Raw genomic sequence first — 113860 nt, forward strand, 5'->3', positions numbered from 1 at the left:
GCGAAATCATCCGCTGCCTCAAGAGATACATCGCTCGAGAGATCTACGCCAACCTGCCCCAAATCAGCACTTGACGAACATAGGAGCATCGAACGCTTCCACCGAACCATGAGCGACGGCTGGGCCTTCAACCGCCACTACAACAGCGAATCAGCACGCGCGCGTCTGCCGGGCGTTGAGAAACCGCGCTATCAACCCGGCGACAGGCAGCAGTGACAAGGAAGGTGAGGGAAGGGTGCGTCGTGCGGTCGTGGTTTGACGCTCCTCAGCCTGTGGAAATGTGCATTACTTTCCCACACCTGTGGATGACACGCCCACTAGATATGGGGGCATGGAAATGTCGGCACCCGTAGATATAGTGAGTTTGCCAACACTCTGGTGGATGCAGAAAGCCCCACCGCGGTTACGACGCGGCGGGGCTTGAAGCTCCAACCAGATGAGGCCGAGTCAGCGCCTGCTGGCTTGACATCAGGGAAACCTGGTCCGGAGCAAATCCTGGCGGGATTGTTTTCCGAGACTAGTTCCTCGGGCACGGTGGAGCAAATGCTTCCCCGGCGCGTCCAGGTGACCCAAACCGTTCTATGGAGAACACCTTGGGAAACAACTACAGCGTTTACAGGGACGCGAACGGCTGGGCTTGGAAGCGGGACGACTCGTCTCGCGCTTCGGTGCGCGCCGACACGCAGGTGGACGCGTACCGGCAGACCCGGGACCTGATGGCACGCAACGGCGGCGGCGAGATCAGTGTTCACGGTGTCAACGGGCAGATCCGCGACAAGAACACGATCGCGCCGGCCCACGACCCGCGCCAGACGAAGGGATAAGCGCATGGCACCGTCGATCCCCACCCTCACCTGCCCGTACTGTCGGCACACGTTCGTCGGCGTCACCGTAACCAGGCACGGCCTGATGCGCTGCGGCAACTGCGGTCGGACCGTTCGAGTCTGATCAAACAGTGGAAGCGCCCGGGGCTGTGGTCCCGGGCGCTTCTTCGTGTTGTGTTCGTGGCGAGGATGATTACCTGTCGGTCACCCGCACCGCCCAGCCGTCTACGCTGAGATTTTCGTGGGCAGTGTGGAGGTCTGCTGCGTCTCCCCACATTCGACCGTCGCTGTCGACTCGGAGGTTGCCGAAGGCGTCGGCGAGGTGAGCTTCGACGATGTCGTCGTGGATGTCGAGCGCGTCGTCTGCGGCGTTGACGATGATGCGGTGTGTGTTGTGGAGGGTCCCTTCGGGTGTCCGGGTGTTGCTGTCGATGACCCTGATGCTCAGACTGTTCTGCGCGGCGCGCACGACGTCACCGTTGGTGGTGACGCTTCGTGTGCCGATTCGGGTGGCGTACGGGTCGAACTGCTGCTCCCGTTCGTGCCAGAGAGCGTGGAGGGTGCTGGCGGCATCGTTGTAGTGCGCTGGGCTGTCGCAGCCGCCGGCCCTACGACACACGGCGAGGTGGATGGTGTCCGCTTCCAAGAGGAGCTTGTTCGCTGTGGTGACGCGGACCGGCCAACCAGCGCGGCGGAGCTGGTTGGCAGTCTTGTACACGTCGACAAGCACGGCGCTGCCGTACTCGGCTGCGTGAAGTCCGGTGTTGAGTCCGTCCTCGCCAAAAAGGGTCCGCTCGCAATTGTCGAGCTTATGGTCGAACGTGACGGCGTACTCGTTGGACTTACTGACACGGGCGAGGGTCACAGCGACGTCGCGGTCGACAGGGGTGGTGGTGGTCATCGGGCTCCAGTCGTACAGGGAACAGGTGGTACCAGTCCCTATGGCGGTGGACGATGACCGGCTGGGCTCTACTTGTCGCGAGGCACTCGACGCCAGCTCGTAGTGATCTCTTGGATGATTGCACTCACTATCGGACGGAGCGTTTTGCTCGAGGATCCGCGGCGGTTGAACGGTGAGCCAACAGCGACGGTGCTCACGGCACGCGCATCGGTCACGACGTCAGTAGTCTCGGTTGTATGGCGTCGGAGTTGCCGTCCAACTTGTGGGCGCAGGCGGCCCAGCGGGCTAACGCGATGACCGCGGCGGGTCAGGAGCCCCGCCGCCACCATCTTGTGCCGCGGTTCTACTTGGACCGTTGGGCTGATAGGGGGCGTGTCCGGGTGGTCGACCTGTGGGAAGGGAGGCGGGCCTTCGAACTTTCGCCGGAGCGCGCGGCGATCGAAACGGACTTCTACCGTTTCGAGGAACCCGTCGACGGGGTTTCGCCGGTCTTCTGGGAGGTGTGGCTCTCCGTGGTGGAGGAGAGAGCCTCCTTGGCGTTCGACCGCATCGAGGGGGAGGGTTTGGCGTCGATGAACAGCGACGATCACGAATGGCTTGCCCTTTTCCTCGCGGTTCAACTTGTTCGTTCCCGAACCGACCGAGTCCTTCGTAGACACATGTTCGTCCAGGAACTGGTGACGTTACGTGATTTCGACGGCCCGGAGAACGCCGTCCAAGCGTTGGCTGCTTCCGGCAGCGCGTATGTTCCTGCTGACGCAAAGCAGTTCGACGCAGACATTGCACGGTTCCTCGCAGATCCGGTTGAAGTGCCGCTCACTCGTGAAGAAGACTTGAGAGCGATGGCGCATCTGGCTACGAGCATCGCTCCGCTTCTCCTGACTCGGCATATGGCGATGTACTTTACGGAACGTGCGATCATTACCTGCGATGAGCCGGTTGTTGAGCTGCACGAGTACATGGGGGCGCCGGCGTTCTGGAGCGGCGTGTGGGGTGCTCCGATATTCGCGTTTCCGTTCAACCCCCGAGCAGTCCTCCTGCTGTACCGAAAGGATCTGCGGATACCGCTGGAACCGGGTTCAACGTTGACGACCAGCGAAGGCGTCGACCTCGCCAGCGTCGTGCTTGCCAACGCCTACCGGTATGCGTTCGGACGTCACGGTGACCGGCTCGCCGAGAAACTGTTCCTACCGGATTCACCAGTGGCTGTCCGTTCGGAGCGGTTCCTGGTCGAGGACAAATCGACGACGTACCGATTCCAAACTGTCCGGCGGTGGCATGGTAAAGCCGACGCTCCGGTGCGTCCCGGCGGTCGCGTATGGCCGCGGAACGTTCCAGAAGCACCCCAGCCCACATCGGAGGAGAAGGCGGCGATGGAGGAATGGAGTAGGCAGTAAACCTCCGCCGTCCGATTCAGCGCTCTCCGTCTATTGGTTCACCCAACGGGGCTAACGCTGCCGCGACGAATGCCGATAGCGATCATTGGTCAAGCGGCTTGGCGTGCTCTGGCTTCAATTGGGGGGACATCTGTGTACGCGTACTACTCGTTGGCTGCTGATTTCGCGGAGCCGTATCTTCTGGATCTGACCATCCGGGGTGCGTTGCGTCGCGGGATCGGCCTTGAGGTGAAGACGTACAAGCACTGGGGTCATTACCGGATGTCGATGCAACGCCGGCAGGGGCCGGCGATCTTCTCCACACACGGCCGGGCGAGCGCGGACAGCCCGTCCGGTTCTGGTGAATGGGCGTTCTCGAGCCTCCGCTACGACGAGAACGGTCGCCGCGATTGGTGGACCGTATCGGAGAACTTCTCCGCCAACGAACCATTTGCTGCGAACCTTCTAATCGTGCTTGCTTGTTCTGCGGACGAGGTCGATTGGGAACGTTACGTTCGGAAAGGCGCGTTCGCGGTGGTGAGCGAAGGTGAATTGACCGCCGGTGACTGCGCATCGGCTGTGCTCAGGTTCTGGGATCGCGTCCCTGATCTCAACTCATTTGACTTGACGTACTCCAACGTGGCGCAAGCGTGGTCCGACTCTCCGAAGTTTCGTGTCATCTCAGGGCGAGCGCCAGCGTCCCTTTCCAAGTAGGCCAGGACGTATGTGGCCGACGCGAATGGGGGAGTGGCGTCTCGCTCCAGTATCCGACACGGTGGTTGTATGACGACGCAGACAGATGACTGGCCGCGTCAGACTCGTCAGGTGGGCGAGGCTGTTTCCGAAACGCATTCACCAGTGCGAACTGCGCGTGAGTACGGCCTTTACGGGGTGTGGTCGCGTGTCGGCTGGATGGTGTTCATCTCGGCGGTTGTCGCTGACTTTGTCTGGGTCGCAGCCCTCACCGTGAGTGTCTTTCCCATCGGACTCGGGTGGAATCCGAACGCTCTGGCGTCGCAGACGATTCGCGATCTGCTCGCCAGGATCGAACCGGGCGACGCGTGGGCGTTCCTGGGCGTTTTCGCGGCAATCGTTGTGGCCATCCAGGTTGCCGCGTCAACGAATCAGCAAGCTCGTAACCCGATCGCGGACGCACGATAGGCCGCCGTCCGAGTATGTGATGATGTAAGCACATTTGCTCAGGGAGGTCAATCGAATGAATCCACGTACGCCCGCCGTCGGCGTCGCCGGCGCTCCCGTTAGCTTCGGCGTTTTTGAGCTGACGCCCGAGGACACGCCTGTCGCGCTCCCGGATGGCGCCGCCGTCCTCGCGGCTCTTGTCGAAACAGGCTACGACGGCGTTGACCTCGGTCCCCGTGGCTTTCTCGACGGCGGCGGCAACGAAGACGGGGACGATCTGCGTGCGCGTCTGCAGTCCTCCGGCCTCGATCTCGCGGGAGGTTGGATCGATCTCCCGCTGAGCGACGACGCCCGCTACTCCGCGGCCATCCCGGAGCTCGAGGCTGCGCTTGACGTGTTCTCAGCTGCCGGTTCGGGCGCAATACCGCCCCGGCCGACGCTGGCCGACTCCGGCGACGACATCCGCCGCGCCCACCCCGGATCTGCGACTGATCACGGCCTCGACGCTGCAGGCTGGGAGCGCGTCGGCCGCAACCTCGACGACGCCGCACGTCGGGTGCGCAGCCGTGGCTTCGAACCCACGTTCCACCACCACGCGGGAACGTTCGTTGAGACCCCTGACGAAATTGACCTCCTGCTCGAGCGTGTGGATGTCGGGCTGACGTTGGACACCGGGCACCTCCTGATCGGCGGGGGAGACCCAGCGGAGGCGTGGGGCCGTTGGGGGTCGCGCATCAACCACGTGCACCTGAAGGACGTCAACCGCGACCGCCTCCGGACGATCGTCGGCGCGGGAGGCGGAATGGTCGAGGTCTGGTCTGGCGGGACATTTGTGCCGTTGGGCGACGGAGACCTCGATACCACGGCATTCCTCGACGACCTCGTCAAAGCCGGTTACGCAGGCTGGGTGGTCATCGAACAGGATGTGTTGGCAGTGGACCATTATGACTTCGCCGCGATCGTCCAGGAGCACCGCCGTAACAGGGACGTGCTGCGCCCCTGGTTCTGAGTTGCCACTCGGAGGCCGGGGCAGGTGGATCAGCGCGGTGGCGCTGTGGTCTCTCTGATCACGAGATTCGGCTCGATGAGCGTCAGCCCGCCTTCTGTGTCCGGGTCCTCGAGCCGCGTAATCAGCGCTTGAGCGGCCGCCGCCCCAACGACAGTGCTGGCGTTGTCGACCGAAGTCAGTTGGACCAGGCGCATCGCCGCTAGCGAAGTGTTGTCGTACCCGACAACCGAGAGGTCTTCTGGTACCGCCTGCCCGCGTTCGCGCGCGGCTGCGAGCACGCCTGTCGCGACCACATCGTTGAACGCGAAGACGGCCGTGGGTGGACAGTCCGACGCAAGGAGGCGGAGCCCCGCCGCGTAGCCGTCGCCCTCTGTCGTGCCGCCTGCTTCAACGGCGGGATCATTGATCCCTCGCTCGACGAGGTAGGCCCGGAAGGTGTCCCGACGGATGGCGGGGATCGCGCCAGGGCCTCCGTCGATGTGGGCAATCCGTCGGTGGCCGAGCCCCCAAAGGTGATCGAGTGCAAGCCGCGTTCCCGTGGCGTCGTCGTTGGCCACGACATCCAGCCCGGTACCTGGGAAATCTCGGCTGGCGGCGACCACCGTCGGTCGACGACGAGCCGCGTCGCGCAGGGTCGGCGATGGGGTCATCGTGCCCATCAGCACGAGACCGTCGACGTGGAGGCGGAGGATGCTTTCGACAAGTCCGCCGCCTGCATCGTCCAGGCGCTCGTCCGCAAGAACGGTCCGATAGCCGGCTTCCCCCGCTGCGCTGGCGAACCCTTCGAGACAGTCGACGAACCACGGGTTGCGGAGGTCGTTCATCACCACGCCGAAGACGCCGGTGCGTCGGGCGCTCAGGCTCTGGGCGACCAGGCTGGGTTGGTAGCCCAGGTCCGCCATAGCCGCTTCCACTGCCGCTCGTCGTGCAGGGCTCACCTTCGGTGAGCCCTGCAGTACGAGCGAGACCAGCGACTTCGAGACGCCCGCGCGCGCAGCAACCGTCCTGATGGTCGGCTCGGCGCGAGGGGAGTCCATGCGGCAACTCTAGCCCGGTCGACAACGTTGACAGCGCGGCTTCCGGTGCGGCATGCTGTCAGTATTGGACCGGTCCAATTCGAGACCGGGAACACACGATGAGGTGGAGGACGAGTGCAGAACGAACGCTCAACCCCGGGCGAGCTTCGGGTCGCCGTCGTCGGCTTCGGCTGGATGGGCCGCGTGCACACGCTCGCCTATCGCCGAGCCGTGGAGCACTTCCCCGGGCTGGCGCTCCGGCCGAGGCTCACCGCCGTCGCAGACGAGGTCCCGGGCCGCGCGGCCGAGGCTGCGGCGCTCTTCGGATTCGAGCGCTCGACGACTGACTGGCGAACACTCGTAGACGCCCCGGACATCGAAGCCGTCAGCATCACTGCCCCGAACTTCCTGCACCGCGAGATCGGCGAGGCGTTCGCGAGCGCTGGCAAGCACATCTGGATCGAGAAGCCGGTCGGGGTCAACGCCGCCGACGCACGAGCGGTCGAAGCTGCCGCTGCCACGGCGGGAGTAACCGCCCGGGTCGGTTTCAATTACCGCAACGCTCCAGCGGTGCGACGCGCCAAGCGACTCATCGAAGAAGGCGCTATCGGCACGCCGACGCACGCCTCTTTCCGGTTGCTGGGCGACTACGCCGCCGACCCCGCCGGCGCGTTCACCTGGCGCTATGAGCTGGAGCGGGCCGGACACGGCGTCGTCGGCGACCTGGCCGCTCACGCGGTGGACCTCATCCGCTACCTCCTCGGAGAGGTCGTCGACGTGACCGCGTCCGGCGCGATCTTCATCGGCGAACGGCGTCGCCCGTCGGCCGCGACCACCGGTCACGTCCGCGTAGAGACGGGCGATCTGATCCCCGTGGAGAACGAGGACTGGTCAGCGTCGGTGCTCACCCTGGTATCCGGAGCCAAGGTCACCCTCGAGGCCAGCCGCGTCGCGGTCGGCCACCAGAACGACTATGGATTCCGCATCCACGGCACCCGCGGGGCGCTTGAGTGGGACTTCCGGCGAATGGGGGAGCTGCTGCAGGCAGCTGGAGAGCAGGCGCAGGACCTGCCGATGGCGACCGTCTTCACCGGGCCAGGCGATGGAGTCTCAGCGGCATTCCAACCGGGCTCGGCGCTCAGTCTCAGCTACGACGACCTCAAGGTGATCGAGGCCGAGGGCTTCGTGCAGGCGGTCGCGGGGGTCGAAAACGCCGACGGCGCCGACCTCTCCGACGCCGTCTCGGCGGCCGAAGTCCTCGACGCCATCGCCGCCAGCTCCGAGTCCGGGGCTCGCGTGGCGGTCGCGGAGCGCGTCGCGGGGCCGGTCCGATGACGGTCCGGGTCGGCGTCATCGGCGCCGGGATCATGGGCTCCGACCACGCTGCGATCGCCGACGGGCGTGTCTCCGGCGCGACGGTGACCGCCGTGGCCGACCTCGATGTCGAGCGCGCGGCCGACGTCGCGGGAAGACTGAGGAACGCGCGGGTGGCGGAGTCCCCGTTCGAGCTGATCGCAGCAGAGGACGTCGACGCGATCGTCGTCGCCTCCGCCGATGCCAGCCATGCCGAGTTCACCCTCGCTGCGATCGCGGCGGGCAAGCCCGTGCTCTGCGAGAAGCCGCTCGCGCCCGACGTGGGCTCCTGCGACGCCATCGTCGACGCCGACGACCGGGCGAGAGAGCGCCTCGGCCGAGGATTGGTCTCCGTCGGATTCATGCGGCGATTCGACCCCGCATACGTGTCACTCAAGCATGCGATCGTGGAGGAGTCGATCGGGCGCACGGTTCTGCTCAACTGCGAGAGCCGCGGCGTGACAAGCGGACCGGGAACGACCAGCGAGGGCGCGATCACAGGCTCCACCATCCACGAGCTGGACATCGTCCCGTGGTTGCTCGACTCTCCCGTCGTCGAAGCGCGGTGGGACGCCCCCGTCTCGGCAGTAGAGGGGCTGGTCGACCCGCAGGTCGTCACGTTGCGCACCGAGAGCGGGGCGCTCGCCGTGGTGGAGACCTACCTCAACGCCCGCTACGGCTATGACATCCGCTGCGAGGCCGTCGGCACTACGGGGACCGCAGCAATTCACACTACCGACGACGGCCGGGTGACGATCACCGGCGAGCTGCACCGCGCCGAGAGCTACGGCGCGGACTGGCGCCGCCGGTTCGCCGAGGCATATCGCATCGAGGTGCAGGCGTGGGTGGACTCGCTTCGCGACGAGCGGCCGAGCCCGCTCGCCGACGCCCGCGCCGGCCGCGCGGCGACCGTGCTCGCCCAGGCGGTCATCGACTCGATGCACGAGCGCAGGACCGTGGAGGTGCCTCGGTGAACGGCCTCCCGGTCCTGGCTTCCGCGGTGCCGGACTCCCGGGACGCTCCCGCGCTCGGCTGGGGTGTCGTCGGCACCGGGTGGATCGCCGAGCGCTTCGTCGACGCGCTCCACGCCCACACGCGCCAGCGGGTCGTGGCCGTCGCGGCGCGACGCCCGGGGAGTGCGGAAGCATTCGCCGGGACCCACGGAGTGCCAACGGCGCATCCGGACGTCGCGGCCCTCCTGGCCGACCCTGCCGTCGACGTGGTGTACGTCGCCACCCCGCACCCATCGCACGCCGAACTGGCAATCGCCGCCATCGACGCGGGCAAACACGTGCTCGTCGAGAAGCCGCTCGCACTCGACGCGGCCCAGGCGAGGGAGGTAGCGTCGCGAGCCCGCGCGGCGGGCGTCTACTGTGCGGAAGCGCTCTGGACCTTCTTCCTCCCACGGTTCGACGTCGTGCGTCGCCTCGTCGAGCGCGGAGAGATCGGCGACCTCCGAACTGTACTGGCCGAGTACGGCGAGTACCTGCCCGACGACCACCGGGCGATGAGCCCGGCGCTCGCGGGCGGAAGCCTGCTCGACCTCGGCACCTACCCGATCGCCCTGGCCGCCCGCTGGACCGGCCGTCCCGCCACCGTGCGCGCGGTGGGTGAGACGAACCGTTCCGGGGTCAACGCCCAGACCGGCGCGCTCGTCCAGGACGAAAGCGGACGGATCGCGGTCCTGCACACCTCGCTGATCGCTGGAAGTGCGACCACCGCGGCGCTGATCGGAACCGAGGGCTCGATCGAGCTCCCCGGCCCGTTCTACCACCCGGGCACCGTGCTCCTGCGCACCAGGGACGGACAAGCCCGCGCCGTCTTCGACGAGCCGCGCATCGGCCACGCCGGCCTGCACTTCGAGGCCGCCGCCGTCGCCCGCGACATCGCGGACGGCCGCACCGAGTCGGCAATCCGACCACTCGCCGACACCATCGCCTTCCTCGAGCTGATGGACGCGATCCGTGCAGAGGCCGGGATCGACTTCGACGCCGCGAGGGAGCCCGTCCGATGACCCTCGGCATCCTCCCCGCCGACCACGAACGCGCCACACTCATTGGGCGCGCCTGGGTTCCCGAAATCGGCCCCGTGGTCGTCGCCGTCCGCGACGGCGAACTGCACGACGTGACAGCAACATTCCCGACCGTGAGCAGCGTGATCGAGACAGGCCGTGCCGCCGATGCGCTCCGGAGCGCCTCGGGAACGGTCATCGGCTCCGTCGACGAGGTCGCCGGCAACTCCGGGGCCGGCGCCGTCCACTCCTCCCGGCCGTCGCTGCTCGCCCCCGTCGACCTCCAGGTGCTCAAAGCCGCAGGGGTGACATTCGCCGTGTCGATGATCGAGCGGGTCATCGAGGAGCGTGCCCGCGGTGACCTCGCCGCGGCGGCCGCGATCCGGGAGCAGCTCAGCGACCGCATTGGGCAGGACCTCGCTGGACTGCGACCAGGCTCGCCCGCTGCGCTCGCGGCGAAGGAGTACCTGATTGCGGAGGGCTGGTGGAGTCAGTACCTCGAGGTCGGCATCGGCCCCGACGCGGAGATCTTCACCAAGGCACCCACCCTGTCGGCGGTCGGCTATGGGGCCGACGTCGGGGTACTCCGCACGTCGGAGTGGAACAACCCTGAGCCCGAGGTCGCGCTCGTGGTCGACTCGCTCGGCGCTGTCGCCGGTGCGCTGCTCGGCAACGACGTCAACCTCCGGGATGTCGAAGGGCGGTCAGCTCTCCTTCTTCCCCGCGCCAAGGACAACAACGCCTCCTGTTCGCTCGGCCCGTTCGTGCGCCTGTTCGACGACGGATTCGGGATCGACGACGTACGAACGGCACGCGTCCGGCTCGATGTGACCGGTCATGATGGGTTCGAACTCGAAGGCTGGTCCGATATGGGCCAGATCAGTAGGGACCCGCTCGACCTCGTGGGTCAGCTCATAGGAGACCACCACCAGTACCCCGACGGCGCCGTGCTCATGCTCGGGACGCTTTTCGCGCCGACAGCCGATCGGCGCCACCCCGGACTCGGCTTCGCGCACGAACCGGGTGACGTGGTGCGGATCTCCTCCCCGGCGTTGGGCACACTCACGAATCGCGTTCAGTACAGCGAGGACTGCCCGCCCTGGACGTTCGGCCTCTCGGCGCTGTTCCAAAACCTCGCCTCCCGCGGGTTGACCCTGCCGGAAGCATCGACGAGCACAGGAGGACGACAGCGATGATCCTCACCCACGACCCGCGCACGGGCGCCTCGGAGGCGATCGGTATCGACGCGACCACAACCGAGGAGGTCGAGGCGATCGTCGCAGCAGCGGCACGCGCCGCAGGCGAGCTCGCCCGATTCGATAGGAGACGACTAGCCGAGCTGCTGGAGACGATCGCGCACTCAGCGGAAGCCAACGCCGATGACCTCGTCACCGTCGCCGCCCGCGAGACCGGGCTGACCACCGAACGCCTCGCCGGTGAGCTCCGACGCGGCGTCTTCCAGTTCCGCCTCTTCGCCGAGGCCGTCCGCGAGGGAAGCCACCTCGAAGCCGCTGTCGACCACGCCGGTCCCACGGCTCTCGGCCCGGCCCCCGACGTGCGGCGCATGTTGATCCCGCTCGGTCCGGTCGCAGTGTTCGGCTCCAGTAACTTCCCCTTCGCGTTCAGCGTCCTCGGCGGCGACACCGCCTCGGCGCTCGCCGCGGGCAACTCTGTCGTACTCAAAGCGCACAGCTCGCACCCCGAAACCTCCGCCCTCTCGTACGGCGTGTTGCGCGCCGCGGTCCTGATTGCGGGCTTCCCCGAGGGAACCGTCGGGATCGTGTACGGCCGGGAAGCCGGGAACGCTCTGGTCCGTGCACCCGAGGTGGCGGCGGTCGGCTTCACTGGGTCGCTCGGGGCCGCCGAGGCCCTTCAGCGCGCCATCGCCGAACGAAGCACCCCCATCCCGTTCTACGGCGAGCTCAGTAGCGTCAACCCGCTCATAGTCACCCCGGCTGCGGCGAGCCGACGCGGCGCCGGCATCGCGCGCGGGCTGCACAGCTCGGTGACTGGGTCGGGCGGTCAGCTGTGCACCAAGCCTGGCCTCGCCTTCATCCCCGCCGGCGAGGCCGGCGACGCGCTGGTCGCCGAACTGGTCAAGGCGACTATTCGGACCGCGCCTGCGGTTCTCCTGAACGCGCGCATCGCCGACGCGTACCGGGAGATCAGCGCCCGGCTCGCCGAGTCCGCACCCGTCATCGCCGCCGGGGACGGCGACACCGGCCCCGGCTACCGGGTCGAACCACAGGTGCTGGAGATCGACGCCGCACGATTCGGGCCGGAGCACGCCGAGGAGTGCTTCGGGCCGCTCGTCGTCGCGGTGCGCTATCGCGACGAGAACGAGATCGCCGCAGCGATCGGGCGGATCCCTGCCTCGCTGACGGCGACGATTCACAGCGAACCGGAGGATCGCCTCGACGCGCTGATCGGCGCGCTGACACCGAAGGCGGGACGACTCGTCTTCGACGGCTACCCGACCGGCGTGCGCGTTTCGTGGGCGCAGCACCACGGAGGTCCGTGGCCGGCCACGAACACCCAGCACACGTCCGTCGGGGTCACGGCGATGCGCCGCTTCCTGCGACCGTTCGCGTGGCAGGACGCGCCAGAGTCCGTGCTGCCCCGCGAGCTCCGCGACGGCCCGGTCGACCTCCCTCGTCGTGTTGACGGCGCACTCGTCCTTCCGGAACCGCTCGCGCCGACGGGGTGCGGTTCGTGAAGGCGGCACGCTGGCACGCGCGCGGCGACGTACGCGTGGAGGAGGTGCCCGATCCGGTGCCCGCGCCGGACGAGCTCATCCTGAGGGTCGAGTGGTGCGGGATCTGCGGCACCGACCTCGAAGAGTACCGGGAGGGACCGATCACCATCCCGGTCGACCGTCCGCACCCGCGGCGAGGCTCCCGCGCGCCGATCACGCTCGGCCACGAGGTGGTCGGCCGGGTCGCCGTGGCAGCAGCCGACGGCAGCGGGCCGCCGATCGGCGCGCTCGTCGTCCCGGACGTCGTGATCGGTTGCGGTGAATGCTGGTGGTGCCTCCGTCACCAGGAGGGGCTGTGCGTCGAGCTGGCGGTGCGCGGTCAGACTGAGGACGGCGGCCTCGCCACATTCATGGCCGCGCGCGCCCGCACCTGTCTGGTCGTGCCCGACGGCGTCACCGCGGCCGAAGCGGCCCTGGTCGAACCGGCCTCCGTCGCTGTGCGCGCCCTGGCCAAGGCCGGGTCGGTCGCCGGCGCTAGCGTCGCCGTGGTCGGCGGGGGAACGATCGGACAGCTGGTCGCCCGGGTCGCCGCCGCCGTAGGGGCCGCCCACGTGATCGTCGTCGACCCGGTCGCCGAGCGCCTCGACCTCGCACGCCGGCACGGCGCCGCCGCGCTCCGTCCCGACGAGGTGGATGGCGTCTACGGCACCGTGGACGTCGCCGTCGAAGCAAGCGGCGCAGCCTCCGCCCTCCCGCTCGCCGTCCGGCTCACTCGGCGCGGCGGCATCACCGTCGCGTTGGGTATCGCCCCCAAGCCGGTGGCACTCGACCGCATCGACCTGGTGCTCGGCGAGAAGCACCTCGTCGGGTCCGCCGCCCATCTCTGGGACGACGACAGCTCCGTCGCGCTCGACCTCATCGCGTCCGGCCGCCTGCGGGTGGCCGACCTCGTCAGCCACCGCGTCCCGCTCGATGACGTGCTCGACGCGATCGAGCTCCTCGACAACCGAGACCCGGCTGTGCTGAAAGTCCTGGTCGACTGTGCCTGAGCCCACGACCCGCATCTCCGCCGTCGACACGTTCGCCACCTTCGGTGGCGTGCGCAACTGGCTGTTCGTCCGGGTCACCACCACCGACGGCCTGCACGGCTGGGGCGAGGCGTCCACCGAGCTGTGGGAGTCCACAGTCGAGGCCGCCGTCCACGAGCTGGGGAACCGGCTTCTCGGTTCCAACGCCCTCGCCACCGAGCCGCTCTGGCAACGCGCCAACCGCCACGGATTCTGGCGGGGAGGGGTCGTGCTCTCCAGCGCGCTCGCCGCCATCGACCAGGCGCTCTGGGACATCCGGGGTCGCTTCCACGGGGTCCCGGTGTACGCCCTGCTGGGCGGCCCGTCGCGAGAGTGGATCGAGACGTACCGCCACGTCGGTATCTACGACCCGGATCGGCTGGCCGAAGAGGCACGCGCCCTGGTCGCCGCCGGCACCCGCACGCTCAAGACCGGTGCGTGGGTCGCCGACAGCCCGGCACCCGAGCGCGAACGCCTTCGCAGGGCCGAGCATCGCCTGCGGACCTTGCGCGAGGCCGTCGGCGACGACGTCGAGATCCTCATCGACAACCACGGCCGCGCGCGCCCCGACGAGGCGATCCGGTTGATCGAGACGGCGGCTGCCTCACGTCCGCGCTGGATAGAGGAACCGATTGCGCCGGAGGCGCCCGAGCTGGTAGCACCCGTGGCCGAGGCCGCGCGTCGGCACGGAATCTCGATCGCTCTCGGGGAGCGCTTGTTCTCGCGCTGGGAGTTCCGGCCCGTCCTCGAGCGTCAGCTCGTCGATGTCGTGCAGCCCGACCTCTGCCACGCGGGCGGGATCACCGAGGTGGTCAAGATCGCCTCCCTCGCCGAGGTCTACCGCGCCGTCGTAGCTCCACACAACCCAGCCGGTCCAGTCTCGACGGCCGCGGCCGCGCACGTCGGGATGGCGATCCCGAATTTCGACATCCTTGAACTCTGCATCGATGGCCCACGAGCATCGGAGGTCGTCGCTGAGCCGTGGACGCTCGACGGCCATCGTCTCCTTGTGCCGGATCGACCCGGACTGGGTATCGACCTCGACGTGGAGGCCATTCTCGACCAGCCGCCGAGACCCATTGTGGTCCCGAGTGAGGCGTACGCCGCCGACGGCAGCGTACGAGACGTCTAAGGAACATAACGGAAGTAGGTATGAGATGGCACGGGCCGTCACCATGTGGGAGTTCTCCTGGCTGCTGCGGCGGCAAGGAGAGCAGCGCGAGTACGCCGACACAGAGCGGGTGCTCGACGAGCTCGCCGAACGCGGCTACGACTGCGTCCGAATTGACGCGTTCCCACACCTCATCGCCGCCGACAGGGATGGACACACGAGCGGCACGTTCGCCGTGCACCCTCAGCCAGACCATTTCATGTGGGGGCCGCACGGCGGCAACGTGACCGTGGTGGACCCGGCCGGCGCGCTGGCCGCGTTCATCGATGGCTGCCGTGATCGCGGGATCACCGTCGCCCTCTCCAGCTGGTTCAACGGCGACGACGAGCACCGGCGCCTCGGAATCGAGACCCCGGCCGACCTCGCGCGCGTCTGGGAGGAGACACTCGAATCGCTGGAGGCCCGCGGCCTTCTCGACGCTATCGAGTACGTCGACCTGTGCAACGAGTTTCCCCTCGACGACTGGCTTCCGGCCGCGCACGAAGCGATCTTCGGCCGCCCGCAGGACACGCAGCCGAGCATCCCCGGTCAGGCCGTCGAGGGGGGCTGGGTCTGGAGCGCGGAACAGCGCGAGCGTATCCGCGCCTACTTCGCCGCGGTCAATGGCCTCCGGGCGCGCTGGCCGCAGTTGCGGTTCACGGTGTCGGTCGCTCCGGTCTCCGAATCGGTCTACGACCTCGACTACCGCGACCTGGATCTCATCGAGACCCACATCTGGCTCTCCAGCAACGTGGCCGAGTTCGCTGCTGCCACAAACTTCTCGCTCGACGAGTACGGGTTCCCCGGGGCGTGGCAAAAGCAGGTCGACAGCCTTGACGACGTCTACTGGCCTCACCCGGAGCGATGGCACCGCCGGCTCGGGGAAGAGATGGCGCGCTGGGCCGCTGTCGCTCGAGCCCAAAACCGTTCCCTCTGGACTACCGAGGGTTGGTCGCACATCTTGCTCGACGATTTCACCTCACCTTTGGGGCACCACGCCTGGGACTATGTGAAATCCGTCGCCGAATATGCCGTCCCGAAAGCGCTCGCACTCGGGTGGGAAGGTGTGTGTACATCCAATTTCGCAGAGCCGCACTTCCCGGAGCTCTGGGCCGATGTCGAGTGGCATCGGACCATGACCGACCTAATCCGGAACCACACGGCGTCGTGAGAGCCGAGCAGCTCACCGGCCCGCTGTGCGAACACGGCGAGGGTCCTGCCTGGTCGGAACGCTGGGCGGGACTGCGGTGGGTGGACATGCTTGCAGGTGACGTCCTCGAACTGCAGCCGGACGGGTCCGTGCGGCGCAGACATACCGGCAGCGTTGCTGCGTTTAGCCGGCCTCGCTCGGGTGGAGGCTGGATGGTCGCCGGCCGGTCCCGACTGTCGGCGACGAGCGGGGACGACCTCGATGCGAATCTCGACGTAGGGCCGGAGCTCTGGTCGGACGCCGACGTGCGCAGCAACGATGGCGCCTGCGCACCGGACGGCAGCCTCTTGCTCGGCACGATGGCCGATGATGCGACGGAAGACCGCGGGTTCCTCGCCGCTGTCGAGCGGGGCGACACACGACGTGTGTGTGCGGCCACCATCTCAAACGGCCTCGGTTTTACTTCCGACGGCGGCGCACTCTACATCGACAGCACCTTGCGCCGCATCGACCGTTTCGACTGGGATCCGATCAACGGTCTGACAGGGAGGCGTCCCTGGGTCGACGTGTCGCACGCTCCCGGTATCCCGGACGGTCTGTCGGTCGCCGCCGACGGCGGCGTCTGGGTGGCGTTTTTCGGTGGCGCAAGCGTGCGGAGATACGGTCCGGACGGCCGGGAGGAGGTGGTCGTGTCCATCCCCGTCGCGCAGCCGACAGCCGTCGCGTTTGTTGGAGCGGGGGAGTTGGCGGGCGGCCTCGTCATCACCACTTCCCGTCACGCACTCGGCGCGGCCGCGGAGCGGAGTGCCGGAGCGCTTTTCGCGATCCCGGACGCCGGAGAGGGCGCCCGGGTCCACGAGTGGAGCGGCGAGCTGCGGTGACTTCCGTTCAGCCCTTCGATCCCGCGAACGAGAGCCGGTCCTGGATCTGGCGGCTGAGCCCGACGTACACCAGCAGCGGAGGCCACACCGAGACGAAGATGGCGCCGACGAGGTAACCCCAGAACGTGGTGAACGTGCCCTGGAACTGGGCGAGCCCGAGCGGGACGGTGAAGTTCTCCGCCGAGCGCTCGTACACGAGGGGGAAGAGGAAGTCGTTCCAGATCCACAGCGCGTAGACCGTGCCGACAGTCGCGAACGCGGAGCGCGTCATCGGAAGGACGACCCGCCAAATCGTGGTGAAGAGCCCCGCCCCGTCGATGCGGGCGGCCTCCTCGAGCTCGACCGGCACCGCCATGAACGCGGCGCGCAAGAACAGGATCGCGAACGGTGCCCAGCTCAAGTACTGCAGGATCAGCGCGACCAGGGTGTCGCTGAGACCGAACGCCGACATCTGCAACGCTGAGGGGAGGACGATCGTCTGGGCTGGGATGAGCTGACCGGCGACGAAGATCGCGAAGAGGATCGCCATGCCAGCGAATTTCATTCGGGCGAACGCGTACGCCGCGAGGCCCTCGATGATGAGGATGCCGGTGACCGAAACGATCGTGATCAGGGCGCTGTTGATGTACAGCGTCCCAAACGCGCCCTGGTTCCACGCGTTGACGATGTTGTCGAAGTTCAGCGAGGTCGGCAGCGAGAACGGGTTGCCGATGATGTCGGAGGACTTCTTGAACGCGCTCGTCGTGACCCAGAGCAGCGGGAACAGCACGACGATCGCGAGTGCGCACAGCCAGACGTAGGAGCCGACTTTCGCCGGAAGTGAGAAGCGTGCGAATTTCATGGCGTTCCTAACGGGGGGCTTTCTCGCCGCGGGTGATCCGGAGCTGGATGACTGCGATGATGCAGAGGATGACGAACAGAGCGACGCCGATCGCGTTGCCGTAGCCGACGTCGTTGCCGCCGAAGGAGACGCTATAGAGGTACGTCACCAGCGTGTCCGACGCGTGGAACGGCCCGCCGGCGGTCATGACGTAGACGGTGTCGAAGAGCCGGAACGAGTTGATGAATCCGAGCAATACGACGACCGACGCGACCGGCTTGATCGTCGGCAGCACGATCTGCCACAGGATGCGACCCTGCGACGCCCCGTCCACCTCCGCCGCCTCACAGATCTCGTCATTAACTTGCGTCAGAGCGCTGAGGAAGAGGACGACGGAGAAGCCGAAGTTCTGAAGGATGTACGTTGCGGTCACCGACGGCAGCGCCCACTTCGCATCTCCGAGCCACGGTTGCGCCCACGCACCGAGCCCGATTGCGCGAAGCCCCTCGTTGATCAGTCCCTGCGACGGGCTGAAGAAGAAGATCGCCAGCATTGCCATCGCGACGGTTGAGATAACGACCGGCGCGAAGAAGACGATCCGGAAGAACGCGCCGCCGCGGATACCCGCGTGGATGATGGCGGCGAGGACGAAACTCCCCGCGGACATGAAGAAGAACACCATGACAGCGACGAACACGTTGTGCCCGAAGCTGCTCCAGAACAGGCCGTCCGTGAACAGTCTTTGATAGTTGGCGACTCCGACGAACTTGATGTCGGCCAGGTTGATGCCGTTCCAGGAGGTGAAGCTGAGCACCACCGCCCCGACGATAGGCACGAGCTGGAACACCGCGTAGAGGATGCCGGCAGGTGCGATGAGCGCGTACGCCTTCCACGACGGCTCCGCGCCGGCGCGTGACACGCGCCGGACGCGGAGCTTCGCAGTCGAGATCACTGCTGTTGCCATGAGGTTCTTAGCCGTTCGCCTTCTGGGCGGCTTCGGTGGCCGACTCCAGCTGCTGCGCGAGCTGCTGGGGGGTGATGTCGCCCGACATCAGGCCCACGCTGCCCTGCCAGATGTACTTCGTGTAGATGTTCACGTCGATGCCCTGGTCGTTGTAGAGGGCGGAACCGTCCGAGCCGGTGTCCTTGACGAAGCCGGAGATGGTGTTCCACTGCGTCTTGATGGACTTGTCGACGTCAAGCGCGCTGCTGTTCGTCTTGTACGGCATGAACGAGAGCGATTCCTTCTGGTACTGGCTGGCCACCTCCGGCCGGCTGAGGTACTCGAGGAACTTCTCCGTCGAGGCTGTGTCGGCCTTCTTGCTCACCATGAGCACCGAGTTGGCGATCGTGATGTCGGTGCCGTTGCCCTTGCCGTCTTTGAATGGCGGGAACAGCATGACACCTGGCGTGAACGACGGCTGCGATGCCTGGATGGTGTTGAGGAACCACGAGCCCATCTCGTAGAACCCGACGTCACCCTTCAGGAAGAGCGCGTCCGCGGTCGCCTGAGCCTCGCCGAGGAAGCCGTCCTGGAAGTACGGCTTCATGTCGACGTAGGACTGCAGCGCGTTCACGACCTCCGGGTCGGTCCACTTGGGGGTGTCCGGCTGGCCGGCGCTGACACTGCGGTCGTAGAGCTGCTGGGTAGCCTTCGAACCAAGCGCACGCTGGACCAGGTCGTTCAGGTAGTGACCGCCGGGCCACTGGTCCTTCGCCCCGATCACCGCAGCGTTGCCGCCGGCCGACTTGATTTTCTTCATCGCGGCGAGCATGTCCTCAAAGGTGTGGATCGAGGACGCCTCAATGCCGTACTTCTTCAGGTAGCCCGGGTTGAACCAGATCAGGTTGCCGACGTTGTAGCCGGTGCTGATGCCGTAGACCTTGCCTTCGTAGGTGTTCCCGGTGACGGCGCCGCCGAGAGCTCGGGACTTGATGGTGCTGTTGTAGAAGGAACTGATGTCCTGGATGACGCCTGACTTGGCGAAGTTGTAGACCTCGGGCCCGGAGATGTCGCTGGCGAGCGACGGCGGGTTGCTGGACGATAGCGCGGTGCGCACTGCCGGCTGGTAGGTCGACCCGCTGTTCGGCTGGACCTGGTTCTGCACCTTGATGCCGGTGGCCTTTGTGAAGCCGTCGAACAGGTGCTGTGCGGCCACCTTTCCGACGGGGTCGGACCAGCGGTTCATGATGCTGATGCTTCCGGAACCGCTAGAGCCGGAACTCGAGCAGCCGGCGAGGGCGAGCCCGACGACTGCGGCTCCTGCCAGCAGTGTCGCCAGGCGACGTCGGATACGGCGACCCTCGCGCCGTTGTGTTGACTTCATCGTCTCTCCTCTTGGTGGGGGACCGGTCAGGTGACCAGTCGGGTGGGGGTTCCCCCGGTCAGCCGATGGGATCAGGCTGAAGTTCGAACGCGTCGGCGACAGGGGCGTCGGACGCGTGGTGCCGCTGGCGGTACGAGTGGGATGTCTGGTACTCCGACCGGTAGTCGGTCGGGGTCATCCCGCGGTTGCGGCGGAGTTCGTGCGTGAGGTGGCTGGTGTCGTAGAAGCCGGTGCGGACGCTGATCTCGCCGATCGACTGGTTTGTCGTGGCCAGAAGGTCGCACGCGGCCATCAGCCGGACCCGGAGCAAGTACTTGTGCGGGGTGACGCCGAAGTGCTGCTTGAACAGGCGACTGAAGTTGCTAGGCGACATGAGCACACTCCCGGCCAGGTCGCCGACCGTGAGCGCTCGTGCGTAGTCGCGGGTTATCAGCTCGATCGCCGGCGTGAGCGTGCGCAGGCTGTCGGAAGCGGCCTCCTTGATGGTGAGGCTGCGGGTGACGCCGAGAAGTCCGGTGATCGCGCCCTCCGGATTGCGGATGGCGGTCTTCGTGCTGACGAACCAGTCGTAGGAGCCGTCCCGGTTGCGGACGAGCTCAACCAGGTCGATCAGCGGCTCGCCGGTCTCCAGGACCGCCTTGTCGTAGTTGCGGTAGTGCTCGACCAGGTACTCCGGGGAGAAATCCTCGTCGCGTTTGCCGATGATCTGCGCCTTGCTGCGGCAGCCCATCAGCGACACGAACGGCTCCGAGCAGTCGACGAAGATCCGGTCAGCGTTCTTCACGAAGATGAACAGATCGGGCACGTGGTCGAAGGCGCTGATCAGCGCCCTGCCGGTTTGTTCCAAACCGCTCAACGGAAGCGCACTGCCGTCCGGTGAGGTTGTGAACGTTGCGTGGGTTTCCATTGCACCTCCTCGTGCGTTGCGATCACTGGGTGAGCCGTCCGCTCATGTCAGGACAAGCATCACCCCGAGGTCGATCGCAGCACAACGGTTCTACTGTCGAGTCGGCCGGAATTTACAAGAAACGAATCGGAATTTCCAACACACTCGGAGACGGTTCTTCCTATCGTCGAAGGAGGCAATGAGGAAGGACTCGTGAGACATGGACGATGACGCCCGCGCAGTGAAGGAGCCGACAACGCATTCCGCGTCGGCGCCGCCCCCACTGGTCTCGATCGGCAGTTGGGCATTCAGCTTCGGCCCCTACGAGTCGCACCCGTGGAGCTTTGACCGGTTCGCTGATTTCGCCGCGGAGGCCGGTTACGACGGAGTCGAGATCAACGGATTCCGACCTCACCCGCACGAGGAGGACTACGCGGAGGCCGACGCCAAGCGGCTTCGCGTCCAGCTCGCCGACAAGGGCCTCGGCATCTCCGGCTTCGCCCCCGATTTGCGGTCCACACCGCCCGCCGAGGTGCCGGAGGAGGTCTACCTCGCTCGGATCGCGCGGATCGCCGACTTCGTCGGCGCCGCAGAGATCCGTACCGTGCGCGTCGACACGATCACCCCGCCGACCGGACCGGCAACGGCCGATCCGGAGGAGGCGCTGGCACGACTCGCGAAGACCTGGCGCGCCTCCGCGCAGTGTCTGGCGGACGTTGGGGCCCGGCTCGTCTGGGAGTTTGAGCCGGGCTTCTGGATCAACCGCCCGAGCGACATCGTCCGGGTCGTCGAGGAGGTCGATCACGCGAACTTCGGGCTTCTGTTCGACACCTCGCACGCCCACACCCTTGGCCGCTATGGTCGCCGGCAGGGGCAGGATCCCGAGCTGCTGAGCGGCGGGGCTGCGGAGTTCGCCTCGCGGGTGGCCCCCTGGGTGCGTCACCTGCACCTGATCGACAGCGACGGCAGCCTTCATGACGAGGACACCAGCGTGCACCTCCCGTTCGGGCAGGGCGAGCTGGACTTCCAGGAGGTGCTGGACGGGCTCGGCCCCGTCGCCGCAGGCTTGGAGTGGTGGACGGCCGACTATTGTTTCTGGCCGAAGACGGAGTTCGACGCGCTCCGCGGGGCGAGCGAGCTCCGCGCGATCCGCGACACGTTCCTCAGCCGCCAGCAGAGCATCAGGGAGCACGCATGAGAGCAGCAGCCATCACCGGACCGGGCGCTGTCGAGATCGTTGACCGCCCACAGCCCCACGGTTTGGACGACCTCGTCGTAGTCCAGATCCTCGTCGCCCCGATGTGCACGGAGTTCAAGTCCCGGCAATCCGGCGACGTCTCCGACTCGCTCGGCCACGAGGCCGCGGGCATCGTCGTCGACGCGGGGTCCTCGACCCGGGTGGAGGTGGGCGACCGCGTCGTGGTGATGCCGGGCAACGCGTGCGGCACCTGCCGTTACTGCATCGCCGGGGAGCACATCCACTGCCCGTTCCAGCGCGACGTGCTGACTGAATCGGCGCAAACATACGGCACTGCCACCTATGCCGAGTATGTGCTGAAACCCGACTGGCTGCTCGTCCCCGTCCCCGACGATGTCTCGCTGATCCACGCCTCGGCGGCGTGCTGTCTCCTCGGCCCGAGCTTCAACGCCAGCCAGCGGATGAACGTCTCCGCTTCGGACACCCTGCTCGTCGCCGGCTGCGGACCGGTCGGGCTCGGCGCGATCATCAACGGGGTGACCCGCAACGCGGACGTCCTCGCCCTGGAGGTGAACCCCTGGCGCGCCGAGCTCGCCCGCACCCTCGGAGCGACGGTCTTCGACCCAACAGCGGAGGGCGTCGTCGAGCAGATCCTCGACGCGACAGGCGGCTGGGGCGTCACAGCTTCCATCGAGACCAGCGGCGTCCGCTCCAACCCCGCACTCCTCGCCTCGGTGTCCGCCCGCCGGGCCGGTCTGAGCGTCGTCGCATGGGGGCTGGACATCGCGTTGCCCCCGATCGTGCCGCAGGGCCTCGACATCCACGGTGTCTGGCACTGGAAGCATCAGACCGACGGCTGGCGCATGATCGAGACCATCCGCAAGTCGACCAACCTCCTCGACACGGCGATCACGCACAGCTTCCCCCTCGACCAAGTGTCCGAGGCGATGGATGTCCAGGATTCCGGCCGATGCGGCAAAGTGCTGCTCTTCCCCCAGGGGGTGACCGACCTGTGACCACCATCGTCACGCTCGCTGGTGAAGGCGAGTACGAATCCGACGTCACCATGCGGCCGGTCGCCGAGGCGATCGCGCGCGACCTCGACGCCGCACTCGACTACCGCACGCCGAGTGTCATCGAGGACGTCCCCGATTTCCCCGAGTCCAGCTTCGGCGGCCTCGATGCGCTCCACGACGCCGAACTGCTCCTGCTTTACACACGGTTCCGCGTGCTGCCGGACGACGAGGTCGCCGCGCTCGCGGCCTACCTGGAGCGCGGAGGCGCCGTCGTGGCGCTGCGCACCTCCAACCATGCGTTCCACCCGGTGGCTGGGTCGGCATGGGAGAGCTGGACCGCAGGTTTTGCTAGACGTTACCTCGGCAGCGCCTGGTCGACTCATCACGGCCACACCTCCCGCACACGTGTGGAGGTCGTTGCGGACGACCCGATCACCGCTGGTCTCCCTGCAGAGTTCGAGGTTGACTCGTGGCTTTACGTCAACGAGCCGCCCGCCGCCGCGCGGATCCTGCTCGCCGGCGACCCGATCGACCCCGAGATCGATCCGCAGCCGTCGCCGGTCGCGTGGGCCTGGGACGACGGAGGTCGTCGCGTTTTCTACACGAGCCTCGGCAGTCAAAGTGATCTCGAGCGTCCGGAGGTGCTGCGCCTGCTCACCCAGGCTTCCCGCTGGGCCATTGGGGGCGACCGATGAATGCCGCATCCCTCGGCTACCTGGACGAGGGTTCCGGTCCGCCGCTCGTGCTGTTGATGGGCCTCGGCGCGACGGCCGAAGCCTGGCGGCCGCACTTGGACGCCTGGGCAGCAGAATTCCGCTGCATCGCCGTGGACAACCCAGGGGCAGGCCGCTCAGAACTCGGAAGCGAACCACTGACCGTGGCGGCGACCGCCGCCCGTGTGGCCGCCCTGCTCGACGAGCTCGGGATGGAGCGGGTTGCGGTCGCGGGCATCTCGATGGGAGCGTGCACGGCCCAAGAGCTCGCTCTACAGCGACCCGACCTGGTCTCCCGGCTGGTACTCGTCGCCCCGTGGGCAGAGAGCGACACATACACCGACGGCGTCCTTGAGTCTCTGGTCGCATCGCGGACCGACTCGTCATCTCGGCATTTCGCCCTCCACCTGCGCAACACGGTGTGGACGCCGGAGTGGATTAACGAGCACGCGGAGCAGTTCGAGTCCGACCTCGCCCAGGAGCCGGCGATCAGTCTGGAGGCGTTCACGGCTCAGGCCACAGCATGTTCGACGCATGACACGCGCGCCCGGCTTGCCGCGATCGACGTCCCGACCCTGGTGACTGTCGGAACCGAGGACGTCTTCATCCGCCCCGCGCTGTCCTATGCGGTCGCCGACGCAATCTCTGGTGCAGAACTCCGGATGTTCGGCGGGACGGGACACGTTCACCACTGGGAGCGCCTAGACGAATTCAACACGATCGTGGGGGAGTGGCTGAGGTGAACGGGGTCGACCGCTTCGCGTGTCAAACGTACAGCTGGCAGATGTCCGCCGACCGTTTCCGGGGCGAGACCCGGCACATGGCCGAGACCGCCTCACGCGCCGGATTCGCCGGGTTCGAGCCGGAGATCTTCATGCTCGGCGCCGGCTGGACCGCGCGGCAGCTCGACGAAGATCTCGCGTCGGCTCCGCTGCGGCTGGCCGCGCTGTGCCTCGTCCGCGACTGGCGCGGCGAGTCCGAGACCGACGACGAGCGACGGGAAGCTAACGCGGCGATCGACGCGGTAGCCGGTCATCCGGGTGCCGTGCTGAACCTTGTAGTCATGCCAGGCGCCGACCGGACGAACCGCCGCGAGCGGCAGGTCAATGCCCTCGCGTGCATGCGCGAGGTTGCAAAGCGCGCCGCCGACCGTGGCGTCATCGCCACGTTCCACCCGAACTCCCCGGCCGGATCCGTCTTCCGCACTCCCGACGACTACACGTTGCTACTGAACGAGCTTCCCGCGCCGCTCGGCTTCACGCCGGACGTCGGGCACATCGCAAAGGGCGGCATGGACCCGATCGCCTTGATCCGGCAGGCGTCCGACGTCATCCGCCACGTCCACATCAAAGACATCGACGCCGACGGAACCTGGGCACCGACCGGCGAGGGAGTGCTCGACATCCCCGCTATCGTCTCAACCCTTGATGACGTCGGCTACCGGGGATGGATCGCCTTCGAGGACGAGTCGCTCCTCGCCGAACGCGACCCCGATGAGGCCGTGCGCCGTACCGGCGCCTACATCCACCGAACATGGTCGACCGTCACGGAGGAGATTCGATGACCTGGTTGCTCGCTGCCAACACCTTCATCTGGCACTCGCCGTTGACCGACGAGATCCTCGCCGATCGGCTGCCACGCCTGGCGGACTGGGGGTTCGACGCTGTCGAGCTCCCGCTTGAGAACCCGGGGGACTGGGATCCCGAGCGCACGCGCGACCTCCTGGAGCAGACGGGGCTCTCCGCCGTTGTCGGCGCGGTCTTCGCCCCGGGACGGGAACTCGCGGCCGCCGACGAGGCGACACAGAACTCGACGCTCCACTACATGCGGACGGCCATCGACGTGGCACACCGGCAGGGGTCTGACATGGTCATCGGGCCGGCGTACACGTCCGTCGGCCGTACATGGCGGCTCAGCCCGGTCGAACGGTCGTCGGTGCTTGCAGAACTGACCGAGAACTATCGCCGCCTGGCCGACTACGCCGGGGAACGCGGTGTCCGCATTGCGCTCGAACCGTTGAACCGTTACGAAACGAGCCTGTTCAACACCACCGCGCAACTGCTGGAGTTCATCGAGCCGTTTGACTCGACCATCCTCGGGCTGAACCTCGACTCGTACCACATGAACATCGAGGAGCGGTCTTTCGCGGAACCACTGCGTGCAGCAGGTGACCGTCTCATGCATCTACAGGTCTGCGGCAACGACCGTGGCGCTCCCGGCGGCGATCTGACACCGTGGGACGAAGTTTTCGGATCCCTGAAGCAGATCGGCTACTCCGGCCTGCTGGGAATCGAGTCTTTCACCGCTGACAACGCTTCCATCGCGACGGCGGCTTCGATTTGGCGGCCGCTCGCCCCGACCCAGGATGAGCTGGCTGTCGACGGGCTCCGCTTCCTGCGTGAACAGCGAGAAAGGTATGGGGCCGGTCGCTGACCAGCCCCATACCTTCCGTGTCCTAGATGTGGTCGTCCCGAAGACGAACCCAGTCCGGGTGCCGGTCCAACCGCTCCTCGATCTGCCGGACAGCGGCCAACGACCGCCCGAAGTGGACGAACGGGTCACCGCCAATACCATAGGACTGCACGCCGAGGGGACCGGTGTAACCGATCTCGCGCAGCAGCCCAAGCAGATGGAAGTTGTCGAACTCTCCCTCGCCGACCGGTTCGATCGTTGCGGGGAAGTAGCTGCCAGACTGCGGCCTGCTGCCGTTGGTGTTCACCATTCCGAGGTAGGGGGCCACCGACTCGAGCGTGCCCGGCAAGTCGTTCCCGTCCGCGGCGTACCAGTGGAACGCGGCGAAGGTGATGCCGAGGTCGGCCGCACCATAACGAGAAGCGAGACGGACGGCGTCGCTTGGGCGCTCCATCCACGCGAATGTGTGCGGGTACAGCAGCAAGCGCACTTCATTCGATCGAGCCCGGGCCAGCGCGGCGTCCAGGAACCGGCAGGCGTCACCGTCCCCGGCAGGATCCGAGGGAGTTGCCTGCTCGTTCAGCAACGCGAGCTCGACGGTGCGGGTCGCCTCGACGGACCCGATCGCATCCAGTGCTCGGTTCCATTCGCTGCCGTCCGGCGCCGCGACGTCGACCGTCAAGTAGATCGATGCGACGTCAAGGCCATGTCTTCCCGCGGTTTCGCCGAGCGCGGGCAGATCCGCCCACGCCGGCTCGCTCCACAGGGTCAGATTCGCCGCGTCGTAGCCGAGTTCGGCCAGCATCTCGAATCGCGTGTTCAGCGGGTAGGCGCCTCCGCGGCTGTAGAAGCCGACATCCATCCCGACAAGCGTGTGCGCCATCAGAGGACGCCGGCCGTCTCAGCCTCGAACCGTGTCGGCCGCGGGACAGCGGGATACTCGACCAGTTTCGGCTCCGAAGTCTCGGCGGCTTCGACCACGGCACGCAGCCACCTGAATACGAAAAGGGTTCGAGCGGTCCGAGTGCGCGGGTCAGCGCCGGCCTCCAACACCGAATGGAACTCTGCGAGCGGACGGGCGTGGAACACCGGCCCTGAGGTCGGAAGGTGTTCTGTCTCTGTCACGAGAGCGCCTTCGAGGTCCGAGCTCACGTGGACGGCGTCGCCTTCCCAGTCCAGCCAATCCCACGACACCGCCCCAGCAGTGCCAGTGATCTCCACCGACGTCCGCTCCGACCCGTGCGTTGCTGCGGCCCGTTCGTACGACAGGTCCACCACAGACCGGTCAGCCAACGTGAGCCGGAAGGTTGCGCCGATGTGCTGCTCTGCACGGTCCGAGTCCGCCTCGAACCTGCCGCCGGTGTGCGGGCGACCCGACCAAGCGTCACGGATCTCAACCGCCATCGGTTCGAAGATCTCATCCAGTACCGCGATATCGTACGGACCCCAGTCCATCATCACCCCACCGCCGCTGAGCGACGGATCCCGGAACCAGCTCGACTCGCTCTGGAACTCGTACCCGCTACGCGAACGCTGCGAGCGATTGATGAACTCAGCGTGGTAAACCTCGCCAAGGCTCGCCTCCGCCAGCAACGCACGCACGCGCTGAGTCGTTGCTACAGAACGGAACCGCGAATCGCAGCCCTCCAGCGCGCGGCCTGCCGCGTTCGCCCGCGCAGCCAGAAGTGTGGCTTCGGTAGCGGTCAACACCAGCGGCTTCTCGCAGAGGACATGGAAACCTGCGGCGAGGGCGTCGGAGGCCAGTTCGAAGTGGGTGAACGGGGGAGTGGCGATGACCGCAATGTCATCAGATTCCCGCGGGCCGCTCAGAAGCGCGGCGATGTCCCGGTGAACGATCGCGTCAGGGAACTGTTCCACGAACGATTGGAGGGTTGCCGCGTTCGTGTCCGTGACGTGCACCTCCACCGGTTCATTGATGACGCTGCGGTCGTATGCCGCGGCGGCGTGATGTCTGGAGATCGCTCCCGCACCGATGAGGAAGACTCGTGCCATTAGATACCCTTTCGCGAAACTTTCTATGTCAGAGTACGAGCAGAGCTCCTCCGGAGTCAACGCACTGTTGGCCACAGTTTCGAAACTCGTGCCTGATACGCAGCGGGCGTATGGAAAATCGCCCAAAAGACGCGGCTGAGACTGAGAAAATGCCAGAAGTAACTTTCTAGAAAGTATTGACAAAAGCACAAACGCAAGTCACGCTCATTGCGAAGAGAACGAGCTCTTCCCTATTTGGAGGTCTGTTTCCCATGAAGGCACCTAAGAGAGCTGCCTTGATCGCGATCGTCTCCGCCGGCCTCATGGTCCTCAGCGGCTGCTCCGGCAGCAGTGGCGAGTCGTCCGGTCCGATCACCCTCAACTTTTGGGGGTTCTCGTCGCTGTACAAGCCGCAGGTCGAGCAGTACGAGAAGCTCCACCCGAACATCAAGATCCAGCAGAAGATCGGTGACTACGACGCCGCGCACCAAACCCTGCTCACCGCGCTGAGCGCGGGCAAGGGCCCGGACATCGGCCAGATCGCCATCGACTACATGGCCGAGTTCACCGCCACCCCGCAGGCGTTCACCGACCTGCGCACGCTCGGCGCGAACGACATCAAGAGCGACTACCTCGACTGGCGGTGGAGCGGCGGTGTGGCCAAGGACGGCACGGTCGTCGGAATCCCCACCGACGTCGGTGGGATGGCCGTCGCGTACCGCACGGACCTGTTCCAGGCCGCCGGGTTGCCGACCGACCCCAAGGCTGTGAGCGCGCTCTGGCCCACGTGGAACGACTACATCGCCACCGGCAAGAAGTACGTCGCGGCCACAGGCAAGAAGTTCATCGACAGCGGCAAGGCCATCTTCCGTGCGGCGTCGAACCAGGCCGACCTCAAGTACACCGACAAGGACGGCAAGCTCGTCTACGCGACGAACCCGGCCATCAAGCAGTCCTGGCAGTACGGGGTGGACGCCATCGGCGCCGGTCTCTCGGCCAACGTCCCCACGTACTCCCCGCAGTGGAACGCGGCCCTCGCCGACGGCGGGATCTCCACGCTGATCGCGCCAGCGTGGATGCTGCTGTCGATCAAACAGCAGGCTCCCGCCACCGCCGGCAAGTGGAACATCGCCACCCTGCCCGGCGCTGCAGGGAACGACGGCGGCTCCTTCCTGGTGGTGCCCAAGCACGCCGCCCACCCGAAGGAGGCGTACGAGTTCATCAAGTGGCTGGAGGCGCCGGAGCAGCAGCTCTCACTGTTCAAGGACACCGCCGACTTCCCGGCCGTCCCGTCGCTCTACACGAACCCCGTCGTGACGAGCTACAAGGACTCGTTCTTCAGCGACGCCCCCGCCGGCCAGATCTACGTCGACAGCGTGAAGGCGTACCACGGCCACCCGGTCGGGCCGAAGGACCGTGCAATCGAGAACCAGTTCGAGAACGGTCTCGGCCGCGTGGACCAGGGCCAGCAAAGCGGTGACGCCTCCTGGCAGCAAACGCTATCGGACGCGAAACGAGAAGCGGCCAACGGCTAGCATCTGAAACTCCTTCGGCCTCCCGACTGCGGTTCCCCCGCCCGCGGTCGGGGGGCCGTCGGGGCTCCAGTTCGTGTCGCGAAAGTTTCTCGAAGGTTCTAAGGTGAGTCTGTCCCGCCTCCGGGGCATGCGCGAGGGGAGCACCATGAGTACCGCATCGACTGACCGGGTCACGATCGCCGACATCGCGGTTGCCGCCGGGGTGTCCGTCCCCACGGTGTCGAAGGTTCTCAACGACAGGCCGGGCGTCTCGGCAACGACCCGCGCTCGAATCGCGGCCCTGCTCGAGCAGCATGAGTACACACCGCGTCGGCCGACCACCACCGGCATGATCGCTGTCGTCCTGGGCGAGCTGACCAGCCCGTGGTCTGTCGCGCTTGTCGGCGCACTGGAAGAAGCCGCACACTCCAGCGGGCTCGGGATGATCCTCACCCGCATGCGTAGCAGCGTCGATGAAAGCTGGATCGACCTCATCGCCGCGCGCGCCGTCGACGGCGTCGTTTTCGGAGTCGTCGAGATGTCGGCAACGCAGAAGGCGCGTATGGAGGATCTCGGCGTCCCCTTCGTCGTCATCGACCCTCGAGTAATGCAGTCGACCGACGTTCCCACTGTTGGAATCACGCACTGGCGGGGCGCCTGGGCGGCCACCGAACACCTCGTCAACCTCGGGCATCGCCGAATCGCAATGGTCAGTGGACCGCTCGACCTGGTGTTCAGCCGTGCACGTGTCGACGGGTACCGTGCAGCGCTCTCCTCGGCCGGAATCTCCGTCCCCGATGACTACCTTGTCGAAACTGAATTCGGCTACGAAGGCGGCCGTGACGGTGCCGAACGCGTCCTCGCACTGCCGACACCGCCGTCCGCGATCTTTGCAGCCTCCGATGAACAAGCGCTCGGCGTCTATGAAGCTGCCAGAATCAACGGCCTGCGCATCCCCGAGGACCTCAGCGTCGTCGGCTTCAATGACGTGCCGATCGCCCAGTGGGCGTCCCCTCCACTCACGACCGTGCACGAGCCAATCGACGACACCGCACGCGAGTCGGTGCGAATCCTCCGCCAGATGATCGACGGTGTTCGCGTATCCGCGGCTGTCGAGCTCGCGACCGAGATGGTGGTGCGTCAGAGCACCGCGCCATTCACAAGAAACTAACGCAAGCAACTTTCGCGAAAGTCTTGACAAGTCCTTCCCGATTTGGGACTCTCGTTGAGCCGGTGCTGCCGCGCCGGCGACCGAAAGGACTTGCTCGTGTCAACGATGACCGTTGCCCGCCCCGTGCTCCTGCGCGGACGCCGGGTCAGCCTCCGGGAGCGGATGGCGCCGTACGTTTACATCGCCCCGTTCTTCTTGCTGTTCCTCGCATTCGGGCTGGGCCCGCTGATCTATACCGCCTGGGTCTCGCTCCACAACTGGGCACCCTTGGAAACCGATCACCCCTTCGTCGGGCTTGGTAACTACCAGGCGATGCTGGCCGACCCACGGTTCTGGAAAGCTCTCGGAAACACTTTCTCGATCTTCCTGCTCTCAACCATCCCCGGCCTCGTTCTGGCCCTTGTGATAGCGACGGCGCTGAACAACCGCAGCCTGAAGGTGAAGACGTTCTGGCGGATGGCGCTGCTGGTGCCCAACGTCACCCCGCTCGTCGCCGTGACACTGGTTTTCAGCTCGATCTTCGGCCGCGACTACGGCCCCATCGCCTGGGCGCTTCACAGTCTGGGCCTTCCCCCGATCGATTGGGGGGCCAATGCATGGACCACCCAGTCGGTCATCGCATTGATGGTGATCTGGCGGTGGACCGGCTACAACGCCCTCATCTACTTGGCCGCCATGCAGGCAGTTCCGGACTCGCTCTACGAGTCAGCCGAGATCGACGGCGCAGGCCGCTGGAAGACCTTCACGCAGGTCACGCTGCCGATGATCCGGCCGACCGTCCTGTTCACCGTCGTCACCTCCACCGTAGGCGGCCTCCAGATCTTCACCGAACCGCTGCTGTTCACGTCACCGACCGGCGGCAGCAACGGGCAGGGTCTCACCATGACGCTCCTCCTTTACGGACAGGCGTTCAACTCCTTCAAATTCGGATACGCATCAGCGATCGCGATGGCGCTGCTGTTCGTGGTGCTGATGCTCGCACTGGTGAACTTCGCGCTCGCCCGGCTGATTAGGAGCTCATGATGACCACGACCTCCACCCGACCGCAGACCGAGCGGGGCGACGACCGCACGCGGGCACGTCGACCCGTCTCCCGCTCCGCGGCAAAGGCCGACCGAACGGCACGAGACCGCAAGGTCGGTTCCCTGCGCAAAAGCCGCCGCGTCTCGTGGTTCACGTACAGCGTGCTCGTGGTGGCCGTGCTGCTCGCACTTGCACCGCTGTACTGGATGTTCGTCGTCGGCTCCAACAGCAGTTCGGCGGTGTCGCAGTTCCCTCCGGTTTTCACCCCTGGAGGCAACTTTCTAAAGAACCTGGACATCATCAACGGCACGGTCCCGTTCGGCCGCTCGCTCATCAACAGCGCGATCGTTGCCGTCAGCGTCGCCCTGCTTCAGATCTTCTTCTGCAGCCTCGCGGGCTTCGCCTTCGCGAAGCTGCAGTTCCGCGGACGCAACTGGCTGTTCGTCGCGGTTGTCGCCACGATGGCGATCCCGGGTCAGCTAGGGCTCGTCCCGATGTACATGATCATGTCCAGCCTCGGCTGGGTGGACACCCTGCAGGCGCTCATCGTGCCGGGAGCAGTGTCCGCGTTCGGGGTGTTCTGGATGCGGCAGGTCATCGTCGGCTCCATTCCGGACGAGTTGGTGGAGGCCGGCAAGGTCGACGGCGCATCGACGTTCCGGGTCTTCTGGTCAATCGTGCTCCCGAACATCCGGGGGTCCGCGGCCGTTTTCGGTCTGTTTGCAGCGATGTCGGCCTGGAACGACTTCCTCTGGCCGCTTGTCATCCTGAACACCCCCGACAACTTCACGTCGCAGGTCGCCATCCAGCAGCTGCGTACCCAGTACACGATCGACTACTCGACCGTGATGACCGGGTCGGTGCTCGCCACCATTCCCCTGCTCCTCCTGTTCCTGCTCGCCGGGCGTCAGCTCGTCGCCGGGATCATGGAGGGCGCGGTCAAGGGCTGAGCGACAGCCGACCACCCCGACTCGAACGAACCCATCTGAGGAGAGCCGTGACCGTTCACGATCAGCGCGACCCCGCGCACCAGTCCACCGCACCCCACACCCTTCGACCCGCTGCCGTCGATGTCGAGCGGATCATCGCCGACATGACGCTCGACGAGAAGCTCGCGCAACTCGTCGGACTCTGGCTCCAGCTCGACGACTCCGCAGGCGAGGGCGGCGACATCGCACCCATGCAGCACGAGATGATCGCCAAAGTCGACGACTTCGAGACGTTCGTTCGAAACGGCGTCGGACAGCTGACGCGACCCCTAGGCAGCCAGGTCACGGGCATCGAGCGCATGCTCCGCTCGGTGGAACGCGTGCAGCAGGCGATCGAGTCGAACAGCCGGTTCGCCATCCCAGCCCTGGTGCACGAGGAGATCCTGACCGGGTTGCAGCTCTACGGGGCGACGACGTATCCCACCGCGCTCGCCTGGGGAGCGACCTGGAACCCCGACCTAGTCGGCCGGATGGGTGAGCAGATCGGCCATTCGATGCGGTCGCTTGGCATCCACCTCGGCCTCGCGCCCGTCCTCGACGTCGTCCGCGACCCACGCTGGGGCCGGGTCGAAGAGTGCATCGGCGAGGACCCGTATCTGATCGGCGCCATCGGATCGCGCTACGTGCAGGGGGTCCAGTCCGCCGGCGTCGGCGCGACGCTCAAGCACTTCCTCGGCTACTCCGCGTCGCAAGCCGGGCGCAACCTGGCCCCGGTCCACGCGGGACGCCGCGAGGTGCTCGAGATCTTCTCGGTGCCGTTCGAAATGGCGGTCCGGCTGGCCCGACCCGAGGCGGTCATGCACTCCTACGCCGAGATCGACGGTGTACCGGTTGCCGCCGACCCTGAGCTGCTCACCGGCCTACTGCGCGACTCGTGGGGGTTCGAGGGCACCGTCGTCGCCGACTACTTCGGGGTCGCCTTCTTGCGCAACCTTCATGACGTGGCCGCCGACCATGTCGAGGCCGCGATCCTGGCCCTGAAGGCGGGCGTCGATGTCGAGCTGCCGACCGGCAACGATTACCTGGAGCCATTGGCCCAGGCGGTTCTTGAGGGCCGCATCCCCGAGTCCGAGGTGGACCGATCGGTGCGCCGGATCCTGGAGCAGAAGGTACGACTCGGCGTGTTCGACCCTCGCGTTGAGCCCGCTCCCATCGACCTCGATCCGCCCGTCGCCCGCGCGATCGCCGCAGAACTCGGTGAGCAGTCGGTTGTCCTCCTGACGAACGAACGTGGCGTCCTGCCGCTTGCGCCGTCAACCTCGATTGCAGTGGTCGGGCCGAACGCGGATGCCGGCGAGGCGCTGCTCGGCAACTACTCGTTTACGAACCACGTCGAGGTTCCAGCGGAGACACCGCTCGGAATTGAGCTCCCCACCGTACTCGAGCGGATCCGGCAGGAGTTCCCGGCCGGACGGGTGACCTTCGCGCCGGGCACGACCGTCCGCGCTGACGAGCAGACGGACGAAGATGCCGCGCTCGGCATCGCCGCTGCGGTGGCCTCGGCCCGCGCGGCGGACGTCTGCGTCGCCGTCGTCGGGGACCGCGCCGGGCTCTTCGGCCGCGGCACCGTCGGCGAGGGCAGCGACACGGAAGATCTCGAACTCCCCGGCCGCCAGCGCGAGCTGGTCGACGCCCTGATCGCGACAGGCACGCCCGTCATCGTCGTGCTTGTCACCGGCCGGCCGTATCCCGTCGCCCAGTGGGCGGACTCCGCTGCAGCGCTCGTCCAGGCGTTCTTCCCGGGTGAGGAGGGCGGAGCGGCGGTCGCCGGCGTGCTCAGCGGCCGCGTCAACCCGAGCGGCCGCCTCCCGGTCAGCATGCCGAAGAACGCCGGCGGCCAGCCGTACAGCTACCGGCACCCGCGGCTCGGCGGCGCGAACCCGGTGTCGAACATCGATCCAGCGCCGGCGTTCCCGTTCGGCCACGGACTGTCGTACACGACCTTCCGCCACAGCGATCTGGAGGTCGAGGTCACCGCGCCTGCGGACACCTCCTCGACCATCACCGTCTCGTGCCGCGTCGAGAACACCGGCGATAGCGCCGGCGCCGACGTCGTGCAGCTCTACGTGCGCGACACCGCCGCCTCGGTCACGAGGCCGCTGCGTCAGCTCGTGGGCTGGGCGCGCGTCGAGGTGGCGCCGGGCGAGAGCGCGCGGGTCACGTTCGCCGTTCCGGCCGACCGTCTCGCGCTGGTCGGACGGAGCCTCCGCTGGCAGGTAGAGCCGGGAGAATTCGTTTTCACCGTTGCGTCTTCCGCGACGGCCCAGGGGCTGTCGGAGGCGATCGTGCTCGGCGGTGACCTGCGCGAGACCGGCCCGGCGCGCGAGCTCGTCACCGGTGTCGCGGTGGAGCGCCTCCTCGGCGCCGTCACGTCCACGGTGTGACCGTGCGGTTTGGAGCGAGCTACTACCACGAGTACCAACCGTACGAACGCCTGGCGACCGACCTCGACCTCATGGTCGCGGCCGGACTCACCACCATCCGAGTCGGCGAGTCCACCTGGGCCTCGTACGAACCGGCCGACGGCGAGATCTCCTTCGCCGCACTCGAACGCGTCGTCGACGCCGCCCACGAGCGCGGGCTGGAGGTGATCGTCGGAACACCCACCTACGCCATCCCGTCGTGGCTCGCCCGCGCCCATCCCGAAGTGATGGCCGTGCGTACTGACGGCCGCCCGCTGCCATTTGGGGATCGGCAGAACGTCGACTTCACGAATCCGGTCTTCCGCCGGTACGCGGAGCGCATCGTCCGGGCGATGGGCGACGCCTTCGGCCACCGACCCGGAGTGGTCGGCTTCCAGGTCGACAACGAGATCGGTGTGCACAGACTGGCGGGGGACGCCGTCGTCGAGCGCTTCAGAAAGCACGTCGCAGAGCGGCTCGGGGGTGTGGAGGGCGTCAACGAGAAGTGGGGGCTTACCTACTGGAGCCATCGGCTGACCACGATGGACGACCTGTGGGGGCCGGAAGGGAACACCAACCCGGGCTATGCGCTCGAGTGGGCGCGGTTCCAGGCCGGTCTCACAGTGGAATTCCTCTCCTGGCAGCGGGACCTATTGCGCGAACACATCGCGGAGGACCGCTTTGTACTGCACGACACGGTTGGCGGTGACAGCCTGGGCAGCACGGCAATGAGACCGATTGCCGAGACACTCGATCACACCGCCGTGAACGTGTACTTCCCGATGCAACGTGCTCTCGAGCGTCCGGCCGCTCCCGCGGCGGAGACGACCGGCCTCGCCCCGTGGTGGCTGCAGGACGCCGGCCCTTCGGTACCGCAGTGGAAGGCCGACCTCGCGTACAGCCTCCGTGGGCCGCGCGGATCGGCGTTCGCAATAACGGAAGCGCAGGCGGGCTCGATCGGCGCGCAGGCCAACCAGACCCCGCCGTTCCCCGGCCAGCTGCGCCAGATGGCCCACCTGTTCGCCTCGCGCGGCGCAGACCTGCTCTCCTATTGGCATTGGCACACCCTGCACTACGGGTCGGAGACGTTCTGGGGTGGGGTGCTCGGTCATGATCTACGCCCCGGGCGCGTGTACGAGGAGGTCGCTTCCCTCGGTCACGAGCTTTCTCGTCTTGCCCCGGCGCTCGGCGACGCCGTCCCGGACGCGGATGCAGCTGTGCTCTACTCCCGCGATTCCCTTCTCGCGCTCGAGTTCGATCCTGTGCTGCTTGTGCCGGGCACAGCAAACCCCGACTCTCACAGCTACCATCGGGTTTTCATGCGGATGTACGACGCTGCAGTCGACGATGGCGTGCAACTCCGCGTGGTTCACCCCGACTCAGACTGGTCAGGCGAACAGGTCCTTCTCGTCCCGGCTCTCTACGTGGCCGATGACGCCCTACTCAAGCGTCTCGTGGAGCACGCAGAAAGCGGACATCACGTTGTTCTGACGTTTCGAAGCGGATACAGCGATGAGTGGGTCCGAGCTCGGTGGGAACCTGCACCCGGTCTGCTGCGCCGCGCAGTTGGTGCGTCCTACCAGGAGTCGTCCTCTCTCATCGGCACTCCCAACTTGGTACCGGCACACGCAGGCGGGAAGGACGTACTGAATCTTCCGCAGGGTGCCGTAGCGGAAGCTTGGATGGATCTCCTCGTCCCGGAGGGCGCTGAAACACTCGCCACTGTAGGTAGCCCGCACTTGGGCGGCTACGCAGCGATCACAACCAACCAGGTTGGCGCCGGACGCATGACCTGGCTCGGGGTCCTTCCCGACAAGAAGTCAATGTCAGCCATTGTGCGATGGGCGCTGACCGAACGTGGAGTTGAGCCGGCAGCAGACCTTTGGGCCGATAGGGCGGAGAGCATCCATGTGACCAGCGTGCGTCATCAGGACAACACCCGCACCTGGTTCATCGCCAACTGCAGTTGGCGGGACGTATCCGTTCCAGTGCCATCCAATCCTGCGCTAGTCAACGCCGGCACCGGGTCTCCCGTCGTGCGCGAACTGACACTTGGTCCCTGGGGCTGCGAAGTCCTCCAGGAGGTGCGGCCAACGTCCGACGCTCGATGAGATCGCGTCGTTTTCGGCGACGAGAATCTCATCGATAGTGGTCACGGGGGGTCCTTCTGCGGGTCCGGCATTGGCTGGGATGCGCCCACTACTTACCGCAAGAGGTCGGCGTCCGACAGTGATCAATGTGCGTGGGCCGGCAATCGCTTCGGCGTGCCGAGAATGCGACGACGGATCCGGGCTTCCCGGTAGCGTGCGACAACCTTCGAACGGGAGCCGCGCACCACGACGACGGACGAACCGCCTGGCGACCACTCGTCAAAGAACACATACTCGCGGCGGGCGAAGAGAGAGACAAGAGACGACATGAGATCCTTCCAGTCAGCCGGCAGGAGCGCCGGCGACCTCTCTATGCGCGGCAACCGCTGATGGCCGTCGAGTACACCAGGATCAGCGAATCCGACATCGACGATGTTGTTGCATTCGCTTCGGCGACTTTCGCGGAGTCAACAGAAGCGGGGGCTTTCCGATTCGCTCTCACCAACAAGGAGGCGCGACCGAACTACCCTGGATGGGTTGCCCGCGACAACGGCGAACTCGTCGGATACACGTTCGGTCAGCCGCTCCCATCCGACGATGGAACCTACCTCAGCGGTACAACGTTCGAGGTCCGTCAACTTGCGACGCTTCCCAGTTATCGGCGACAAGGGATCGGTCTCACCCTTTTGACCCGGCTCGTACTCGATGCGCGGCGCAAAGACTTCCGGCACATCGTCGCCAAGATAACGGCCGAATCGGTGCCCTTCTACCGAGCTTCGGGATGGGAGGTCACCGAAGACCGGCAAGGACTCGTGTGGATTGAACGGGCCGTCGACGCACGGATACCAGAGAAGAAACGCCCACGCCGGACAGCTACGAACCTGATGCGTGTAGAAACCGAAACAGGGTACCCGCACGCGGCACGCATGGCCGAAGATGACGGCATGACATTCGTGACCGAGTACGGCGAAGAAGAGCCGACACAAGCCATCGTCGACGCATTCGACAGTCAGACCGTACCGGCCTGGCTGACCGGGGGAGTCCGCCACGCGGTTAGAGAGCAGTTGCGAAGCGCGCGCTCGGCGGCGCGTTGAACAAGGGAACCAAACCTACATCACCACTATCCGCAACATCGGCGACGACCTCGAGAGCGAGTCCCTTGACGCCCATTTTGGGGTAGTCAAGTAAGTGCATTCTGTAAGTTTTCTCAGCCGCACATACTTGTTGTCCGGTTTCGCTAGCGCTTAGTTTTCGATTGCTGCGCGGATCGGAAGCCGTTCGGGGGATCCACCCGCCAAGCGAGAAAATGGGGGAGCCGTGCGGCCGAAATCAGCTGCAAGCAAGTTTGTCGCGTTCGCTGCCGGGGCAGCGACCGTTATCGGTTTCTTGGCAGCGCTCGGTTCAGCTCCAGCTGTCGCCGACACCACCCCAGCCGCCGGCCCGGCAGACGCCGCTCACGTAACAGACGTCTCCACCGCATCCACGATCGCAACCACGTACAAGCACAAGGTCGTCGTGGATTCGCAGTCGTCGCCGACCATGCTTGTCCAGGCGCTTCCGGACGGCACCATGCAAGCGGAGTCGGATGTTGTCCCTGCCCGCGCGGCGGTGAACGGGGTCTGGACACCGATCGACACGAGCCTTCAGAAGCGCAGTGACGGCTGGCTCGAGCCGAAGGTCGCGGCGGCGGGCGTTCGGTTCGGGCCCGGTGGTTCGAACCAGATCGCTCAGGTCCAGTCGGGATCCGGCCAGTGGTTCTCAGAGGCATGGCCCTATGGAAACCTCCCGATTCCGACCGTCAGCGGATCGCACGCGCTGTATCCGGAGGTGTTCCCGGGTGTGGATCTGCGCCTGACGGCGACCGACGCTGGAATGTCCGAGGTGCTCGTCGTCAAGACCGCTCAGGCTGCCGCTGACCCGCAGCTGGCGGGCGTGACCTTGGCTGTGCAGGGAGCGACTGTGCAGCAGAATGTGAAGACCAGGACGCTGCAGGCGGAGACGACTGCGAGCGCTGAGCCAGTCGCGTCGGCGACCCCGCTGTGGTGGGATTCGTCCAGCGCTCTGTCGAACGCAGACAACCCCGGCGGCGATGAGCCGCAAGCTGTTCCTACGACGTCCACGAGCTCCTCCGTTTCGCTGGATGTCAATTCCGTCACAGCGACGACACCGACATATCCGGTGTATGTCGACCCGGACTGGTCGAGCTATCTGCAGGCGGATTGGTACACCGACCGTGCGTACCCGAACCAGTCCTACCTCGACCCACCATCCGACAGTGTCGGCTATGGCGTCTCCGGCGGCGTCGGCTACCTTTCCCACGCGTTCTTCCAGTTCACGACCGACGTCGTCGCGCACAAGCACATCCTCAATGCGCGCTTCAACATCCACCAGACCTACGCAAACAGTTGTGACACGACGCTGGTGCAGTTGTGGGAGTACGGCGGATCTACTTCACCCGGGTTCACTTGGAACACCGAGCCGAACCAGTGGTGGTACGCGGACGATCAGCAGGGGAACGCCAACGGTGGTCCGTGCGCACCGAACCCGGCGTGGGACGGGTTCAGTGCGACCCACGCGGTCACCTCTGCCGCCGCAAACGGGCAGGGAAACATCCAGCTTGGAATGCGGGTCGCGAACGAATCGAACTCGCTGACGAGGAAGCACTACGACTGGAACGCCCAGTTGATCATCACGTACAACACGCCTCCGGCCAATCCCACGTTGCCGACGTTCGTGTCGCCCCCGCGGACCTGCTCGTCCGACCCGTTGAAGCCTGTCTATGTCAACAATGGTCCGACGCAGCCGCTGAAGCTCCAGGTCACCCAAACCGACCCCGACGGTCCCGGATACGGAGTCAACGACGGCTTCTATGTCTATTCGGCGACCGGAACCACGATCCTGTACTCGGTAGGCACCGCGAATCCCTCACCCCAGGGCCAAGAGCAGGTGCAGTTCGATGCCGGAAAAATACCGCCGGGAGCGTATCGGTGGAACGCGCGAGCCGGCGACGGGATCGACCTCTCCGCGGGCTTCTCCCCGTACTGTTACTTCACGGTGCTGGATGACGGTCCCGATCTTCCGACGATCACGATGCCACCGTTGAACGTTGGCGACCACTACACGGTGGGCTCCCAGATCACCGCGACGATTGGCTACAACGGCACACAGCATGTGGCGATGCTGGCGCTGTGGTGGGCGATGGGCAAAACCCCGACGATCCCCGTGACGGCCACTGGCGGAGCACCATCGTGCTCGCCGGCGCCGGTCGTGCAAACTGTTCGATTCGTGTGCCCAGCGGATCCCACCAAGGGCACTCAGGATGTGACGATGGCGGTGCCGAGCGAGGCGTCCACTCTCTCCGTGACCGCCTATGACGCGGCCGGGAATCCCGTGAAGGGCACCACCACGGTGGCAACACAATCCGTTACCGCGCAGGCGGACCTGACCAACGTCGCCGACGCGGCTGGACACCGGTGGGAGACTGACCTTCTCGACACCAGCACCCCTCCGACGTCCGTGTCCGACGCCGACACGACCACCACGATCAATCTGTCCGTCGCGGCAACTTCGGTCTGGACGGACAATGGCGATGGGCATGGCCCCTCGCTGACCTACCCTGGTTCGGCGACGGCGACCACCGCGTCCGGCGTCGTGAACACGACCAAGAGCTTCACTGTCTCCGCCTGGTTGACTCCGGGCGCCAACACCACCACGGGTACGTTCACGGCACTCTCGAACGGGAGTGGGGCCGACTCGGACTTCACACTCGGCATCACGGGCGGTAACTGGCAGTTCTGCACCCGTGTTCCCGGCACCCCGTCGACGACGAATCCTCAATGCGTTCTCGGCTCGGGCGCGACGACGAACCAGCCCACGTTCGTCACCGGAACGTACGACGCCGCCAACAGCCTCATCTCTATCTGGATCGGGACCACAGCACCCTTCGCCTACGCCAGTCACATCGTCACCGGCACCCCGACGCCGGCGGGAGGCGGACTACTCGTCGGCGCGGACCGATCCTCCGGTTCGACCGTCAATGGCTGGTCCGGCCTGATCAACAATCCGTCGATCTACCAGGGCGTCGCCACCGGAAACCAATTGGGCAAGATCGCTACCGACATCGACCCGGGTTCGACCGGACTCTGACATCGCCAGCCCGCTCGATCACGCCATCCCTTTGCGCCTTGAGGAGAACCCAGTGACTTCATCCCGCTTCCACCGCGGACCGCGCCTGGTAATCCGAGCGGCCGCCAGCCTCGGCGCTGTCGCCGTCGTCGCCTCGCTCTTGAGCGCGCTTCCCGCGGACGGGTCACCGATCCCCACACTCAACCGGGGCAAGCCAGTTCCTGGCCACAGCGCCCCTGCGCTGACGAAGGCCGCATCGCCCGCCTCATCGACCTCGGTCGTCCCAGCTGTGGCCGCACTGCCGCGTAGTGGCGACTTCGAGGTGGCTACTCCGCGGAGCACGACGACGAAGCGGGTGACCACCCGCTCGGCCGGGCGCGATGTGGCGTCAACGACCGGTGCATGGCAACCCGTGGGCGACACCGGGCTCGCAGTAGCGCCCACCACTATCGAACCGGGGCCGTTGGTTGCGCAGACGAAGGGCGCTATCTCCTCGTCGACCGACAAAGTCCGCGTCTCCATCGTCGACTCAGCGACGGCGAAGAAGCGGGGCCTGAGCGGGTTCACGCTCTCGGTCGCCCGCGACGACCTGGGCACCACCGGTGCCCGAGTCGCGATCCGCATCCCCAAGAAGGAGTTGGACAGCGTCTACGGCGCCGACTATTCGTCGCGTCTAGTCTGGTCCCAGGTCGCCGCCTCTGGCGGAAAGGCTCGGACCGCGGTGCCGGCGACCGCGGATGCGGCGACCGGCTCCGTGGTTATCACCCCGATGATCAGCGCGGCCCCGATGATGGTCGCCGCGGCGGCCGCACCCGTCTCCTCGAGCGGAACCGGGTCATTCGCAGCGACCTCCCTGAAGCCGTCGAGCTCGTGGGACGTGTCCGCGCAAACCGGCGACTTCTCCTGGTCCTACCCATTGGCCGTGCCGCCGACGCCGGCCGGGCCGTCACCGTCGGTGGCGCTGGCCTATGACTCCCAGTCTGTGGATGGGGAGACCGGATCGACGAACAACCAGCCGTCCGCTATCGGCGAAGGCTGGAGCCTCGCCGGCGGCGGGTTCATCGAACGCAGCTACGTGCCGTGCGCCATCGACAACGGAGCATCCGGACCGGTAACCACAAGCGGAGACGAATGCTGGAAGACCGACAACGCCACCATCTCCGTTGGTGGCCACTCTGGCCAGCTGATCAAGGACGCCACCACCGGAGTGTGGAAGTTGCAATCGGATGACGGCACCCGCTTCGAGCACTTGGTCGGGAGCGCCGCCGGCTGCTCCAGCAACGGAACGTACGACACGGACTGCTGGCGGATGACGACCACCGACGGCACCCAGTACTACTTCGGCCTCAACCAGCTCCCCGGCTGGGCCAGCGGCAAGCCGACGACAAACTCCACATGGACGGTACCCGTCTACGGCAACGACCCGGGCGAACCATGCCACAACTCCACGTTCGCCACCTCGTCATGCGTGCAGGCATGGCGGTGGAACCTCGACTACGTCGTCGACGTCCACGGCAACGCGGAAGCCTATTACTACGACACCCAGACGAACCTGTACTCAGCGAACGGGACGACGGCAACCAGCTACGTTCGCGGTGGCGAGCTCGATCACATCGACTACGGGTTCACCACTGGCAACGCCTACGCGACCAACGCCGCGTCCGGCAGGATCGTCTTCGGCTACGACGCCTACGGACGCTGCTCCGACACTACCCACGCCAACTGCACCGCCGAGTCGATCAGCGGCAACGCGGCAGCGGCTGCGCACCCCACCTCCTACCCGGACGTGCCGTTCGACCAGAACTGCACCACCGGCACCTGCGCCGGACTGCTCTCGCCCACATTCTGGAGCACGGCGATGCTCTCGACGGTGACCACGAAGGCACTCGTCTCGGGCGCGTACGCCAACGTCGACGTGTGGACGCTCGGCCACTCGTTCCCCAGCCCCGGCGACACCACCAACGCAGCCTTGTGGCTCACCCAGGTCGCCCACACCGGGTACCAGGGGACAACGACCGCAACCGAGCCTCCCACCGTGTTCAGCGGAGTCGCGATGCAGAACCGTGTGTGGGTCATCGACGGACTAGCACCGCTCGACAAGTACCGCGTTACCACCATCCAGAGCGCCCTCGGCGCGAAGATTCAGGTCGGCTACTCGGCACAACAGTGCACCCCGTCAAGCGCGGCCGCGATCGAGGCGAACCCGCAAACGAACACGAACCGCTGCTTCCCGCAGTGGTGGACGCCACAGGTCACCCCGCCGCAGCCTGCGCAGGAGGATCTGTTCCACAAGTACGTCGTCACCACCGTCACCACCAACCCGGAGACCGGAGGCGCATACGACCAGACTCAGGAGACTGACTATTCGTACGGCACTCCGGCGTGGCGGTACGACTCGTCCCCGCTGATCCCAGACAGCAAGCGCACCTGGAGTGTCTTCGCCGGCTACAACACTGTGGAGGTCCAAGTCGGTGACCACAACACGCCGTCCGCGCAGGCGGTCACCGACTACACCTTCTATCAGGGAATGGACGGCGACCGGGCAGCCCCGTCGGGCGGCACCAAGTCCGTTCTGGTCACCGGGAGCACCTCACGGCCGGATTCCCGCTGGTTTGCCGGCACAGTCCGGGAGCAAAAGACCGTAGGCGGGGTCGGCGGAAGCACCCTCTCCGACACGGTGACTACGCCGTGGGCTTCGGACACTACCGCGAACGATGGCACTCTGACCGCACGGATGACCGGGTCTGGCGACGTGTTTCAGACACAACCGACCTCGACCAACGGCACGCGCAGCACCGACACGACAACGACATACGACGGCACGACCGGTTTGCCTATAACCGTGAGCACGGTTCCGTCAGATGCGATCCCAAGCTGCACGACTACGAGCTATGCCCCGTCGAACAGCGCCGCCTGGATCATCGGTAAGCCGGCCAAAGTCGTCACCGTCGACCTCCCCTGCGGGACGAACGCCAACTACCCCGACGATGTGATCAGCGACGTGCGCACCACGTACGACGGCGGCACCTGGAACACCGCGCCGACGAAGGGGGACCCGACCCTCGTCGAGAGGGCGAAGGCGTTCACCGGCAACACTGAGAGCGCGGCGACCTGGATCCCGACCACGACAACCACGTACGACGCGTTCGGCCGCGTCGCCTCGGTGAAGGATGCGCTCGGTCATCTGTCCTCCAACACGTACACACCAGCTGCGACCGCGGGCGCCGGCAGCGGTGGCACGACGAGCGTGGCGACGACGAACCAGGCGCCGTTCAACTGGACGACGACAACCACGTTCGACCCTGCCCGTGGCACCGAGCTGTCCGCGACCGACGCGAACGCAAAGGTGACGACCGCCACCTACGATCCGCTGGGGCGTCGCATCGGGGTCTGGCTGCCGACACGACCGCAGGCGTCGAACCCGACCAGCCCGTCGATCGGGTACTCATACACGCTGTCTCAGACGGCGGCATCCGCCGTCACGACCAACACCGTCAACGGAGGCGGCACCGCCACGACCTACGCCCTCTACGACGGACTCGGACAGGAGATCCAAACACAGACTCATGCGGAAGGCGGAGGCACCGACGTAGCTGACACCGCCTACGACAGCCAGGGCCGGGTCGCGTTCACCGACAACACCTACTGGACCGTCTCGGCCAACCCGTCCACGACCCTGTTCGTGCCGACGAGCCTCAGCCAAATCGGGTCGCAGACCGCCAAGACTTACGACGCCTTCGGCCGCACCATCACAGTCGCCACGAACTCCTACGGCAACGAACGGTTCCACACCAGCACCGCGTACCTCGGTGCCGACCGCGTCGAAACCACCCCACCGGCCGGCGGCACCCCCACCGCGACCATCACGAACTCGATGGGTCAGCAGACCTCCCTGACCGAGTACCTCGCTGCAACACCGGGCGGCGCGGCATCCGCCGAGACCACCACGTACGGCTACAACAAGGTCGGCAAGATGGCGCAGATGGTCGACCCGGCCGGTAACACGTGGTCATGGCAGTTCGACCTCCTGGGCCGGCAGGTCAGTGCTACCGACCCGGACACCGGGACAACGACCAGCACCTACGACGACGGTGGCAACCTGCTCACCACGACCGATGCCCGCGGAACGACGCTCGCGTACACGTACGACAACCTGAACCGGAAGACGGGAGAGTTCACCGGCTCGGCGAGCGGCGCGAAACTGGCCGCGTGGACCTACGACACCGTCGCAAAGGGGCAGCTGACCTCTTCGACGAGCTATGTCGGCTCCACGCCGGGAGTGCCGGGCGCCCCCTACAGCACGACCATCACCGGCTACGACAGTCTGTACGACGTCACCGGCTCCACCATTAGCCTGCCGGCCAGCGCACCGGGCTTCGGCGCGACTAGCTACGCGTACAGCGCTACTTTCACCTCTGACGGCAGCCCGTCCACCCGGACCATCCCGGCGATGGGTGGTCTGCCCTCCGAACGTATGCGCGAGGTGTACGACGCGGACGGGCGTTCGGGAGGCGTGACCGGCTCCGCCGTGTACGCCTCGGTGAGCTACACGGCGATCGGCCAGCTCGGCCAGATCATCCGCTCCTCGACCACCGGGCTCTACACGACGTTCGGCTACGACGCGGCCACCGGAGCCGTCAACGACATCAATGACACCACCGCATTGAACGGCAACGGCACCCTGCAAGCCGACAGGGCCTACACCCGAGACGACTCCGGCGACGTCACCAAGCTCGCCACCAGCGGAGCTGCCGGCGCCGACACCCAATGCTTCGGCTACGACTACCTCCACGACCTCACGCAGGCGTGGACGCCGACCACCGGAGACTGCACGGCGACGCCGACGGCAACCGGAATCGGAGGTGCCGCACCGTACTGGACCAGCTACACCATCGACCCCGCCACCGGCAACCGCACGGGGGTCACCCAGAACCCGACCAACGCGACCGGCACAGCGACGACAGACACCTACTCATACCCGTCGGGCGGGTCCCCGAACCCGCACGCCGTTCAGTCCGTCACCCACAGCAGCAGCGGGACGACCGACAGCTACGGATACGACGCCGACGGAAATACAACGACCCGACCGGGACAGACGCTGACGTACGACCCGACAGGAGAGCTATCCGCGGTCACGGTCGGCCTGAATGCGCAGACCAGCATCTACGACCCCTCCGGAAACCTCCTATTGCAGTCGGACCCAACAAACGGAAGCACCCTCTACCTCGGCGAGACTGAACTGCATGTCGCCTCGGGTTCGACCGCCGTCACGGCTGTCCGCACCTACAGCTTCCAAGGGACACCCGTCGCCGAACGGTCAACAGTCGCCGGCGTAACTGGATCCACGGTCACGTGGGCCTCTGGAGACGCAAACCGCACCCAGGATCTCGAAGTGAACCCGAGCTCCGGGGCGGTCATGCGGCGGTACGTCGATCCGTACGGCAACACCCGCGGGGCTGCGGCGACATGGACGAGCGGTCACGGGTACCTGAACGCGCCGACAAACGCGCTCGCCGGGCTGACGCAGTTGGGAGCGCGGGCGTACGACGCGGGGTTGGGGAGATTCCTGAGTGTGGATCCGATCCTGTCCCCGAGAAATCCGCAGCAGACAAATGGTTATGCGTACAGCGCTAACAACCCGATCACCGACAGTGATGCGACCGGAGCCTGCTATCAGACTTCCTCTGATTCACTGAACTTTCACACGAACTGCGTCGGCTCCGTGGGGAGCGCGGCAGGCAACGGTGCAGCGTATGTAGCGCACTCCGGCCCGCAGATCGCAGGCAACTCGAGCAGCGACTACTCCGCATATCGGCTGATCACAGGGCCTGCGACAACGATTGCTGGACTCAACTTCAAACTCCAGCAGGCCCAAGCCCTATTGCAAGCGGAAATGGACATCGCAATCCAGAAGCTTGCGCCCCAGATCAGTTCGTATCTTGCGATGCGGCAGGGCCTGGAAGCGAACCTGACGAGCACCGGGCTCGGACTGGCTGGGATAGGCGGCGCGTTCAGTTCCGAAGACAACGCGGAGCCAGCGTCCGACGCGGTGGCGACAGAGGACGAAGAAGAGCTGGCCCTCCAAGCTCAAAATGAGGGATCAGCTGCCGCCACTACGCTTCGGCTTGGCGCGTCCACCGAAGCAGTCGAAGTTGCAGCCACAGTTCCTGTTTCGAAGTTCAGCGACTATATCTTCAAGGAAGGCGCTAGCCACGGGAAGGACGCTGTGTTCCGTTCTTACGGTTACGGTTCAGACGATAGCCAATCGCTGGCCACCCTGTACGAACAGCAAGCCGCGACCAAATTCGCCGCAGGCGATTACACGCTCGGGAAGGCAGATCAGTATGGCCAACGAATCAACATAAGCATCACTCTCCGAGGTCAAGGTGCGGCTGCTGGGCGATCAACCGAACTCGTTTCGGGATGGATGATTCGCGGAGATGGTTCGATCACTTTGAACACTCCCTTCAGTGGGTTCGCCAAGTGACAGCGCCAATCGAACCGTACGACCGGGTCCGGTTCGTCTCCGATCAGTATCGATCGAGCGGTGCGCCGATCGACTCGATTGGCTACGTGCTCGAGGTCTATCCGGACGGCGGGCTAGAGGTTGAAGTGTCTGAGCCCGCCAGTGGGGTCACCCTGGCGCTGCTTTCGGTGAGGCCAGAGGACGTCGAACCCGCAGATGAGCTGTTGATCAGGCTCACAGATTCTGTTCGTGCCCTCGCTGCAAGCCCGACCGTGCAGCTTGAGATTCTCGCTTCGATGGGACCGGACTCGGGCGCAGACGATCTGGCAATCGAGTTCGACCGACTGTTTCGACCCGCGATAGCTCTCCTCTCGAGTTCGCCGAGCGACAGAAACTTCATGCTCAGGCTGGCTGATCTCGATGACTGGCTTGCGATGCTGCGCGACAGGAGCGATCAGTCTCAATGGACTCCCGACGCAATCGCCTGTTCCAGTGACTGGGCCAAGATCCGCGAGCTAGCAGGCGCGGTCCTGCGTGAGCGCGATAAATAGGGTCGACACGCACTGAATGGACGGTCAAGCAATTAAGCGGATAACTGCGCCGAGCTAGTTCAAGGGGGATTATTTTCGCAGCTGCAGGGGATTATCAGAAACCGTGCCTGCGCCAACACTGGGCTGTAGCGCACCTTAGATAGGCCCGCACTTCGCCGATAGGGCTATCCAAGGTAGTCCGATGTGGGCGCAGATTGCGTTCAGAGACGCTGGTCGCCCGGAAGCGCTCCCTGACTTCGGATAGGCCGGCCAAGTGAAACTGGCCCTCCCAGATGGCCCACCGTGCAGGCTCACATGATTCCGCTCTCGGAAGTGCTCTGAGCGACCCCAAGTGGGTGCAGCCCTAAACCCGCCACTGCTTCTGCTCCCGACATGACCGAGCTCAACATCTGGAAGACTTCGACCGCACCATCGCCGCTTCAGTCGCCTCGATGTGTCGCCTCAAGGACGTGATTGCTGAGGCAGACCCGTCAGATCAGACAGCGTCGCGTATGGCGACCCTGCTTCGTGCTTCGCTGCCTCATCGATCGCGTTGCTGAGGCTGGTCACGCTGAAAGACGACAGCGCCCAGCCGAGTGGAGCAGCGATCGTTGGTCGAGTGAATGGGGACACGACAACCGCCGCGGAACCGTAGTCAGCCGCAAACTTGTTCGTCTGTGTATCGCACGCGTCGGCGCCGGCCGGGCAGCCGCGCGTGAAGTTGGCGACGATCCGTTGGATCAGGGCACGGTGGTCAGCCTGCACGCTAGTGGCGTTCCGCCCATCCAAAGGCACCAGCGGTTCAGCGACGACGCCGGACTCCTTGGCTTGAAGGTCAAAATCACTGGAGTTTTGGAGGAACAGCAGTATCGGCACCGCATACGGGTCGTTGCCATGTCGTGACGAGTTGTAAGCCCGGACCGCTGAGGAGATAGTCGGTGCGAGGTCAGCGACCGTGCCGAGGGCTGAACCCTCCGCGTAACCACCATCGATGAGCTCAATGGTTTTGCCGCTTGCGCACGCCTGCCCGCTCGGGAGCCGTCCCGCCGGTGTGATGATAGGGAACCGTGCCGACAACATGGCAGCACCGGCCCAGTCGAGTGAGGATACGCAGTTGCCGCCGCTGATCGTGGCGAGGTCGGCGGTTTCCGATGGCTGCACGTTGGGGAGCGAGCACGTCACCGGTGAGTTCGTGTTTCCGGCGAGGGTCTTGTTCCCGACCGGCAGCTGTCCGACGATCGCGCGGCATTTCGATCGTGCGTCCGTCGAGTTCAGCAGGGCGAAGCCGGTACCGTCGCTTGGCGTGTAGTTGAACTGCTGCCCAAGTGTTGGCGCTGCGTCGATCCAGTCCTGCTCGATGAGGGAAGCACGGTCCCTCCAGCTGACCTTTCCGTCGACGACCGATGGAACGTGGATGCCGAAGTTCGCTGCCACGAGGTCGCCTGCGAGCAGGCCCGCGACTCCACTTGCGACGACGGTTGGGCCCGATACTGCACGCACTTGCTGGAGCGCGTCCTTCCCCGCAGTTTTCGTCAGGGCGAGGCCGAGCGAACCGCCGGAAACTCCGCTGGAGAGAGCCACGGAACTGGAAAGGCAGCCCTTTTCCGACAGGGCGCTCAGAGCCTTCACGGTGAAATAGGCTGCGCGGATTCCGCCGCCTTCAGCCGCGACCACGATCACGGGTTTGATGACTGTTCCATCCGGAAGGGTCGCGAAACATCGTGCGTCGGAGATGCGTTGCTGCAATGCCGCCGCGAAGTCCGGTGACTCGGTGGATGCGGCAACTCGTTGAGCTGAGTCATAGCCGATGCGCACCGCGTGAGCCGTCGCATCTCCACCCCAGATGGACGAACCGGCGATCGTGAATACGAGGGGGATGCCGATCGCGAGGGTCAGAACCGGTGCGGCCTTCAACCGTAGGCCGCGGAAGACCGCCAGTACCTGATAATCCTGCAGTGCCACGGTGAAGGCACCGAGAACCACGCCCCATGCAGCGATCAACGCCACGGTGACTCCCGCGCCGCCAAGCGCAGCCGCGAACGCAGTCGGCACGACCAAAGCGACGATGATCACGCCAGCCCCGACACAGATGAGGACGAACAGCCAGGCACGGTTGTTCTTTGCATGCGCTGACGTGCGCGGCGCGGTCGGATCCGCCCACCGATTCACCGCGCCGAGGTACCGCGACGGGGCGGACGCGAGCCGCGCCCAAGCGTGCTTCGGTGCCGGGCTCGGTTCGCCCGTGGTTCCCACGATGACGAAGGGCCAAAGCACAGCGCTCACGAACCCAAGCACGAAGACCCCAATTGCCCAGGCAGACGGGCTGAGGAACGTCGGACCGACGAACGAACGGACCAGGCCAAGACCGCCCACGCACAACACGAGAACGGCAAGAACATCGCCGAGGAGCCACGCATAGACCGCACGCTCCGGGTCTCGATTGATCTGAACCTTCTCTAGCGGCTGGCCATTCTCGAGCAGTGCCGACACGATGACAACGAGAACCGGAATCCCGACGAACACAACTGCCGAATAGCTGAACTGGCTGAGCAATGCCGACCAGGAATCCCCGTCGACCATCGCGCCGATGACGGTCCAAGCTGCGAGAACCAACCACGCCGCGACGGGGATCGCCCACCACCCCCACTGGCCCATCGGCTTCAATTTCGACGACTCCGGAGTCTGCCGTACTCGGAAGTCGTAGCTGCAACGAGCGCGCTGCCGTCCGAGGAGAAAAAGCCCGACAGCGGCAAGGCCCAAGGTGGCCCCCGCTGCGCTGACATAGTGGACGGCTCCCCACGGGAGATCGTCGAGCCATTGGCGTTGCACATCCGGAAGCTGATCGAGAACGCCGTCGGACGGGATGCACGCAAAGACGATGAGCGCAAGAACCAGGACAGCCGACAGTCGATGAACCCAGACGGCTTCTGAGGCGTTTCTGAGGACACGCCACAGCACCTTCCGCGTCCCCTGATTCCTCAGCACAGCGACGACAAACAAGCCGACCGCGACCCATTTGGTGGTCGCGACGATCGCTTCAACTGTCCCGACGGCTCTCAACGGCGCGACAGATTGTTCATTCGCGCCGGTACTGGAGAACAACGTCAGCCCACCGATGGTCAGCACCACCGCTTCGGCCGCTTCACACAGTACGAGCAGCTGAAGGAAGACTTTGCTGAAGTTCACCCACGGCGTGGCGAGCTCCTCACCAGCAGCTGCCGGAGGGGGCGTCGCGCGAGCGGTCAGGCGGAGCAGAATCATCACATAGGCGACGACAAAGAGCGCGTCAGCCAACACGGAGAAGATGATCCACCAGCCGACTGCGTCTCTCTGACCGCTGATGTTCCACTGGCCCCACGCGGCAACATTGGTCGCCGCGACCGGCCCCATGACCGCCGAAAGCGGATGGCTCTGGTGATCGTTGCCGACAGCTTGCCCGATCAGCTCGTCCAGCCCAGCGACCGTCAGAAGGCTAGCCGCGGCGAGCATCGAGAAACACATCAACGTGGCGACGCGTCGGCCACGGCTCCGAACCGTGGCACGCACCGACGCGGCCGACTTCGCAGCCGAGACATACTCCAACGACATGGTCAAGCACCCCCGGATCGCTTCTCGACCAAACTGAGCAATGCTCACTATATGATGTGGGCGCGCCAGTGCACTAGTGGGTCTACCGGTGGGTCCGAGTCGTCAGAGTCGCTTGGGCCCGACGACATAGGTGCACCATGATTGAGCGTTCAGTCTTGGAGGTCGCACTCGCCAGAGCCTCCAAAGCTCCGTCGCCTCACTTCCTTCGGGCCGAATGTTATTAGGCTTGTTCTGCCGGCCCAGAAATACGCGGGGCGGGTGCGCTCACGACCCGTCAGCAAATGCTTATGCCTTGATGAACTGAGGAGCAACCGGATGGCAGACGATGAATTCACGACACGACTTCACAAGCTTGCCTCCGCCAACATCGTCCACGGGCAGGCGTTTCATCTGAAGCTTCCTGACGGTTGGCTCGGCGGCATCGCAATTACCGCCGATGGACCCGTTTCCTTCGAGTGGACTGAATACGGCGGGAAGGAACGTCACCGCAAGTTGAGTCCTTCAGGCGTCGTTACGCTCGCTAAGCCTGTAGGCAGCTGACACGTTGAAAACTCCCTTCAGCGGGTTCGCCAAGTGACGGCGCCAATCGAACCGTACGACCGAGTCCGGTTCATCTCCGATCAATATCGATCCAGCGGGGCGCCGATCGACTCGGTTGGCTACGTGCTCGAGGTCTATTCGGATGGCGGGCTAGAAGTTGAAGTGTCTGAGTCCGCCAGTGGGGTCACCCTGGCGCTGCTTTCGGTGAGGCCAGAGGACGTCGAACCCGCAGATGAGCTGTTGGTCAGGCTCACAGATTCTGTTCGTGCCCTCGCTGCAAGCCCGACCGTGCAGCTTGAGATTCTCGCATCGATGGGACCGGACTCAGGCGCAGACGATCTGGCAATCGAGTTCGACCGACTTTTTCGACCCGCGATGGTTCTCCTCTCGAGTTCGCCGAGGGACAGAAACTTCATGCTCAGGCTGGCTGATCTCGATGACTGGTTTGCGATGCTGCGGGATAGGAGCGATCAGTCTCAATGGACTCCCGACACGATCGCCAGTTCCAGTGACTGGGCCAAGATCCGCGAGCTAGCAGGCGCGGTCCTGCGTGAGCACGATGGATAGGGTCGACACGCATTGAATGGACGGTCAAGCAATTGAGCGGATACCTGCGCCGGGCTCGCTCCAAGGCGGATTATTTTCCCATCTGCAGGGGATTATCAGAAACCGTGCCTGCGCCAACACTGGGCTGTAGCGCACCTTAGATTGGCCCGTCGATGGATACCCCCGGAATCTCAGTGATTTCGGGGGTTTTGTCACCGACGAGATTCGCCCTTCCGAGTTCACTGTCCTAGTTGAACGTCTGAACCCAGCTCGCGACCGCAGCGATCAACGCACCGACGAGGACCCAGCTCCACGGCCCTGCTTGCCGGTCATAAGCGTTGCTCAATTCGAGTTCGCTGGATGTCAGGACTTGGCGCGCTTCGCGTTCCATTGCGCGCACCGCGGCGCGACGTCGACGTATCCGCCACGCAGGGATGTTGGCACGGATACGTGCGCGTTCATCGCGCAAGAGTTCGTTGTGTGCGCCGAGAAACGAGTCCATTGATTTGATGCCCCCGAGCAGCGCCTGCAGGCATTGCCAGGCAGCTCCCACGAGGGCAGCGGTGGCAGCTATCGCGTACCACGCTTGGGTGTTGATCATGCGGAGTGGGCGGATACGAGACCGTTGCTCGCCCGGTATTCAGGCGCAGCGGATTCGGTAGTGAACTCCACGACCTCAACGGCTTCTTCCTTGAGTGCCTCGAGAACTTCCGCAGGAGAGACACGGAAGAACTCCCGTCGCAGGTTGACCTTGTTGACGCGCTGGTCGGCGAAGCGTTTGTGGAGGTAGTTTTCGATGCCGACGGCGTCGGTGGCGAAAAAGAGTGCGTGGACGTCGAAGCGGAAAGGGACCGAGGCATCGCCGAGTTCGTTGACGCGGTCCATCGGTTCGAGGCGGCGGGTCATGCCGATCTTGACCATGTTCTCGCCGAAGGCGCCGATGTTGGAGATGACGTAGACATGCCCGGCGCGGATATTGGCGGCGCGATAGTCGACGTCGTTGATGGCCCGGTCGACGTCTGTGAGTTGCGCTCGGATCCGCTCGGCGCCGTCGGTGTCCCCGTTGGCTTCGAGCGCGGCAATGGTTGAGAGGTAGTGTGAGCGTTCCTTTTCGAGCCGTTCCTTCTCACGGCGGAGTTCGGCTTCCGCTTTCATCTGCTCGCGAAGTTCGGCGCGGCGTTCTCGGTCGAGTTCGCGTTCGCGCTGGACCGCGAGGAGGTGGCTGTTTGCGAGTTCAATCTCTTTGAGGCGGAGTCGATGGTACTGATCGGTGATCCGGAGCTGGATCATCTTGCCGCCGTTGGCGATCTGTTCAGCTGCTCGAGTGAGACGGGTCTGAGCTGACGAGAGGTTCCCCGCCTTGGTTGCCTTCACGGCGTTTTCGGCCTCGGCGTTGTAGGCGCGAAGAAGCACCTTGGTCATGTCGCTGATGAACTTGGTGCCTTCCGCAACCGAGTTGTTGAAGAGGAAGCCGGAGGCATGCGTGACTGCGGTCTTGTCACGGACCATGTTCTTGATCCGCGCGCGAATGGATTCCAGTTCGGTTGCCAGCGACGCCGAGGACTCGGCTGGGTGCTCGAAGTCGAAGAGACCTACCTCTTGGAGCGAGACGATGTCGGCCACGTCGACACGTTCGCTGTTGAGCTGGTCGAGTTGCTCCTGAACGGTATCGACTTCGTGAACCAACTCGGAGAGTTTCGATTCGACGGCAGCGAGGTGCGTGTCGGCTTCCTTTTCGACAACGGCGGCTGCAGCCTCGGCTTCAGTGCGCTGCTTGGCGATTGCGGCTTCAGCCTCCGATCGCTGAGTTGTGATCGCAGCTTCGGTTTCTGCGCGGTACGCGTCAAGGTCCGCGAACGAGCGCAGCCCGTGCGTATCGACGATGGCTTGCAGTTCCGCAACTTTCGCCGTTAGTTGCGTGACCGTCGCAGTGAGCTCGGTCGCCCGTTCGCGAGCGTCTTTCTTGCTCAGTTTGTCGAGCGGAGTGACTACATGCCTGGGCGCTGTTCGTGGTGCCGATGCACGCTGATCAGTCCACTGCGTGCCGTTCCACCAACGCTGATCTCCCGGATGCTCCGGATCGGCGTACCAGCCGGAAGGGATCTCCGCAGGCTTTGGCCGAACCTGGTCTGACCAGGCTGTCCCATTCCACCAGCGCTCGGTGGTCGGATCGTTCGGGTTCTCGTACCAGTTGGCGGGAGTGCTCATCATGGTCCGTTCAAATGAGGTGACTGATCACAGGCACAGCGACCGCGGCGGCAGCGATGGCTGCCAACACGATCGCGGCGCATCCGCTCTTAGCAGGGGCGGTTGAGACCGTGATACGTGATGGCGAAGCCTTGCGCGCCTTGACCTTCTGAGAGGCGCCGCGCTTCGGCGCCGAGTACGCGGGCGGAACGTAGTACGTCGCGGCCACAGGTACGAGCGGCGGGAGCGTAACCGGCTCGCCGTTGAGCCAGATGTCGTCGACATCCGTCGCTTTGGTCGCTTGAAGTACGACCTCGGCGGTGAGACTCGATCCCTTCAACTGAGCCCACGCTGCAGTGACGAGTCCCTTGACGTCGAGGTGATCGATGATCGGGAAGAAGTGCTTCGACGTCGCGGTTGACATCTCGCCGACTCGCTGGCCGTTGAGGCGGACTTCCGCGAACTCGCGATCCCCGCGCGGCCTGGCCTCGACTCCGCGGTGAAGGGTGACGAGCAGGAGCTCGCGGTCATGTTTCCCGGCGAACCGTTTGAGGACATCGAAGTGCTGCTCTTCTCCGATGACCTGGAGGCCGTTGCCCCACGGAACGATGGAGTACGGAGCTGTCGGCGGATCGTTGACCGGAACAAGCATGTGAGGCTCGCCCAAGGCGAGTCGGACATTGGAGAAGAAGCGCGGCTTGCCGTCGTACCCGTTCCTCAGGACCGCCCAGATCGAGGCGCCGGCGATGGGGATGTGACCGCTGGCGACGATACGGTCGACGACGGGTTTGTAGCGCTTCGCGTCGTCCTTCGGCAGGTATCCCACGAGGTGGCCCTTCATGCGAACCGAGACGGCGTTCTTGTCATAAGGATTGTCGGGTTCGGGAATCAAGCTCGCGAGTTCGCGGAGCTCAACCTCCTCGTCGACCTTCGGACGTCGGCCGATTACCGCGATGATCTCGTCATCCCGATACGCTTCGCCTACCACCTCCAAAGAAGGCCAGTTGTGGCCGACGCTCAGCCAAAACGATGAGGGGCTTGAAGCGACGATCTTCTGTTCGACTTTCTTCTGTGGCATTTTCGTCGGCGCCGACTCGGTCGGTTCAGCTTTGGCCGGCTCGGCTGCGAGGTCAGAGGTCGAAGTCAATGGCGCGGTAGGGGCTGGATAGGAGCTTGGCGAGGCGTCGCTAGGTTTGGAGGGCGTCAGGACGCGTGGGGAGCGGTGCTCTGTCCATGCCGTTCCGTTCCAGTACCGAAACTGAGTCGTGTCCCGCGGATCGATATACCAATCCGCCGGAGGATTCTCATTCACCGTTTGTTCCCCTCGCCAGCGCTCGGCCGGGTACCGCGACGCCATAGTTCGCGCTTGCGCCGACGCACATGTTGTCTACGGTTGCAGAACGTGAGGACTACTTCACACCCCAGAAAGGGGTGGAAAACACCAAAGCGTGCGGTCACCCACCCAGAACTGGGGCCCCGCATCGAACCGCATGTCCGGTGGGTGCCTGCGAGGATTATCAGCATGCCCATCGCAGAAGAGAACCAACGGTGACGGCTGACGCTCCAGGCCCGCCAGTCGTCCGCGGGCAGAATCCAGAACCTGCAGACGGCTGGACCTGGTGCTTGACCGACTACGAGATCGAATACATCAGGGCATATAACGTTCGTCCCCCGCGGACGGAGTCCTGGTCTGGCACCGCGGAAGCCGAGTATCGCCTCGAACAAGAAGCAGATGGCGTCCGGCAAGCGCGCCGGCCGCGTAATCCTTCGTGGCGGCAATGGGGTCGTCGCCGTGTGAGACGCTCCTGGCCGTGGGTCACCATCGCAGCCCTCCTTGTTGCTTCCTCCGTAACTCTCGGCGCTGCAGGATTTCAAAGTCTTCACGAGGCGCAGTCAGTGGCAAAGAGGACCCACACTATTAAGGAAGCGCTCGCGAATGGCTGATCCGCACGAGCTTGCCATTGAGGCTAACCCCACGACTGAGGCAACTAGGACCCGGAAGCCTAAGCGCGACTGGCATCTGACGCGGATCGGAGTGGCGTCCTTGCTTGCCGCCGCCGTCATTCTCGTGGCTGTTACCGCAACGTTCTACGTCGACAGCCAGAACCGCGTTTCCCTGGCGAAGAGTGCGTATGTCGCGGCGATAAAGACCAAGGCTGAGCACGACAAAGCCGTGGCAGAGGAAGAGGCGAAAGCGCAGGCAGAGCAGGCCGCGCAGGAAGCGGCGCAGGCCGAGGCGGACCGAATCGAGGCCCAGAAGAAGGCTGCGGATGAGGCTGCCGCGTCGCAGGGATACAGCCCATCGCCCACGGCCGACGGGCTGGTGTTTTACAAAGGCGTAAGCGGGACATGCGGCACTTTCATGCCGTGCACCCATCTCTCGATCTACTCTGCCTCGACATGTCCAGCCGGCGTGTACGTTTCTGCCAATCTGAAGTCTGCGAGCGGCGTCGTCGTCGGCCATGGCAACGGAATCACCGGGGGCCTAGACCCGTCAACCAGTGAGATTATCGAGATCGATTTCCCGGCAGTCAATGGGGAGCCTGCGACGTCTCAGGTCACCGACGCCCACTGCCTATAACCGCGCTCTGCTCGGGTAGCCGGACCGCGGGCCGTTCGAACATGCGGGCCGCGGATGGCAAGGTGGAATTGATTCACGCATGTGGTGGCATCGTGATGATTGCCCTAGCTCGCGATCCTTGATCTGAGGCCCCATCACCAATTTCCCGAATACCCCGCCGATCGGAACCCCCGGAATCCCAGTGATTCCGGGGGTTTCGCCCACCTGCTCCGCTACCGCGGATCCGGCAGATCGAGATTCCAGTGCCGCGACACGACAATGACCCACTCCTGGTCGTGGTCACCATGCCCCGGCGGCCCGTGCGAGATGAAGAACCGGGAAACCACGCGTTGGGAGCCCTCGGCATCCCCGTAGAGCACGTCGACGCAGAACCCCTCACCCGTTGCCCCGGAGCGGGCCACCTCGAAGTCGGTCGACTCGGGTTCGCGGATGGCCACCTGGCAGAACCCGGGGTCGTTCGTCGGCACGTAGATGTCGCGGGTGAGCCGGTGGAAGTCGTCGACCGAGGGGACGGGTGCCCGCGCATCCGCGGTGAGGCACCAACCGTGCAGGATCGCGACGCCCGCCCCGGCGTTGCGCACGGACATCACGAGGTAGACGGCCTCATCGGTGATCTCGAGGGCCGCCCGGCCGCCCTGCGCCGTCAGCCACCTGCCGTCCGCGAACCGCACCTTCTGGGGTGGGTCGGACCAGTTGGAGGGAAGCAGGATGGGGCGGATCCCCTCGAGGAGCGCCCGCTCGGCGACGCGCGCGGACCGGTTGGCGGAGCGCGTCGAGGCGAACGTCGCGACCGCCAGCACGGTGGTTCCCACGGCGGTCCCGAGGTCGGCGACCAGAACCCAATCGAACACAGGCGACATTCAACGCCATCGGGAGTCGCCGTCGGAAGGGGTGATCCGACCGGTCAGTCGCCCACCCCGCCCGGCGCCACGCTGATCGCCTCCCGGAGGGCCGCGACCGCCGCCCCGCGCGCCCAGTCCACGAACGTGTGCCGCCGCACGATCAGGCGGCAGTTCGCCGCGGTCCCGAACACGTGGGCCAGGAACTCTTCGCGGAAGCGGCGCTCGTAAAGGTCGTAATCCATGACCCCTTCGCCGGCGATCACGACGACCTCCGGGCCGAACAGATTCACCGTCGTGGCGACGGCGGCGCCGATGGCCGTGCCCGCCCGCTCGAAGGCGTCGACCGCGACGCGGTCGCCTTCGTGGGCGAGGCGGATCGCGTCGGCCAAGGTGAGGGCCGGGTCGTCGTGGCCCTGCCGGACCGCGTCGCGGATGGCGTGGGAGGAGGCGACGGCCTCGACGCAGCCGCGGCGGCCGCAGACGCAGACCGCGTCCTTCGGGCCGAGGGGGAGGTGGCCGATCTCGCCGGCGACGCCGTGGGCGCCGACGACGACGTCGTCGTTCACGTAGATCCCGCACCCGATACCTGCACCGATCGTGATGATGGCGAACGAGTCGGCGTCCGTTCCCACGCCGAACCACTGTTCCGCCTTGGCGAGTGCGCGCACGTCGTTCTCGACGATGACGGGGAGGCCGAGCCGGGCGGAGAGGCGGCTGCCGAGGGGGACGTGCGTCCAGCCGAGCAGCGGGGAGTCGCGGACGACTCCCTCAGCGGTGTCGATGTCGCCGGAGACGGAGACTCCCACTCCGGTGAGGAAGCGGGCGTCGTCGCCGAGCTGGTCGATGAGGGTCTCCACCGACTTCACGATGGCGGTGATCGTCGCGTCGGGGGCGTGGCTCGTGAGCCGGCGGCGGGTGGAGGCGATCACCTCGTTGCCCAGGCTGACCGTCACGGCGAAGATCTCATCGGCGTTCACCTTGACGCCGACGGCGATCATGGAACGCGGGACCACGCTCAGCGGGCGGACGGGCCGGCCGGGGAACGCGTGCTCGGCGTGCTCGCCGACGGTGACGAAGCCGTCCGCGATGAGCGGGCTGACGGTCTTGGTGACCTTGGCCTGCGACAGGCCGGTGAGGCGGCCGATGTCGAGTCTGCTGACGGGGCCGTGCGTGATGATGCGCGTGAAGATCTCGGCGGACGCCGCCGTGCCCAGCACGGGTCGGCGTGCTGTGTGTTCGGACATGCTCACGCTCATCGTGCACCTGATCTGTGTGGCGGGTCGTCGAACCGGGCCCCGCACCCCCGTGCCGACAGTGCTGTCCGGCGTGCGACAAGGCTAGTACACATCCGGGCCGTTCCGCGCGCCGATTTGGTTATCTTGTTTCCATTGTGTTGTAACTCTCGAAGGCACTTGGGGCCGTCTTTTCAGGGGAGTGTGGCGATTCATGCGCGACGGGAACAACGCATGTGGCGGAGATTATTGACAGCGGCAAAGAAATAGGTTTTGCTATAGACCACCCCCTCGGGACCGCTGTTCCGGCCGAGGCGAGGAACCAGATCATCTCTTGTTGGGAGTCTTCGATGACGAAGGATGCGGCCTCATGACGAGCGCGCCGCCCGTGGCCCCGGCGCCGCCGGCCGCCCGAGTCCCCGACGCGGCGACTCCGCGACGGGTGCCGCGCAACCGGCTGACCCTCGGGCAGCGCTGGCGGGTCGCTCTCCGGCGCCACTGGCAGCTCTACCTGCTGACCATCCTCCCGCTCGCGTACTTCGTGATCTTCAAGTACGTGCCGATCTCGAACGCGATCATCGCGTTCAAGGACTACAGCCCGGTGCTCGGCGTCTGGGGCAGTCCGTGGGCCGGCTGGGCCAACTTCGCCACGATGCTCCAGAACCCGGTGTTCCCGACGCTGGTCCAGAACACCCTGCTGCTGTCCGGCTACGCGATCCTGGCGAGCTTCCCAATCCCGCTGATCCTCGCTCTCGCGCTCAACGAGGTCCGGCACAGGTGGTTCCAGAAGACCGTCCAGATGGTCACCTATGCCCCGTTCTTCATCTCGACCGTCGTCGTGGTGTCGATGCTGATCCTCATCATGGCCCCGCGGCTCGGCGTCCTGAGCCAGGTCTTCGGCTTCTTCGGGGTCCAGTCGCCCGACTTCCTGGGCGACCCGAACTACTTCCGGCACATCTACGTCTGGTCGGACGTCTGGCAGACCGCCGGGTACTCCGCGGTGATCTACATGGCGGCTCTCTCCGGGATCGACCCGGCGCTGTACGAGGCGGCGCGAGTGGATGGCGCGTCCCGGCTCCGCAAGATCTGGCACGTCGACATCCCGGGCATCATGCCGACGGCGATGATCGTCCTGATCCTCAGCGTCGGCAACATCATGTCGATCGGGTTCGAGAAGGTCTTCCTGCTCCAGAACCCGCTGAACCTCGGCCAGTCCGAGATCATCGCGACGTACGTCTACAAGCTGGGCATCCTCAACGCCGACTTCGGCACCGCGACCGCCGTCGGCCTCTTCAACTCTGTGATCAACCTTGTGCTGCTGCTCGTCGTGAACTGGGTGGCAAAACGTATCAGTGGGAGTGGACTGTGGTAACCATCGAGAGCCCGCGAGCGCGCCGCAGCGCCCGCCCCGCCGCCGCGTCCAAGAAGACGCGTCGCATCCGGGAGTCCGCATCGGACCGCGCGCTCCTGGTCGTCATCTACCTCGGACTGACGCTGGCCGTCCTCGTCGTCCTCCTGCCGCTGCTGTTCATCCTGGCCAGCTCCTTCTCCTCGCCCGAGGCAGTGACAGCGGGGCGCGTCCTCCTCTGGCCCGTCGACTTCACGCTCAAGGGCTACCAGACGGTGCTGGCCGACCCCCAGGTGCTGCTGGGCTACGCGAACTCGCTGTTCTACATGGTCGCGGGCACCCTCATCAGCACCACGCTGACGGTCTGCCTCGCCTGGCCGCTCTCACGCCGCACCTTCATGGGACGCAACGTGATCATGGGCCTCCCGGAGGAGCTGGTGGAGGCGGCGTCCCTCGACGGGTCCAGCGATCTGCGCTTCCTCTGGAGCGTCGTGCTCCCGCTGTCCAAGCCGCTGATCGCCGTCATCGCGCTCATGTACGCGATCGGCCAGTGGAACGGCTTCTTCGACGCCCTGCTCTATCTGAAGAGCTCCGACCTGTTCCCCCTCCAGCTCGTGCTCCGCAACATCCTCGTGCTCAACGCCACCAACGGCGGCACGAACGATCTGGCCGCGCAGGCGCAGAACCAGGAGCTGGTCAACCTGCTGAAGTACTCGCTCATCGTGATCACGAGCGTCCCGGTCCTGGTCATCTACCCGTTCGTCGCGCGCTACTTCAACAAGGGCGTCCTCATCGGGTCGGTCAAGGGCTGACCCGCCGCCGGTCGCACCGGCCCCACAGACCCACCACGCGCACCATCCGCTTTGCACTGCATTTCCAAAGGAGGAAAGACACATGCTACCCATCACCGACAGTCACACCCGTCGTCGGCGCCGGCTCATGCGCACGATCACCGCCGCGGCCAGCGGCATGGCGCTGCTGGCGATCACGGCCTGCACCAGCACGCCCACGAACGCCGACGACAAGGTCGGAGGCACTGCAAACATCTCGGTGTTCGCTCAGCAGGGCACCGGGCAGGACCTCGCCACGAACGCGTTCACCAAGCAGCTCGAGAAGAAGTTCAACATCAAGTTCTCCTGGCAGACGACGACGCAGGACTCCTCCGTCGCGCCCGAGAAGCGCCAGATCCTGATGGCCAGCGGCGACTACCCGGACATGTTCCTGCTCATCCCGTGGGTGGACCAGTTCAACCCGGTGGATGTCGAGAAGCTCGCGCAGCAGGGCGTCGCGCTGCCGCTGAACGACCTGATCAAGCAGTACGCCCCCGACATCCAGAAGGTGATCGACACCAACCCGGACTACAAGGCGATGGTGACGTCGCCGGACGGCAAGATCTACGGCCTCCCCCAGCTCGCCGAGACGCTGCACATCCAGTACCCGTCGAAGCTCTGGATCAACACCGACTGGCTCAAGAAGCTGGGCCTCCAGATGCCCAAGACCACGGCCGACATGACCAAGGTCCTCCAGGCGTTCAAGACCGGCGACCCGAACGGCGATGGCAAGGCGGACGAGATCCCGCTCAGCGGCGACTCGCACGACACGCTCATCCCGTTCTTCATGAACGCGTTCATCTACGACCCCCAGAACCCCGACAAGGGCATCCAGTCGACGACCGTGCTCAACAAAGGCAAGGTCGACATCCAAGCGAACAAGGAAGGCTGGAAAGAGGGTCTCAGGTACATCAAGTCGCTGTGGGATGCCGGCCTGATCGACAAGGGCGCCTTCACCCAGAACCCGGCCGCGCTGGCCCAGGAGGGCAACAACTCCGGCTCGGTGCTGCTGGGGAGCGCGAGTGCACTGCACCCGTACATCTTCGTCAGCCCCGGCGCCAAGGACGGCCGTGACAAGCAGTACGACGCGGTGCCCCCGCTGACGGGCCCTAACGGTGCGAACTTCGCGACGTACGCGTTCGGGAGCACCCCGGGTGCGACGTTCCTGCTGACCAACAAGGCGTCGAAGAACGACCAGGTGGCCGCGATCAAGATGGTGAACTACCTCTTCACGAACGAGGGGCAGCTCGACGGCAACTTCGGTCCGGAGGGTCAGGGCTGGTCCGCTCCCGCGGCGGGCGACCAGGCGCTCGACCCGGCCGACAAGCCGCTGTTCAAGAACCTCCAGCTCTCGCAGGACGCCGCCAATGCGGTCCAGTGGCAGGCGCTTTCGACGTACAACCAGAACGAGAAGTTCCGCGGTGCGCAGGTCGAGCCGACCGACATCTACGACCCGTCCGGGTACGAGCGCCGGCTGTTCGAGGCGACCCAGCTGTACAAGGGGCACGAGGACAAGAGCGCGATCTACCCGACCTGGAAGGTCTGGCCCGACGCGGCGAAGGCGACGCAGGTCGCCACCGAGCAGACGAACATCGACAACTACGTGACGCAGAACGCGCTGGCCTTCATCACCGGCTCCAAGAACCTCGACACGGACTGGAACTCGTACGTGGCGGGCTTCAACGGGCTCGGGCTCAAGGACTACCTGAGCACCCTGCAGACGGCGTACGACAAGAGCAAGAAGTAGAAAGCTGACGAGCTCCGGCCCGGTCCCGACGATGTCGGGGCCGGGCCGGAGTCGTTAATAGGGGAGTGAAGGCGGCTCAGCGGATGGCGAACCGCTGCCGCAGGGCCGTCATCGCAGCCCCGACATCGTTGCTGCCGCCCGACTCGTGCCCGGCGCCCGGCCACTCGCGGAACAGCACCGGAGCCGCGTAGGCCGCGACCGCCGTGCGCGTCGTCTCGGGAGGGCAGATGTCGTCGGCGAGGCCGTCGGACAGCCAGCCGGGAGCGGTCGCGTGGCGCGCCGACGTGACACCGTCGACGTACGCGAGCGTGCGGGCGACGGCGTCCGCGCGCTCGGGATGCTCGGTCAGGTAGCCGCGAAGTTCCGTCCACGGACCCTGCGCTGCGAGCTGCAGCGCGGTCGGCGCGTCGGTGAGGAACGGAGACTGGGCGAGGACCGCGGCCAAGCCCTGCGCGAGCGCTCCGACGCCGAGTGCGATGCCGCCGCCCTGGCTGTTGCCGATCATCGCCACACGCGACGCGTCGACCATGTCGAGCTCGCGCACCGCATCCACCGCGCGCGTCACGTCGACGAGCACATCGCGGTAGTAGTAGCGCCGGGGGTCCTCGATGCCGTCCAGGAGGTGGCCGGTGCTGCCTCCGCCCTGGCCGTGCGTGTTCACCACGAGGTGCGCGTATCCGGCGGACGACCAGGTCAGGTCGTCGAGCGGGGAGAGCCGGCCGGCGCCGTAGCCGTTGGCATGGACGACCGCGGGGAGGGCGCCCTCCCTGTGGCGGGGGAGACGCAGCCAGCCGGTCACGGGGCGTCCGCGGGAGCCTGCGAAGGCGAAGTCGTAGACGTCGATCGTGGTCAGGAGGGTCTCGACGGGGACGGCGCGCGGCGCGACGCTGTGCCGGCGAGCGAGGTCGAGGGCGTCCGCCCAGAAGTCGTCGTAGTCGTCGGGGGTCGGCAGCGGATCGGTGCCGAGCACGGCGGGAAAGGGGGCGCCGGTCATCGCGGCAGCCCCGCTGTGCGTCCGGCGAGGGCTGTGAGGCCGGCGAAGCCGGCGCGCCCGGCGAGGGCGTCCGCGATGAGGCGGACACCCCCGCCGGGCGACACGGGGTGGGGCATGGGGCTCCTAGTTCGTCATCTGGCCGTGTACTGGAAGACGTCGTTCCGGAGGATGTCCCCGGACACCTTCTTCACCAGGATGGTGTGCTGCCCGGCGCGCAGCCCCGTCACGCTGAACAGTTTCTGCCCGGTGCGGCGGCTGTCCGAGTGGGTGTCGACCGTCGTGGCGAGCTTCCCGTCCACGTAGACCTCGGCCTTCCCCTGGTCGGGAGCGGTCGGTCCGATCCACGAGACGCCGGTGCCGGTGAAGGTCAGGCCGGCCGTGTCGCCGTTCGTGGTCGTCGCGTGGATGTCGTCGTGCGCGTCCCCGCGGAACTGGAACCCGAGCGAGACCGTGCCGTTCGCGAGGCCCGCGAGATACGCCGAGGCGATCGTCACGGTCGTGCCGGAGACGCTGTAGTCCGTCCCGCGCTTGAGCGCCGTGCCGTCGCGCACGATGCCGGCGAGCTCGCTGCCGTCGCGCTGCAGGGTCACCGTGACATCGGCGGGCTTCGCCTTGTCGAACACCGCGGTGTCGGGGTCGAGCAGGCTCGCCAGCGTGACGTCGAGCTTGTCGAGCAGCATGAACTGACCCGACTTCTTGACGACGCGCAGGGTGTGCGAGCCGTTCGGGAGGCCGCTGGCGCTCCACGCCACCTGCTGCGTAAGCCTCGGCTGCCCGGCGGCCCGGCTGGTGTCGACGGTCTTCTGGAACTGGCCGTCGAGGTACACGTCCACGGCGCCCTGCGACTGGTCGAGCTCGGTCACGTAGTCGATGCCGGTGCCGGTGAACGTGTACTGGAACGACGATCCATCGCCCTCGGTGTAGTGCACGTCGTCCTGGTAGTCGCCGAGACCGCGGCCTCCGCTCTGGCCCCAGCTGCCGGTGTAGGTGATGCCGGAATCGCTGTCGTTGACCGCGACGATCCGTCCGGACGCGGGCGGCGTCGGCACAGTGCCGGTCGACGAGTCGCCGACCGCGACCGCCAGCGGCTGCGTGGTCGCGACGACCTCGTTGCCGCCGTTGCGCGTCCACTGGCCCGCGTAGGTCACCCGCTGGGCGTCGTCGTTCAGCACGACCGTCGTGCCGCTCTGCGGGGTCACGCGCAGCAGGCGGACGCCGTGGATCGGCAGGGTCTTGCCGGTGAAGCTCCCTGTGTACGTGCCGAGGTCCTTGCCGGCCCACAGGTCGCGGACCTTCGCCGGCCCGCTGAGGCCGAGGTCGGACCAGTTCGCGGTGATGTCGGACTCGGTCGGGCTGAGGTTGAACAGGGCGACGGTGTAGCTGCCGTCCGCGTTCGGCGCGTACCAGACCTGCTTGTTGGTGGAGGTCGACACCGGCTGGGCGGGCGTGCCGGTCTGGTCGACGGCCACGACCTCCTTGTTGGTGAGCAGGTCGACGCCGAACTGGTCGAGCTTGGTCATGTCGTTGCCGATGTACATCGGCGCGGCCGAGATCGCCCACAGCGTGGTGGCGGTGCGGCGCTCGTCCTGGGTCAGGCCGTCCATCGTGCCGTTTCCGACGTCGAGGGAGTCGAAGTCGTTCCAGCCTCCGGGGCCGGCGTAGCGCCACCAGTCCGCGGCCCGCGGGAACAGGCGGGCGATGTTGCTCCACTGCGTGAGCTGGACGCCCGGGGCGTACGCCTCGACGTCCCACTCCACGCGCCAGCCGTTCGCGTACTGCTTCCAGGTGTCGGCGTAGTTGATGTCGAGCGCCCAGGAGAGCTCGAACCAGATGCCCTTGGCCTTCAGCGCCTTCGACCAGGCGGCGACGTCGTCACGGGCGTCCAGCGACAGGTCGCTGATGCCGGAACCCGGGGTGACGCTGTCGAACTTGACGAAGTTCACGCCCCAGGACGCGAGCTGATCGACGATGGAGTCGATGTACTTCTGCGCGCACGGGTTCGAGAAGTCGAGGCGGTAACCGATCTTCCAGTAGTCGGCCTGCTGCAACGGCTGCGTGACGATGTCGTGGGTGGTGCAACCCGGCGCGTTCGCGATCGGGTACGCCGCCTGGTACACCGCGGGGGAGATGCCCGGGATGAAGTACAGACCGAACTTCTGGCCGTTCGCGTGGACGTGGTCGATCACCTTCTTCAGTCCCTGCGGGTACAGCGTCGCGCTCGGCACGGGCCGGCCGTTGGCGTCGACGCCGTCGTTCCAGCCGGAGTCGACGTTGATGTAGTCGTAACCGGCTTTGCCCAGCTTCGCCTTCATGGCATCGGACTGCGCGAGGATCTGGTCGGCGGTGATCCACTTGCCGTTGCCGCTGTAGACCTGCATGGAGTAGCTGCTCCAGCCCATGTAGGGCTTGGCGGCCCACGGGTCCACGGCCGGGGCGGGCGTTGGTGTCGCGCTCGAGGTCGGCTTCGCGGTGGAGGTCGGCTTCGCAGTGGAGGTCGGTGTCGCGGATGGCGTCCCGGTCGGCGCCGGGGTCGCGCTCGCCGTGACGGTCGGTGGAGCGGTGGGGGTGGGCGTGCCCGTCGGGGTCGCGCCGGCGGGAGCCGCGGCAGCCGCCACGAGTCCCAGCGCCGCGATCGTCGCGAGCAGGGCGGTGAGTCCCCGTCGCGAGCGTGTCTGGCCTGTCATACGTTCTTCCTCTCTGAGGCGCTCGAGCGCAACGATGCGCGCGGGCGATATGTGGTGGGCCGTCTGTGACTGGAGCGATCGCCGGGGTCAGGGCACCCGCACGAGATCGAACAGCATCGCTTGTTGGGGGTTGAGGGTCGGGAGCGGGACGCCCGCGACGGCGAGCACCGCGCCGGGGAGGACCACAGTGCCGGTCGCCGCGGCGACGAGCCAGGACGGGTCGGCGCTCTGGTGGCGGCTGGCCGGGCCGAAGTCGTCGCGGACGCGCACCGCGTAGCGGGCGCCGGCGTCCAGGCCGGGAAGGCGAACGCGGCCGGACTGGCCGGGCGCCGAGGTGCCGAGCCGCGCCCAGGTGAAGATCGCCCGGCTCCCGTCGTCGGCGACGATGCCGGTCAGCAGGGTGGTCTCGTCGGCGAGGTCCGCGTTCACGACCCGGCCGGAGTGGATGAGGCCGCGCAGCTCGCGGTACGCCGCGCCCCAGCGCGCGATCTGCGCGAGCTGCTCGTCGTCGGCCTCCTGGAGGTCCCACTCGATCCCGGCGTGCGCGGTCAGCGCGACGATCAGCCGGAACGCCAGGTCCGTGCGCCGCGAGGTCGTGTGCGAGCGCTCGGCGCCGAGGTGCGATCCGATCAGCTCGGGCGGCAGCAGCATCCGGGTCCAGCGCTCGATCTGGAGGCGCTCGACCGGATCGTTGCAGTCGGACGCCCAGACCCGGTCGGTGCGGTCGAGGATGCCGAGGTCGACCCGGCCGCCGCCTCCCGAACAGGTCTCGATCTCCAGCCCGGGGTGCCGCGCGCGCAGCGTGTCGAGCATCCGGTAGAGCGCGGTGGTCTGCTCGTGGACCGCGGGCCGGTCGACGCCGGCGTACCCGCTCACCGCCTCCGACAGGTCGCGGTTGTGGTCCCACTTGATGTAGTCGACGCCGTACTCGGACACGATCGCGCTGATCCGCTCGAGCACGTACGCATAGGCGTCGGGTCGCGTGAGGTCGAGCACGTACTGGTCGCGTGCAGTCGCGCCGAGCGCCTGCCGGGGGCCGAGCACCCAGTCGGGATGCGCGCGGGCCAGGTCGGAGTCGAGGTTGATCATCTCCGGCTCGAACCAGAGCCCGAACTCCATCCCGTGCGCACGTACGATGTCGACCAGCGGGCCGAGGCCGTCCGGCCAGACGGAGCGGTCCACGATCCAGTCGCCGAGCCCGGCGTTGGCGCCGCGACGGCCGTGGAACCAGCCGTCGTCCAGCACCACGCGCTCCACGCCCACCCGCGCGGCGCGCTCCACGAGCGCGGTGAGCCGGTCCAGGTCGTGGTCGAAGTAGACCGCCTCCCACGAGTTCAGCGTGAGCGGGCGCGGCTTCGCCGGGTGCGAGGGCCGGGCGCGCAGGCGTCGGTGGAGGCGGTCGGCCAGCCCGTCGAGACCGTCGGCCGACCACAGGAACAGCGCGGTCGGGGCGATGTAGCTGTCGCCGTGCGCCAGCGCGATCTCGCCGGGACGGAGGCCTTCGCCTACGCCCAGCACGGACGAGAACGGGCCGGCGCCCTCGGTGAGCCGCTCCACCACGTACTCGGCGTCGCCGCTCCACGCGAGGTGCGAGGCCCAGGCCTCCCCACGCCGGAAGCCGAGGTCCTCTGTACCGGCGACGACGAGGAACGGGGCGTCGTGGCCCGGCTTCCCGCGCCGTGCGCGGCGGACGTGGCTGCCGAAGAACAGCGGGCCGCGCTGCGGTGCGCGCTCGCGGCACCACTTGCCGGTGAAGTCGAGGATGTCGGTCGCGCGCTCCGGCACGGGCATCAGGACGCGGAGGGCGTCGAGCGTGTAGGGCTCGGTCGTCGTGCCGCCGGAGAGCGCGGCGTCACGGGTGAGGGTGACGTCCACCGCCAGTACCCCGAACCGGTCGAGGGCGATGGACATGGTCGAGCGCAGCGCGGTGATCTCGTCCGCGAGGTCGAACTCGATGCGGCCGCCGAGGTCGCCGTCGCGTCCATCCGTCTCGTAGCGCACGGCGACGGTGTGCGGCCGCGGCGTCGTCGCTGAGCCGGCGGCGTGCCCCTCCTGCGCCGGCGTCCCTGCCCAGCCTTCGAACTCGCTGGGCCACAGGCTGAACGAGCGGGGGACGTCCGGCGAGTTGTTGAGCACGGCGGGGCCGCCGCTGTCGCGCAGGGCCTCCGACAGGGCCTCGTCGAGCGGGCCGAGGTCGGCTCCCCAGTGCAGCACGCGGGGCACTCGTCCGTCCGCGTCGAGGACGAGGGAGGTGCCTGCTGCGCGCAGGGCGAGTACGGCGCCGTAGCCGTCGAGCATGGGTGGCTCCTCGGGGGGAATGGAATTGCTTGACAGTGTCAATAAACCATGCCTACTGTGTGATCTGCAACCCCGGCCGGCGATTTCCGCTCCAGCTCACGGACGTGAACCGGCCTCCGCCGAACGGTGAACGGACACTCGACTCGCATGACGAAGAACACGCTCCAGCTCGCCTGGTCGGCTCCTGCCGCCCACTGGGAGGAGGCCGTCCCGCTCGGCGACGGCCGCCTCGGCGCGATGGCGTTCGGCGGCGCGACCGGCCGCTACCAGGTGAACGACGCCCTGATCTGGTCCGGTTCCCCGGAGACGGCCGGGGAGGAGCTGCGCCGTGTCCTCGCGGGAGGCGCCGGTCCCGACCGGCTGCGCGAGGTGCGCGCCGCTCTCGCGAGCGGCGACCTCGCTGACGCCGAGCGGCTGCTCATGACCTTCGAGGGCCGCTACTCGCAGGAGTTCCTGCCGCTGGCCGACCTGTTCGTCGGCCTCCCCGCGGCGATCCAGGCGGCGGGGGAGCCCGCGCGGGTGCTCGACCTGGACGAGGCGTTCCTGGAGGAGCGGCTGGAGGTCGGCGGCGTCGCCGTCCGTCGCGTCTCGTGGGTCGCCGGTGGCGCGCTCGTCATCCGCATCGAGGCGGACGAGCCGCTGCCAGAGGTGCGCGTGAGCGTCACCACCCCGCTGCGGGAGCTCGGCCGCCGCAGCAGTGCAGGCGAGAGCGGCGTCGGCGAACTCGCGCTCGACCTGGCCGTCCCGGTCGACGGCGCGCCCCTGCACGAATCATCCGTCGTCCCCGCGATCCGCTATGCGGAGTCGGGCGACGGATCCAATGACGGCTTCGCATCCACGGCCCTTGCGGTGCGAAGCGACGGCACGGCCGAATCCGACGACTCCGGTCTGACGATCCGTCATGCCAGTCGGTTGTCGATCGCCCTCTCGTCGTCGTCCCGCGCTGAGTCGTGGTGGGCCGGCGTGGACGACGAGTGGCGGAGCGTCTCCCATGAGACGATCCGGAACCGCGCGCGGGAGCGCGTTCTCGGCGCGCTTGGCGAGAACACGTCCCCCTCCACCGTCGGCGTGCAGCGCCGTGCGGCGGCGCGGTTCGCGATCGGCGGCCGGCGTGCCGGCCGGTGGGATGTGCAGAGGGATGTGCTCGACGGCGCCGGCGACGGCCTCCGGGCGACGATCGCGGCCGAGTACGGGCGCTACCTCCTCCAGTCCTGCTCGCGGCCGGGCGGCCCTGCAGCCAACCTCCAGGGCATCTGGAACGGCGAGCTGCGGCCCGCCTGGTCCTCCAACTACACGATCAACATCAACACCGAGATGAACTACTGGTCGGCCGGCCCGCTCGGGCTCACCGCGGACGCCGAACCGCTGATCTCGCTGGTCGAGCGCATCGCTCAGACCGGCCGCGACGTCGCCCGCGAGCTCTACGGCGCCCGCGGCTGGGTCGCGCACCACAACAGCGACCTGTGGGGCTGGAGCCTCCCGGTCGGCATGGGGCACGGCGCGCCGAGCTGGGCGATCTGGATGATGGGCGGCGTCTGGCTCTGCCACTCGCTGTGGGACCAGTACGAATTCAGCGCCGACGTCGCGTTGCTGCGCGACCGGATCTGGCCGCTGCTGCGCGGCGCGACCGAGTTCTGCCTCGACTGGCTCCAGGTCGGCCCCGACGGCGTCGCGTACCTCGCGCCGTCCACCTCCCCGGAGAACCAGTACCTCGACGCGGACGGCCGGCCGCGGGCACTCGGGCTGACGGCGACGATGGACCTCGAACTGATCCGCGCCCTCTTCGAGCGCGCGCTGGTGGCGATCGACACCGTGGAGGACGGCGCCGACGCCCCTCTGCGCCGGGAGGTCGTGGCCGCTCTCCGCACCATCCCCGCGCTCCGGGTGGGCTCCGACGGCCGGTTGCTGGAGTGGTCGGCGGAGGTCGCCGAGCACGAGCCAGCGCATCGGCACCTCTCCGCCCTCGTCGGCGTGTACCCGCTGGAGCTCATCACTCCGGAGTCGGCCCCCGCGCTCGCGGACGGCGCCCGGCGCTTCCTCGACGCGCGCGGCCCCGGTGCGATGGGCTGGTCGTGGGCGTGGAAGATCGCGCTGCGCGCCCGGCTCGGCGACGGCGAGACCGCGCACGAGCTGCTGCGCGAGGCGCTCGCCCCCTACCGCGGCGACGCCCGCCGGCACGGCCCGGTCGACGGCTCCGAGTGGGGCGGCCTCCTCCCGAACCTCTTCAGCACGCACCCGCCGTTCCAGCTCGACGGCAACCTCGGGTTCCCCGCCGGGATCGCGGAGCTGCTGCTGCAGAGCCACGGCGGTCGCGTCCACCTGCTGCCCGCGTTGCCCTCGGCCTGGCCGGAGGGCCGCGTCGACGGCCTCCACGCCCGCGGCGGAATCGTCGTCGACCTGAGCTGGTCGGACGGTGTGCTGACGGAGGCCGTCCTCCACAACCCCGGCACGACGGAACGTCGCGTTCCGGTCCGCTCCGGCGCCTCCGACCTCGACGTGCTCGTCCCCGCCGGCGGAACGGCCGTCGTCACGATCCCGGAACCCGTATTCTGATCGGGGAATGGACATGAACGACGAGGTGCGGACTCGGACGGCGCTGCTCGGCTCGTCGTCCGATGCGGCCACGCGCGTCTTCACCACGATCCTCACCAGGAGCCCGATCAGCAGGATCGACGTGGCCAAGCTCACGGGACTGTCGCAGGCGGCGGTGACCAAGGCCGTGGCTCCGCTCGTCGCCGTCGGGCTCCTCAACGACACCCTCGGACCGACCTTGACGGGCCTGCCCGGCCGGCCGGTGAGTCCCGTCGCCCTCGTCCCGGACGCGGTCGTGACGCTCGGGATCAAGGTGAACGCGGACGAGCTCATCGGCGTCGCGACCGACCTCACGACCCGTGTCATCGCGTCCGAGCGGCTGCCGCTCACCTCGCACGCGCCGGCCGAGGTCATCGACGCGATCGTCGAGCTCTGTGCTCTCCTCGAGCGGAAGCTCGACGGTCTGGGTCCGCGACTCGCGTCCGTCGGTGTCGCCGTGTCGGGCGACGTCGACACCGCGAAGGGGATCGTGCGCGACTCCGCACTGATGGAGTGGAAGGGCGTCGAACTGGGGACCGCGCTCGCGGAGCGGCTCGGCCGGCGGGTCGTCGTCGAGAACGACGTGCGGGCGCTCACCATCGGCGAGCACTGGTTCGGCGTCGGACTCGGGACGAGCTCCTTCGCGATCGTCACCATCGGCCGCGGCATCGGCTCCGGCCTGCACCTGAACGGGGAGGTCGTCGAGGGCGCCTACGGAGTGGCCGGGGAGATCGGCCACCTCCCGCTCACGTCGCCCGACAAGGTGTGCGCGTGCGGCCGCCGCGGCTGCGTGGAGGCGGTGGCGTCCACGACAGCGATCGTGGCCGCCGTCTCAGCCGCTCACGGACGCCCGGTCACCATGAGCGAGGCGTTGGAGCTCCGGAGGGCCGGGGACGCCGCCGCGGTCGAGGTGTTCGATGAGGCCGGCAGGGTGATCGGCGCCGCGATCGCCAGCCTGGTGAATCTGGTCGGCCCCGAACTCGTCGTCATCGGCGGCGAGGGCGTCGCCGACTTCGACCTCATCGACGAGCCGCTCCGCCGCTCGTACGCCGAGCACGTGTTCGCCTCCGCCGACCAGTGCCAGCTCGCCGTGCGCCCGCACACCTTCGAGGACTGGGCGCGGGGAGCCGCGGCCAGCGCGATCCGGGCGCTGGTGGTCTGACGCCTGGAGCAGCCGTTCGACCTCCTGGGTCGGCTACCTCGTGCGCAGCCCGGGGAGCGCCGGGTCGACGAGGTCGCCGTACTCGGGGTTGCGGTCGATGAAGGCCCGCACAATGGGGCACACGACGGTGATCGTGTCGCCGCGGGTGCGGATGTCGTCCAGGACGCGCCGGATCAGCTCGGTGGCCACTCCCTGGCCTCGGTACTCGGGGTACACCGCGGCCGCGACGAGCACGCGCCGGTTCTCGTCGGCGACCTCGTAGGTCAGGCCGCCGATCACGGTGTCCCCGGAGATCGCCTCGTACGTCGAGCTCGGCTCGTTGTCGGTGACGAAGAAGGTGATCGTGGGGGAGTGGTCGTCCGTCACCTCCCCGATGAGGACGACCTGGTCCTCGGTCAGGGTGCCGGTGCCGTCGGGGTATCCGGCTTCATCGGGGTATTCGAAATCGTCCGTGGTCACTCCTTCATGGTACGTCCGGTCTCCTGCGGAGCGCCGGTTCGGGCGAAGACGCGACCCGCAGGGAAAAAGGTTTGCTCCGCTCACTCGGCCCCGACTATCCGGCCCCTCCCGTACGCAGCCCCGGCGTCACAAGCCTCCACAGCGCCTCAAGCTCGGCGTCGACCTGGTCTTCTGTTCCCGAGTCGATGGCCACCGAGAGGACGCCGAAGAGGCAGTTGACGATCGTCTTGGCCGCTCTGGCGCGATCCAGGGAGTCGGGTGCGTCGCCGTCCTCGACCGCTTCGTCCAGGAACGGGATGAATCGCTGGGCCCAGACATCGTACGGATTGACACCCTGGGGGACGAGCCGGAGCTCCTGGCTGAGGCGCATGGCGGCGCGGGTGCGGATGTTGGTCGCCATCGTCCGCGTCACCCGCCAGGCGAGGAGCCGCATGCCGGAGAGGCCGCGACCGCCGTGGTCTCTGACGTCCTGCACGAGCGCCGGCCACGCGTCGAAGCGTCCGGACAGCACCGCGTCCGCCATCGCCTTCTTCGACGCGAAGTGGAAGTAGACGGCTCCCTTCGTGAAGCCGGTCGCCGCGATGATCCGGTCCAGCCGGGCCCCGCTGAAGCCGTAGCGGGCGAACTCGGCGGCGGCGGCGTCGAGGATGGCTTCCCGGGTCTCGTTCGCCTGCCGAGCGCGTTCTGCCATCCGACGGACCTTCCTCGACAGGAGCGTGTGCTGCTCCGGTGCAGGATATCGCGGCCGGGGAGGTCCAGCAGCAAACCAGACGGTCGGAACGATCGGTCTACCTCACTGATTGACGACGGCCGTACGACGCTCTACTGTGAGATCAAACGTCAACCGGGATTTTAGTATGTTGGCGCGCAGTATCGGAGCCATGACCGACGGGGGAGCCGGTCGCGGCCCGGGAATGCAAACGTGAGGGCGGCGTGGGGGCGCCGCCCTCACCACTTCGCTCTCAGAGCTGCTCCTGAATCCTCCGGATGGCGACCCCGAGCACGCCCTTCGTGAGGAGCCCGGCCCCGAGCGGACCGGCGCTGTCTTCGCCGAGGGAGGGCAACCGTGCGAGCGCCGATCGGGTCTGCTCGTCGAGCTGCGCGAACTGCCAGGCGGTCTCCTGATCGGCGCTGGTCGGGTCGGCGTGCGGGGCCAGGCCGGTAGCCTTCGCCGCGTACGCCGCAGCGCCGAGCGCGTGGGCGCCCATGTGCGCGACCGCGGCGGCCTGTGCCGCCGATCGGGCGGCGGCGACGGCCGCGGGGGAGGAGACCGCTTGCGCGGCGCGTCCGGCGACGAAACGGTCACGGATCTCGTGGGCCGCGTCGAGCTCGCCGCGGGCGAAGGCCCTGGCGCGGTCGATCGCGTCCCGGGGCCTCGGATCGTCCGGCGCCTCGGCCTCGAACAGTGCGAGCACCCGGGAGGCGCACTCGGCCGCCCACGCGGCCACCAGGCGTCGATCGGCGAGGCTCAGGGTCTGCGATGACGGCACACCGGCATGGTGTCACACGTCGAAGGCGCGGCGCGCCCGAACTCGGCTCAGGCCGTCTCGAGCGCCCGCAGCGGCGCTCGTTCCTCCGCTTCGATGACCAGCCCGCGCGAGCTCTCCGCGGAGTCCGCGAGCTGCTGGAGCCAGTCGCCGTTGAGTGCGGGGGTGCGGGAGCCGTCGAAGTGGAATCGCAGGTTGCTGGACGGGTGCAGCCAGATGCTGGTGCGTCCGCCGCCCACGGCGGCCGCGTCCTTCCAGGACAGGGCGAAGCTCTGGCCTTGCCGGAGCTTGTTGACGATGACGATGTGCAGGTGAGCGAGGGTTCGGTCGTCGAACTGGTACTCGGTGTTCTCGTAGCTGAGGTAGCCCATGATGTTGCCCTCCTTCGGTCAGTCCGGAAGGGGGGCAAAGAATCGGGTGCCAGGCGAGGCTTCACGTCAACCGGAGGTGCCTGCCCAGTCTGTCCCACGCGGCTGAAGAAAGGCCATCGCACGGAGCCGATTGCCAGGTGGGCGGGAGCGAACTGTCGAATACGGCGTTCACCAGGACTTCTGCGTCCTCAACGTCCTCTCACACAGCGGGCGCACAGCCGCTTGACATCGGGCCGTGAGGGTGGAGGTCTCAGGCTCTGCGGTACTGGTTCGCCGCCGGGCAGTCGAACGGGTCGCGCGCCGCGAGCCCCACCCGGTTGAGGTAGGCGATGACGATTCGGTACGAGTTCACGAGCCCGGTCTCGGTGTACGGGATGTCGTGGGCGCGGCAGTGCTCGCGCACGAGTTCGCGGGCCCGGCGCAGGTGGGGCCTCGGCATGCTCGGGAAGAGGTGGTGTTCGATCTGGTGGTTGAGCCCACCCATGAAGATGCTCATCTCCCACCCGCCGCGGATGTTGCGGGAGGTCAGCACCTGCTTGCTGAGGAAGTCCACCCGGGAGCCGGCCGGGAGCAGCGGCATGCCCTTGTGGTTGGGGGCGAACGAGGCGCCCATGTAGACGCCGAAGACCGCGAGCTGCACTCCGAGGAACGCGAACGCCATCCCGAGCGGGAGCATGAGGAACACGATGGTGACGTAGATCGAGAGCCGCAGTCCGATCGCGATGAGCTCGGTTTTGCGGCGCTCGACCGGGCCCCGCGCGACGAGCGAGCGGATCGACGTGACGTGCAGGTTCACGCCCTCCAGCAGGAGCAGCGGGAAGAAGAGGTAGCCCTGGCGGCGGGTGATGACGGCGAGGAGGCCGCGCTGACGGGCGGCGTCCGTTGTGGTGAAGGAGATCGTGTCGAACGCGATGTCGGGGTCTTTGCCCTCGGTGTTCGGGTTCGCGTGGTGGCGGGTGTGCTTCGTCATCCACCACTGGTAGCTCATGCCGACCAGCCAGGTCGCGATGAGCCGGCCCGCGCGGTCGTTGCGGGGACCGGAAGCGAACACCTGACGGTGCGACGCCTCGTGGCCGAGGAAGGCGAACTGGGTGAAGATCAGTCCGAGCGCTGCCGCGATGAGCAGCTGGAACCAGGAGTCGCCCAGCAGGACGAAACCGGCGGCCGCGCCGAGCAGGCCGACCGTGAGCACGGCGAACGTGCCGATGTAGAAGCCGCGGCGGCGCTCGAGGAGGCCTTCGCTGCGAACCTGCGCGAGCAGTTCGTTGTACGTGCTGGTGACCGCAGGCCGGGACGCGTCGCGTTGTCGCGTCTTCGTGACAGGGCCGAGAGTGGATGCGGTCATTACTTCCTCCGCTGGTGCGACGACTTCCCAGCCGAGGATGTGGGCAGAACGCCCGAGATGCCGCAAGCGTAGGCGCGCTTGCTGAGTGTCGCCGGTGTAGCCCGTGAGAGCGGCGCCCCGCGACGGAGTCGGTGCCCGGCCTCTCGACCGGGCACCGGAACCATCAGGCCTGGCGGATGTTCGCGGCCTGGGGACCCTTCGGTCCCTGTGCGAGGTCGTACTCGACCTTCTGGTTCTCGTCGAGGTTGCGGTAACCGCCGTTGGAGGCGATTTCGCTGTAGTGGGCGAAGACGTCGGCGCTGCCGTCATCCGGGGCGATGAAGCCGTAGCCCTTTTCCGAGTTGAACCATTTGACGGTGCCAGTGGGCATCTTTTCTTCCTTCATTCTTCGGGAGCCGAGAGGTCGGCTCCGGTCGCCGCGCGCGAATCGGCGCGGACGTCTGTGAACACCGCGAGGAACGCGGTGGGTCGGTGTGCGCCGGAGGAGGGTCTCCGCCTCGGCGATGCTGGGCGCGGTGCCGACGGGGCGCGAACGGCCGTCGAGCACGCGGAATCGACCGTTGTCGAGTTCGGCGATGCCGACGTACTCCTCGTCGATGGTGGCAACCCAGACGGTGTCGTCGGCTTGGCGCCAGGTGAGTGCGGCCGGTGGCCGCAAAACGATGGTGATGGTGAGTCCTTTCGCCTCGTACGAGGCGGGTGTCGTCGCGGCAGCGCTGCTGCGACGGAAGATGATGGCCGGGTCATGGGCGGTGGAGGCGGACCTCTCGGTTCCCGTGGAGCTGTCGGAACCCCTTCGGGGATGTCGGAAGCCTGTAGAGGATGGCGGCCCCGCACGCGACACTCGGATGGGAAGGACCGGTTTCTGATGCGGGACCGTCACGGTCACACGGTCAGAAACGCGTGATCATGCCCGGCCGATCGACGAAATGCAGTCTGCCGGACCCAACCAACCATACACGGTGCGCGTGGGAGCATGCTCAGCGACCGCTCCGGTACGCGGCTCACCCGCCCCCGCGGAAGGCGACCACCCCCGAATCCGTCCCCACGAGCAGCACCCCGAGGCCTGCGCTCGGGCTCACGAAGTGCGGCACGGAGTCTCCCACTGGCTGCCGTTGCATCAGCGCGCCGCTGGCCGCGTCGAACTGGCTGACCGTCCCGTCCGGGTAGTCGACCGCCCACACTGTGCCTCCGATGACGATGGGCGCGCCGTTCGCACCCGACAGGCGCTGACCCCGCTGGCTGGACGCGAGGTCCACCGTCTGGATGCCCCCGTCGAGGCACGAGACGAACAGGCGGTTCGTCGCCTGGTCGTACGCGGCACCGCCGTCGGGATCGCTGCCGCAGATCCCGCTGATGCTCGCGACCTCCGACAGGTCGGACTGGCGCAGGACGAAGCCGACATCCGTCTTCCCCGCGACGAACAGGAGGCCACCCGGCAGCAGCACCGGATTGCCCGTCCCCAGGTCGTCGTCGCCTCCCGCGCCATGGTCCTTGAAGGCGGCGAGCGGTTTCAGGTCGGACGACAGCTTGACCACGCTCTCCGCGTACTGCACGGGATCGGGGCCGCCGGCCGGCGGGTCCGGGTTGGAGTTGCCCGTCGACACGTAGAGGTCGCCTGCCGCGTCGATCGCGGGCGCGCCGCCGCCCTGCCAGATCGCGCCGCCCTGGCCGTCCGCCGCCGCCTCGAACGCGATGAGGCCGGGCGCGCCGGTCTCGTTCACCCCGACGACCCAGCCGTGGTAGGCGCCGCAATCGCCGTAGTTGCCGCCGTAGCCGATGTAGACGCGGCCGTTCGCCACTGCGAGCGACGCCCGCTGGAGGAGGTGCACAGGGTCCTCGCCCGCGGGGAGCGGCGGGTCGACGGTCTCCGATAGCAGCACCTGTCCCGTGGCGACGCTGAACCCCTCGAGCTGGTGGTGCACCGCCCCTCCGCCGGTGCTCACTTCGCCCACGACGTACACGGTCCCGGTGGCGGTGTCCACGGCCGGGGTGCTGGTGACGCCGAGCGGGTCGATGTCTCCGCAGCCGGCCACCGAGCCGACGTTCGTCAGCGGTGCGCCGAGGGAGGCCGACCAGACGACGCTCCCGCTGGCGGGGTCGAGCGCCACCACCCGGTTGGTCTCCGTGGCCGCGATCACCCGGCCGCCCGCGACGACGGGCTGGCCGAATACCGCGCCGCCGAGGTCGGCCGACCAGGCCCGCGCGAGCGAGGCGAGCGAGGCTCCGGCGGCCACCGCCCCGGTGCGCGCCGGACCGGCGTGGTACGAGGACCAGGCCGTGACGCCGGGCACCGGAACCGCGACCGGTGTGGACGACGTTGACGGCGTGGGGCGGGAGGGCGTCGGTGTGCTCGACGTGCGGGACGTCGTCGGCGACGGCGGCCCCGACGCGGTGCAGCCCGCGAGCAGCAGCAGGCCAGCCAGCGCGGCCGCTCCGAGGCGAGCGCGCGTGCGGCCTGCGGGTCCCCGCGTGGCGCGGTGCATGGCGACAGCGTATGCCTCCCGGAATTCTCCGTGGCCCCCTCGGTTGCACCCTTCATGACGAACGTAGGAATCATCGGAGCCGGCCACATCGGCCAGGCACTCGCCCGCACTTTCATCGCCCACGGCTACACGGTCACGATCGCGAACTCGCGCGGACCGGAGACGCTCGCGGAGCTGGTCGCCGAGCTGGGCCCGTCGGCGACCGCGGCGACGGCCGCCGAAGCGGGAGCGGCCGGGGACTTCGTGGTGGTGACCGTCCCGCTCCGGAGCTACCGCGACATCCCCGTGGAGCCCCTCGCGGGAAAGATCGTGATCGACACGAACAACTACTACTTCGAGCGGGACGGCCACATCGCCGAGCTCGACGACGGGACGGAGACGGTCTCCGGCCTCCTCCAGGCCCACCTGCCGGAGTCGAAGGTGGCCAAGGGCTTCAACCACATCGCCGCCCGCGACATCCAGACCACCGGCTCGCCCGCGGGCACCGAGAACCGGCGTGCGCTTGCGACCGCGAGCGACCACGAGGACGCGGCTGCGCTCGTGACGTCGATCTACGACCAGTTCGGCTTCGACACCGTCAACCTCGGCCCGCTCTCGGAGAGCTGGCGCGTGGAGCGCGACCGTCCGGCCTACGTGGTGCGGCAGAACCGTCAGGAGCTCGAGGCGAACCTGGCGAAGGCACCGCGCACGGTCTGAGGTCGCCCGCCCCCTCCATCGCGCGCCGTCCCGCGACGGAAACCCCTTGGTCAATCGAATGCCGCGCCCTACGTTGGGTCACGTGAGCAGCGAGAGCAGCACGATCGAGGAAGACCGTCGCGATTTCGAGCGCAGGCTCGCGGTGGAGGGGGAGCGACTGCGCCGCCTCCTCGGCGCGATCTACGGCGACCATCCGGGACTGCCGGGGGCTCTGGCGAGCACGCTGGAGCTGGTGGACGCCTCCTGGCGGGAGCGCACCGCCGAGCTCAAGGACCTCGACCGCCGGCGCTCGGAGCAGCCGGACTGGTTCCAGTCCAACGCGATGCTCGGCGGTGTCTGCTACACCGACCTCTACGCGGGCGGCGTTCCCGGGCTCCGGGAGCGCATCCCGTACTTCCGCGAGCTGGGGCTGACCTACCTGCACGTGATGCCGCCGTTCCTCACCCCGGAGGGGAACTCGGACGGCGGCTACGCGGTCTCCAGCTACCGGGAGCTGAACCCGCGGCTCGGCACGATCGACGACCTCCGCACTCTGGGCGAGGCGCTGCGCGGGAACGGCATCTCGCTCGCCGTCGACTTCGTCTTCAACCACACCGCCAGCGACCACGAGTGGGCCAGGCGCGCGATCGCCGGCGATCCGGCCTTCCGGGACTACTACTGGATGTTCGACTCGCGCGAGCAGCCGGACCGGTTCGAGGAGACGACGCGGGAGATCTTCCCGGACGACCACCCCGGCTCGTTCGTTCAGCTCGCGGACGGCACCTGGGTCTGGGCGTCGTTCCACTCGTTCCAGTGGGACCTCAAGTACTCCAACCCGGCGGTCTTCCGCGCGATGGCGGGGGAGATGCTCTTCCTCGCCAACCTCGGCGTGGAGGTCTTGCGGATGGACGCCGTCCCGTTCATCTGGAAGCAGCTCGGCACCTCCAGCGAGAACCTGCCCCAGGCCCACCTGCTGCTGCAGGCCTTCAACGCCGTCTGCCGGATCGCCGCGCCCGCGATGGTCTTCCTCTCGGAGGCCATCGTGCACCCGGACGACGTGCTCTCGTACGTGCGCCAGGACGAGTGCCAGCTCAGCTACAACCCGCTGCAGATGGCGCTCACCTGGGAGGCGCTGGCGACCCGCGACGTGCGGCTGCTCCAGGGTGCGCTGGCCGACCGCCACCGGACCCCGTCCGGGACCGCCTGGGTGAACTACGTGCGCAGCCACGACGACATCGGCTGGACGTTCGCGGACGAGGACGCCATCCGTCTCGGCATCGACCCGTACGGTCACCGACGCTTCCTCAACGACTACTACACGGGCCGCTTCGAAGGCAGCTTCGCGCGCGGGGTCGCCTTCCAGTTCAATCCGAAGACGGGCGACAGCCGGGTCGCCGGGACGACGGCCTCCCTGGCGGGGTACGAGTCGGGCGACGCCGGAGGACCCGGCCGGGTGCTGCTCGCCTACTCCCTCGCGCTGTCGACCGGCGGCATCCCGCTGATCTACCTGGGCGACGAGGTCGGCCAGCTCAACGACTACGGGCAGCTGGAGGCGGAGGGACGCCGGGAGGACTCGCGGTGGGTCGGCCGGCCGGCGTATCCGGCGCGGCTGTACGAAGAGCGGACGGACGCCTCCACGCGCGCCGGCAGCCTGTACGAACGGATGCGGTGGCTCATCGGGCTCCGCCGGCGGTTCGATGCGCTCGGCGGCGGCGAGCTGGTCGCGCTCGACACCGGGAACCCGAAGGTGCTGGGATACGTCCGGCCGGGCCGGGACGGGCGCTCCCTCCTGGTGCTCGCGAACTTCGGCGACTACCCGGAGCGGGTCGAGCCGTGGGCGCTCGACGGACATGCCGCGTTGCGGACGGATCTCGTCACGGGTGACGGTCACGACCTGCGGGACGGCGTGACGCTCGGCGGGCACGGCTTCGTGTGGTCGGTCCCGGCGGAGTGAGGTCCGCCCGAACGTGGGGCGCAGAGATTCGCGTCAGCAGCACCCGATCATGGTGTGATGAGGGTCGCCCCGTTTCCGACCACGAAAGCGAGTCCACTGGTGCCACTGTGGCTGATCATTCTGGCGGTCATCGCTATAGCTATCTCCGCGCTCATGCCGTGGATACGGCGCTTCGACAAGCGGGTTGGTGATCGGCGAGTCGCGCAGGGGAAGCCGCGTTCAGTCGTGCCGGTTTGGCTCGGAGTGAGCCTCTGTGTCGCGGCGATCATCGCCGGCGTGGTCGTCTACAACCTCCCGTAGCCGAGGGCGCGACGTACCGGGATCACACGGCCGTGCGGATCCGCACCTCCCGCTCCATCCGCTTCTCGTGCCGCTCGCGCCCCTTCAGCGCCTCGGCCTCTCGGGTCTTCGGCGGCGCGTTGGTGACGAGCTGGTCGAGCATGCGGCGCGTGGCCTCGGCGATCTCGTCGATCGCCTCGTCGAACGCGGCGGCGTTCGCCCGGGAGGGGCGCGTCGAGCCGCTGACCTTGCGGACGAACTGGAGGGCGGCCTCCCGGACCTCATCGTCGGTCGTGGGCGGTTCGAAGTTGTGGAGGCAGCGGATGTTCCGGCACATGCCGCGACGATACCGCCATTCAATCCCGGGTGTTGTGCGTCTTCTCAGGTTGAATGGCGGAAGATTTCCCGGTTACCCCCACAGCACGATAGGAACCATCCCATGAGCTCGCTCCGCGATCACATCGAGCGCACCCTCCCCGAGACCGAGGGCATTGCCGCCGACGTCGACGGCCTCACGAACACCGGCGCCATCACGCTTCCGCAGCACTGACGGGCGTCCGCAAGGCCGCGACCTCCCGGACTCAGCCCTCGGCGACGCGACGGACGAAGGTCGTGACGTGCTCCCGCAGCGCCTTCATGCGCTGGAGGCGGGCGGCCTCCACGTCGAATCCGACGTAGGCGAGCGGCGGTCGCTTGCGGACGTTCGCCGAGCACTCGAATCCCGCGCACACGAGCGTGCCCAGCGTGTTCCCGTTTCGGCCGGCCGCGCCCGCGCGCTTCGCGATGAAGAAGACGACCTCGTTGGGCAGGTGCACGTCCTCGCACCACGAGCACTGCGGCCGGCTGCGGATGCCGCCATCGGCTTTTCGCAGCAGGACGCCGACGAGCTCGCCGTCGACCTCCGCGATCACATAGCCCTGGTTCGGGTTCCTGCGGTCGCGCCAGCCGAGGTAGTCGAGGTCGTCCCAGCGCGTGCTCGCCAGGTCGGGGAGGGTGAGCTCCTTGCGCTCGCGCTGGGAGGCGTTGACGAAGGAGGAGCGGAGCTGCTGCTCGTTCACGGGAAGCATGGATGGGTGTCCTGTCTGTCTGCGGACCGCGGACGCCGGGGACGGCGACGGGTCCGGCGTGATGGGGTGCTCGCGGGGCCGGCGCGGAACTGCGGGGCCACGGCGCGGGAGCGCGCACGAACGCGAGCGGGAGCGCGCGAAAAGGGCGCGCGGGATCACGGGAAGAGAGGCGGGGCTATCTCACGCCGGCGATGAGGACGCCGACGACCTCCAGACGCCCGACGGGCTGAGACGCGATGAACCGATCCACCCGAGTAGTCTACGACACGCCCGGGCGGCGGCAGGGGCCTCCGGCTACGCCCGCGAGGTGTTGCCGATCCCGTACGACGCGAAGAACGTGCCGCCGTAGAGGGCGGCCGCGACCAGGAACCCGGCCGCCATCACGTACGACGCCCACTCGTTCCCGGTGACCATCGTGCCGACGCCCGCGAGGAACGTGATCACGATGACGATGAGGCCCCACAGCGCCAGACGCTGGCCGACGCCGGCCTTGCGGGCGGCGAGGAGCAGCCGGATGCTGACCACGACCAGGCCGATCGCGACCAGGATGTGCAAGATGATGATGATGGTGTCCACGACGATCGCGAAGGTGCCCTTCGGGTCGCCGATGAGGTTGGCTGCCATCCCGAGCAGGAACTGGAGGGCCAGGGCGGACAGCGCCTCCCGCGAGCGACGGCGCAGGCTCTCGGTCGGGCTCGGCGTGGGGCGCGGTGCGGCGGACGGTGCGGCGGATTCGGACATGGTCTCCCTGCCTCGCGATGCGGCTCGCCGAGATGCGGCTCGTTGAGATGCGGCTTGTTGAGATGCGGCTCGTTGAGATGCGGCTCGGACGGGACCATTCTGCTCCCGCGGGCGTCCGCCGGTACAGAGGCGCGGCGATCAGTGTCCGTCGGCGTAGAGTGCCTGACGTGCCGACTGACGCGTCCGAGTGGTTCCTGAGCCGAGCCGAGCGGGGGAACCCGGCGTCCGCCGTGCAGGCAGGGCCCTCCGGGAGCGCGTCCTGGTCGGAGGGGAACCTGGTGCGGCCTCTCGTCCACGGCGCGGCCTACTTCGCGCGGCTGCACGAGGAGCTGTCGGCGCTGGAGCCGGGCGACAGGGTGTTCTTCACCGACTGGCGTGGCGACAAGGACGAGCTGCTGCTGCCGGGAGGCCCGACCATCGGGGAGCTGCTGGCGGACATCGCGCGGGCGGGCGTGGAGGTGCGCGGCCTGGTGTGGCGTTCCCACGGCCAGAGCGTCCGAGGGCCGATGAGCGGGTTGACGAACGCGCTGCTGGGCCGCGAGATCAACGACGCGGGCGGCGAGGTCCTGCTCGACCAGCGGGTGCGCGCCTTCGGGTCGCACCATCAGAAGCTCTTCGTCGTGCGGCACACGCACGACCCGGCCCGGGACGTCGCGTTCGTCGGCGGGATCGACCTCTGCCACAGCCGCCGGGACGACATCGGGCACGCGGGGGACCCGTAGGCGGTGGGCATCGACCCGCGGTACGGCGAACGTCCGCCCTGGCACGACGCCGCACTCGAACTGCGCGGACCGGTGGTCGGCGACCTCCTCGACACGTTCTCCGAACGCTGGGACGACCCGCACGCGCTGGACCACCGCAACCCGTACCGGATGCTCGTCCAGCGTCTCGCCGACATGCCACGGCACCCGAAGCCGCTCCCGGAGGCCGCGCCTCCGCCTCCGGTGGCGGGAACGCACGCCGTCCAGGTTCTGCGGACGTACGCACCGAAGCGACCGGCGTTCCCGTTCGCGCCGCACGGGGAGCGCAGCATCGCCCGCGCCTACCTCAAGGCCTTCGCCCGCGCACGCTCCTTCATCTACATCGAGGACCAGTTCCTCTGGTCCAGGGAGGTCGTCGCCGGGATCGCGAAGGCCCTGCAGTCGAACCCCGCGCTGCAGGTGATCGTGGCTGTGCCGCGCTATCCGGACGACGACGGCGGGATCTCGGGCCCTCCCGGGCGCCTCGCGCAACATCGGGCCGTGTCGCTGCTCCGCCGCGCTGCGCCCGACCGGGTGGGCGTCTTCGACCTCGAGAACGACGCGGGCACTCCGATCTACGTGCACGCGAAGATCTGCATCATCGACGACACCTGGATGACGTGCGGCTCCGACAACTTCAACCTGCGTTCCTGGACCAGCGACAGCGAGCTCACCTGCGCCATCGTCGGAGGGGACATCGCCCGCGACCTCCGTGCTCGGCTCTGGGCCGAGCACCTCGGCCTGGACCGGCACGACCCGCGCATCACGGACGCAGCCGACGGGCTGGCGCTCTGGACCGAGAGCAGCGACGCGCTCGACGCCTGGCACCGAACGGGAGGCCGATCGCCCCGGCCGGGCGGTCAGGCCCGACGCCACCGCATCGAAGCGGTGACGTGGCTGCAGCGTGCCTGGGCGGTACCGCTCTACCGGTTCGTCATGGACCCCGACTCGCGGCCTGGGCGGCTGCGGGGGACGGGGCGGTTCTAGGGCGGGGTATCCGGGGGCAGGCGGACGGGACCATCTCGCCGTTCACAGTGTGGTCGGGCACGGCGGACGAGCCGGTCGGCGCGGCTGCATACTGGCAGATCGAGCATCACGGGGACGCCGTGTACGAGTGCGGCTGGTTCGTGTTCGTGCGCTACCAGCGCCACGGCTACGCGCAGGCGGCCGTGCGCCTCCTGCTCGAACATGCCGCGGCCCGGGCCGACCGCGACACCGTGTTCGCCTTCCCGCGCGTCGACAACGCGGCCTCCAACGCGCTCGCCCGCTCGGTGGGGTTCGTGAACACGGGGGTCGAGGACTCCGAGTACCCGAAGGGCGTGCCGATCACGGTCAACGCGTGGGCGTTCGACCTGCGCGCGCTCCGCTGAGGGGGTTCGCCGCACCGGTAGCGTTGCCCTCATGTTCTCGAAGACCCTCGCCTCCGGCGCCCGGCTCAGCCCCCTCGAGCCCTGGATGGCGGAGGAGTTCGCCGCGCACCTCGACCGCGCCAGGGAGCACATCCGTCCGTGGGTGGGGCCGTCGTTCGTCACGGAGGACGTCGCGGGCGCCCGCGCGACGCTCGGCCGGTACGCCGAGCGCGCCGCCAGGGAGGGCGCGGGCATCTACGGCATCTGGTCGGACGGCACGCTCGTCGGCGGGGTCATGTTCGTGGACTTCGTGCCGGCGACGGGCGGTTTCGAGGTGGGCTGCTGGCTGGAGCCGGGCGCCGAAGGCCACGGCCACATCACGGGCGCAGTGCGCGAGCTGCTCGCCTACGCGTTCGACGAGCGCGGCATGCACCGGGCCGAGTGGCGCTGCCGGAGCGACAACGAGCGCAGCTCGGCCGTCGCCCGCCGCCTGGGGATGACGCTGGAGGGCGTGCTCCGGGAGGCGTGGCCCGTCGGCGGGGCGTTCCATGACAAGCAGCTGTGGTCGCTGCTCGCATCCGAGTGGGAGGGCGCCGGCGCGGCGTCGGTCTGACCGCCGCGCTCGGCCTCCGCCCCTACTTCTTCAGCGCCTGCCTGACCGCCTTCGCGTCGGCCTGCGCCTTCTTCACGGCCGCGCGCGCGGACGTCAGCGACGACTTCGCCGACGACAGCGCCGAGTGGTTGGAGTCGTAGGAGGCCGGGGTCACGGCCAGGGCCGCGGCGGCGACTCCGCTCGCGTCGTGGGACGCGGTCGACAGCTGTGCGCTCATGTCGCTGAGGTCGGACTGCAGCGCGGAGGTCGACTTCGCCTTGTCCTTGCCCGACAGCAGGCCGGCGAGGGTGGACTGCTCCTTGGTGAGCTTGGGGATCGTGGTGCCGGTGAGGCGGTCGGCATCCGCCACGAGGCGTGCCTGGGGGAGGGCGACGGCGTCCACGCGGTAGGAGGTGAAGACCTTCGTGAGGTCGGCGGCGGCCTGGGTGGTCGTGGTGTCGGCGGCGATGGCCGAGGCCGAGGACTTCATGCCGGCGAGGTCGGCGTCGAGGGTCGCGAGGATCGTGGACTTGTCGCTGGAGGTCAGGGTCGTGTCGGCGTCGACCTTCGCGATCGCCGCGGTGAGCTTGGTCTCGCGGTCGCTCGTGGCCTTCGCGCCGGCGGCCTGGAGCTGCGAGAGCGTCTTGGGGGCGTGCGAGGCGGACGGGGTCGGGGTCGGCGTCGGGGTGTCGGCGAAGGCCGGGCCGCCGATGAGGGCCGCGCACGTGATTCCCGCGGTCGCCGCCGTGATGATGCCGATGGATCGTCTGGACATGGTTCTCCCGTTCAGAGGTAAGCGGCCGGGGTTTTCCGGCTGAGTCCAGCCTCGTCGGGGAATGTTCGGGGATCGTAAAGGACGGGTTCGGGACGGGTACGCGCTCAGCGCCGCCGCACCGGCCGCACCGTCAGCGCCTCCACCATCCCGGTGCCCGGCAGGTCGACCGCCACGCGCACGGTGGCCGCGACCATCTCAGGAGTGATCGTGTACGCGGCGTCGTAGTCGTGTCCTTCGCGCGCGACGAGCGCGCGCTGCATATCCGTGTCGACCCGGCCGGGGTGGATGCTGGTGACGCGGACGCCGTTCGGGCGCTCCTCCTCGCGCAGCGCGTCGGTGAGCGCGCGCAGGGCGAACTTCGAGCCGGAGTAGACGCCGCCGCTCGCCCCGCTGCTCAGTCCCGACCCGCTGTTGATGGCGACGACAATCCCGCCGGCCTCTCGGAGCGCGGGGAGGGTCGCCCGCAGCAGCGCCGCGACCGCGAAGACGTTGACCTCGAACACGTGCCGCCAGGTCGCGTCGTCCGTCTCGGCGATGGTGCCGCCATCCTCCACGCCGGCGGACAGCACGAGCACGTCGAGCCGATCCGGGAGGGCGGGCAGTGTGTCGCCGGTCAGGTCCGCGACGAACGGCTCGGCCGACGGCAGCTCCTCCACCACCGACGCGACGCCCGCGGCATCCCGGCCGCCGACCAGGATGTGGTGAGTGCTGCCCAGCTCGACGGCGATGGCCCGGCCGATGCCGCGCGACCCTCCGGTGATCAGGGCGACGGGTCGGGAGTTCTGAGCCATGCCCCGAGCCTAGGCCAGCTGGAAGATCCGCTTCGTGACGTCGATGACGCGCTCGTCGTCCCCGTCCAGCAGTGCCGCGGACAGCTCCGTGTAGCCCTCCGCCAGCTCCCCCAGATCGGAGTCGAGCGCACGATGGGTGACGGTGACGTGATAGCTCAGCGACGGCCCGGTCTGCGCGACCACTTGCATGAACACCGGGTTCGCGCATGCCTGCACGATCGACCCGAAGTACGCCCCGGCGGCAATAGTGATGGCGGGGATGTCGCCGCTGTGATGCTGGACGGTCACGTCGCGGGCCTGCGCGGCGAGGCGCGTCCGGTCCTCGGCGGTCAGGTGCGGCAGGGCCAGGATGGTCGCGCCGGTCACGAGCACGCCGATGGTCTGGAGGGTGTCGCGCGCCTCCTCGGGCCGCGGCGCGATGACGGCGGAGTGCGACTGCGGCGCCGTCTCCACGAGGCCCTCCAGGCTGAGCGTGTGCAGCGCCTGCCGGATCGGCGTGCCGGAGACGCCGAGCCAGCCGCGCAGCTCGGCCTCGTCCAGGCGCTCGCCGGGCAGCAGCACGCCGGAGAGGATGGCCTCCTTGAGCTGCGCGTAGACGCGTTCGCGGACGAGCTCGCGGGGGGTGGTGGTGTTCTCGGGGGAGCGGGGGATCGGCATCAGTCCAGTCCCTCCCCGGCGGCCTGCGGAGCGTCGATGCGGAAGATCGCCCGCTCCGCCGCGTCCACACCGCGGGAGTCCGCCGAAGCGAGCGCCGAGCGCAGGGCGGCGTACGCCTGCGCGGCCTCCGGCCAGTCGATCCCGAGCGCGCGGTAGGCGACCCCGACGTAGAACGCACGGGCGGCGAGCGTCCGCGCGGCCAGCCGGAGCAGCACGAGGTTCGGGCACAGCGCCATCAGCCGCCCGTAGTACCGCTGGGAGGCCGCGAGCGACGCGTCGAGGTCGGCGGCCTCCAGTGCGGCGATCAGGCGGTCGACGTCCGCGACGAGGGCGTCCCGGTCGGCGTCGGTCAGGCGGTCGAGGGTGAGGTCGAGCACCCCGAGGACGAACACGCCGATGGTCTGCAGGTGCAGGACGGCGTCCTCCACCCGCGGCTCGACCACGCGGGTGTACGACTGGGCGGCGGTTTCCACGAAGCCCTCGACGGTCAGCGCGTGGAGGGCCTGCCGGATCGGCGTCTTCGACATCCCGAGCCAGGCCTGGAGCTCGGCGTCGTCCAGGCGTTCGCCGGGCCGGATCGTACCGTCGAGGATCGCCGTCCGCAGCGACTCGTACGCGCGATCACGTGCCAGCACACGCGTATGCCGGACCTCCGACACCCCCGGGACGGGCATCTCCCCCACCTTCTCTCGCGCGCACGCGCGTTTCTCCGATCGTACCGATAGGGGACGGATGGGTGGAACTAGAGCCTGGATTAAAGTTCCAATCTCGACGTATACTCGGTGCAGGAAGACGATTCCGTCCCTTTAACCCCCAGGGAGGGCCCGCCCCCAGCGGTCCCTCCGCACGACGGGCTCCCGGATTTTCGGGTGTTGGGCGCCCGTCGAGGGGTCCTGCGTTTCGGGTACGCAGGACCCCTCAAATTCTTCCGCTGCACCGGCCTGGCCGGATGGAGGAGGTTCCCGTATGGGATCCCCGGTCGACCATCCATCGCCGACGTACTTCGAGCGCCGGTTCCGCTCGCGCGACCGCGACGAGACGCAGGCGTACCTGGCCGGCCAGTACGGGCGGGTGCAGCTCGGCCGTCGTTTCTCCGGCTACGCCGAGCACGTGGTCGGCGACGGTCGCTTCCTCCTCGCAGACGCGTTGATGCTCGGCGAGCTGCGCTGCGTGGTCGACCCGGACGTGCTCCTCATCTCGACCGGCACGCCGGGCAGCGGCTGGGAGGTCGGCGAGGAGACCGGCAGCTTCGCGGCAGACCCGGTGATCTTCCAGCCGGGCGAGCAGTCCGTGCACCGGATGTCCGACCTGGAGGGTCGCGCCGTCGCGTTCCGCGTGCCCGACCTGACCCGCACCGCCCGGCTGCTCTACGCGCGGGACGACCTGGAGCTCCGCTTCGACGGTCCCCGGCCGGTCAACGCCCGTCGCGCCGCCTGCTGGCTGGCGACCCTGGAGGTCGCCAGGCGGGAGTGGAGGACGGGCGCGCTCACGAACGACACGGTTCGTGCGACCACGTACCGTCAGCTCGCCGTCGCCGCGCTGGAGACCTTCCGCTTGGTGGGGGACCGGCGCGAGCTCCGCGTGTCCGCCGAGCGCCGGGCGCGCGTGTTCCGCGTCGGCGCGCGGTACCTGCGCGACCACGCAGCGCTGCCGATCACCATCGAGGACGCGGCCCACGCCGCCGGCGCGTCCACCGGCGAGCTCGTGCTCGCCTTCCGCTCCCAGCCGGACGGCCTCGGACCCACCACCTACCTGCGGCGATCCCGGCTGAACGGCGCACGCGACCAGCTCACCAGCACGCCGATCACGGTGCGCGCGGCCGCGGAGCTGTGGGGCTTCTCGTCGGAGGCGGTCTTCGTGCGCCACTACCGCGAGGAGTACGGCGCGGACCCGGTGGGGTCCGGCGCGTAGGCGGAGGCGGAGTGGTTCCAGAGGCCGCCCCGCGTCAGCAGCTCGTGAGCTGATCGATCGCCGGTGTCAGCGCACTGGTCCCGCCGACCACGGTGACCTGCGGCGACTTGCGCTGGATGATGTCTCCGAGCGTGCGGGCGGGCACACATCCTGCAGACGCGACGAACAACGGCGACTTGGTGGAGGCCGCCCACGCGGACGCCGAGAGCGCGTCGGGGAAGTTCATCCCGGTGGCGATCAGCGCGTTCGGGATGGTCCTCGTCGCCGGATAGACGAATTCGTCGACGGCCGCCGCCGTCTCGAACCGGTCCGCTCCCGAGAGTCGCGTCGTCAGCGTGATCAGGCTGAGCTGGTACGCGACCGCGTCGGACACGGCGTTGACCCCTCCCGCGACCAGGATCCTGCTCGGTCGCAGGGTGTGGATCAGGTTGAGCGTGGGGTCGTCCACCGTTGTCGCCGAGCCGTTCACGAGAAGGAGCGGGAAGCCGAGGGATCCGGCCGCAGCGCCCGCCGCCAAGGCATCGGGGAAATTGGAGGCCGTCGCCACGAAGACGGCGGCCGCGCCGCCGTGGAAGAAGTCCTGGACGATCGTCCGCGAAGTGTCGTAGCGGTCCGCTCCGAACACCCGCGTAGTCGGAGCGATCTGGCCGAGGCGGGCGAGGACTGCGTCGGAGACGGCGTTCGGGCCGCCGACGACGACGATCCTCGCCGGCGCGAGGCTGGTGATCTCGTCGGCGACCACCTGCGGAAGCTCCTGCGGGGCGGTGAGCAGCAGCGGCCCTCCGGAGACCGCGGCCGCCGGTCCGGCCGAAAGTGCGTCGGGGTAGTTCGTCCCCGACGCGACGAAGACGATCGGTGCGGTCGTCGGGTAGTTGGCCTGCGCGATCGCGACGGAGGTCGCGAAGCGGTCGGTCGACGAGACCCGGGAGGTGCTGGTCGGCCAGATCTCGAACAGGGCGCCGTCGTCGTAGTCGAGCGTCCAGGCATTCCCCGTCGAGTCGAAGGTGACACCGCCGGCCGTCCAGCCGGTCTGCACGAGGTTCCTGAGGCTGCCGTCCGTGCCGACGGTCGCTGTGTACCTGGACCGTGTCTCGTCCGGCGAGGAGAGGGCGCCGTCGTATTGCGTCTGGTACCACAGCGTCCCGTCCGGGGCGACGGTCAGGGTGATCCGGTCGTCCAGCTGGTCCGTCAGGAACTTCGCGTACGTCCCGTCCGGTGCCACGCGCACGACGCGGTCGAGGAAGAGGAGGCCCTGGTTCGGGTCGGGAAGCTGGTCGGAGAGCCACAGGTCCCCGTTCGGCCCCAGCACCATGTTGCCGAGGGTCGTCTGCGCTGTCGCCCCGATGTCGAAGGTCGTGACGACGCCGGACGCGACCTTGCCGACGTAGGGTGCGGCCCCGCCCGCGCTCGCCGAGAACCAGATGCTGCCGTCGCCGAGCTGGATCAGATCCGTCGGTGTCTCGTTGCCGGGGAGGGCGAACGCGGTTAGCGTGTGCGAGGAGTGGATCGACGCGATGGCGCCCGACTCTGCGAGCCAGGTGGAGCCGTCAGCCGCGACCATCATGCTGCTCGCGACCCGCCCTGTCGTCAGGGTGCTCGCGGTCGCGGCGGTGGGGGAGGCCCAGCCGACCGTGTCGCCTGCCCCGAACCACAGCGTGCCGTCGGACGCGAAGGCATGCGCGGTGACTTCCGAGCCGGTGCTGAACCGGGTGATCGTCCCATCCGGCCCGATCCGCTGGACGTCGGTCGGGTAGCCGAGCTGCCAGACGGTGCCGTCCGGGCCGATGATGACCTGGCCGACGAGGGCGTCCGCGAAATCGGTGACCTGACCGTCGGCCGCGATCCTGGTCACCGTCGTGTTGCTGGAGCCGCCGGGGCCGCTCGTGTACCAGACGTCACCGTCGGGCGCGACCGCGAAATTCATCGGGTAGCGACCGCCTCCCGCCGCGAAGAACGTGGTCGAGCCGTCGGCGTGGACCTCGGTGAGGCCGTGCTCCTCCAGGCTCCAGATGTTGCCGCGCGTGTCGGCCAGCGTCCGGCTCGACACGGCGGGATCGGAGAGCGCGACCTTCCTGACCGCCGCCGCCGGCGTCGCAGGGGGCGTGGGGGCGGGCGTCGCCTGGGCCGGAACGGTGGCGACGAGACCGGTGACCGCGGCCATCCCGACCGCGACGAGGATCGACACCGAGCGCAGCGCAACGCGACTCTTCACGAGTCCGCCTCCCGTTCCGGGAGACGCACGACGTCGTGCGCGCCCCTCGCGCGCACGTGCTGCGCAGGCAGCCCGCGGATGTCAGCGGGCGATCGAGTCTATCCGCGCGCTGCACCGCACGGTCAAGGACCCGTTCGGGGGCGGCCCGGTGCTCTGGCTCAGCCCGGCTCCTCCTCCGACTCCAGCGTCTCGTCCGCGTCCACCGACGTGTCGTCGGTCTCGGTCGCCTCCATCGCCGCCTCCGCCTGAGCCCGCTCCTGGGCCTCGGCCTCGGCCTCCCGCCTGCGTTCGTGTCTGCTCATACGCTCTAGTGTCGCTCGGGAGGCCCTCCTGCGCCTACGTTGGAGGGGATGAACGCCGACACCACCATCCCCGACGCCTACTTCGTGCAGCGGAGCGAGAGCGTCTTCACCCCCACCCCGCACGCCGGCGGCGCGTGGGCCGACGACGAGATGCACTTCAGCCCGCTCGGCGGCCTGATCACGCACGCGATCCTGCGCCACGCGGCCGAGGCGAGCGCCTCGCTGCAGCTCGCCCGGATCAGCTTCGACATCCTCGGCTTCCTCGCCCTGGACGAGGTGGAGCTCTCGGTCGAGACGATCCGCCCCGGCCGCACCATCGAGCTTGTGGAGGCCACGGCCGTCATCCGCGGCCGCACCGCCGTGAAGGCGCGTGCTTGGCTGCTGGCCGACTTCGACACCGCCGAGGTGGCCGGTGGCGCCGCCGGGCCGCTGCCGTCGCCCGAGTCGGCGACCCCGTGGTCGATGATGGAGGCCTGGCAGGGCGGCTACGTGGCCTCCCTCGACACCCGGGCCGTGCACTCCCCGGAGGCGGGCCGCGCGACAGTCTGGCTATCGACAGGCTGCGAGCTCATCGAGGGCGTGGACGTCGATCCCGTGACGGCGTGGATCATGCTGGTCGACACCGCGAACGGCGTCGCGGTACGCGAGCACCCGACGCGGTGGATGTTCCCGAACGTGGACCTCACCATCCACCTGCACCGGGCGCCGAGCGGCGGCTGGCTCGGTTTGGACACGGAGGTCGTGTTCGGGACGACGGGCCTCGGGGTCACGCGCTCGGTGCTGCACGACCTGGCGGGGGCGGTGGGGTTCGCGGAGCAGTCGCTGACGGTGCGGCGGTTGACGGAGTAGGGACTGGCGGCCCGCTGGGTCAGTAGCTCAGCCAGAGCTTGTCGACCGGGATGACGTGGAGGCGGTCCTCGTAGCTGTAGGAACGCTCCCCGAGATAGAGGGCCACTCCGGCGACGAAACGGTCTCCCAGCCGATCCCGCAGGCGTCGGAGGGGGTTCAAGTCGGTTCCAGCCACTCGCCGGCCTGCCTTCACCTCGATAGCCACGACACTGCCGTCATGGAGTTCGGCGACGAAATCGACTTCGTCGCCGTCGTAGGTGCGCCAATGTCCTGTTCCAGCGATGCCGTCCATCCAGCTGGTCTGCCGACCGACTTCCCCTACGACGAACGTCTCCAAGAGATGGCCGAACTCGGTGAGTGCCGTGGCGTCGCGCCGAGCCAATCGGTCGGCACTCAGCCGCAGAAGGTGCGCCGCGACGCCGGAGTCGACGACGTGGATCTTGGGTCGGTTGCTGGTGCGAGCGGTCAGAGTCGTTCCCCACGCGGGCAGCAAGTGGACGAGGAAGACCGCTTCGAGGATGCGTGTGTAGCTCTCGACGCTGGGGGCGGACAGGCCGATATCGGCACCCGCGTCCGTGAGGCTCAGAACTTGGGCGGTCTGACCGGCCAGGCGAGCGAGGAGGCGGGGGAGGACGGTGGCCTGCCGGAGCTTGCCGAGTTCCTGGGCATCCCTTTCCAGCGTGAGCCGCACGTAGCTTTCGAACCATCGTGAACGGGACGCAGGAGTCGGCCGCTCGATCGCCAACGGGAACCCGCCCCGGACGATCCTCTGGATGTAATCGTCACGAGAGGTCGAGGACGAAGCGCTCGTGATGAGCGATTCGGGATGACCGAACAGCTGTTCGACGAAGATGTTCTCGGTGCCGTCGATCTCCGTCTGGGTGAACGGTTGGATCGCGACTCGGTCGAGGCGCCCGGTCAATGACTGAGCAGCTTGCGGGAGTGCCTCATAGCGCGTCGAGCCGGCCAGGAGGAAGCGTCCAGGGGAGGTCGCGCGATTCAGTTCGGCTTTGATGGCGTCGAGAATGGCCGGAACCTTCTGGTATTCGTCGATGCACACGGGCGGCTCGCCCGTCAGGAACAACGCTGGATCGGAGGAGATCGCGTCGCGTGTTGCGAGGTCGTCGAGATCGAGGATGGTCGAGCCGGCGGTTGTGGCCAACTCACGGAGCGCGGTCGATTTGCCGACACTTCTCGGACCCTCGAGGAGGACGACCGGGTCTTCGGCGAGGCGTCGGAGTGCAACGCGGAGGGCTCGTCGATTCAGCAAGGAGCTCTCTGCGGTCGACATGGGTCGAGTGTAGTCTGTTTCAGATTTTCGAGCCATTCTATTTTCGATTTTCGAGCCAATCTATTTGGGTTTTTCGAGGCTCACTGTTTGAGATTTTCGATGGGCCTTGCTCGGGGTCTTCGAGTATGGCTGGGAGGTTCGCGGCCGCGGTGGAGAATCACCCCTTGACGCCACACTTGTTTTTTGCAAGTATCGACACCATCAACAGCGGACCATGACAAGGGAGACCACGATGACCGCCATGTTCGTCAACCTGCCCGTGACCGATCTGGAGCGCGCCAAGGCGTTCTACTCGGCCGTCGGATTCACCATCAACCCGCTCTTCACCGACCACAACGCCGCCTGCGTCGTCGTCGAGGAGGACCACAACTACTTCATGATCGTCACGCGCGACTTCTTCCAGAGCTTCACCGACCTCCCGGTCGGCGAGCCCACGAAGAACGTTTCGGCCTCTACCTCCGTCATGCTCGACAGCCGGGAGATCGTCGACGCGACGGTCGCGGACGGGCTGGCAGCGGGCGGCACGGAGACCAAGGAGCCCGCAGACTACGGCTTCATGTACCAGCGCCAGCTCACCGACCCGGACGGCAACATCCTGGAGTTCGGCTGGATGGACCCGGTCGCCGCCGCCAAGGGCCCCGAGGCGTACCTGAGCCAGCAGGCCTGAGGTCGATGGTCGCGCGCGACTACGGGCAGTACGACGGGATCACCCAGGCCCTGGAGCTGGTGGGGGAGCGCTGGGCGCTGCTGATCGTCCGCGACCTGCTCGTCGGGTCGCGCCGCTACGGCGAGCTCGCCGCGGGGCTTCCCCGCATCCCGAGCAACATCCTGGCGGCGCGGCTCAAGGAGCTTCAGGCGGCCGGCATCATCCGCCGGGCGCCGCGCTCGCGCATCATCCTCTACGAGCTCACGCCGTACGGGAGGGAGCTCGAACCGGTCGTGCTCGCGTTCGGCGCCTGGGGGTTCAAGGCGCTGGGCGATCCGCGCGACGAGCAGATCATCACCCCGGACTCGATGACGATGTCGCTGCGCACGGCGTTCCAGCCGCAGGTCGCGGCGGAGCTTCCGGCCACGGCCTACGGGGCGCGGTTCGGCGACGACGGGCTGCTCATCCACGTGGAGGGGCCGCGCCTGGTCGTCGCCCGCGGCGACGGGCCGGCCGACCTGGCGTTCGCGAGCGGGCCCGGCATCCGCCGCCTCATCTCGGGGGAGCTCACGCCGGAGGCCGCGATCGACGCCGGGGTGGTGGAGGTCCTCCGCGGCCCCCGCACGCTCCTCACGCGCTTCGCCACCACCTTCCACCTCGCCGCCTGACCCCTCGGCGGGAAGGCGTCAGCGGAGGACGCGGTAGCCGAGCAGGAGGTAGCCGGTGGAGGACACGGCGCTCGCGATGGTCTCGAACCGCAGCGCGGGCACGCCCTCCAGCAGCCGCCGCCCGCCCTCGGCGACGCCGGGCGCGATCACCAGCCGCAGCTCGTCCACGACGCCTCCGGCTAGCAGGGCCTGGGCGACCGAGATGCTGGCGTGCACGCCGATGTCGCCGCCGTCGCCCTCCTTCAGCCGTCGCGCGAACTCCACGATGTCGCCGTCCACCGCCTCCGCGCCGGACCACGCGGGCCCCAGCGGCGCCGACGTCGCGACGTACTTGGTCACCCCGTTGATGAAGTCCGAGAACGGCTGGATGTCCTTGCCCGGCCAGAACCGCGCCCACTCGTCGTAGCTGCGGCGGCCGAGGATGACGGCGTCCTGCGACCCGATCACCGTGCCCAGGTTGGCGTCCATGTCCTCGTCCCAGTCCGGGATGAACGCGTCAGGATCCTCCGCCACCCCATCGAGCGACACCAGCTCGTAGACCACGATCTTCCGCATGCGCACCCTCCTGTCGAACGGGGCACTGTGCAGCGCCCCGCGCATCCGCTTGTATAGAAGGTAGGCCGACCGAGAGGATCCGCAATGACCGACCCCGTCGTCTCGTACGATCTGCTCACCACCCAGCTGCTGCAGGACCCCGACCTCGACGTGTCGGATACCGCCGCCGGCCTGCACGTGCGCGGGACACTGTTCGCCTACCTCGACGACGGCGAGCTCGTCGTCGACCTGCCGGAGGCGCGCGCCGGCGACCTCGTCGGGCGGGAGGTGGCCGCGCCGGTCGCGGCCGGACGAGCGGAGGCGAAGGGGGCCTGGGTCAGCGTCGCCGACCCGGAGGACTGGCCCGAGCTGGCCGCGGAGGCGCACCAGTTCGTCGGCGAGCCCGCGGTGGGCATGGACTCCTGAACCGGGTCGCTCAGGCCGCGCGGCGCCGGCGTGCGCGTCGACCCGGCTGCTGCCGCGCGCTGGCCAATTCGGTGACCTGCGCCGAGGCGCTCCGCACGGCCGCGCCGCGCGCCTCGGCCAGCACGAGCGGCACGCAGGCACGCTCCCGCACCCAGACGGCGGTTCGGTTCAGCGGCGGACGGCTCACGTCGTGAGACGGTAGCGGGACGACGACGGGAGGTCAACCCGTCCGGCCGCGATTTCACCTTCGCTTAACCCGCGGCTCAGGCCAGGAACGCCTCCACCCGGTCGGGCCAGGTGTCCGCGTCCGCGGCGGTCTCGGCGAAGAAGAGCTCCGATCCGGCGATCAGTTCGTGCAGTCGCTCCGCGCTCGACAGCGGGTGGCCAGGATCCCCCGCCCACGGGAGCAGGAGCACCGGCATCCGCAGCGCGGCCACCTGCTCCGGGCTCGGCAGGTCGGACAGCGCCGCTCCGCGCAGCACGGCCGGCGCGGTGGTGGGCTGGAGCTGCGGTTCCAGGGTGAGCCCGCGTTCGGCCAGCACCGGCGGCATCGCCAGCGTGGAGGCCGCCATCAGCTCCAGCAGTGCGTCCCAGCCCTGCGCCTCCAGCAGGTCGGCCATCTGCCCGTAGATGCCCGCCTGCGCCGCGCGCGTCTCCCACGCGGTCGGCGGAAGCGCGAGCACGAGGCGGCGGAAGCGCTCCGGATGCCGGACCGCGGCGGTGAGGATCGTGCCGGTTCCCATCGAGATGCCCACCGCGTCCACCGGCTCGGTCGCGCCCACGGCGTCGAGCAGCGCCAGCAGGTCGTCGGCGAGCGCCGTCCAGCGGTAGCGCTCGGGGTCGTCCGGCCCGGCGGAGCGGCCGTGGCCGGCGGCGTCGTAGCGGACCAGGCGTCGGCCGCGCGCGGCGAGCGGCCGCAGGTCGAGAAGCGCCAGTTCGGCGTCGCGGCTGGAGGTGAGCCCGTGCGCCTGCAGGACGGTCGGGCCGTCGCCCGCGACGTCGTAGCTCAGGGTCGCACCCGCCCGGGTGAGTGTGAGGTCGGACATGGCCGCTCCTTCCTGCGCGCGCCCGGTTCGGCGGGGCGCGTCGGTGGTCATGCTAATCCCGGGCGCCGACGCCGCCAGTGGTGCGGCGGCCTCCCGCGCGCCGCACAATGTACGCATGCAGCAGCGCATCAGCAGGCTGACGACCGAGGGCGGCGTCGAGCTGGCGATCGCGACCGCCGGGGCCGGCCGCCCGCTGCTGTACGTGTCGGGGTGGGTGAGCCACCTGCAGCTGAGCTGGGAGATCCCGGAGGAGCGCGCCTACCTGGAGGGTCTCGCGCAGGGCTGTCTGCTGGTGCGGTACGACCGCGCGGGGTGCGGCCTGTCCTCCCCGTCGGACCGGCCGCCGTCGCTCGCGTTCGAGCTGGAGGAGCTGGATGCCGTCGCCGCGGGGGTCGGCCCGGCACCGTTCGACCTGATGGGGTCGTCGATGGGCGCGCCGATCGCGGTGGCGTGGGCGGCGGAGCACCCGGAACGGGTCAGGCGGCTGGTGCTCTACGGCGGCTGGCGGTCGGGCGCCGAGCTGTCGCCCCCGAGCGCACGGGATCACATCCTCGCGCTGGTGGAGTCGCACTGGGGCCTCGGCTCCGACGTCCTCACCGACATCTTCGCGCCGGACGCCCACGCCACGACGCGCGAGGAGTTCGGACGGTATCAGCGCGCCTCGTCGGACGCCGCGACCGCCCGTGCTCTGCTGGACCTCAGCTACCGGCTCGACGTGGGCGACCTCCTCGCCGGGGTGCGCGCTCCGACGCTGGTCGTGCATCGCGACCGCGACCGCGCGGCGCCGGTGTCGCAGGCGAGAGCGCTGGCGGCGGGCATCCCCGGCGCGGAGCTCGTGGTGCTCCCCGGCCGGTCGCACCTGCCGTACGCCGGGGACGCCCACGCGCTGGTCGCGACCGTGCGCCGCTTCCTCGGCCTGCGGGCGTCGCGACGCGGCGCGGGGACGCTCACCGAGCGGCAGACGGAGGTCGCGGCGCTGATCGCCGACGGCCGCACGAACCGGGAGATCGCCGACCGCCTCGGCATCGACGAGCGGTCGGCGGAGGGGCACGTCGAGCGCATCCGGCTGCGGCTGGGCTTCCGGTCGCGCGCGCAGGTGGCCGCCTGGTACGCGGCGCAGCGGGAGGGCGGTGCGCGCCGCTGAAGTGGGGTAGTTCCCCGCCTGGATCGGCGCGCGGGGTCGTGGAGGCTGACCTCCATGACCCGAACCATCAGCGCCCCTCCGGCGCAACCCGCCACCGTCGGCTTCGAGCAGCACGCCCTCCGCGGCCCGTTCAACGCGGCCTTCTTCCGCGTCATGGACCCGTACATCGAGCGGAAGCTCCGTCCGCACAAGCGGCGCGCGTTCGCGGACCTCCCGGCGGAGGTCGTCGAGCTCGGCCCCGGCGTCGGCGCGAACCTCCGCCACCTCCCGCGCGGCGCCACCCTGATCGCGATGGAGCCGAACCGCCACATGCACGCCCGGCTGCGCGCCGCGGCGGACCGCGCGGGCGTGCGCCTCGACCTCCGCGAGCGCCTGGCCGAGAGCACCGGCCTGGCGGACCACAGCGTCGACACCGTGATCTCGTCGCTCGTGCTCTGCACCGTGCAGGACCCGGACGCCGTCCTCGCCGAGGTCCGCCGCATCCTGCGCCCGGGCGGGACCTACCGGTTCGTGGAGCACGTCGCCGCGCCGGACGGGACCCCGACCCGGCGGGTTCAGCGACTCCTGCGCCGGCCGTGGGCGTGGACGTTCGAGGGCTGCTCGTGCGAACGCGACCTGGAGGGCGCCCTCCGCGCGGCAGGCTTCGCCACTGTCGATGTGGAGCGCTACCGCATCCGCACGCCGTTCCTGCCGTTCAATACGCAGATCGCGGGGGTGGCGGTCACGCGAAGCGGTGTGGATAACGCGGCGTGGTTCGTTCGACACCGGTAGTATTTCTGTCAGGGCATCGGCGGAGGGAGCCATCGTGGACGAGTTGCTCATGACCCCCATCTACGCGCAGGCGGAGGCCGCTGACATCATCAGGATGCCGCGGTCCACGTTCAATCACTGGGCGGCCGGCTACACGACGACATCGGGAAACCGCAAGCCACCATTCATCACGGTGGACCGTCCGGGGCGGGGATATACGGTGCCGTTCATCGGCCTGGCTGAGGCCTGGATCGTGAAGGCGTTCGCTCAAGCGGGCGTACCCATGGGGCGGATCCGGCCGGCGCTGGAGCAGCTCCGTAGTCAGATCGGTGTGGAGCACGCTCTTGCGAGCGATCGACTGAAGACGGACGGCGCAGAAATCCTCTGGGATCTGCGACAGCGGGACGCAGCGTTCGACGATAACCGCCTGGTCGTCGTCCGCAATGGCGACGCAACATTCGGCGAGATCGTGCGCGAGCACCTGAAGCGCGTCGACTATCGGGACGGGTTCGTCGGTCAGCTCCGGATTCCACGAGTCGACGGCGCGGATATCACTGTTGACCCGCAGATCAACTTCGGCCAACCCACGCTTACGCAATACGGGATCCGTGTCGATGACATCCTTGATCGGATCGCGGCCGGCGAGACGATGGAAGAAGTCGCTGCCGACTTCGACCTTCCCAACGCGACCGTCGAGCGCCTCGCACTCGCGGCCGCATAGGCGGCATAAGTGGCAGAGCTTCGGTTCTTCACCGATCGGAGCCTTGGCGATCATCACGTGCCTGGTGCCCTCCGCGCTGCCGGATGGGCGGTCGTGAGCATGCGCGAGCGGTACGGTCCCATTGCAGCGCAACAGCTCGCCGACATCGATTGGATCCACGAAGCGACCGGTGAGGGCGAGGTGCTTCTGACCGGCGACAAGGCGATCGCGAAGCGACCCCTGGAAGCCAGGGCTGTTCTCGCGGCCGGAGCCCGTGTCTTCGCGCTAGGGAGCAGCCAACTCACGGGTGCCGCCAAAGCGGGTCGGCTCCTGGGCCACGAGCGGGCAATTTTCAGGCGCGCCCACTCGCAGCCCGGACCATACATCGCCAGTGTGACCGGACAGGGGCTTCAGATACTCAAGTTGCTCGGGTAGCGCGGTCACGCCACCCGTGCCCTCCGGAACGCGACCCCCGACGTGATCCCCAGCACCACGATCCCGATCGCCTCGATGATGACGGTCTCCGGGACGAGGGTGAACGTCCAGACCTCCCTGATGCCGAACAGGCCGACCGTCAGCGCCAGCAGGAGGGCGGCCAGGCTGGCGATCACGAACAGCAGGCTGAGCGTGGTGGCGAGCCGCAGCCACGCGCCACGCAGCACCAGCATCCCGATCGCCAGCACGATGGCGGCGATGGAGTTGAGGACGAACAGCACGCCGAGCAGGCCGCCGACGCCGTCGAAGATCAGGAAGAGATGGATCCCGCCGATCAGCACGAGCACGATCGCGCTCAGGATGCGCATGAGCCACAGGGGCCCCTGGCTGCTCTCGGTCATGGCACTACCCGCTTCCGTCTCCTGGCCTCCACCGCTGAAGGCCTCACAAGGAACACGAACGAGCCTCAGTATCGGTTCAATCGGCGGCGCAGGGCTAGCATCGCAACCATGCCTCACGCGTCGGACCGGAGCCCGGGCACCGTGCGCGAGGCGGCGGGCGGGCTCGTCGCGCTGACGGTCGCGACCTTCCTCGCGGTGACGACGGAGATGCTGCCGGTCGGGTTGCTGCCGGCGATCGGCGGCGACATGCGGGTGTCCGACTCGGTAGCCGGGCTGCTGGTCACGGTCTACGCGTTCATGGTCGCCGTGCTGGCGGTGCCGCTGACGCTGTCGACCTCCCGGTTCTCGCGCAAAGCGCTGCTGCAGGCGACCCTCGTGGCGTACACGGTGAGCAACCTCGTCGTCGCGCTGGCTCCGAACTTCGGCGTGCTTGCCGCGGGGCGCGCCTTCGGCGGGATCGCGCACGCGCTGTTCTTCTCGGTCAGCATCGGGTACGCGTCCCGGCTGGTGACCTCCGCGTTCACCGGGCGCGCGCTGGCCCTGGTCACGGCGGGAGCCTCGGCCGGGTTCGTGCTCGGCGTGCCGCTGTCGACCTCCCTCGGCACGGCGCTCGGCTGGCGGGCAGCGTTCGGCGTGCTGGCAGGGGTGTGCGCGATCACGGTCGTCGTCGTGGCGGTGCTGCTGCCGGCGGTCCCGGGAGGCGGGACAGAGCACACCGGGCACGGCTTGGGCGCTCGGCGCGTGCGGCTGGGGATCGTGTCGACGGCGAACGCGGTCGTGTACCTGGGGCAGTTCACCGTCTACACGTTCGTGTCGGTGATCCTCCTCGCGGTCGGGCTCCCCGCCGCGGGGGTCGGCCCTGTGCTGCTCGGGATCGGCGCGGTCGGGCTCGCCGGGACGTGGTTCGCGGCGGCCACCCTCGACCGGAGGCCGCGCGCGACCGTGCTGACGCTGCTCGGCGCGATAACGGTCGGACTGGTCGGAGTGGGGATCGCGTTCCCGGCGCTCGCGGGCGTGCTCGTGGCCGCGGTGGTGTGGGGCGCGGGTTTCGGCGGGGTGGCGTCGGTGTTCCAGACGGCGGCCATCCGCACGCGCGGCGCGACCCCGGAGGTCATCGGGGCGCTCGTGAACTCGACAGCGAACATCGGGATCGGGGGAGGCGCGGCGGTCGGGGCCGCGGTCCTGGCAGGGCCGGGGCTGGGGTGGCTGCCTTTCGCAGGGGCGGCGCTGGTGGTCGTCGGGCTCGTCGTCATCCTGATGGCGCGGCGGTCGTTCCCATCGTCGCCGGGGGAGTGAGCGGCGGCGGGCTCAGGGGCCGTAGGCCGTCAGGAAGCGGTCGCGGAAGGCGTCCATCCGCCAGACCGGCGCGCTCGGCGACGGCAGCAGCCCGGGCTGCCACCCCCACGACGCGATCCGCTGGGTGACGCCCGGGTCCTTCGCGATGATGCTGATCGGGACGTCGTGGTTCGCCCCCGGCCCGCTGACGATCGTCGCCGGCTGGTGGTCGCCGAGCACCACGAGCACCAGGTTCGGGTCGTCGAACGTGGTCAGGAACGAGGTCAGCGCGCCCATCGTGTACTCGATCGACTGGCCGTACACCTGCTGCACATGGTGCGGGTCCTGCCAGACGACGCTCGGCGGGAGGCCCTCCGCCGGCTGCGGGTCGTAGACCGAGCCGTCGCCGAGCTGGTCCCAGGGCAGCAGCTTCGGCAGCGGCGTCCACGGCGTGTGCGACGAGACCAGGTCGATCTCCGCCATCAGCGGCTGGTGCGGCCCGGCGAGCTCGTGCTGCTGGAAGTACGCCAGGCTGTACTGGTCGGGCACCTGCGCATAGCTGAAGCTCGGGCCCCGGTATCCGACGTTCGTCGCGTTGAGCTCCTGCTCGTAGTGGTAGAAGGAGGTCCCGACCGGCCAGGGCTTCGAGTCGGAGGGGACGTCGCTGAGGGTCCGCCAGCCGGCCTTGCGGAAGGCGGCGCTGAGCGTGAAGCGGGTGCCGGAGGTGACCTGGTCGTAGCGCTGCTGGGAGTCCACCCACAGACCGCTCTGCAGCGTGGAGTGCGCGAGCCAGCTGATCCCGCCGAACGTGGACGAGGCCAGGAAGGCGCTCCGCTCGGAGTAGCCGTGCGCGGCGAGGGCGGCGTTCCCGCTGCGGAGGACGGCGTCCACCCCCGGAGAGAAGGAGGTGCCCTGCACGGCGACCTGCCCATAGCTCTCCACGAACACGATGACGACGTCCTTGCCCTTCAGCCCGGTGAGCAGGTCGGAGGCGGGCAGTCCCGCGTACGGGTCGCTGGACGCCGCACGGTTGAAGACGGCCTGGTCGCGGGCGGCGACCTGCACCTGGTTCACCGTGGACGCCGCGGCCGAGAGCCCGTCCGCCGCCGCGACGGGCTCGTCGGGCACGAACTGCACGCCGACCAGCGCAAGGACCAGCCAGCCGGCGGTGACCGCGGACGCCGCGATCAGGCTCGGCCGACGCCGCGGGGTGAGGACGCGCGCCAGGCGCAGCAGCGACGCGGCGACCGCGGCGACGGCCGCGACCGCGAGCAGCGCGACGAGCGCCAGGAGGCCGATCGCCCCCGCCGTCCCGGTCGAGTCGCGGACCACGCCGTAGCCGTCCACCAGCTCCGACCAGCCCGACACCACGTCGAACGGCCGGCCGACCGTCGCCTCGAACACGCGGTCGAGCGCGGCCACGATCGTCGCGAGGACGAGCAGCAGGGCGACGAGGATCGCGAGCGTTCGGCGCGCCCACCGCCACGGGAGCAGGATGAGCACGGCCAGGGCGAGGACGCACTCCAAGGGGACGCGCACGAGGGCGAGCGCCGAGTCGGAGGAGACCAGGCCGGGGGCGAGGGAGACGAGGAAGAGGGTGACGGCGGCGAGGGTCGTGGGCACGACGCTCCAGACCCGGCGACCCCGACTCAGGCGGGTCACGGGAAGCCCCCGAACCGGTCGGACAGGGCGTAGCGGAGCAGCACGACATCCCCGATCGGGCGCGCCTCCACGAGCGCGGCTCGGCTGTCGCTCGTCCACGGGTACGCACCCTCGCCGACGAAGCGCGGCGCGTCCCTGTCCCCGACGAAGAACGGCGCCACCGCGAGGTGCAGCTCGTCGGCCAGCCCGTCCGCGAGGAACTGGGTCAGCGTCGTCCCGCCGCCCTCCACCATGAGGCGCCGCACGCCGCGCTCGCCGAGGTCGGCGAGCAGGTCGGTCATCCGCACGTCGTCGCCGAGCGGCACGACGGTGGCGGCCTCGCCGAGCCGGTCGGTGATCCGGCCGTGCTGCGCGCGCGGGCAGTAGACCAGCTTCATGGTCTCGCCGAGGGTGAAGAAGTTCGCGTCCGGGTCGAGGTCGCCCGTCGAGGTCACGGTCGCCTTCCACGGCGTGCGGCACTTGCCGGAGGCCTCCCGCCGGTCCTGGCGCTCGGCGCTGCGGACGAGCAGCCGCGGGTTGTCGCGGCGCACCGTGCGGGCGCCGACGAGGATGACGTCGTGCCGCGCGCGGACCTCGTCCACCCGGTCGAAGTCGGCGGCGTTGGAGAGCGCGAGCTTCGGCGGTCGCGCGGTGTCGAGGTAGCCGTCGAGGGAGATGGCGCAGCTCACGGTGACGTACGGTCGCTCGGTCATGCCCGCATCCTCCTCCGCTGCAGCACGGCCGCGGACTGCACGATCAGCGCAGCAGGGGCGAAGCACACGAACGCCAGCACGCCGTACAGGGTGGCCGCCGAGACGCCTGCTGCGGCGCCGAAGCCCGCCATCGCGAACGCCCACCCGGCCGCGCCCTCTCGCGGACCCCAGCCGCCGAGGTTGAACGGGATGGAGGCCGCGAGCAGCACCACCATGCCGAGTGCGAGCAGGCGCAGCGGCGGCACCTCAGCGCCGACGGCGACGGCCGCGATCGCGAAGGTGCCCAGATGGCACGCGCAGACGACCACGGACGCGACGACCGCCTTGACGCAGACCGTCACCGAGCCGAGGCCCTCCCTGACCTCCCGCCACTCGTGCGCCAGCGCCCGCCGGACGCGCCTGCTGGCGAATGCAGTGACCGCTCCGCCGACCACCACGGCCGTGAGGGCGACGCCGAGCACCGGCAGCAGGACGCCCTCGAACTCCATCCCGACGATGCCGAGGACGACGACGGCGAGCACGAGCTGCACTGCCTGGCCGAGCAGCCGCTCCAGCGCGACGGCCCGTGCCGCGGCGCCCATCCGGTCGGCGGTCCGGCCGTGATCGACCGCGCGCTGGACGTCGCCGACCACGCCGCCGGGCAGCACGGTGTTCACGAACTGCGAGCGGTAGTACGCCCCGATCGCCGTGGACCAGCGGATGCCGACGCCGAGCCGACCGGCGATCAGGCGCCAGCGCCACGCGGCCGCGACCGTGGCGATCGCGGTCAGGGCGAACGCGGCGATCACCGTGGGCCCGTCGAGGCTGAGGAGGCCGTGCAGGAAGGGGCCGGCGCCGACGCGGGCGACGATCGCGATCAGGATGGCAACGGGGACGAGCACGCGGAGCGTGATCCGGAGCCAGGGGCGGCTGAGGACGCGCCGGAGCCCGGGTGACGTCGCCGCCGGCGTCGCCTCCTCCACCGCTGCGTTCAGCCGGGCGGTCATCGCGGCCACGCCAGGACGTCGAGGTGGTACACGACGGCGGACAGCCCACCGCGTCGCTGCTGCTCGCGGCGCAGCTCCCGGTAACCGGCGGCCTGGTCGAGCAGCGCGCGGTCGCGGTCGACCTCCGCCTGCTCCACCGCCGCGTCGGCCCAGCCGTCGAACCACTCGCCGAGCAGCAGCGGGTCGCGACGGTCGAGCCGCCACGTCGTCAGCGCCGTGCGGACGTGCCAGCCCGCGCGCGTGAAGAGCCCGCGCACGATCGGCGCGCCGAACCTCCCGAGCAGGCGGCGGCCGCCGACCTCCCGGCGCTGGTGCTCGTTGAAGGCGCGGGCGACGAGGATGTCGCGCGGGTCCCAGGGCCGCAGCTCCACGTCCCCGGTCACGCTGAGCGCCAGGAACGCGGGAGCGCCGGTTGCGAGGCACGCGTCCACGATCGCGTGCGCCTCCCGCGCGGTCACGACGTCGAGGAGTGCGGAGGCCGTCACCAGGTCGGCGCCGTGGAGGTCGGCTGGCGCGAGCCGATCGAGCGGGGTGACCCGGGAGGCGACGGTGATCGGCCGGCCGGTGCGGTCGAGGGGAGGCTGCGCCTCGGTCGCGTGGGCGGTGAGGTCGGCGTTCCAGTCGTGCAGGACCCAGCTCTGCGGCCCGGGGAGCTGCGGCGCGAGCCAGCGCATCATCGAGCCGGTGCCGCTGCCGAGGTCGTGCACGGTGACCGGGCGGGCGCGTGCGACGTCGGCGCCGACGAGTGCCGCCGCCAGGCGCGCGAGCCGCCGCGATCGCGCGCGCCCGTCCTCCGCCTCGCGCAGCGCGAGCCAGTCGGCACTGACCTCCAGCATTCCGCTCACGACGGCACCGCCTCCGGGCGCAAACCCTCCACTGCGGCCTCCCGCAGTGCGGAGGCGACCACCGCGATGGTGTCCTCCCAGCGCCGGCCGGCCTCCCTGGCCTCCAACGCCGCCGCCTTGAGCGCGTCCCGCCGCGCCGCGCTCGCCCACCACTGCTGCAGCACGACGCGCAGCGCCCAGGCGTCGTCCGGCGGCACGATCATCGTGGCGTCCTCCCGAACGATCGCCTCGGGGATGCCGCCGATGCCGGTCGCGAGCACCGGGACGCCGTGCGCGAGCGCCTCGGCGACGGCCATTCCGTAGCTCTCGCTGCGCGACGGCAGCACGACGAGGTCGGCCTCCCCGTACGCCTCCGAGAGGGCGCGCGGGTCGAGGACGCCCGCGAACCGGATCCGCCCGGCGAGGCCGGCGGCGTCGATCACGGCGGTCAGCGCCGCGACGAAGTCCGGGTCGACCGTCAGCGAGCCGACCAGCGTGCAGGTCCAGTCGTCGCGGTCGGCGAAGCCGGCGAGGGCGCGCAGCAGGAGGTCCTGGCCCTTGTGCGGCGCGACAGCGGCGACGCACAGCAGGCGGCCGCCGCCCGCGGAGGCCGTCGTCGCGGGCGCCGGGTCGACGCCCGGGTGGGCGACCACGATCCGGTGCGGGTCGGCGGCGTCCTGTTCGAGGAGCTCGGAGCGGGTCCACGCGCTCGTCGCGACGATGCGGCGGACGGAGCGCAGGGCGGCGAGGTCGCTGTCGCCGAGCATCCCGTCGCCCGATCCCACCGGGGCCGCGACCATGTGCGCCAGCACCACGATCCGCAGCCGGGACCGGTGCGCGACGATCGCCTCCGGCTCGCGGGACACCAGCAGTCCGTCGACCAGCGCGAGCGCCCCCTCGGGCAGCGCGGCCAGCGCGCGACCCGTCCAGCCCGTGCCGCGGCCGGTGACCAGGAGCATGTGCACCGTCCAGCCCTCGGCGCGGAGGCCGTCGCGGACGCGCTGGTCGTAGCGGTTTCCGCCGCTCACCCGCCGCGGGTCGTCGATGGTCTCCGGAACCACGAAGTACACCTCGCTCATAGCGGCCTCGAGTAGCTCGCCCACGCGATGTGGGACTCGTGCAGGGTGACGGCGATGGAGGTCAGGCCGGTCGCGCGGCCGAGGGACCCGGCGGCCACGGCGTCGGCGAGCCGGTCGGCGATCGCCCGGCAGAGCGCCTCCGTGGTGGTGTTCATCCCGGCGAACGCGGGCTCGTCGTCCAGGTTGCGGTAGGTGAGCGAGCCGGTGATCTCCGCGAGCGCGGCCGTCGCCCGGCCGATGTCGACCACGACGCCGTCCTCGTCGAGCTCGTCCGCGCCGAAGCTCGCGTCCACGACGAAGGTCGCGCCGTGAAGTCGCTGCGCGGGCCCGAACGCCGCGCCGGTGAAGCTGTGGGCGACCATGAGGTGGTCGCGGACCGTGACCGTGAACGGCATCAGGCGTCCCTCCAATCGATGCTGTGGCAGAGCTCGGAGCCGGGGTCGGCCGCCAGTCGGGCGATGACCTCCGGCAGCTCGCGCCACGACGACGACCCGGTCAGGAGGGCGTCGAACGCGGGGTCGCGCAGCAGGTGGAGCGCGAGCGCCAGGCGGTCGGCGTGGCTGCGGCGGTCGCGGCGGCGGGGCGACACCTCGCCGACCTGGCTCGACCGGAGGGTGACCCGTCGGGAGTGGAAGTCCTCCCCGAGCATCAGCGTCACCGGCCGGTCGCCGAACCAGCTCGCCTCGATCACCTCGCCGTCCGCGACGACGGTCTCGAGCGCGAGGCGCAGGCCGGCCTCCGAACCGCTGGTGTGGATGACGAGGTCGCGGTCGTGCGGGGCGGAGTCCGGCTCGGCGAAGTCCACGCCCAGCCGCTCCGCGACCTCCCGGCGCGACGGGTCGACGTCGACCAGCGTGACCTCCACGCCCGGGATGCCGTTCGCCAGCCGCGCGACGCAGCAGCCGATCATCCCGGCGCCGATCACCGCGATCCGGTCGCCGATCAGCGGCGCGGCATCCCACAGTACGTTGACCGCCGTCTCCACCGCCCCCGCGAGCACAGCCCGCTCGGCGGGCACGCCCTCCGGCACCGGGAACACCGCAGCGGGCGGGACGACGAAGGCCGACTGGTGCGGGAACAGGGAGAACACGGTGCGCCCGGCCAGCTCGGGAGGCCCCTGCTCGACCACGCCAACGTTGAGGTAGCCGTACTTGACCGGCCCGGGGAAGTCGCCCTCCTGGAACGGCGCCCGCATCCGATTGCGCTGGCTCTGCGGCACCCGCCCGGCGAACACGGTCGCCTCGGTGCCGCGGCTCACCCCCGTGCGCAGCGTGCGGACGAGCACCTCCCCGTCGCGGGGCTCCCGCAGCGGCTCGGACCGCAGGGCGCCGACGCCGGGCTCCACGATCCAGAAGGCGGTGGCTTCCCGCATGTCCAGCTCCTCTCGCGGTGGTCGCTCGGTGGGGCGGACCCCTGTGAACCATCCGTGCACACGCTGCGTGTTAAGGCAAGATGCGGCAGCGCACGGTGCCGTTCCCCAAAGACACGAGGCTCATGTGAAAAGGGTTCAACTCGCAGCGGTCGGCTGGGCCGGCGCGGGCGTCGCGCTCGTCCTGCTGATCGGGCTGCTCGCGGTCGAGTGGTGGATGACGCCGCTGCCCGCGTCGGGCTGGGCGGCGGCCGCCGCCTACCTCCTGGTGTCGAACGTGCTGCTGGTCCGCGGCCTCCAGCGCCGCCGCACGGAACGCTTCGGCCCCGCCAACATCGTCACCTCGATGCGCTCGACGCTGGTCGGGCTGATCACGGGACTGGTGGTGGCGTCGTTCAGCGGGGCTGCGCCGGTCCCGTTGCTGGTCGGCCTGGTCATCCCGGCCCTCGCGCTCGACGCGGTCGACGGCTGGGTGGCGCGGCGCACCGGGAGCACGAGCGAGCTGGGCGCCCGGTTCGACATGGAGGTGGACGCGTTCCTGCTGCTGGTGCTGAGCGTCTACGTGGCTCCGTTGCTCGGGGTCTGGGTGCTCGCGATCGGGGTGCTGCGGTACGCGTTCGTGGTGGCGGGATGGCTGCTGCCGTGGATGCGGGCGACGCTGCCGTACCGCTACTGGCGGAAGGTGGTGACCGCGTACGCGGGGGTGGCGCTCGCGGTGGCGTGCACGGGGGTGCTGCCCGCGCTCTCCACGGTGCTGGTCGCGGGGGCGCTGGTGCTGCTGGGGGAGTCGTTCGGGCGGGATGTCGTGTGGCTGGTGCGGGAGAGAGTGCAGGAGCGGAGCACGGTGCCGTTGGGGCGGTGACTCGTTCGCGGCCATTTCTACGAAACAGGGGTGGCCATTTCTACGAAACAGGGGTGGCCATTTCTACGAAACAGGGCTGGCCATTTCTACGAAACAGGAGTGGCCATTTCTACGATCGGCACGCGACAAAACCGACAATCCGCTGATAACGTAAGCGTCATGGCGCTGATCGACAGGAACGTCTTCACCTTCGCTGACTCCATTGCCGGGGCCTTTCCGGCACTCGTCATCCAGGGTGCGCGTCAGGTCGGCAAGAGCACTCTTGCGGGCCAACTCGCTCGTGGCAGGGATGCGCAGATCCTCACGCTCGATGACGAGCAGACCCGGACTGCAGCGGTCGAAGACCCGACCGGTTTCGTCGAACAGAATCCTCACGGCCTGCTCGTGATCGACGAGATCCAGCGTCACCCCGAGCTCACGCTCGCGGTCAAAGCGTCGATCGACCGCAATCGGCGCCCTGGTCGATTCATCTTGACCGGTTCCAGCGACCTTCTCCGCTCAAGACGCGCGACAGACAGTCTCGCGGGGCGCGCGATATCCGTCTCGCTGCGATCGTTCTCGCAAGGGGAACTCCGCGGAACGAGGGAGGATTTCGTCCGCGCCGCTCTCGGCGGCGCACTCAAGGCGACTGTGACATCGGAGGTGACTCGCAATGATTACGCACGAATGATCGCGTCTGGCGGTTATCCGGACGCGCACGACCGGACCGCCCGGCTTCGCAGCATCTGGCTCGACGGTTACATCGATCGCCTCGTCCGTCGCGATGCTCGCGAGCTCATCAACATCGCCGACCCGCAGCGGTTGAAGAGCCTGCTCCGCCTTATCGCGGCGAACCAGTCCGGCGAGCTGGTCAAAGCGCGATTCGCTCAGGACGCCGCTATCCCTCCTACCTCGATCACGGCCTATCTCGACACGCTGGAGATGCTGTTCCTCGTGGATCTCCTCCAGCCCTGGTCGCCCAATCTCACCTCTCGCGAGACGGGACGAGCGAAGGCGACGATCTCGGACTCCGGTCTCGCCGCACGGCTGTCACGCGTGACCGAGGGCCAACTCACGCCAGTCGATGGGACTGCGAACCACATCGGCGCCCTCATGGAGGGGTTCGTCGTCGGTGAGCTGTTGAAACAGCAGACCTGGTCCGACGAAGAGTTCGAGCTCTTCCACTATCGGACGAAGAGCGGGGTCGAAGTCGACATCGTGATCGAGTTGGCCGACGGCAGCGTGCTGGCCATCGAGGTCAAGTCCGGGAGCACCTTCAAGACCGATCATTTCGGAGGACTGCGCTATCTGCGCGACAGGCTCGGAGATCGATTCATCGCAGGGATCGTTCTCAACACGGGTCGTACGGGATACCGCTATTCCGACCGGCTCTGGGGTCTTCCCGTCGCTTCGTTGTGGGAGCTCCCGGTTCCTACGATGGAGAAGTGACCACTCCCTCAAACGACGTCCCGACCTCCGCCCGCCCGCGCGTCCTCTCGCTCGGCGGCCCCAGCCTCGTCATCGAGTTCGGTGGCGGCCGCTTCGCCGTCGACCCGACCTTCGATCGGGCGGGTGAGTATCCGATCGGCTCCCGGGTGCTGACCAAGACCGCGGACGCGCGCCTCCAGCCCGGCGACCTGGGGCGCATCGACGCGGTGCTGCTCTCGCACGACCAGCACCCGGACAACCTCGACGGCGGGGGTCGCGCGTATCTGCGGAAGGCGGCCCTCGTCGTGACCACACCCCTCGCAGCCTCACGCCTCGACGCGGCGTGCCGCGGGCTCGAACCGTGGGAGTCCGTCGTGATCGGCGGGGTCACCGTCACCGCCGTCCCCGCCCGGCACGGGCCGGAGGGGACCGAGGCCGCCACCGGTCCCGTGACCGGGTTCGTCCTGGAGGCGGTGGACTCGCCCACGGTCTACGTCTCCGGCGACAACGCCTCGCTCGACCTCGTGGCGGACATCGCCGAGCGCTTCCCGGCGATCGAGCTCGCGGTCCTGTTCGCGGGGGCGGCGCGGACCCCGCTGGTCGACGGCTTCCTCACGCTCACGAGCGCGGAGGCCGCGGAAGCGGCACGGATTCTGGGGCGGCCACGCGTACTCCCCGCGCACACCGAGGGCTGGGCGCACTTCACCGAGGACACCGACGCCTTCGTGTCCGCCTTCGCTGCGGCCGGGCTCGGCGACCTGCTCCTCGACAGCACGCCAGGGACCCGGGTGTCGCTCTGACCGGCGTCATCTAGGCTGGCCCTCGCACCCACCCCTCCCCGAAAGGCTCCACCATGCCGAACCCCATCGGACGGGCGCTGCGCGATCGGCGTGCAGGCCGCGACAAGGTCGTCTGGCTGCGGGACGGGTTGCAGGCTCCCGAGTCGTTCGTGCTGACCAGCCCGGCCTTCGCCGACGGGGCGCCCATCCCCGCGCAGTATCGCGGGCGCCTGTTCGGGCAGGACCTGTCCCCAGCGCTCGAGTGGACGGCGCCGCCCGTCGCCGCAGAGGAGCTGGTGCTCATCGTGGAGGATCCGGACGCGCCGCGCGCCGAGCCCGCGCTCCACACGATCGCGCGGGGCATCGACCCGTCGCTCGGCGCGCTGCCGGAGGGCGGCCTGGCGCGGAAGGGCGCAGCGCCCGGGATCGCCTACGGCCGGGGGTC

The 113860-nt window shown here is 68.1% G+C and carries 103 protein-coding genes and 2 pseudogenes (1 of these 105 cut by a window edge); 59 read left to right on the forward strand and 46 right to left on the reverse strand.

The window, feature by feature from the left end; translation table 11 throughout:
• Together ACFQ9V_RS05600 and ACFQ9V_RS05605 are read left to right on the forward strand one after the other, a co-directional pair.
• A pseudogene (locus tag ACFQ9V_RS05600) lies at positions 1–216 on the forward strand (hypothetical protein); the annotation flags it as partial.
• Positions 217–581: 365 nt separating this feature from the next.
• Entirely contained in the window at positions 582–824 is a 243-nt protein-coding gene (locus tag ACFQ9V_RS05605) for a DUF2188 domain-containing protein (RefSeq protein ID WP_382458186.1), read from the forward strand.
• 193 nt (positions 825–1017) lie between these two features.
• On the opposite strand, the gene ACFQ9V_RS05610 is transcribed toward ACFQ9V_RS05605, so the two are convergent.
• Entirely contained in the window at positions 1018–1725 is a 708-nt protein-coding gene (locus tag ACFQ9V_RS05610; protein WP_382458187.1) for a hypothetical protein, read from the reverse strand.
• Between the two features lie 236 nt (positions 1726–1961).
• Here ACFQ9V_RS05610 and ACFQ9V_RS05615 point away from each other — a divergent pair, with 236 nt between their 5' ends.
• The 4 genes from ACFQ9V_RS05615 (at position 1962) to ACFQ9V_RS05630 (ending at position 5250) form a co-directional block, all read left to right on the forward strand.
• A complete protein-coding gene (locus tag ACFQ9V_RS05615) occupies positions 1962–3122 on the forward strand; it encodes a DUF4238 domain-containing protein (RefSeq protein ID WP_382458188.1) in 1161 nt (386 codons plus the stop codon).
• A gap of 132 nt (positions 3123–3254) precedes the next feature.
• Entirely contained in the window at positions 3255–3815 is a 561-nt protein-coding gene (locus ACFQ9V_RS05620) for a hypothetical protein (protein WP_382458189.1), read from the forward strand.
• Positions 3816–3884: 69 nt separating this feature from the next.
• Complete coding sequence (locus ACFQ9V_RS05625) at positions 3885–4262, forward strand: hypothetical protein (RefSeq protein ID WP_382458190.1); 378 nt, start codon at positions 3885–3887, stop codon at positions 4260–4262.
• A 55-nt stretch (positions 4263–4317) separates the two neighbouring features.
• Entirely contained in the window at positions 4318–5250 is a 933-nt protein-coding gene (locus ACFQ9V_RS05630) for a TIM barrel protein (RefSeq protein WP_382458191.1), read from the forward strand.
• Positions 5251–5279: 29 nt separating this feature from the next.
• On the opposite strand, the gene ACFQ9V_RS05635 is transcribed toward ACFQ9V_RS05630, so the two are convergent.
• The gene (locus ACFQ9V_RS05635; RefSeq protein WP_382458192.1) at positions 5280–6287 is read right to left on the reverse strand and encodes a LacI family DNA-binding transcriptional regulator; all 1008 of its coding nucleotides are present in this window, start codon (positions 6285–6287) and stop codon (positions 5280–5282) included.
• Positions 6288–6401: 114 nt separating this feature from the next.
• On the opposite strand from ACFQ9V_RS05635, the gene ACFQ9V_RS05640 reads away from it, so the two are divergent.
• From ACFQ9V_RS05640 to ACFQ9V_RS05680, 9 genes are read left to right on the forward strand one after another with little or no spacing between them, the layout of a single operon-like run.
• A complete protein-coding gene (locus ACFQ9V_RS05640) occupies positions 6402–7601 on the forward strand; it encodes a Gfo/Idh/MocA family protein (protein WP_382458193.1) in 1200 nt (399 codons plus the stop codon).
• Positions 7598–8593 carry a Gfo/Idh/MocA family protein gene (locus ACFQ9V_RS05645; RefSeq protein ID WP_382458194.1) on the forward strand — a complete coding sequence of 332 codons (996 nt, stop codon included), beginning with the start codon at positions 7598–7600 and terminating at the stop codon, positions 8591–8593. Before ACFQ9V_RS05640 ends, ACFQ9V_RS05645 begins: the two co-directional genes overlap by 4 nt.
• Entirely contained in the window at positions 8590–9633 is a 1044-nt protein-coding gene (locus ACFQ9V_RS05650; RefSeq protein WP_382458195.1) for a Gfo/Idh/MocA family protein, read from the forward strand. Before ACFQ9V_RS05645 ends, ACFQ9V_RS05650 begins: the two co-directional genes overlap by 4 nt.
• On the forward strand, positions 9630–10826 hold the full coding sequence (locus ACFQ9V_RS05655; protein ID WP_382458196.1) for a fumarylacetoacetate hydrolase family protein: 1197 nt from the start codon (positions 9630–9632) through the stop codon (positions 10824–10826). Before ACFQ9V_RS05650 ends, ACFQ9V_RS05655 begins: the two co-directional genes overlap by 4 nt.
• Positions 10823–12346: an aldehyde dehydrogenase (NADP(+)) gene (locus ACFQ9V_RS05660; protein ID WP_382458197.1), complete on the forward strand. Its 1524-nt coding sequence runs from the start codon at positions 10823–10825 to the stop codon at positions 12344–12346. The genes ACFQ9V_RS05655 and ACFQ9V_RS05660 overlap by 4 nt, the downstream gene beginning before the upstream one ends.
• On the forward strand, positions 12343–13374 hold the full coding sequence (locus tag ACFQ9V_RS05665; protein ID WP_382458198.1) for an alcohol dehydrogenase catalytic domain-containing protein: 1032 nt from the start codon (positions 12343–12345) through the stop codon (positions 13372–13374). The genes ACFQ9V_RS05660 and ACFQ9V_RS05665 overlap by 4 nt, the downstream gene beginning before the upstream one ends.
• Positions 13367–14524 (forward strand): galactonate dehydratase, encoded by a 1158-nt coding sequence (dgoD, locus tag ACFQ9V_RS05670; RefSeq protein ID WP_382458199.1) that lies wholly within the window; start codon positions 13367–13369, stop codon positions 14522–14524. The genes ACFQ9V_RS05665 and dgoD overlap by 8 nt, the downstream gene beginning before the upstream one ends.
• A 25-nt stretch (positions 14525–14549) precedes the next feature.
• Complete coding sequence (locus tag ACFQ9V_RS05675; RefSeq protein WP_382458200.1) at positions 14550–15713, forward strand: cellulase-like family protein; 1164 nt, start codon at positions 14550–14552, stop codon at positions 15711–15713.
• Positions 15710–16573, forward strand: a complete 864-nt coding sequence (locus ACFQ9V_RS05680) for an SMP-30/gluconolactonase/LRE family protein (RefSeq protein WP_382458201.1) — start codon at positions 15710–15712, stop codon at positions 16571–16573. The genes ACFQ9V_RS05675 and ACFQ9V_RS05680 overlap by 4 nt, the downstream gene beginning before the upstream one ends.
• Positions 16574–16580: 7 nt before the next feature.
• Here the strand turns inward: ACFQ9V_RS05680 and ACFQ9V_RS05685 are convergent, their stop codons facing one another.
• The 4 genes from ACFQ9V_RS05685 to ACFQ9V_RS05700 form a co-directional block, all read right to left on the reverse strand.
• The gene (locus ACFQ9V_RS05685) at positions 16581–17414 is read right to left on the reverse strand and encodes a carbohydrate ABC transporter permease (RefSeq protein ID WP_382458202.1); all 834 of its coding nucleotides are present in this window, start codon (positions 17412–17414) and stop codon (positions 16581–16583) included.
• Between the two features lie 7 nt (positions 17415–17421).
• The gene (locus tag ACFQ9V_RS05690) at positions 17422–18357 is read right to left on the reverse strand and encodes a carbohydrate ABC transporter permease (protein WP_382458203.1); all 936 of its coding nucleotides are present in this window, start codon (positions 18355–18357) and stop codon (positions 17422–17424) included.
• Between the two features lie 7 nt (positions 18358–18364).
• Positions 18365–19582 (reverse strand): ABC transporter substrate-binding protein, encoded by a 1218-nt coding sequence (locus ACFQ9V_RS05695; RefSeq protein ID WP_382458204.1) that lies wholly within the window; start codon positions 19580–19582, stop codon positions 18365–18367.
• Between the two features lie 196 nt (positions 19583–19778).
• Positions 19779–20627, reverse strand: a complete 849-nt coding sequence (locus tag ACFQ9V_RS05700) for a helix-turn-helix domain-containing protein (protein ID WP_382458205.1) — start codon at positions 20625–20627, stop codon at positions 19779–19781.
• A gap of 199 nt (positions 20628–20826) precedes the next feature.
• Here ACFQ9V_RS05700 and ACFQ9V_RS05705 point away from each other — a divergent pair, with 199 nt between their 5' ends.
• The 6 genes from ACFQ9V_RS05705 to ACFQ9V_RS05730 all read left to right on the forward strand — a co-directional run bounded on the left by ACFQ9V_RS05705 (position 20827) and on the right by ACFQ9V_RS05730 (position 25966).
• The gene (locus ACFQ9V_RS05705) at positions 20827–21804 is read left to right on the forward strand and encodes a sugar phosphate isomerase/epimerase family protein (RefSeq protein WP_370056093.1); all 978 of its coding nucleotides are present in this window, start codon (positions 20827–20829) and stop codon (positions 21802–21804) included.
• Positions 21801–22820 carry a zinc-binding dehydrogenase gene (locus tag ACFQ9V_RS05710; RefSeq protein ID WP_382458206.1) on the forward strand — a complete coding sequence of 340 codons (1020 nt, stop codon included), beginning with the start codon at positions 21801–21803 and terminating at the stop codon, positions 22818–22820. Before ACFQ9V_RS05705 ends, ACFQ9V_RS05710 begins: the two co-directional genes overlap by 4 nt.
• Positions 22817–23515 carry a ThuA domain-containing protein gene (locus ACFQ9V_RS05715; RefSeq protein WP_382458207.1) on the forward strand — a complete coding sequence of 233 codons (699 nt, stop codon included), beginning with the start codon at positions 22817–22819 and terminating at the stop codon, positions 23513–23515. Before ACFQ9V_RS05710 ends, ACFQ9V_RS05715 begins: the two co-directional genes overlap by 4 nt.
• Entirely contained in the window at positions 23512–24276 is a 765-nt protein-coding gene (locus tag ACFQ9V_RS05720) for an alpha/beta fold hydrolase (protein WP_382458208.1), read from the forward strand. Before ACFQ9V_RS05715 ends, ACFQ9V_RS05720 begins: the two co-directional genes overlap by 4 nt.
• A gap of 77 nt (positions 24277–24353) precedes the next feature.
• Positions 24354–25097, forward strand: a complete 744-nt coding sequence (locus tag ACFQ9V_RS05725) for a sugar phosphate isomerase/epimerase family protein (RefSeq protein WP_382458209.1) — start codon at positions 24354–24356, stop codon at positions 25095–25097.
• Positions 25094–25966, forward strand: coding sequence for a sugar phosphate isomerase/epimerase family protein (locus ACFQ9V_RS05730; protein ID WP_382458210.1), 873 nt, complete (start codon positions 25094–25096; stop codon positions 25964–25966). Before ACFQ9V_RS05725 ends, ACFQ9V_RS05730 begins: the two co-directional genes overlap by 4 nt.
• A 22-nt stretch (positions 25967–25988) precedes the next feature.
• Here ACFQ9V_RS05730 and ACFQ9V_RS05735 read toward each other — a convergent pair whose 3' ends face one another.
• Together ACFQ9V_RS05735 and ACFQ9V_RS05740 are read right to left on the reverse strand one after the other, a co-directional pair.
• Positions 25989–26807: a sugar phosphate isomerase/epimerase family protein gene (locus ACFQ9V_RS05735; protein WP_382458211.1), complete on the reverse strand. Its 819-nt coding sequence runs from the start codon at positions 26805–26807 to the stop codon at positions 25989–25991.
• A gap of 20 nt (positions 26808–26827) precedes the next feature.
• Complete coding sequence (locus ACFQ9V_RS05740; RefSeq protein WP_382458212.1) at positions 26828–27958, reverse strand: Gfo/Idh/MocA family protein; 1131 nt, start codon at positions 27956–27958, stop codon at positions 26828–26830.
• Positions 27959–28233: 275 nt separating this feature from the next.
• On the opposite strand from ACFQ9V_RS05740, the gene ACFQ9V_RS05745 reads away from it, so the two are divergent.
• From ACFQ9V_RS05745 to ACFQ9V_RS05790, 10 genes are all read left to right on the forward strand, one after another.
• Positions 28234–29472: an extracellular solute-binding protein gene (locus ACFQ9V_RS05745; RefSeq protein WP_382458213.1), complete on the forward strand. Its 1239-nt coding sequence runs from the start codon at positions 28234–28236 to the stop codon at positions 29470–29472.
• Between the two features lie 145 nt (positions 29473–29617).
• The gene (locus ACFQ9V_RS05750; protein WP_382458214.1) at positions 29618–30622 is read left to right on the forward strand and encodes a LacI family DNA-binding transcriptional regulator; all 1005 of its coding nucleotides are present in this window, start codon (positions 29618–29620) and stop codon (positions 30620–30622) included.
• Positions 30623–30727: 105 nt separating this feature from the next.
• Positions 30728–31645 (forward strand): carbohydrate ABC transporter permease, encoded by a 918-nt coding sequence (locus tag ACFQ9V_RS05755; RefSeq protein WP_382458422.1) that lies wholly within the window; start codon positions 30728–30730, stop codon positions 31643–31645.
• A complete protein-coding gene (locus ACFQ9V_RS05760; RefSeq protein WP_382458215.1) occupies positions 31645–32595 on the forward strand; it encodes a carbohydrate ABC transporter permease in 951 nt (316 codons plus the stop codon). The genes ACFQ9V_RS05755 and ACFQ9V_RS05760 overlap by 1 nt, the downstream gene beginning before the upstream one ends.
• Positions 32596–32738: 143 nt before the next feature.
• Positions 32739–35018: a glycoside hydrolase family 3 N-terminal domain-containing protein gene (locus ACFQ9V_RS05765; RefSeq protein WP_382458423.1), complete on the forward strand. Its 2280-nt coding sequence runs from the start codon at positions 32739–32741 to the stop codon at positions 35016–35018.
• Complete coding sequence (locus ACFQ9V_RS05770; RefSeq protein WP_382458216.1) at positions 35015–37147, forward strand: beta-galactosidase; 2133 nt, start codon at positions 35015–35017, stop codon at positions 37145–37147. The genes ACFQ9V_RS05765 and ACFQ9V_RS05770 overlap by 4 nt, the downstream gene beginning before the upstream one ends.
• A 368-nt stretch (positions 37148–37515) precedes the next feature.
• A complete protein-coding gene (locus ACFQ9V_RS05775) occupies positions 37516–38220 on the forward strand; it encodes a GNAT family N-acetyltransferase (protein ID WP_382458217.1) in 705 nt (234 codons plus the stop codon).
• Between the two features lie 223 nt (positions 38221–38443).
• Positions 38444–41272 carry a hypothetical protein gene (locus tag ACFQ9V_RS05780; RefSeq protein WP_382458218.1) on the forward strand — a complete coding sequence of 943 codons (2829 nt, stop codon included), beginning with the start codon at positions 38444–38446 and terminating at the stop codon, positions 41270–41272.
• Between the two features lie 334 nt (positions 41273–41606).
• Entirely contained in the window at positions 41607–47738 is a 6132-nt protein-coding gene (locus tag ACFQ9V_RS05785) for an RHS repeat-associated core domain-containing protein (protein ID WP_382458219.1), read from the forward strand.
• Positions 47735–48268, forward strand: a complete 534-nt coding sequence (locus tag ACFQ9V_RS05790; protein WP_382458220.1) for a hypothetical protein — start codon at positions 47735–47737, stop codon at positions 48266–48268. The genes ACFQ9V_RS05785 and ACFQ9V_RS05790 overlap by 4 nt, the downstream gene beginning before the upstream one ends.
• A 441-nt stretch (positions 48269–48709) precedes the next feature.
• Here the strand turns inward: ACFQ9V_RS05790 and ACFQ9V_RS05795 are convergent, their stop codons facing one another.
• Positions 48710–51883, reverse strand: a complete 3174-nt coding sequence (locus tag ACFQ9V_RS05795) for a hypothetical protein (protein ID WP_382458221.1) — start codon at positions 51881–51883, stop codon at positions 48710–48712.
• A gap of 267 nt (positions 51884–52150) precedes the next feature.
• Here ACFQ9V_RS05795 and ACFQ9V_RS05800 point away from each other — a divergent pair, with 267 nt between their 5' ends.
• Both ACFQ9V_RS05800 and ACFQ9V_RS05805 read left to right on the forward strand, forming a co-directional pair.
• Positions 52151–52375 (forward strand): hypothetical protein, encoded by a 225-nt coding sequence (locus tag ACFQ9V_RS05800; protein ID WP_382458222.1) that lies wholly within the window; start codon positions 52151–52153, stop codon positions 52373–52375.
• Positions 52376–52408: 33 nt separating this feature from the next.
• Complete coding sequence (locus ACFQ9V_RS05805; RefSeq protein ID WP_382458223.1) at positions 52409–52942, forward strand: hypothetical protein; 534 nt, start codon at positions 52409–52411, stop codon at positions 52940–52942.
• Between the two features lie 226 nt (positions 52943–53168).
• Here the strand turns inward: ACFQ9V_RS05805 and ACFQ9V_RS05810 are convergent, their stop codons facing one another.
• The 4 genes and pseudogenes from ACFQ9V_RS05810 to ACFQ9V_RS05825 form a co-directional block, all read right to left on the reverse strand.
• Complete coding sequence (locus ACFQ9V_RS05810) at positions 53169–53522, reverse strand: hypothetical protein (RefSeq protein ID WP_382458224.1); 354 nt, start codon at positions 53520–53522, stop codon at positions 53169–53171.
• Positions 53519–55132, reverse strand: coding sequence for a DUF4041 domain-containing protein (locus tag ACFQ9V_RS05815; RefSeq protein WP_382458225.1), 1614 nt, complete (start codon positions 55130–55132; stop codon positions 53519–53521). The genes ACFQ9V_RS05810 and ACFQ9V_RS05815 overlap by 4 nt, the downstream gene beginning before the upstream one ends.
• 7 nt (positions 55133–55139) lie before the next feature.
• The gene (locus ACFQ9V_RS05820) at positions 55140–56186 is read right to left on the reverse strand and encodes an HIRAN domain-containing protein (protein WP_382458424.1); all 1047 of its coding nucleotides are present in this window, start codon (positions 56184–56186) and stop codon (positions 55140–55142) included.
• A gap of 144 nt (positions 56187–56330) precedes the next feature.
• Positions 56331–56465 (reverse strand): annotated as a pseudogene (locus tag ACFQ9V_RS05825) (DUF2510 domain-containing protein); the annotation flags it as partial.
• Positions 56466–57044: 579 nt separating this feature from the next.
• On the opposite strand from ACFQ9V_RS05825, the gene ACFQ9V_RS05830 reads away from it, so the two are divergent.
• Entirely contained in the window at positions 57045–57689 is a 645-nt protein-coding gene (locus ACFQ9V_RS05830) for a hypothetical protein (protein ID WP_382458226.1), read from the forward strand.
• Positions 57690–57901: 212 nt separating this feature from the next.
• Here ACFQ9V_RS05830 and ACFQ9V_RS05835 read toward each other — a convergent pair whose 3' ends face one another.
• Positions 57902–58540 (reverse strand): hypothetical protein, encoded by a 639-nt coding sequence (locus ACFQ9V_RS05835; RefSeq protein ID WP_382458227.1) that lies wholly within the window; start codon positions 58538–58540, stop codon positions 57902–57904.
• A 53-nt stretch (positions 58541–58593) separates the two neighbouring features.
• Entirely contained in the window at positions 58594–59775 is a 1182-nt protein-coding gene (locus ACFQ9V_RS05840; RefSeq protein ID WP_382458228.1) for an ROK family protein, read from the reverse strand.
• Positions 59776–60133: 358 nt separating this feature from the next.
• Here ACFQ9V_RS05840 and ACFQ9V_RS05845 point away from each other — a divergent pair, with 358 nt between their 5' ends.
• The 3 genes from ACFQ9V_RS05845 (at position 60134) to ACFQ9V_RS05855 (ending at position 63688) form a co-directional block, all read left to right on the forward strand.
• Entirely contained in the window at positions 60134–61135 is a 1002-nt protein-coding gene (locus tag ACFQ9V_RS05845; protein ID WP_382458229.1) for an ABC transporter permease, read from the forward strand.
• Complete coding sequence (locus tag ACFQ9V_RS05850; RefSeq protein ID WP_382458230.1) at positions 61129–61923, forward strand: carbohydrate ABC transporter permease; 795 nt, start codon at positions 61129–61131, stop codon at positions 61921–61923. Before ACFQ9V_RS05845 ends, ACFQ9V_RS05850 begins: the two co-directional genes overlap by 7 nt.
• 82 nt (positions 61924–62005) lie before the next feature.
• Complete coding sequence (locus ACFQ9V_RS05855) at positions 62006–63688, forward strand: ABC transporter substrate-binding protein (protein ID WP_382458231.1); 1683 nt, start codon at positions 62006–62008, stop codon at positions 63686–63688.
• A gap of 76 nt (positions 63689–63764) precedes the next feature.
• On the opposite strand, the gene ACFQ9V_RS05860 is transcribed toward ACFQ9V_RS05855, so the two are convergent.
• The 3 genes from ACFQ9V_RS05860 to ACFQ9V_RS05870 all read right to left on the reverse strand — a co-directional run bounded on the left by ACFQ9V_RS05860 (position 63765) and on the right by ACFQ9V_RS05870 (position 69664).
• A complete protein-coding gene (locus ACFQ9V_RS05860; RefSeq protein ID WP_382458232.1) occupies positions 63765–64682 on the reverse strand; it encodes an acetylxylan esterase in 918 nt (305 codons plus the stop codon).
• A gap of 131 nt (positions 64683–64813) precedes the next feature.
• Positions 64814–67366, reverse strand: a complete 2553-nt coding sequence (locus ACFQ9V_RS05865) for a X2-like carbohydrate binding domain-containing protein (RefSeq protein WP_382458233.1) — start codon at positions 67364–67366, stop codon at positions 64814–64816.
• Positions 67367–67453: 87 nt separating this feature from the next.
• Positions 67454–69664 carry an alpha-galactosidase gene (locus tag ACFQ9V_RS05870; protein WP_382458234.1) on the reverse strand — a complete coding sequence of 737 codons (2211 nt, stop codon included), beginning with the start codon at positions 69662–69664 and terminating at the stop codon, positions 67454–67456.
• A 147-nt stretch (positions 69665–69811) separates the two neighbouring features.
• Between ACFQ9V_RS05870 and ACFQ9V_RS05875 the strand changes: the two genes are divergently transcribed.
• Together ACFQ9V_RS05875 and ACFQ9V_RS05880 are read left to right on the forward strand one after the other, a co-directional pair.
• The gene (locus ACFQ9V_RS05875) at positions 69812–72217 is read left to right on the forward strand and encodes a glycoside hydrolase N-terminal domain-containing protein (protein WP_382458235.1); all 2406 of its coding nucleotides are present in this window, start codon (positions 69812–69814) and stop codon (positions 72215–72217) included.
• Positions 72218–72224: 7 nt separating this feature from the next.
• Positions 72225–73397 (forward strand): ROK family protein, encoded by a 1173-nt coding sequence (locus ACFQ9V_RS05880; protein WP_382458236.1) that lies wholly within the window; start codon positions 72225–72227, stop codon positions 73395–73397.
• A gap of 33 nt (positions 73398–73430) precedes the next feature.
• Here ACFQ9V_RS05880 and ACFQ9V_RS05885 read toward each other — a convergent pair whose 3' ends face one another.
• The 7 genes from ACFQ9V_RS05885 to ACFQ9V_RS05915 all read right to left on the reverse strand — a co-directional run bounded on the left by ACFQ9V_RS05885 (position 73431) and on the right by ACFQ9V_RS05915 (position 79545).
• A complete protein-coding gene (locus ACFQ9V_RS05885; protein ID WP_382458237.1) occupies positions 73431–73856 on the reverse strand; it encodes a GNAT family N-acetyltransferase in 426 nt (141 codons plus the stop codon).
• A 94-nt stretch (positions 73857–73950) separates the two neighbouring features.
• Complete coding sequence (locus ACFQ9V_RS05890) at positions 73951–74547, reverse strand: TetR family transcriptional regulator (RefSeq protein WP_382458238.1); 597 nt, start codon at positions 74545–74547, stop codon at positions 73951–73953.
• A gap of 271 nt (positions 74548–74818) precedes the next feature.
• On the reverse strand, positions 74819–75346 hold the full coding sequence (locus ACFQ9V_RS05895) for a putative immunity protein (protein ID WP_382458239.1): 528 nt from the start codon (positions 75344–75346) through the stop codon (positions 74819–74821).
• Positions 75347–75393: 47 nt separating this feature from the next.
• Positions 75394–75714: an ATP-dependent DNA ligase gene (locus ACFQ9V_RS05900; protein WP_382458240.1), complete on the reverse strand. Its 321-nt coding sequence runs from the start codon at positions 75712–75714 to the stop codon at positions 75394–75396.
• Between the two features lie 250 nt (positions 75715–75964).
• The gene (locus ACFQ9V_RS05905) at positions 75965–77059 is read right to left on the reverse strand and encodes a fatty acid desaturase family protein (RefSeq protein WP_382458241.1); all 1095 of its coding nucleotides are present in this window, start codon (positions 77057–77059) and stop codon (positions 75965–75967) included.
• 163 nt (positions 77060–77222) lie between these two features.
• Entirely contained in the window at positions 77223–77429 is a 207-nt protein-coding gene (locus tag ACFQ9V_RS05910) for a cold-shock protein (RefSeq protein ID WP_369961448.1), read from the reverse strand.
• Positions 77430–78063: 634 nt separating this feature from the next.
• Positions 78064–79545 carry a PQQ-binding-like beta-propeller repeat protein gene (locus tag ACFQ9V_RS05915; protein ID WP_382458242.1) on the reverse strand — a complete coding sequence of 494 codons (1482 nt, stop codon included), beginning with the start codon at positions 79543–79545 and terminating at the stop codon, positions 78064–78066.
• 54 nt (positions 79546–79599) lie between these two features.
• On the opposite strand from ACFQ9V_RS05915, the gene ACFQ9V_RS05920 reads away from it, so the two are divergent.
• Entirely contained in the window at positions 79600–80241 is a 642-nt protein-coding gene (locus tag ACFQ9V_RS05920; protein WP_382458243.1) for an NADPH-dependent F420 reductase, read from the forward strand.
• A 58-nt stretch (positions 80242–80299) separates the two neighbouring features.
• Complete coding sequence (locus ACFQ9V_RS05925; protein ID WP_382458244.1) at positions 80300–82174, forward strand: amylosucrase; 1875 nt, start codon at positions 80300–80302, stop codon at positions 82172–82174.
• A gap of 322 nt (positions 82175–82496) precedes the next feature.
• Here the strand turns inward: ACFQ9V_RS05925 and ACFQ9V_RS05930 are convergent, their stop codons facing one another.
• From ACFQ9V_RS05930 to ACFQ9V_RS05940, 3 genes are all read right to left on the reverse strand, one after another.
• Positions 82497–82790 carry a DUF2277 domain-containing protein gene (locus ACFQ9V_RS05930; RefSeq protein ID WP_382458245.1) on the reverse strand — a complete coding sequence of 98 codons (294 nt, stop codon included), beginning with the start codon at positions 82788–82790 and terminating at the stop codon, positions 82497–82499.
• 244 nt (positions 82791–83034) lie between these two features.
• The gene (locus ACFQ9V_RS05935; protein ID WP_382458246.1) at positions 83035–83520 is read right to left on the reverse strand and encodes an FBP domain-containing protein; all 486 of its coding nucleotides are present in this window, start codon (positions 83518–83520) and stop codon (positions 83035–83037) included.
• 294 nt (positions 83521–83814) lie between these two features.
• Positions 83815–84261 carry a hypothetical protein gene (locus tag ACFQ9V_RS05940; protein WP_382458247.1) on the reverse strand — a complete coding sequence of 149 codons (447 nt, stop codon included), beginning with the start codon at positions 84259–84261 and terminating at the stop codon, positions 83815–83817.
• Positions 84262–84428: 167 nt separating this feature from the next.
• Here ACFQ9V_RS05940 and ACFQ9V_RS05945 point away from each other — a divergent pair, with 167 nt between their 5' ends.
• Genes ACFQ9V_RS05945 through ACFQ9V_RS05960 form a run of 4 tightly spaced genes read left to right on the forward strand, consistent with a single transcriptional unit; the run spans position 84429 to position 86963 of the window.
• Positions 84429–84983 (forward strand): hypothetical protein, encoded by a 555-nt coding sequence (locus ACFQ9V_RS05945; RefSeq protein ID WP_382458248.1) that lies wholly within the window; start codon positions 84429–84431, stop codon positions 84981–84983.
• Positions 84984–84986: 3 nt separating this feature from the next.
• Complete coding sequence (locus tag ACFQ9V_RS05950) at positions 84987–85988, forward strand: phospholipase D-like domain-containing protein (RefSeq protein WP_382458249.1); 1002 nt, start codon at positions 84987–84989, stop codon at positions 85986–85988.
• Between the two features lie 47 nt (positions 85989–86035).
• Positions 86036–86371 carry a GNAT family N-acetyltransferase gene (locus tag ACFQ9V_RS05955; protein WP_382458250.1) on the forward strand — a complete coding sequence of 112 codons (336 nt, stop codon included), beginning with the start codon at positions 86036–86038 and terminating at the stop codon, positions 86369–86371.
• A gap of 31 nt (positions 86372–86402) precedes the next feature.
• Entirely contained in the window at positions 86403–86963 is a 561-nt protein-coding gene (locus ACFQ9V_RS05960; RefSeq protein WP_382458251.1) for a GNAT family N-acetyltransferase, read from the forward strand.
• Positions 86964–86985: 22 nt separating this feature from the next.
• Here ACFQ9V_RS05960 and ACFQ9V_RS05965 read toward each other — a convergent pair whose 3' ends face one another.
• The 4 genes from ACFQ9V_RS05965 to ACFQ9V_RS05980 all read right to left on the reverse strand — a co-directional run bounded on the left by ACFQ9V_RS05965 (position 86986) and on the right by ACFQ9V_RS05980 (position 89839).
• Entirely contained in the window at positions 86986–87717 is a 732-nt protein-coding gene (locus tag ACFQ9V_RS05965; protein WP_382458252.1) for a hypothetical protein, read from the reverse strand.
• A 104-nt stretch (positions 87718–87821) separates the two neighbouring features.
• On the reverse strand, positions 87822–88508 hold the full coding sequence (locus tag ACFQ9V_RS05970; protein WP_382458253.1) for an SDR family oxidoreductase: 687 nt from the start codon (positions 88506–88508) through the stop codon (positions 87822–87824).
• A 9-nt stretch (positions 88509–88517) separates the two neighbouring features.
• Entirely contained in the window at positions 88518–89165 is a 648-nt protein-coding gene (locus ACFQ9V_RS05975) for a GntR family transcriptional regulator (protein ID WP_382458254.1), read from the reverse strand.
• On the reverse strand, positions 89165–89839 hold the full coding sequence (locus ACFQ9V_RS05980) for a GntR family transcriptional regulator (protein WP_382458255.1): 675 nt from the start codon (positions 89837–89839) through the stop codon (positions 89165–89167). The genes ACFQ9V_RS05975 and ACFQ9V_RS05980 overlap by 1 nt, the downstream gene beginning before the upstream one ends.
• A 292-nt stretch (positions 89840–90131) precedes the next feature.
• On the opposite strand from ACFQ9V_RS05980, the gene ACFQ9V_RS05985 reads away from it, so the two are divergent.
• The gene (locus ACFQ9V_RS05985; protein WP_382458256.1) at positions 90132–91076 is read left to right on the forward strand and encodes a helix-turn-helix domain-containing protein; all 945 of its coding nucleotides are present in this window, start codon (positions 90132–90134) and stop codon (positions 91074–91076) included.
• A 34-nt stretch (positions 91077–91110) separates the two neighbouring features.
• On the opposite strand, the gene ACFQ9V_RS05990 is transcribed toward ACFQ9V_RS05985, so the two are convergent.
• Together ACFQ9V_RS05990 and ACFQ9V_RS05995 are read right to left on the reverse strand one after the other, a co-directional pair.
• A complete protein-coding gene (locus ACFQ9V_RS05990) occupies positions 91111–93288 on the reverse strand; it encodes a cell wall-binding repeat-containing protein (protein WP_382458257.1) in 2178 nt (725 codons plus the stop codon).
• A 158-nt stretch (positions 93289–93446) separates the two neighbouring features.
• Complete coding sequence (locus tag ACFQ9V_RS05995; RefSeq protein ID WP_382458258.1) at positions 93447–93590, reverse strand: hypothetical protein; 144 nt, start codon at positions 93588–93590, stop codon at positions 93447–93449.
• Between the two features lie 48 nt (positions 93591–93638).
• On the opposite strand from ACFQ9V_RS05995, the gene ACFQ9V_RS06000 reads away from it, so the two are divergent.
• Entirely contained in the window at positions 93639–94439 is an 801-nt protein-coding gene (locus tag ACFQ9V_RS06000; RefSeq protein ID WP_382458259.1) for a thioesterase family protein, read from the forward strand.
• A gap of 19 nt (positions 94440–94458) precedes the next feature.
• Here the strand turns inward: ACFQ9V_RS06000 and ACFQ9V_RS06005 are convergent, their stop codons facing one another.
• Positions 94459–95730 (reverse strand): ATP-binding protein, encoded by a 1272-nt coding sequence (locus ACFQ9V_RS06005; protein ID WP_382458260.1) that lies wholly within the window; start codon positions 95728–95730, stop codon positions 94459–94461.
• A 232-nt stretch (positions 95731–95962) separates the two neighbouring features.
• Here ACFQ9V_RS06005 and ACFQ9V_RS06010 point away from each other — a divergent pair, with 232 nt between their 5' ends.
• Positions 95963–96397: a VOC family protein gene (locus ACFQ9V_RS06010; RefSeq protein ID WP_370055785.1), complete on the forward strand. Its 435-nt coding sequence runs from the start codon at positions 95963–95965 to the stop codon at positions 96395–96397.
• 5 nt (positions 96398–96402) lie between these two features.
• Positions 96403–97044: a winged helix-turn-helix transcriptional regulator gene (locus ACFQ9V_RS06015; RefSeq protein WP_382458261.1), complete on the forward strand. Its 642-nt coding sequence runs from the start codon at positions 96403–96405 to the stop codon at positions 97042–97044.
• Positions 97045–97062: 18 nt separating this feature from the next.
• Here ACFQ9V_RS06015 and ACFQ9V_RS06020 read toward each other — a convergent pair whose 3' ends face one another.
• Positions 97063–97599, reverse strand: a complete 537-nt coding sequence (locus tag ACFQ9V_RS06020) for a dihydrofolate reductase family protein (RefSeq protein ID WP_382458262.1) — start codon at positions 97597–97599, stop codon at positions 97063–97065.
• Positions 97600–97683: 84 nt separating this feature from the next.
• Here ACFQ9V_RS06020 and ACFQ9V_RS06025 point away from each other — a divergent pair, with 84 nt between their 5' ends.
• Complete coding sequence (locus ACFQ9V_RS06025; RefSeq protein WP_382458263.1) at positions 97684–98004, forward strand: hypothetical protein; 321 nt, start codon at positions 97684–97686, stop codon at positions 98002–98004.
• Between the two features lie 10 nt (positions 98005–98014).
• On the opposite strand, the gene ACFQ9V_RS06030 is transcribed toward ACFQ9V_RS06025, so the two are convergent.
• Positions 98015–98191, reverse strand: coding sequence for a hypothetical protein (locus ACFQ9V_RS06030; RefSeq protein ID WP_382458264.1), 177 nt, complete (start codon positions 98189–98191; stop codon positions 98015–98017).
• Positions 98192–98267: 76 nt separating this feature from the next.
• Entirely contained in the window at positions 98268–99050 is a 783-nt protein-coding gene (locus ACFQ9V_RS06035) for an alpha/beta fold hydrolase (protein ID WP_382458265.1), read from the reverse strand.
• A 115-nt stretch (positions 99051–99165) separates the two neighbouring features.
• On the opposite strand from ACFQ9V_RS06035, the gene ACFQ9V_RS06040 reads away from it, so the two are divergent.
• From ACFQ9V_RS06040 to ACFQ9V_RS06055, 4 genes are read left to right on the forward strand one after another with little or no spacing between them, the layout of a single operon-like run.
• Positions 99166–100194, forward strand: a complete 1029-nt coding sequence (locus tag ACFQ9V_RS06040) for an alpha/beta fold hydrolase (RefSeq protein WP_382458266.1) — start codon at positions 99166–99168, stop codon at positions 100192–100194.
• Positions 100195–100248: 54 nt separating this feature from the next.
• Positions 100249–100965 (forward strand): class I SAM-dependent methyltransferase, encoded by a 717-nt coding sequence (locus ACFQ9V_RS06045; protein WP_382458267.1) that lies wholly within the window; start codon positions 100249–100251, stop codon positions 100963–100965.
• A 49-nt stretch (positions 100966–101014) separates the two neighbouring features.
• A complete protein-coding gene (locus ACFQ9V_RS06050) occupies positions 101015–101665 on the forward strand; it encodes a DUF433 domain-containing protein (RefSeq protein WP_382458268.1) in 651 nt (216 codons plus the stop codon).
• A 9-nt stretch (positions 101666–101674) separates the two neighbouring features.
• Entirely contained in the window at positions 101675–102079 is a 405-nt protein-coding gene (locus ACFQ9V_RS06055; RefSeq protein ID WP_382458269.1) for a hypothetical protein, read from the forward strand.
• 5 nt (positions 102080–102084) lie between these two features.
• On the opposite strand, the gene ACFQ9V_RS06060 is transcribed toward ACFQ9V_RS06055, so the two are convergent.
• Entirely contained in the window at positions 102085–102480 is a 396-nt protein-coding gene (locus tag ACFQ9V_RS06060; protein ID WP_370055793.1) for a hypothetical protein, read from the reverse strand.
• Positions 102481–102588: 108 nt separating this feature from the next.
• Here ACFQ9V_RS06060 and ACFQ9V_RS06065 point away from each other — a divergent pair, with 108 nt between their 5' ends.
• Positions 102589–103776: an MFS transporter gene (locus ACFQ9V_RS06065; RefSeq protein ID WP_382458270.1), complete on the forward strand. Its 1188-nt coding sequence runs from the start codon at positions 102589–102591 to the stop codon at positions 103774–103776.
• 12 nt (positions 103777–103788) lie between these two features.
• Here ACFQ9V_RS06065 and ACFQ9V_RS06070 read toward each other — a convergent pair whose 3' ends face one another.
• The 7 genes from ACFQ9V_RS06070 to ACFQ9V_RS06100 are packed head-to-tail and all read right to left on the reverse strand — an operon-like array spanning position 103789 to position 110370.
• Complete coding sequence (locus ACFQ9V_RS06070; protein ID WP_382458271.1) at positions 103789–105417, reverse strand: CDP-alcohol phosphatidyltransferase; 1629 nt, start codon at positions 105415–105417, stop codon at positions 103789–103791.
• Positions 105414–106109, reverse strand: coding sequence for a RibD family protein (locus tag ACFQ9V_RS06075; protein WP_382458272.1), 696 nt, complete (start codon positions 106107–106109; stop codon positions 105414–105416). Before ACFQ9V_RS06075 ends, ACFQ9V_RS06070 begins: the two co-directional genes overlap by 4 nt.
• The gene (locus ACFQ9V_RS06080; protein ID WP_382458425.1) at positions 106106–107095 is read right to left on the reverse strand and encodes a lysylphosphatidylglycerol synthase transmembrane domain-containing protein; all 990 of its coding nucleotides are present in this window, start codon (positions 107093–107095) and stop codon (positions 106106–106108) included. The genes ACFQ9V_RS06075 and ACFQ9V_RS06080 overlap by 4 nt, the downstream gene beginning before the upstream one ends.
• Positions 107092–107940 carry an SAM-dependent methyltransferase gene (locus tag ACFQ9V_RS06085; RefSeq protein WP_382458273.1) on the reverse strand — a complete coding sequence of 283 codons (849 nt, stop codon included), beginning with the start codon at positions 107938–107940 and terminating at the stop codon, positions 107092–107094. The genes ACFQ9V_RS06080 and ACFQ9V_RS06085 overlap by 4 nt, the downstream gene beginning before the upstream one ends.
• Positions 107937–108998: a glycosyltransferase family 4 protein gene (locus ACFQ9V_RS06090; protein WP_382458274.1), complete on the reverse strand. Its 1062-nt coding sequence runs from the start codon at positions 108996–108998 to the stop codon at positions 107937–107939. The genes ACFQ9V_RS06085 and ACFQ9V_RS06090 overlap by 4 nt, the downstream gene beginning before the upstream one ends.
• Positions 108995–109393, reverse strand: coding sequence for a 6-pyruvoyl tetrahydropterin synthase family protein (locus tag ACFQ9V_RS06095; RefSeq protein WP_382458275.1), 399 nt, complete (start codon positions 109391–109393; stop codon positions 108995–108997). The genes ACFQ9V_RS06090 and ACFQ9V_RS06095 overlap by 4 nt, the downstream gene beginning before the upstream one ends.
• Positions 109393–110370 carry a zinc-binding alcohol dehydrogenase gene (locus tag ACFQ9V_RS06100; RefSeq protein WP_382458276.1) on the reverse strand — a complete coding sequence of 326 codons (978 nt, stop codon included), beginning with the start codon at positions 110368–110370 and terminating at the stop codon, positions 109393–109395. The genes ACFQ9V_RS06095 and ACFQ9V_RS06100 overlap by 1 nt, the downstream gene beginning before the upstream one ends.
• Before the next feature lie 124 nt (positions 110371–110494).
• On the opposite strand from ACFQ9V_RS06100, the gene ACFQ9V_RS06105 reads away from it, so the two are divergent.
• The 4 genes from ACFQ9V_RS06105 to ACFQ9V_RS06120 all read left to right on the forward strand — a co-directional run.
• Positions 110495–111229 carry a CDP-alcohol phosphatidyltransferase family protein gene (locus ACFQ9V_RS06105; RefSeq protein WP_382458277.1) on the forward strand — a complete coding sequence of 245 codons (735 nt, stop codon included), beginning with the start codon at positions 110495–110497 and terminating at the stop codon, positions 111227–111229.
• A gap of 159 nt (positions 111230–111388) precedes the next feature.
• Positions 111389–112657 (forward strand): ATP-binding protein, encoded by a 1269-nt coding sequence (locus tag ACFQ9V_RS06110; protein ID WP_382458278.1) that lies wholly within the window; start codon positions 111389–111391, stop codon positions 112655–112657.
• Positions 112654–113436, forward strand: a complete 783-nt coding sequence (locus ACFQ9V_RS06115) for an MBL fold metallo-hydrolase (protein ID WP_382458279.1) — start codon at positions 112654–112656, stop codon at positions 113434–113436. The genes ACFQ9V_RS06110 and ACFQ9V_RS06115 overlap by 4 nt, the downstream gene beginning before the upstream one ends.
• A gap of 53 nt (positions 113437–113489) precedes the next feature.
• Positions 113490–113860, forward strand: partial view of a YbhB/YbcL family Raf kinase inhibitor-like protein gene (locus ACFQ9V_RS06120; RefSeq protein ID WP_382458280.1) — the 5' portion only. It continues 193 nt past the right edge of the window; the window shows 371 of its 564 coding nt (coding positions 1–371); its start codon is at positions 113490–113492; its stop codon lies beyond the right edge, outside the window.

It is taken from the genome of Leifsonia sp. NPDC056665 (assembly GCF_042791795.1).
Classification (GTDB): domain Bacteria; phylum Actinomycetota; class Actinomycetes; order Actinomycetales; family Microbacteriaceae; genus Leifsonia.

Bases quoted from the DNA above. Each gene is read 5' to 3' on its own strand.
- ACFQ9V_RS05915 (WP_382458242.1), bottom strand. From the start codon at position 79,545: ATGCACCGCGCCACGCGGGGACCCGCAGGCCGCACGCGCGCTCGCCTC.
- ACFQ9V_RS05735 (WP_382458211.1), bottom strand. From the start codon at position 26,807: ATGGATGTCGGCTTCTACAGCCGCGGAGGCGCCTACCCGCTGAACACG.
- ACFQ9V_RS05710 (WP_382458206.1), top strand. From the start codon at position 21,801: ATGAGAGCAGCAGCCATCACCGGACCGGGCGCTGTCGAGATCGTTGAC.
- ACFQ9V_RS05655 (WP_382458196.1), top strand. From the start codon at position 9,630: ATGACCCTCGGCATCCTCCCCGCCGACCACGAACGCGCCACACTCATT.
- ACFQ9V_RS05870 (WP_382458234.1), bottom strand. From the start codon at position 69,664: ATGCTCGACGGCTACGGCGCCGTACTCGCCCTGCGCGCAGCAGGCACC.
- ACFQ9V_RS05720 (WP_382458208.1), top strand. From the start codon at position 23,512: ATGAATGCCGCATCCCTCGGCTACCTGGACGAGGGTTCCGGTCCGCCG.
- ACFQ9V_RS06065 (WP_382458270.1), top strand. From the start codon at position 102,589: ATGCCTCACGCGTCGGACCGGAGCCCGGGCACCGTGCGCGAGGCGGCG.
- ACFQ9V_RS05700 (WP_382458205.1), bottom strand. From the start codon at position 20,627: ATGGAAACCCACGCAACGTTCACAACCTCACCGGACGGCAGTGCGCTT.
- ACFQ9V_RS05610 (WP_382458187.1), bottom strand. From the start codon at position 1,725: ATGACCACCACCACCCCTGTCGACCGCGACGTCGCTGTGACCCTCGCC.
- ACFQ9V_RS05880 (WP_382458236.1), top strand. From the start codon at position 72,225: ATGGACATGAACGACGAGGTGCGGACTCGGACGGCGCTGCTCGGCTCG.
- ACFQ9V_RS05975 (WP_382458254.1), bottom strand. From the start codon at position 89,165: ATGCCGATCCCCCGCTCCCCCGAGAACACCACCACCCCCCGCGAGCTC.
- ACFQ9V_RS05635 (WP_382458192.1), bottom strand. From the start codon at position 6,287: ATGGACTCCCCTCGCGCCGAGCCGACCATCAGGACGGTTGCTGCGCGC.
- ACFQ9V_RS06005 (WP_382458260.1), bottom strand. From the start codon at position 95,730: ATGTCGACCGCAGAGAGCTCCTTGCTGAATCGACGAGCCCTCCGCGTT.
- ACFQ9V_RS05845 (WP_382458229.1), top strand. From the start codon at position 60,134: ATGACGAGCGCGCCGCCCGTGGCCCCGGCGCCGCCGGCCGCCCGAGTC.
- ACFQ9V_RS05800 (WP_382458222.1), top strand. From the start codon at position 52,151: ATGGCAGACGATGAATTCACGACACGACTTCACAAGCTTGCCTCCGCC.
- ACFQ9V_RS06025 (WP_382458263.1), top strand. From the start codon at position 97,684: ATGACCGACCCCGTCGTCTCGTACGATCTGCTCACCACCCAGCTGCTG.
- ACFQ9V_RS06090 (WP_382458274.1), bottom strand. From the start codon at position 108,998: ATGAGCGAGGTGTACTTCGTGGTTCCGGAGACCATCGACGACCCGCGG.
- ACFQ9V_RS06110 (WP_382458278.1), top strand. From the start codon at position 111,389: ATGGCGCTGATCGACAGGAACGTCTTCACCTTCGCTGACTCCATTGCC.
- ACFQ9V_RS05910 (WP_369961448.1), bottom strand. From the start codon at position 77,429: ATGCCCACTGGCACCGTCAAATGGTTCAACTCGGAAAAGGGCTACGGC.
- ACFQ9V_RS06045 (WP_382458267.1), top strand. From the start codon at position 100,249: ATGACCCGAACCATCAGCGCCCCTCCGGCGCAACCCGCCACCGTCGGC.
- ACFQ9V_RS05775 (WP_382458217.1), top strand. From the start codon at position 37,516: ATGGCCGTCGAGTACACCAGGATCAGCGAATCCGACATCGACGATGTT.
- ACFQ9V_RS05625 (WP_382458190.1), top strand. From the start codon at position 3,885: ATGACGACGCAGACAGATGACTGGCCGCGTCAGACTCGTCAGGTGGGC.
- ACFQ9V_RS05765 (WP_382458423.1), top strand. From the start codon at position 32,739: ATGACGCTCGACGAGAAGCTCGCGCAACTCGTCGGACTCTGGCTCCAG.
- ACFQ9V_RS05960 (WP_382458251.1), top strand. From the start codon at position 86,403: ATGTTCTCGAAGACCCTCGCCTCCGGCGCCCGGCTCAGCCCCCTCGAG.
- ACFQ9V_RS06060 (WP_370055793.1), bottom strand. From the start codon at position 102,480: ATGACCGAGAGCAGCCAGGGGCCCCTGTGGCTCATGCGCATCCTGAGC.
- ACFQ9V_RS05695 (WP_382458204.1), bottom strand. From the start codon at position 19,582: ATGAACCGCTGGTCCGACCCCGTCGGAAAGGTGGCCGCACAGCACCTG.
- ACFQ9V_RS05615 (WP_382458188.1), top strand. From the start codon at position 1,962: ATGGCGTCGGAGTTGCCGTCCAACTTGTGGGCGCAGGCGGCCCAGCGG.
- ACFQ9V_RS05840 (WP_382458228.1), bottom strand. From the start codon at position 59,775: ATGTCCGAACACACAGCACGCCGACCCGTGCTGGGCACGGCGGCGTCC.
- ACFQ9V_RS06080 (WP_382458425.1), bottom strand. From the start codon at position 107,095: ATGACCGCCCGGCTGAACGCAGCGGTGGAGGAGGCGACGCCGGCGGCG.
- ACFQ9V_RS06035 (WP_382458265.1), bottom strand. From the start codon at position 99,050: ATGTCCGACCTCACACTCACCCGGGCGGGTGCGACCCTGAGCTACGAC.
- ACFQ9V_RS05675 (WP_382458200.1), top strand. From the start codon at position 14,550: ATGGCACGGGCCGTCACCATGTGGGAGTTCTCCTGGCTGCTGCGGCGG.
- ACFQ9V_RS05690 (WP_382458203.1), bottom strand. From the start codon at position 18,357: ATGGCAACAGCAGTGATCTCGACTGCGAAGCTCCGCGTCCGGCGCGTG.
- ACFQ9V_RS05995 (WP_382458258.1), bottom strand. From the start codon at position 93,590: ATGAGCAGACACGAACGCAGGCGGGAGGCCGAGGCCGAGGCCCAGGAG.
- ACFQ9V_RS06020 (WP_382458262.1), bottom strand. From the start codon at position 97,599: ATGCGGAAGATCGTGGTCTACGAGCTGGTGTCGCTCGATGGGGTGGCG.
- ACFQ9V_RS05980 (WP_382458255.1), bottom strand. From the start codon at position 89,839: ATGCCCGTCCCGGGGGTGTCGGAGGTCCGGCATACGCGTGTGCTGGCA.
- ACFQ9V_RS05810 (WP_382458224.1), bottom strand. From the start codon at position 53,522: ATGATCAACACCCAAGCGTGGTACGCGATAGCTGCCACCGCTGCCCTC.
- ACFQ9V_RS06050 (WP_382458268.1), top strand. From the start codon at position 101,015: ATGACCCCCATCTACGCGCAGGCGGAGGCCGCTGACATCATCAGGATG.
- ACFQ9V_RS06015 (WP_382458261.1), top strand. From the start codon at position 96,403: ATGGTCGCGCGCGACTACGGGCAGTACGACGGGATCACCCAGGCCCTG.
- ACFQ9V_RS05890 (WP_382458238.1), bottom strand. From the start codon at position 74,547: ATGGCAGAACGCGCTCGGCAGGCGAACGAGACCCGGGAAGCCATCCTC.
- ACFQ9V_RS05685 (WP_382458202.1), bottom strand. From the start codon at position 17,414: ATGAAATTCGCACGCTTCTCACTTCCGGCGAAAGTCGGCTCCTACGTC.
- ACFQ9V_RS05725 (WP_382458209.1), top strand. From the start codon at position 24,354: ATGGCCGAGACCGCCTCACGCGCCGGATTCGCCGGGTTCGAGCCGGAG.
- ACFQ9V_RS05965 (WP_382458252.1), bottom strand. From the start codon at position 87,717: ATGTCCAGACGATCCATCGGCATCATCACGGCGGCGACCGCGGGAATC.
- ACFQ9V_RS05920 (WP_382458243.1), top strand. From the start codon at position 79,600: ATGACGAACGTAGGAATCATCGGAGCCGGCCACATCGGCCAGGCACTC.
- ACFQ9V_RS05755 (WP_382458422.1), top strand. From the start codon at position 30,728: ATGACCGTTGCCCGCCCCGTGCTCCTGCGCGGACGCCGGGTCAGCCTC.
- ACFQ9V_RS05865 (WP_382458233.1), bottom strand. From the start codon at position 67,366: ATGACAGGCCAGACACGCTCGCGACGGGGACTCACCGCCCTGCTCGCG.
- ACFQ9V_RS06100 (WP_382458276.1), bottom strand. From the start codon at position 110,370: ATGCGGGAAGCCACCGCCTTCTGGATCGTGGAGCCCGGCGTCGGCGCC.
- ACFQ9V_RS05830 (WP_382458226.1), top strand. From the start codon at position 57,045: ATGGCTGATCCGCACGAGCTTGCCATTGAGGCTAACCCCACGACTGAG.
- ACFQ9V_RS06000 (WP_382458259.1), top strand. From the start codon at position 93,639: ATGAACGCCGACACCACCATCCCCGACGCCTACTTCGTGCAGCGGAGC.
- ACFQ9V_RS05855 (WP_382458231.1), top strand. From the start codon at position 62,006: ATGCTACCCATCACCGACAGTCACACCCGTCGTCGGCGCCGGCTCATG.
- ACFQ9V_RS05930 (WP_382458245.1), bottom strand. From the start codon at position 82,790: ATGTGCCGGAACATCCGCTGCCTCCACAACTTCGAACCGCCCACGACC.
- ACFQ9V_RS05860 (WP_382458232.1), bottom strand. From the start codon at position 64,682: ATGACCGGCGCCCCCTTTCCCGCCGTGCTCGGCACCGATCCGCTGCCG.
- ACFQ9V_RS05985 (WP_382458256.1), top strand. From the start codon at position 90,132: ATGGGATCCCCGGTCGACCATCCATCGCCGACGTACTTCGAGCGCCGG.
- ACFQ9V_RS05660 (WP_382458197.1), top strand. From the start codon at position 10,823: ATGATCCTCACCCACGACCCGCGCACGGGCGCCTCGGAGGCGATCGGT.
- ACFQ9V_RS06010 (WP_370055785.1), top strand. From the start codon at position 95,963: ATGACCGCCATGTTCGTCAACCTGCCCGTGACCGATCTGGAGCGCGCC.
- ACFQ9V_RS05760 (WP_382458215.1), top strand. From the start codon at position 31,645: ATGACCACGACCTCCACCCGACCGCAGACCGAGCGGGGCGACGACCGC.
- ACFQ9V_RS05605 (WP_382458186.1), top strand. From the start codon at position 582: ATGGAGAACACCTTGGGAAACAACTACAGCGTTTACAGGGACGCGAAC.
- ACFQ9V_RS06040 (WP_382458266.1), top strand. From the start codon at position 99,166: ATGCAGCAGCGCATCAGCAGGCTGACGACCGAGGGCGGCGTCGAGCTG.
- ACFQ9V_RS05900 (WP_382458240.1), bottom strand. From the start codon at position 75,714: ATGGGCTACCTCAGCTACGAGAACACCGAGTACCAGTTCGACGACCGA.
- ACFQ9V_RS05905 (WP_382458241.1), bottom strand. From the start codon at position 77,059: ATGACCGCATCCACTCTCGGCCCTGTCACGAAGACGCGACAACGCGAC.
- ACFQ9V_RS05730 (WP_382458210.1), top strand. From the start codon at position 25,094: ATGACCTGGTTGCTCGCTGCCAACACCTTCATCTGGCACTCGCCGTTG.
- ACFQ9V_RS05820 (WP_382458424.1), bottom strand. From the start codon at position 56,186: ATGCCACAGAAGAAAGTCGAACAGAAGATCGTCGCTTCAAGCCCCTCA.
- ACFQ9V_RS05645 (WP_382458194.1), top strand. From the start codon at position 7,598: ATGACGGTCCGGGTCGGCGTCATCGGCGCCGGGATCATGGGCTCCGAC.
- ACFQ9V_RS05705 (WP_370056093.1), top strand. From the start codon at position 20,827: ATGGACGATGACGCCCGCGCAGTGAAGGAGCCGACAACGCATTCCGCG.
- ACFQ9V_RS05750 (WP_382458214.1), top strand. From the start codon at position 29,618: ATGAGTACCGCATCGACTGACCGGGTCACGATCGCCGACATCGCGGTT.
- ACFQ9V_RS05940 (WP_382458247.1), bottom strand. From the start codon at position 84,261: ATGTCCGAATCCGCCGCACCGTCCGCCGCACCGCGCCCCACGCCGAGC.
- ACFQ9V_RS06095 (WP_382458275.1), bottom strand. From the start codon at position 109,393: ATGCCGTTCACGGTCACGGTCCGCGACCACCTCATGGTCGCCCACAGC.
- ACFQ9V_RS06075 (WP_382458272.1), bottom strand. From the start codon at position 106,109: ATGACCGAGCGACCGTACGTCACCGTGAGCTGCGCCATCTCCCTCGAC.
- ACFQ9V_RS05935 (WP_382458246.1), bottom strand. From the start codon at position 83,520: ATGCTTCCCGTGAACGAGCAGCAGCTCCGCTCCTCCTTCGTCAACGCC.
- ACFQ9V_RS05740 (WP_382458212.1), bottom strand. From the start codon at position 27,958: ATGGCACGAGTCTTCCTCATCGGTGCGGGAGCGATCTCCAGACATCAC.
- ACFQ9V_RS05630 (WP_382458191.1), top strand. From the start codon at position 4,318: ATGAATCCACGTACGCCCGCCGTCGGCGTCGCCGGCGCTCCCGTTAGC.
- ACFQ9V_RS05925 (WP_382458244.1), top strand. From the start codon at position 80,300: ATGCCGCGCCCTACGTTGGGTCACGTGAGCAGCGAGAGCAGCACGATC.
- ACFQ9V_RS05970 (WP_382458253.1), bottom strand. From the start codon at position 88,508: ATGGCTCAGAACTCCCGACCCGTCGCCCTGATCACCGGAGGGTCGCGC.
- ACFQ9V_RS05875 (WP_382458235.1), top strand. From the start codon at position 69,812: ATGACGAAGAACACGCTCCAGCTCGCCTGGTCGGCTCCTGCCGCCCAC.
- ACFQ9V_RS05815 (WP_382458225.1), bottom strand. From the start codon at position 55,132: ATGATGAGCACTCCCGCCAACTGGTACGAGAACCCGAACGATCCGACC.